General features: G+C 73.6%; 79 protein-coding genes and 3 pseudogenes (1 of these 82 only partly in view). 35 read left to right on the top strand and 47 right to left on the bottom strand.

Annotation, left to right across the window (positions count from 1 at the left end):
• Nucleotides 1–125: 125 nt before the first annotated feature.
• The 7 genes from moeZ to AB0910_RS10305 all read right to left on the bottom strand — a co-directional run bounded on the left by moeZ (nucleotide 126) and on the right by AB0910_RS10305 (nucleotide 8,528).
• Complete coding sequence (gene moeZ, locus AB0910_RS10335; protein WP_366744102.1) at nucleotides 126–1,304, bottom strand: adenylyltransferase/sulfurtransferase MoeZ; 1,179 nt, start codon at nucleotides 1,302–1,304, stop codon at nucleotides 126–128.
• Between the two features lie 65 nt (nucleotides 1,305–1,369).
• Nucleotides 1,370–2,113: a spherulation-specific family 4 protein gene (locus tag AB0910_RS10330; protein ID WP_366744101.1), complete on the bottom strand. Its 744-nt coding sequence runs from the start codon at nucleotides 2,111–2,113 to the stop codon at nucleotides 1,370–1,372.
• Complete coding sequence (locus AB0910_RS10325) at nucleotides 2,101–3,081, bottom strand: NAD-dependent epimerase/dehydratase family protein (RefSeq protein WP_366744100.1); 981 nt, start codon at nucleotides 3,079–3,081, stop codon at nucleotides 2,101–2,103. Before AB0910_RS10325 ends, AB0910_RS10330 begins: the two co-directional genes overlap by 13 nt.
• A 157-nt stretch (nucleotides 3,082–3,238) precedes the next feature.
• Entirely contained in the window at nucleotides 3,239–4,333 is a 1,095-nt protein-coding gene (locus AB0910_RS10320; RefSeq protein WP_366744099.1) for a hypothetical protein, read from the bottom strand.
• Nucleotides 4,334–4,346: 13 nt separating this feature from the next.
• Nucleotides 4,347–6,047, bottom strand: a complete 1,701-nt coding sequence (locus AB0910_RS10315; RefSeq protein ID WP_366744098.1) for a DUF3492 domain-containing protein — start codon at nucleotides 6,045–6,047, stop codon at nucleotides 4,347–4,349.
• A gap of 219 nt (nucleotides 6,048–6,266) precedes the next feature.
• Nucleotides 6,267–7,310, bottom strand: coding sequence for a DUF3152 domain-containing protein (locus AB0910_RS10310; RefSeq protein WP_366744097.1), 1,044 nt, complete (start codon nucleotides 7,308–7,310; stop codon nucleotides 6,267–6,269).
• A 243-nt stretch (nucleotides 7,311–7,553) separates the two neighbouring features.
• The gene (locus AB0910_RS10305; RefSeq protein WP_366744096.1) at nucleotides 7,554–8,528 is read right to left on the bottom strand and encodes an alpha/beta hydrolase; all 975 of its coding nucleotides are present in this window, start codon (nucleotides 8,526–8,528) and stop codon (nucleotides 7,554–7,556) included.
• 205 nt (nucleotides 8,529–8,733) lie between these two features.
• Here AB0910_RS10305 and AB0910_RS10300 point away from each other — a divergent pair, with 205 nt between their 5' ends.
• The 4 genes from AB0910_RS10300 (at nucleotide 8,734) to AB0910_RS10285 (ending at nucleotide 10,710) form a co-directional block, all read left to right on the top strand.
• Nucleotides 8,734–9,021 (top strand): hypothetical protein, encoded by a 288-nt coding sequence (locus AB0910_RS10300; protein WP_366744095.1) that lies wholly within the window; start codon nucleotides 8,734–8,736, stop codon nucleotides 9,019–9,021.
• Nucleotides 9,022–9,186: 165 nt separating this feature from the next.
• Entirely contained in the window at nucleotides 9,187–9,825 is a 639-nt protein-coding gene (locus AB0910_RS10295) for a TetR/AcrR family transcriptional regulator (RefSeq protein WP_366744094.1), read from the top strand.
• Nucleotides 9,826–9,951: 126 nt separating this feature from the next.
• Entirely contained in the window at nucleotides 9,952–10,179 is a 228-nt protein-coding gene (locus AB0910_RS10290; RefSeq protein ID WP_366744093.1) for a DUF3107 domain-containing protein, read from the top strand.
• 252 nt (nucleotides 10,180–10,431) lie between these two features.
• Nucleotides 10,432–10,710: a hypothetical protein gene (locus tag AB0910_RS10285; RefSeq protein ID WP_366744092.1), complete on the top strand. Its 279-nt coding sequence runs from the start codon at nucleotides 10,432–10,434 to the stop codon at nucleotides 10,708–10,710.
• A 60-nt stretch (nucleotides 10,711–10,770) separates the two neighbouring features.
• Here AB0910_RS10285 and AB0910_RS10280 read toward each other — a convergent pair whose 3' ends face one another.
• The gene (locus AB0910_RS10280; protein ID WP_366744091.1) at nucleotides 10,771–11,490 is read right to left on the bottom strand and encodes a ferritin-like fold-containing protein; all 720 of its coding nucleotides are present in this window, start codon (nucleotides 11,488–11,490) and stop codon (nucleotides 10,771–10,773) included.
• Nucleotides 11,491–12,088: 598 nt separating this feature from the next.
• On the opposite strand from AB0910_RS10280, the gene AB0910_RS10275 reads away from it, so the two are divergent.
• Both AB0910_RS10275 and AB0910_RS10270 read left to right on the top strand, forming a co-directional pair.
• The gene (locus tag AB0910_RS10275) at nucleotides 12,089–13,720 is read left to right on the top strand and encodes a DEAD/DEAH box helicase (protein ID WP_366744090.1); all 1,632 of its coding nucleotides are present in this window, start codon (nucleotides 12,089–12,091) and stop codon (nucleotides 13,718–13,720) included.
• A gap of 109 nt (nucleotides 13,721–13,829) precedes the next feature.
• A complete protein-coding gene (locus tag AB0910_RS10270; protein WP_366744089.1) occupies nucleotides 13,830–14,726 on the top strand; it encodes an alpha/beta hydrolase in 897 nt (298 codons plus the stop codon).
• 32 nt (nucleotides 14,727–14,758) lie between these two features.
• Here the strand turns inward: AB0910_RS10270 and AB0910_RS10265 are convergent, their stop codons facing one another.
• Nucleotides 14,759–15,592: an NYN domain-containing protein gene (locus tag AB0910_RS10265; protein ID WP_366744116.1), complete on the bottom strand. Its 834-nt coding sequence runs from the start codon at nucleotides 15,590–15,592 to the stop codon at nucleotides 14,759–14,761.
• A 319-nt stretch (nucleotides 15,593–15,911) separates the two neighbouring features.
• Between AB0910_RS10265 and AB0910_RS10260 the strand changes: the two genes are divergently transcribed.
• On the top strand, nucleotides 15,912–16,064 hold the full coding sequence (locus AB0910_RS10260; RefSeq protein ID WP_345649814.1) for a hypothetical protein: 153 nt from the start codon (nucleotides 15,912–15,914) through the stop codon (nucleotides 16,062–16,064).
• A 166-nt stretch (nucleotides 16,065–16,230) separates the two neighbouring features.
• On the opposite strand, the gene AB0910_RS10255 is transcribed toward AB0910_RS10260, so the two are convergent.
• The 4 genes from AB0910_RS10255 to AB0910_RS10240 form a co-directional block, all read right to left on the bottom strand.
• Nucleotides 16,231–16,836: a MarC family protein gene (locus AB0910_RS10255; RefSeq protein WP_366744088.1), complete on the bottom strand. Its 606-nt coding sequence runs from the start codon at nucleotides 16,834–16,836 to the stop codon at nucleotides 16,231–16,233.
• Nucleotides 16,837–17,036: 200 nt separating this feature from the next.
• The gene (locus AB0910_RS10250; protein ID WP_366744087.1) at nucleotides 17,037–17,903 is read right to left on the bottom strand and encodes a PHP domain-containing protein; all 867 of its coding nucleotides are present in this window, start codon (nucleotides 17,901–17,903) and stop codon (nucleotides 17,037–17,039) included.
• A 164-nt stretch (nucleotides 17,904–18,067) separates the two neighbouring features.
• Complete coding sequence (locus tag AB0910_RS10245) at nucleotides 18,068–18,706, bottom strand: DUF6758 family protein (protein ID WP_366744086.1); 639 nt, start codon at nucleotides 18,704–18,706, stop codon at nucleotides 18,068–18,070.
• Nucleotides 18,707–18,778: 72 nt separating this feature from the next.
• Complete coding sequence (locus AB0910_RS10240; RefSeq protein ID WP_366744085.1) at nucleotides 18,779–19,432, bottom strand: suppressor of fused domain protein; 654 nt, start codon at nucleotides 19,430–19,432, stop codon at nucleotides 18,779–18,781.
• 517 nt (nucleotides 19,433–19,949) lie between these two features.
• Here AB0910_RS10240 and AB0910_RS10235 point away from each other — a divergent pair.
• Both AB0910_RS10235 and AB0910_RS10230 read left to right on the top strand, forming a co-directional pair.
• Nucleotides 19,950–21,077: a magnesium and cobalt transport protein CorA gene (locus AB0910_RS10235; RefSeq protein WP_366744084.1), complete on the top strand. Its 1,128-nt coding sequence runs from the start codon at nucleotides 19,950–19,952 to the stop codon at nucleotides 21,075–21,077.
• Between the two features lie 33 nt (nucleotides 21,078–21,110).
• Nucleotides 21,111–21,620 carry a hypothetical protein gene (locus AB0910_RS10230; protein ID WP_366744083.1) on the top strand — a complete coding sequence of 170 codons (510 nt, stop codon included), beginning with the start codon at nucleotides 21,111–21,113 and terminating at the stop codon, nucleotides 21,618–21,620.
• 24 nt (nucleotides 21,621–21,644) lie between these two features.
• Here AB0910_RS10230 and AB0910_RS10225 read toward each other — a convergent pair whose 3' ends face one another.
• Nucleotides 21,645–22,445 carry a hypothetical protein gene (locus tag AB0910_RS10225; protein WP_366744115.1) on the bottom strand — a complete coding sequence of 267 codons (801 nt, stop codon included), beginning with the start codon at nucleotides 22,443–22,445 and terminating at the stop codon, nucleotides 21,645–21,647.
• A gap of 195 nt (nucleotides 22,446–22,640) precedes the next feature.
• Here AB0910_RS10225 and AB0910_RS10220 point away from each other — a divergent pair, with 195 nt between their 5' ends.
• The 3 genes from AB0910_RS10220 (at nucleotide 22,641) to AB0910_RS10210 (ending at nucleotide 25,868) form a co-directional block, all read left to right on the top strand.
• Nucleotides 22,641–23,927, top strand: a complete 1,287-nt coding sequence (locus AB0910_RS10220; RefSeq protein WP_366744082.1) for a CBS domain-containing protein — start codon at nucleotides 22,641–22,643, stop codon at nucleotides 23,925–23,927.
• A gap of 100 nt (nucleotides 23,928–24,027) precedes the next feature.
• Complete coding sequence (locus AB0910_RS10215) at nucleotides 24,028–24,609, top strand: DUF1003 domain-containing protein (protein WP_366744114.1); 582 nt, start codon at nucleotides 24,028–24,030, stop codon at nucleotides 24,607–24,609.
• 98 nt (nucleotides 24,610–24,707) lie between these two features.
• The gene (locus AB0910_RS10210; protein WP_366744081.1) at nucleotides 24,708–25,868 is read left to right on the top strand and encodes an Mrp/NBP35 family ATP-binding protein; all 1,161 of its coding nucleotides are present in this window, start codon (nucleotides 24,708–24,710) and stop codon (nucleotides 25,866–25,868) included.
• Nucleotides 25,869–25,944: 76 nt separating this feature from the next.
• Here the strand turns inward: AB0910_RS10210 and AB0910_RS10205 are convergent, their stop codons facing one another.
• From AB0910_RS10205 to sigE, 5 genes are all read right to left on the bottom strand, one after another.
• Nucleotides 25,945–26,640, bottom strand: a complete 696-nt coding sequence (locus AB0910_RS10205) for a hypothetical protein (RefSeq protein ID WP_366744080.1) — start codon at nucleotides 26,638–26,640, stop codon at nucleotides 25,945–25,947.
• A 102-nt stretch (nucleotides 26,641–26,742) separates the two neighbouring features.
• Nucleotides 26,743–27,252 (bottom strand): sec-independent translocase, encoded by a 510-nt coding sequence (locus AB0910_RS10200; RefSeq protein WP_366744079.1) that lies wholly within the window; start codon nucleotides 27,250–27,252, stop codon nucleotides 26,743–26,745.
• 128 nt (nucleotides 27,253–27,380) lie between these two features.
• Nucleotides 27,381–29,150 carry a trypsin-like peptidase domain-containing protein gene (locus AB0910_RS10195; RefSeq protein ID WP_366744078.1) on the bottom strand — a complete coding sequence of 590 codons (1,770 nt, stop codon included), beginning with the start codon at nucleotides 29,148–29,150 and terminating at the stop codon, nucleotides 27,381–27,383.
• Nucleotides 29,151–29,237: 87 nt separating this feature from the next.
• Nucleotides 29,238–30,332 carry a zf-HC2 domain-containing protein gene (locus AB0910_RS10190; protein WP_366744077.1) on the bottom strand — a complete coding sequence of 365 codons (1,095 nt, stop codon included), beginning with the start codon at nucleotides 30,330–30,332 and terminating at the stop codon, nucleotides 29,238–29,240.
• Nucleotides 30,329–31,102 (bottom strand): RNA polymerase sigma factor SigE, encoded by a 774-nt coding sequence (gene sigE, locus AB0910_RS10185; RefSeq protein ID WP_366744076.1) that lies wholly within the window; start codon nucleotides 31,100–31,102, stop codon nucleotides 30,329–30,331. The genes AB0910_RS10190 and sigE overlap by 4 nt, the downstream gene beginning before the upstream one ends.
• Nucleotides 31,103–31,287: 185 nt before the next feature.
• Between sigE and AB0910_RS10180 the strand changes: the two are divergent.
• Nucleotides 31,288–31,953: pseudogene (locus tag AB0910_RS10180) on the top strand (O-methyltransferase); the annotation flags it as partial.
• Between the two features lie 234 nt (nucleotides 31,954–32,187).
• Here the strand turns inward: AB0910_RS10180 and AB0910_RS10175 are convergent.
• Nucleotides 32,188–32,355, bottom strand: coding sequence for a DUF3117 domain-containing protein (locus AB0910_RS10175; protein ID WP_003966491.1), 168 nt, complete (start codon nucleotides 32,353–32,355; stop codon nucleotides 32,188–32,190).
• A 278-nt stretch (nucleotides 32,356–32,633) separates the two neighbouring features.
• Between AB0910_RS10175 and AB0910_RS10170 the strand changes: the two genes are divergently transcribed.
• Nucleotides 32,634–33,437 (top strand): enoyl-CoA hydratase-related protein, encoded by an 804-nt coding sequence (locus AB0910_RS10170; RefSeq protein WP_366744075.1) that lies wholly within the window; start codon nucleotides 32,634–32,636, stop codon nucleotides 33,435–33,437.
• 28 nt (nucleotides 33,438–33,465) lie between these two features.
• Here the strand turns inward: AB0910_RS10170 and AB0910_RS10165 are convergent, their stop codons facing one another.
• Complete coding sequence (locus AB0910_RS10165; RefSeq protein ID WP_366744074.1) at nucleotides 33,466–34,062, bottom strand: DNA-3-methyladenine glycosylase I; 597 nt, start codon at nucleotides 34,060–34,062, stop codon at nucleotides 33,466–33,468.
• A gap of 299 nt (nucleotides 34,063–34,361) precedes the next feature.
• Nucleotides 34,362–34,649, bottom strand: a pseudogene (locus AB0910_RS10160) (DivIVA domain-containing protein); the annotation flags it as partial.
• A gap of 180 nt (nucleotides 34,650–34,829) precedes the next feature.
• Between AB0910_RS10160 and folP the strand changes: the two are divergent.
• Complete coding sequence (gene folP / locus AB0910_RS10155; RefSeq protein ID WP_366744073.1) at nucleotides 34,830–35,702, top strand: dihydropteroate synthase; 873 nt, start codon at nucleotides 34,830–34,832, stop codon at nucleotides 35,700–35,702.
• A 122-nt stretch (nucleotides 35,703–35,824) separates the two neighbouring features.
• On the opposite strand, the gene AB0910_RS10150 is transcribed toward folP, so the two are convergent.
• Together AB0910_RS10150 and dapE are read right to left on the bottom strand one after the other, a co-directional pair.
• Nucleotides 35,825–36,598 carry a TIGR00730 family Rossman fold protein gene (locus AB0910_RS10150; protein ID WP_366744072.1) on the bottom strand — a complete coding sequence of 258 codons (774 nt, stop codon included), beginning with the start codon at nucleotides 36,596–36,598 and terminating at the stop codon, nucleotides 35,825–35,827.
• A gap of 256 nt (nucleotides 36,599–36,854) precedes the next feature.
• A complete protein-coding gene (gene dapE, locus AB0910_RS10145; protein ID WP_366744071.1) occupies nucleotides 36,855–37,931 on the bottom strand; it encodes a succinyl-diaminopimelate desuccinylase in 1,077 nt (358 codons plus the stop codon).
• A 148-nt stretch (nucleotides 37,932–38,079) separates the two neighbouring features.
• On the opposite strand from dapE, the gene AB0910_RS10140 reads away from it, so the two are divergent.
• Both AB0910_RS10140 and AB0910_RS10135 read left to right on the top strand, forming a co-directional pair.
• Nucleotides 38,080–39,210: a hypothetical protein gene (locus tag AB0910_RS10140; protein WP_366744070.1), complete on the top strand. Its 1,131-nt coding sequence runs from the start codon at nucleotides 38,080–38,082 to the stop codon at nucleotides 39,208–39,210.
• 315 nt (nucleotides 39,211–39,525) lie between these two features.
• The gene (locus AB0910_RS10135) at nucleotides 39,526–39,912 is read left to right on the top strand and encodes an ATP-binding protein (RefSeq protein ID WP_345650412.1); all 387 of its coding nucleotides are present in this window, start codon (nucleotides 39,526–39,528) and stop codon (nucleotides 39,910–39,912) included.
• A gap of 67 nt (nucleotides 39,913–39,979) precedes the next feature.
• Here AB0910_RS10135 and dapC read toward each other — a convergent pair whose 3' ends face one another.
• On the bottom strand, nucleotides 39,980–41,080 hold the full coding sequence (gene dapC, locus AB0910_RS10130) for a succinyldiaminopimelate transaminase (RefSeq protein WP_366744113.1): 1,101 nt from the start codon (nucleotides 41,078–41,080) through the stop codon (nucleotides 39,980–39,982).
• A 124-nt stretch (nucleotides 41,081–41,204) separates the two neighbouring features.
• Nucleotides 41,205–41,525 carry a ferredoxin gene (fdxA, locus tag AB0910_RS10125; RefSeq protein WP_225012661.1) on the bottom strand — a complete coding sequence of 107 codons (321 nt, stop codon included), beginning with the start codon at nucleotides 41,523–41,525 and terminating at the stop codon, nucleotides 41,205–41,207.
• Between the two features lie 140 nt (nucleotides 41,526–41,665).
• Between fdxA and AB0910_RS10120 the strand changes: the two genes are divergently transcribed.
• The 7 genes from AB0910_RS10120 to AB0910_RS10090 all read left to right on the top strand — a co-directional run bounded on the left by AB0910_RS10120 (nucleotide 41,666) and on the right by AB0910_RS10090 (nucleotide 50,015).
• Nucleotides 41,666–42,679 carry a GNAT family N-acetyltransferase gene (locus tag AB0910_RS10120; protein ID WP_366744069.1) on the top strand — a complete coding sequence of 338 codons (1,014 nt, stop codon included), beginning with the start codon at nucleotides 41,666–41,668 and terminating at the stop codon, nucleotides 42,677–42,679.
• Between the two features lie 47 nt (nucleotides 42,680–42,726).
• Complete coding sequence (locus tag AB0910_RS10115; protein WP_366744068.1) at nucleotides 42,727–43,563, top strand: transglutaminase-like domain-containing protein; 837 nt, start codon at nucleotides 42,727–42,729, stop codon at nucleotides 43,561–43,563.
• Between the two features lie 614 nt (nucleotides 43,564–44,177).
• Entirely contained in the window at nucleotides 44,178–45,812 is a 1,635-nt protein-coding gene (locus AB0910_RS10110) for an ABC transporter substrate-binding protein (RefSeq protein WP_366744067.1), read from the top strand.
• Between the two features lie 196 nt (nucleotides 45,813–46,008).
• Nucleotides 46,009–46,932, top strand: a complete 924-nt coding sequence (locus AB0910_RS10105; RefSeq protein WP_366744066.1) for an ABC transporter permease — start codon at nucleotides 46,009–46,011, stop codon at nucleotides 46,930–46,932.
• Nucleotides 46,925–47,908, top strand: a complete 984-nt coding sequence (locus AB0910_RS10100; RefSeq protein WP_366744065.1) for an ABC transporter permease — start codon at nucleotides 46,925–46,927, stop codon at nucleotides 47,906–47,908. The genes AB0910_RS10105 and AB0910_RS10100 overlap by 8 nt, the downstream gene beginning before the upstream one ends.
• A gap of 9 nt (nucleotides 47,909–47,917) precedes the next feature.
• Entirely contained in the window at nucleotides 47,918–48,901 is a 984-nt protein-coding gene (locus AB0910_RS10095) for an ABC transporter ATP-binding protein (protein WP_366744064.1), read from the top strand.
• Nucleotides 48,885–50,015 carry a dipeptide ABC transporter ATP-binding protein gene (locus AB0910_RS10090; protein WP_366744063.1) on the top strand — a complete coding sequence of 377 codons (1,131 nt, stop codon included), beginning with the start codon at nucleotides 48,885–48,887 and terminating at the stop codon, nucleotides 50,013–50,015. The genes AB0910_RS10095 and AB0910_RS10090 overlap by 17 nt, the downstream gene beginning before the upstream one ends.
• Here AB0910_RS10090 and AB0910_RS10085 read toward each other — a convergent pair.
• On the bottom strand, nucleotides 49,998–52,133 hold the full coding sequence (locus AB0910_RS10085) for a prolyl oligopeptidase family serine peptidase (RefSeq protein ID WP_366744062.1): 2,136 nt from the start codon (nucleotides 52,131–52,133) through the stop codon (nucleotides 49,998–50,000). The two genes, AB0910_RS10090 and AB0910_RS10085, sit on opposite strands and share 18 nt — an antisense overlap.
• Nucleotides 52,134–52,401: 268 nt before the next feature.
• Here AB0910_RS10085 and AB0910_RS10080 point away from each other — a divergent pair, with 268 nt between their 5' ends.
• Nucleotides 52,402–52,596 (top strand): hypothetical protein, encoded by a 195-nt coding sequence (locus AB0910_RS10080; protein WP_366744061.1) that lies wholly within the window; start codon nucleotides 52,402–52,404, stop codon nucleotides 52,594–52,596.
• Between the two features lie 126 nt (nucleotides 52,597–52,722).
• Here AB0910_RS10080 and AB0910_RS10075 read toward each other — a convergent pair whose 3' ends face one another.
• The 3 genes and pseudogenes from AB0910_RS10075 to AB0910_RS10065 all read right to left on the bottom strand — a co-directional run bounded on the left by AB0910_RS10075 (nucleotide 52,723) and on the right by AB0910_RS10065 (nucleotide 53,757).
• Nucleotides 52,723–52,935 (bottom strand): DUF397 domain-containing protein, encoded by a 213-nt coding sequence (locus AB0910_RS10075; RefSeq protein ID WP_366744060.1) that lies wholly within the window; start codon nucleotides 52,933–52,935, stop codon nucleotides 52,723–52,725.
• Nucleotides 52,932–53,418, bottom strand: a pseudogene (locus AB0910_RS10070) (DUF5753 domain-containing protein). Before AB0910_RS10070 ends, AB0910_RS10075 begins: the two are co-directional and overlap by 4 nt.
• A gap of 180 nt (nucleotides 53,419–53,598) precedes the next feature.
• Nucleotides 53,599–53,757, bottom strand: coding sequence for a hypothetical protein (locus AB0910_RS10065; RefSeq protein WP_366744059.1), 159 nt, complete (start codon nucleotides 53,755–53,757; stop codon nucleotides 53,599–53,601).
• A gap of 223 nt (nucleotides 53,758–53,980) precedes the next feature.
• Here AB0910_RS10065 and AB0910_RS10060 point away from each other — a divergent pair, with 223 nt between their 5' ends.
• From AB0910_RS10060 to AB0910_RS10025, 8 genes are all read left to right on the top strand, one after another.
• The gene (locus AB0910_RS10060; protein ID WP_366744058.1) at nucleotides 53,981–54,172 is read left to right on the top strand and encodes a hypothetical protein; all 192 of its coding nucleotides are present in this window, start codon (nucleotides 53,981–53,983) and stop codon (nucleotides 54,170–54,172) included.
• Nucleotides 54,173–54,629: 457 nt separating this feature from the next.
• A complete protein-coding gene (mshB, locus tag AB0910_RS10055) occupies nucleotides 54,630–55,526 on the top strand; it encodes an N-acetyl-1-D-myo-inositol-2-amino-2-deoxy-alpha-D-glucopyranoside deacetylase (protein ID WP_366744057.1) in 897 nt (298 codons plus the stop codon).
• Nucleotides 55,523–55,921 (top strand): DUF6113 family protein, encoded by a 399-nt coding sequence (locus AB0910_RS10050; protein ID WP_366744056.1) that lies wholly within the window; start codon nucleotides 55,523–55,525, stop codon nucleotides 55,919–55,921. Before mshB ends, AB0910_RS10050 begins: the two co-directional genes overlap by 4 nt.
• A 200-nt stretch (nucleotides 55,922–56,121) precedes the next feature.
• Entirely contained in the window at nucleotides 56,122–58,344 is a 2,223-nt protein-coding gene (locus AB0910_RS10045; protein WP_366744055.1) for a hypothetical protein, read from the top strand.
• A gap of 118 nt (nucleotides 58,345–58,462) precedes the next feature.
• Entirely contained in the window at nucleotides 58,463–59,386 is a 924-nt protein-coding gene (locus tag AB0910_RS10040; protein WP_366744054.1) for an ABC transporter ATP-binding protein, read from the top strand.
• A complete protein-coding gene (locus AB0910_RS10035) occupies nucleotides 59,383–60,138 on the top strand; it encodes an ABC transporter permease (RefSeq protein ID WP_366744053.1) in 756 nt (251 codons plus the stop codon). The genes AB0910_RS10040 and AB0910_RS10035 overlap by 4 nt, the downstream gene beginning before the upstream one ends.
• Before the next feature lie 98 nt (nucleotides 60,139–60,236).
• The gene (locus AB0910_RS10030) at nucleotides 60,237–61,340 is read left to right on the top strand and encodes a sensor histidine kinase (RefSeq protein ID WP_366744112.1); all 1,104 of its coding nucleotides are present in this window, start codon (nucleotides 60,237–60,239) and stop codon (nucleotides 61,338–61,340) included.
• 13 nt (nucleotides 61,341–61,353) lie between these two features.
• Nucleotides 61,354–61,968 carry a response regulator transcription factor gene (locus AB0910_RS10025; RefSeq protein WP_366744052.1) on the top strand — a complete coding sequence of 205 codons (615 nt, stop codon included), beginning with the start codon at nucleotides 61,354–61,356 and terminating at the stop codon, nucleotides 61,966–61,968.
• On the opposite strand, the gene AB0910_RS10020 is transcribed toward AB0910_RS10025, so the two are convergent.
• The 8 genes from AB0910_RS10020 to AB0910_RS09985 form a co-directional block, all read right to left on the bottom strand.
• Entirely contained in the window at nucleotides 61,937–63,298 is a 1,362-nt protein-coding gene (locus tag AB0910_RS10020; protein ID WP_366744051.1) for an FAD-binding monooxygenase, read from the bottom strand. The genes AB0910_RS10025 and AB0910_RS10020 overlap by 32 nt on opposite strands.
• A gap of 161 nt (nucleotides 63,299–63,459) precedes the next feature.
• The gene (locus AB0910_RS10015) at nucleotides 63,460–64,581 is read right to left on the bottom strand and encodes a dipeptide ABC transporter ATP-binding protein (RefSeq protein ID WP_366744050.1); all 1,122 of its coding nucleotides are present in this window, start codon (nucleotides 64,579–64,581) and stop codon (nucleotides 63,460–63,462) included.
• A 25-nt stretch (nucleotides 64,582–64,606) separates the two neighbouring features.
• On the bottom strand, nucleotides 64,607–65,668 hold the full coding sequence (locus AB0910_RS10010; protein ID WP_366744049.1) for an ABC transporter ATP-binding protein: 1,062 nt from the start codon (nucleotides 65,666–65,668) through the stop codon (nucleotides 64,607–64,609).
• An 11-nt stretch (nucleotides 65,669–65,679) separates the two neighbouring features.
• Nucleotides 65,680–66,657 (bottom strand): ABC transporter permease, encoded by a 978-nt coding sequence (locus AB0910_RS10005; RefSeq protein ID WP_366744048.1) that lies wholly within the window; start codon nucleotides 66,655–66,657, stop codon nucleotides 65,680–65,682.
• A gap of 132 nt (nucleotides 66,658–66,789) precedes the next feature.
• On the bottom strand, nucleotides 66,790–68,592 hold the full coding sequence (locus AB0910_RS10000; RefSeq protein WP_366744047.1) for an ABC transporter substrate-binding protein: 1,803 nt from the start codon (nucleotides 68,590–68,592) through the stop codon (nucleotides 66,790–66,792).
• 109 nt (nucleotides 68,593–68,701) lie between these two features.
• Nucleotides 68,702–69,631: an ABC transporter permease gene (locus tag AB0910_RS09995; RefSeq protein ID WP_366744111.1), complete on the bottom strand. Its 930-nt coding sequence runs from the start codon at nucleotides 69,629–69,631 to the stop codon at nucleotides 68,702–68,704.
• 644 nt (nucleotides 69,632–70,275) lie between these two features.
• Nucleotides 70,276–72,150 (bottom strand): translational GTPase TypA, encoded by a 1,875-nt coding sequence (gene typA / locus AB0910_RS09990; RefSeq protein ID WP_366744046.1) that lies wholly within the window; start codon nucleotides 72,148–72,150, stop codon nucleotides 70,276–70,278.
• Nucleotides 72,151–72,648: 498 nt separating this feature from the next.
• Nucleotides 72,649–75,081, bottom strand: a complete 2,433-nt coding sequence (locus tag AB0910_RS09985) for an ABC transporter substrate-binding protein (RefSeq protein WP_366744045.1) — start codon at nucleotides 75,079–75,081, stop codon at nucleotides 72,649–72,651.
• Between the two features lie 291 nt (nucleotides 75,082–75,372).
• Between AB0910_RS09985 and AB0910_RS09980 the strand changes: the two genes are divergently transcribed.
• The gene (locus AB0910_RS09980; RefSeq protein ID WP_366744044.1) at nucleotides 75,373–75,600 is read left to right on the top strand and encodes a hypothetical protein; all 228 of its coding nucleotides are present in this window, start codon (nucleotides 75,373–75,375) and stop codon (nucleotides 75,598–75,600) included.
• Between the two features lie 76 nt (nucleotides 75,601–75,676).
• Here the strand turns inward: AB0910_RS09980 and AB0910_RS09975 are convergent, their stop codons facing one another.
• From AB0910_RS09975 to AB0910_RS09935, 9 genes are all read right to left on the bottom strand, one after another.
• The gene (locus tag AB0910_RS09975) at nucleotides 75,677–76,231 is read right to left on the bottom strand and encodes an isochorismatase family protein (protein WP_366744043.1); all 555 of its coding nucleotides are present in this window, start codon (nucleotides 76,229–76,231) and stop codon (nucleotides 75,677–75,679) included.
• Between the two features lie 55 nt (nucleotides 76,232–76,286).
• Nucleotides 76,287–77,909: an MFS transporter gene (locus tag AB0910_RS09970; RefSeq protein WP_366744042.1), complete on the bottom strand. Its 1,623-nt coding sequence runs from the start codon at nucleotides 77,907–77,909 to the stop codon at nucleotides 76,287–76,289.
• Nucleotides 77,910–77,920: 11 nt separating this feature from the next.
• Entirely contained in the window at nucleotides 77,921–78,364 is a 444-nt protein-coding gene (locus AB0910_RS09965) for a MarR family transcriptional regulator (RefSeq protein WP_366744041.1), read from the bottom strand.
• A gap of 121 nt (nucleotides 78,365–78,485) precedes the next feature.
• Nucleotides 78,486–79,505 carry a glycosyl hydrolase family 18 protein gene (locus AB0910_RS09960; protein ID WP_366744110.1) on the bottom strand — a complete coding sequence of 340 codons (1,020 nt, stop codon included), beginning with the start codon at nucleotides 79,503–79,505 and terminating at the stop codon, nucleotides 78,486–78,488.
• Between the two features lie 272 nt (nucleotides 79,506–79,777).
• Nucleotides 79,778–82,345, bottom strand: a complete 2,568-nt coding sequence (locus tag AB0910_RS09955) for a SpoIIE family protein phosphatase (protein WP_366744109.1) — start codon at nucleotides 82,343–82,345, stop codon at nucleotides 79,778–79,780.
• 171 nt (nucleotides 82,346–82,516) lie between these two features.
• Nucleotides 82,517–82,936, bottom strand: a complete 420-nt coding sequence (locus AB0910_RS09950) for an ATP-binding protein (protein WP_366744108.1) — start codon at nucleotides 82,934–82,936, stop codon at nucleotides 82,517–82,519.
• A 406-nt stretch (nucleotides 82,937–83,342) separates the two neighbouring features.
• A complete protein-coding gene (locus AB0910_RS09945) occupies nucleotides 83,343–83,786 on the bottom strand; it encodes a (deoxy)nucleoside triphosphate pyrophosphohydrolase (RefSeq protein WP_366744040.1) in 444 nt (147 codons plus the stop codon).
• A gap of 10 nt (nucleotides 83,787–83,796) precedes the next feature.
• A complete protein-coding gene (locus tag AB0910_RS09940; RefSeq protein ID WP_366744039.1) occupies nucleotides 83,797–83,979 on the bottom strand; it encodes an SPOR domain-containing protein in 183 nt (60 codons plus the stop codon).
• Between the two features lie 304 nt (nucleotides 83,980–84,283).
• Nucleotides 84,284–85,036: a GntR family transcriptional regulator gene (locus AB0910_RS09935; protein WP_366744038.1), complete on the bottom strand. Its 753-nt coding sequence runs from the start codon at nucleotides 85,034–85,036 to the stop codon at nucleotides 84,284–84,286.
• Between the two features lie 268 nt (nucleotides 85,037–85,304).
• Here AB0910_RS09935 and AB0910_RS09930 point away from each other — a divergent pair, with 268 nt between their 5' ends.
• Nucleotides 85,305–85,666, top strand: partial view of a serpin family protein gene (locus AB0910_RS09930; RefSeq protein WP_366744037.1) — the 5' end (the start) only. It continues 850 nt past the right edge of the window; 362 of the gene's 1,212 nt are visible here — the first part of the coding sequence; it begins with the start codon at nucleotides 85,305–85,307; its stop codon lies off the right edge, out of view.

The raw sequence follows: 85,666 nt of genomic DNA, 5'->3' as shown, positions 1-85,666 counted from the left end.
CGACACGGATGGTGGCACGGACGGTGCGGGTGGTGCGGAAGCGGGGTGAGGGGGCTCCCCCGGTCGGCGGGGTGGTTCGAGGGCGCGCGTGCGCCGGCCGGACCCTCCCTCGGAGACCTGTGCCGCTAGTAGATCGGCTTGCTCGGCTCGATCTGGTTCACCCAGCCGATGACGCCGCCGCCGACGTGCACCGCGTCGGAGAAGCCGGCCGACTTCAGCACGGCGAGCACCTCCGCACTGCGGACACCCGTCTTGCAGTGCAGGACGATCTTCCGGTCCTGGGGCAGCGTCTCCAGGGCGTTGCCCATCAGGAACTGGTCCTTGGGGATCAGCTTCGCGCCGGGGATCGAGACGATCTCGTACTCGTTCGGCTCGCGGACGTCGATGATCTCGATGTTCTCACCGTCGTCGATCCACTCCTTGAGCTGCTTGGGAGTGATCGTCGAACCGGCCGCCGCCTCCTGGGCCTCCTCCGAGACGACGCCGCAGAACGCCTCGTAGTCGATCAGCTCGGTGACCGTCGGGTTCTCGCCGCAGACCGCGCAGTTCGGGTCCTTGCGCACCTTGACCTGGCGGTACTGCATCTCCAGGGCGTCGTAGATCATCAGCCGGCCGACCAGCGGCTCGCCGATGCCGGCGAGGAGCTTGATGGCCTCGTTGACCTGGATGGACCCGATGGACGCACACAGCACGCCCAGCACGCCGCCCTCGGCGCAGGAGGGGACCATGCCGGGCGGGGGCGGCTCCGGGTACAGGCAGCGGTAGCAGGGGCCGTGCTCGGACCAGAACACGCTGGCCTGGCCGTCGAACCGGTAGATCGAACCCCAGATGTACGGCTTGTTCAGCAGCACGCAGGCGTCGTTGACCAGGTAGCGGGTGGCGAAGTTGTCCGTCCCGTCCACGATCAGGTCGTACTGCGCGAAGATGTCCATCACGTTCTCGGCTTCGAGCCGTTCTTCGTGGAGGACCACGTTCACGTACGGGTTGATGCCCTTGATCGAGTCCCGCGCGGACTCGGCCTTGGACCGGCCGATGTCGGCCTGGCTGTGGATGATCTGGCGCTGGAGGTTCGACTCGTCCACCTCGTCGAACTCCACGATGCCGAGCGTGCCGACACCGGCCGCCGCCAGGTACATCAGCGCCGGGGACCCGAGTCCGCCGGCGCCCACGATCAGCACCTTCGCGTTCTTCAGCCGCTTCTGCCCGTCCATGCCCACGTCGGGGATGATCAGATGACGGGAGTACCTGCGGACCTCGTCGACGGTGAGCCCTTCGGCGGGCTCGACCAAGGGGGGCAACGACACAGGGACCTCTACAGGGGTAGGTCATTCACTAACGAGTTCTCCCTGTAACACTGCCACGCGCTTTCTCATTCCGAGATACCCGGTCCGACGAGCGAGACGATCTCGTCCCAGTACCCGGGCAGCGCGGCGAACGCGCCCTCGGGGTCCGACCGGTCGGTGAAGAAGATGGTCCCCGCACCCTGCCAGCGCGCGATGCGCATCGCCTCGTCGAGGTGGCCGCGCGGCACGCCGTGCACCAGGTGGACGAAGTGGTCGGGCGCGTAGGCCGCGGTCCAGGGCGCCGCCTGCGACCAGCGGTAGTCGGCCCAGGGCCCGGCGTACGTCACGAGCTGGTCGGCGGCCTCCGCGTACCCGGCGTACGGGTGGGTGCCGTGCCCGAGGACGAGGTGCCCGCCGTCGACCACCGCGTCCAGCGTCGCGGTGACTCTTCTCACCCCGGCGAGTTCGGCCCGGTCGGCGGGCGCCCGGTCCAGGTAGAACCCGTCCACGCGGTACCAGTCGACATAGCGCTGCGCGTCGCAGACCAGGTCGGCGAAGTCGTACATGCCGTATTTCAGGTCGAGATGGCCGAGCAGCCTGAGGCCCGCATTGGTGAGCCTCCCCGCGGCCTCCAGGCAGTGCGGGTCGGGCCGCGCGCCCGGCCCGTCGGCGACGTTGAGCACGGCCCAGTGCAGCGGCGTGCCGGGCCGGGTCAGCTCGGCCCACTCGACGGGTGCGAGCAGCGGGTGCGCGTACCCCGGCACGCCGAAGCCCGTGCGGCCGGCGGCCGTGCCGGACAACTTCCTTCCCGTGCTGGTCAGATGCGGCACGCCGCCTCCATCCAGATGTCCGCCAGCGACTCTTCGAGGCCGATTCTGGGGCGCCAGCCGAGCCGGTCGCGCGCCGTGCGCACGTCGGCCTGCTGCCAGGGGCCGCAGCCGTCGGGGTACGGGAACGGGCCGACGCCCAGGTGCTCGGCCGCAGGCTCGCCGCGCGGGGCGCCGATCGGGCCGTGCACATGGGGGCGCTGGGCGCCGGGCGGGGGCGCGTCGAGTTCGTTGAGCGCGCCCGCGTATCCGGCGACGCGGGCCAGCACGGCGGCCGCGTCCCGCAGCTTGACGGCGCGGCCCGTGCCGATGTTGACGATGCCCTGCGCGGCCGAGAGGGAGGCCGCGTGCACGGCGCGCGCCACGTCCCGCACGTCGACGAAGTCGCGCTGCACCCCGAGCCCCGCGAGCTTCAGCTCCGGGTCGCCCGCCTGCATGGCGCGGCGCATCGCCTCGGCGAGCCGGCCGAGCGGCGAGCCCGCCGGGGTGCCGGGGCCGACCGGCGAGAACACCCGCAGGACGACGGCGTCGAGCCCCGAGCCGAGGACGAGTTCGGTGGCGGAGAGCTTGCTCACCCCGTACGGGCCGCCGGGGCGCGGCAGCGCGTCCTCCGCGGTGGACGAGCCGGGCTGCGAGGGCCCGTACTCGGAGGCGCAGCCGATCTGGACGAGGCGGGCGCCGCAGCCGCTGCGCCGCAGCGCCTCGCACACCGTCGCGACCGAGACGGTGTTGTGGCGGATCAGGTCGCGTGCGCCGCCCCGGGTGGAGCCCGCGCAGTTGATGACGACGCCGGGGTGCACGGCGTCCATGAAGCGGGTCAGCGCGCCGGGGCTGCCGCCCGCGAGGTCGAAGCGGACGTCGGCGTCGTCGCCGCGGCCGAGCGCGGTCAGGTGGACCGCGGGGTCGGCGAGCAGGCGGTCGGCGACGAACCGGCCGAGGAAGCCGTTGGCGCCGAGCAGCAGGACCCTCATCGTGCCGCTCCTCTCTGCCGGGCTGCCCGGGGGGCCAGGGGTCGGGGCTTGGGGGTCATGGCGGGGTGTCTCCTTGCTGGACGAACGGGACGGAACAGATGAAACAGGTGGAGCGGACCAGGCGCGGACGGGTGGGACGGGCGGTGCCTGCGCCGCCTCAGGTGTGGGCCGAGGCCCGTGCGAGGGTCACCGCCGCGCGGCAGAGGAGCCCGAGCGCGGCGGCGCCGCAGGCGAGGGCGGGCACGCACTCCGCGCCCCAGGCCACGGCGAGCCGGGCGACCGGCGCGCCGAGCGCGGCGCAGCCGGGCAGCCGCGCCGCGAGGAGGGAGGCCGTGGCCAGCGCCTCGGCGCCGCAGGCCGCGGCGAGTCCCGCGGCGGCCGCGCCGGGAAAGCCGTGGCCGGCGAGCAGCCGTGCGAGCAGCAGCAGCGTGCCGAGCGCGACGACGTGCGCGGGCCCGGCGCCGCCGCCCGTCGTGCGCGCGACGAGCAGGGCGATCCCGGTCAGGGCGCACGCGTACAGCGCGACCGAGACGAGCAGCAGCGGCCGGGCCCCGGCCGCGAAGTGCGCGAGGTCGCGGCTGAGCGCGAGCCTGCGCCCCGCCCGTACGGAGAACAGGTGCGCGCACCAGGCGGCGGGTGCCAGGGCGCAGCAGAGCGCGACCAGGGGCGCGGGGTCCGCGTGGAAGGCGCTGACGCGGGCCAGGGCGTCGAGCACGCCGCCGCCGCACGCGGCAAAGGCGAGCAGCCAGCAGGTCCACAGCCCGCCGCCCGGCACCTCGCGGCCGGCCGCGCGCAGCGGGCCGCGGCGCAGGCTCGCCGCGACGGCGGCGCTCAGCGCGAGCGCCCCCGCGAGCACCGCGCCGATCCGCGCGGGCCCTGCCGTGCGGGCGGCCGCGGCCACGGCGAGCGCGGCGGCAGGTCCCGGCAGCAGGGTGGTGAGCGCCCAGGGCGCGAGGGCGTGCCGCGCGGCCGGGGGCGGCGGGCCCGCGTGCCCGTCGTGCGGGACCCGGGCGTAGAGCTCCTCGGCGAGCGCGAAGACGTCGCGGTGGCGGAAGCGGGTGAGGGCGGTCCTGTCGGTGATGCCGTGCGCTTCGAGGCCCGCGGCGATCTCCAGCGGGTCGACCGCCCCCGCGCAGAGCGCGCGGTGCCGGTGCAGCAGCAGCTTCACCGGGTCGGCCGTCCCCCGCCGCACGGGGGCGTGCGCGCCGGTCTCCCGACACGTGCCGTGGCCGGCGCCCGGGGTCTTCGCCATGGTCGTGCCTCCGTCAGACATCGCGGCTCCCGGCGCCCGCGCCGGCCGTCTCGCGTGCGGCGGGCCCGGCCCAGCGGACCGGGACGCCCGTCTCCGCGGCTCCGGCGAAGGGCAGCGGCGCGCCGGGGGCCGGGGGCGCGGGGCGCCCGGGGCTGTGCGAGAGGACGTCGAGGTACGCGGCGCGGAAAGCGGCCACGTTCTGCTCGACGGTGAAGAGTTCGAGCGCGCGGGAGCGCGCCGCGGCACCGAGCCTGCGCCTGCGGTCGTCGTCGGCGAGCAGGCCGAGGCAGGCGTCGGCGAGCGCCTTGGGGTTGTGCGGCGGGACGACGAGCCCGGTGCCGCCGACGACCTCGACCACGGCCCCGACGTCGGTGGAGACGGTCGCGCGGCCGCAGAGCATCGCCTCGACGAGGCTGAGCGGGAAGCCCTCGACCGAGCTGGAGAGCACGGCGACGCCCGCGCCCGCGTAGGCGTCGGCGGGCTCCGGCGCCTCAGGACCGCCCGCCTCCTCGAAGGAGACGGGGTTCTCGCCGACCGCGTAGGCGCCGGGCGCCTCGTCGGGAAAGAGCTGCGCCGCGAGGGTGCGGCAGTGGGCGAGGTAGGCGTGGCCCTCGTCGCCGGGTGCGGGCGCGCCGACGACGCGCAGCCGGGTGCCGGGGCGCCGCCTGCGGATCTCCGCGAACGCGTGCAGCAGGGAGAGCAGGTCCTTGGCCGGTTCGATCCTGCCGGTCCACACGAGGGTGTCGGGGTCGCCCGCGTCGTCGCTCTCCCCCACCTCGGCGAACCGGTCGGCCGCCAGGCCGGGGTGGATGGTGCGCAACTTGGCGCGGTCGGCGCCGCACTGCTCCTGCCAGCGGCGCGCGTGCGCGTTGCCCGGGGTGACGAGGTGGGCGGCGCGGTAGACCTCGGCGGCGAGCCTGCCGTGGAAGGCGGCGAGCAGGGAGCGCAGGGGGGCGCGCAGGGCGTCCTCGCGCGCGCCGTCGGTCGCGAGGTAGTGGGCGCGCAGTCCCACGCCGTACTCGGTGACCAGCAGGGGTGTGCCGAAGAAGCGTTTGGCCAGCAGCCCCGGGAGGGCGGCGGCGCCCGCGGTCGTGGCGTGGCAGATGTCGGCAGCCGCGAGCCCGCCCGCCCGGGCGCCCTCCCAGCTGTCCTCGGCCTCCCGGTCGTCGGCGGCCCCGCCCGCGCCGTACCAGTCGAGGCTGAGGGGGCGCAGGGCCTGTTCGACGGCGCGGGCGAAGGCGAGGTGGTCGGGCACGGCGGCGGCGCGCACGCCCCGGCGCGCGCCGGGGGCGCGGCAGGCGGATTCGAGGATGCGGAGCGCACGCTCCGAGCGGAGCGCCGCGGGGAGGCCGCCGCGCTCCCCGGCGAGCTCCGCGAGGCCGTAGAGGCCGGCCGCGAAGGACTCCGCGCCCTCGTCGCCGAGCGAGTGGCAGAGGGAGTGGGCGAGTTGGGCGAAGTGCTCGGCGAACCTGTGGCGGTCGCGCCTGCCGTGGGCGCGCCCGCCGTCCACCGGCTCCCAGAGCCGCGCGGTGCGCACCCGGCGCACCTGGGGCGGGAGCCCGACGAGGCCTGCGCGCTCCTGCCGGGGGTCGCGGACGAGCGCGTGGACGTCGAACTCGTGGTCGGGCAGGCCCCGGACGAGCCGTTCGCACCAGAGCCTCAACTCACCGGTCGCGTACGGGTAGCCACCGTCCGTGAGCAGTCCGATCCGCACGACACTTCCCCCGTTCTCCCTGTGGGGGGCCGCCGTACGCTCCGGCGACCCGCTGCGTCACGACCGTATGCGGATCCACGGGCGGCGCGGCGGACGGTTGTCCGTCGCGCCACCGGAAGGGGTGAATGCACGTAACTTTCCCGCGCCGTGCGCGTTCACGTCCTCCGGGGCGCGCGCCGGGGCGCGCGGCCCGCAGAGGGGCGCGCGCCGGTCGGTCCTTCAGCCCCGGGGGTACGGCCAGGGGTTGGCGCGGCAGCGGATGCCGCCGATGTCGAGCGACTTGGTCTGCTGCTGCATCACGGGCGCGAGCGCGCCCGGCTTCGCGCAGTCCACGTGGTCGTGGCCGAGGCGGTGGCCGACCTCGTGGTTGATCAGCATCTGGCGGTAGGCGTGCATCGCGCCCGGACCGTACGTCCGCGCGCCGCGCGCCCACCGGTACGCGTTGATCATGACGCGCTCGGTGGCGGCCGAGTCGCAGGAGACGCGCTCCTCGCTGGTGTCGAGCCCCGACTTGGCGCACCAGACGTCGGTGGTCCCCGGACTCGCGAGGGTGATCACGAAGTCGGGCCTGCCGGTGGAGACGCGCTCGAAGGTCTTTTCGCCGTGGTGGGCCCAACTGCGGTCGTCGTTGAGCGTCTTCTGCACGGCCTCGGCGAACAGCCGGCCGTCCAGGGGCAGTCCGTCCTCGATGTCGACGCGGTAGCGGTAGTGGCGGCCGGTGCCCGGCGCGGGGTCGGAGCCGGGCACCGCGGTGAAGCGGCCCGTCCCCTTCAGGTCGGCGGAGAGCGGGAAAGCGCGCGCCATCAGCTGGTCGTACGGGGGTACGGGGGCGTGCGCGGCCCGCACGCGGGCGGACGCCGTGGCGGCCGGCCGGGCCGCGCCCGCCTGCCCCGCGCCGTCCCCCGCGGCCACGGACCGCGCCCCCGGCCTGCCGAGGAACTGCCCGGCGACGACGAGCGCGAGGACCGTGACGACGGCGGCCGCCGCTGCCCCGCCGAGCGCGCGCCCCCGCCTGCCGCGGGGCGCGCCGGCCCCGGGCGCGGCGGCCGGGCCAGGCGCCTTCGGCGGCCCGTCGAAGGCCGCGAGGTACTCGGGCCTGGGGCCCGGCTCCCCCGGTGCGGGTGCCGTTTCGCGCCCGGTGGGCGGCGCGGTGGCCCGGAGCGTACGGCCGCCCGCCACGTCGGCGCGCGCGGCCCTGCCGCCGTACCGCTGCCGGTCCTGGGCGCCCTGGGCGTCCGGGTGGGCGCCGCGCGCCTGGGGCACACCTGCGGCCTCCGCTTCCGTGCCGCCCGCGGCGCGCCCGTGCTCCTCGCCCGCGGGCCGGGGGGACCCGGGGCCGGCGGCGGGCCGGGGGAACCCCGGTCGCCGCGCCGCCGGGAGGGCGCGCCCGTCGGGGCGCGCCGCGGGCTCGGCCCGACGCTCGGCGGCGGGACCCGCGGGGCCCGTGCGGCGGTGTCGTCCCACTCCCCGGATCAGCTCCCGTCGTCGCGCTCGCGGGCCCTGCGCCTATGCGGCGCCCGCTGGATCCTCCGCGTGCTCGGCGATGAGCTGCCTCGCCGCCGCCGCGATCTCGCGCGGGTATTCCATCATGGCGACGTGCCCGGCCTCGGGCAGCGTCAGCAGGCGCGAGTCGCGGAAGGCCCGGGTCGCCTTGCGCGCCATGCGGTACGACACGAGCCGGTCCCGGCCGCCGTAGACGAGCAGCGTCGGCGCGAGGACCCGCTCGGCCTGCCGCCACAGCCCGTACTGGCCGCCCAGGGTGTACGCGTTGACGATACCGCGCGCGGAGCGGGTCATCGCGTCCCAGAAATAAGGGAGTTGGAGTCGGCGGGCGGTCTCGTCGACGGCCGCGGCGAACTCCTCTTCACCCACCGACGCCGGGTTGCCGTAGCAGAGGTCGAGCACACCGCGGGTGCGCTGCTCGGGCGTCCAGTCGCGGCTGAGCCGGGCGAACAGCGCGGTGACCCCGGGCACCGCCATCAGCGCGGTGGGCAGCGCGCCGCGCTGCACGCGCAGTTCGGGCAGCGCGGGCGAGACGAGCGTCAGGGTGCGCACCAGGTCGGGCCGCGCCGCGGCCACCCGGGTGGCGACGGCGCCCCCGAGCGAGTTGGCGAAGAGGTGCACGGCGCCGCGGTCGCGGGCGTCGAGCAGCCGGATCACGGCGCGCGCGTGCCCGGAGACCGAGTAGTTGCCGTCGTCGGGCGGCGGCGAGTCGCCGAAGCCCGGCAGGTCGACCGCCTCGCCGTCGACGGCGTCGGCGAGCAGCGGCATCAGCGCCGACCAGTTCTGCGACGACCCGCCGAGACCGTGCACGTACAGGGCGGGCGGCAGGCCCGTCCGGGCGGCGGGCCTGGCGCGGACGGTGAGGGTGAGCCCCGGCAGCGCGACCGTGCCGAGCTCCTCCCCCTCGGCCACCCGGACCGGAGCGGCCCGGGGGGTCGCTGCGGCTGCGACGGATTCCGGTAGCTCGGTCGAAGACATGCCCGCAATGTTACGAGCAAGTCACACCCGGGACCGTGTGGTGGCGGTCACAGCACGCGTGGCGTCGCCGGGAAGCCGCTCCTAGGCTCGTAGAGGGTGGTTTCCGCGCTCGCCACGGGGCAACCGGGGATACGGAGTACGACCGGAACGCACGCGACCGCGGGCGCGCACCCTCAGGACGGCCGCGGACCCGAGGAGGAACCACATGTCGGTGCCCAGCCACCCCTATGACCCGGCCGACCCGGCGGACAACCCGGCGGACCCCGAGGACCCCGACACCTTCGCCGGGCAGACCGGGGAGCCCGAGCTCTCCCCCGAGACCCCGGAGGCCGACGCCGCCGAGCAGCGCACCGGGCTGCGGCGCGAGGCGGCCGAGCCGCCGGCCGCGGGGCAGGGCGGCGAGGCCGACGAGGCCGACGAGGCCGACGAGGCCGACCGCGCGGAGCAGGCCCTCCCGGTGGGCGGCGAGGAGGAAGAGGACGACTACCGCTGACCGGCGCCGCCTCCCCCGGGCCGGCGCCGGGCACCGGCGATTTTCTGCCGCCTCACCGCGCACGAGCGGGTTACCCAAAAGTACGATGGCCAGTCGGGGCCGGAGCACGCCCTGCGGCCTGCGGACCACGGAGGCGGCCGGCGCACAGACGACATGGGAGGCGGCGTGGAAGCCATGGAGCAGACGGAGGCGGCGCGCCCGCGCGGGACGCGGCTGCCGCGCCGCGCCCGGCGCAACCAGCTGCTCGGCGCGGCACAGGAAGTGTTCGTGGCCCAGGGGTACCACGCGGCGGCGATGGACGACATCGCGGAGCGCGCCGGAGTCAGCAAGCCGGTGCTCTACCAGCACTTCCCCGGCAAGCTTGAGCTGTATCTGGCCCTGCTCGACCAGCACTGCGACTCGCTGCTCCAGGCGGTGCGCACGGCGCTGGCGTCGACCACGGACAACAAGCAGCGCGTCGAGGCCACGATGGACGCGTACTTCGCGTACGTGGAGGACGAGGGCGGCGCGTTCCGCCTGGTCTTCGAGTCCGACCTGACCAACGAGCCGGCGGTGCGGGAGCGGGTCGACCGGGTGACGCTCCAGTGCGCCGAGGCGATCTCCGACGTGATCGCCGAGGACACGGGCCTCTCGCGGGACGAGTCGATGCTGCTGGCCACCGGCCTCGGTGGGGTGTCGCAGGTGGTGGCGCGGTACTGGCTGTCGAGCGCCTCGCCCGTGCCGCGCGACCGCGCGGTCTCCCTGCTGACCTCGCTGGCCTGGCGGGGCATCGCCGGCTTCCCCCTCCACGGCGAGCAGCACTGAGTTCCCGCCGCGTGTTCGCTGCGGGCGTGGCCGCGCGACGTCTTCAGCACCCGCCACGCGGGCTAATGTGTGCTGCGTACCGCGCGGCTGTCCGCGCAACGCACTGACCGTCGGAGGGACATAGCCGTGGAGGTCAAGATCGGTGTGCAGCACGCGCCCCGCGAGATCGTTCTGGAGAGCGGTGACTCCGCCGAGGACGTCGAGCGCGCGGTGTCGGACGCGCTGGGCGGCAAGGCGCAGCTGCTGAGCCTCACGGACGAGAAGGGCCGCAAGGTCCTGGTGCCGGCGGACCGGCTCGCGTACGTGGAGATCGGCGAGACGGCGACGCGCCGGGTGGGCTTCGGCCCGCTGTAGGCGCCGCACGGCGGAGCGCCGAAACGCCCGACATACGGCGAACGGTCCGGCAGGGATGGCCCCTGCCGGACCGTTCGCCGTATGTCGGGGCCCCACCCGGCCGGTCACGGAGTCGCGCCCGGTCGCGGAGTCGCCTGATCGCGGGGCCGCGGCGCGCCGCAGGGTTGTCGGCCGCGCACGCGGGGTAATGACGGGCTGGACGCACGGGCCGCTCGCCCGGCGCGCCGCACCCGGAGCCGCGAGGTGATCGCCGTGATGCTGGAGATTCTCGGTTCTGCCCTGCTCGGTCTCGGCCTGGCAGCGGCCGCTGCGGTGCTGCTCGCGCACCGTCTGCCGGCCCGCCGCCTGGTGCTGCTCGCCGGCGGCCTCGGGGCGCTGCTCGGTGCGTACGTCACGCACGAGGCGCTGGGGCCCGGCCATGTGCCGGCCACTCTGCTGGGGTCGCTCGGCGTCTCAGCCGTGGTGGTCTCCCTGCTGCTGCGCCCCGCCGGGCAGCAGGCCGCAGCGCCGGCGCACCGCGCGGTGCCGTAGCGCAGCCGCGCCGCGGGCGCCGAACCCCGAACACCGCATGCCCGGATGCCGGGCGCGGGGTCACGCGGCGAGGCCGAGGGCCGCCATCCGCTTGGTGTGGGCCTCGGTGATGCGGGAGAACATCCGGCCCACCTCGGCGAGGTCGAAGCCGTCGGCGACGCCGCCCACCAGCATCGTGGAGAGCGCGTCGCGGTCCGCGACCACCCGCTGGGCCTGCGAGAGCGCCTCGCCCATCAGGCGGCGCGCCCACAGCGCGAGGCGGCCGCCTACGCGGGGGTCGGCCTCGATGGCGGCCCGCACCTTCTCCACGGCGAAGTTGCCGTGGCCCGTGTCGTCGAGCACGGCGAGGACCAGCGCGCGGGTGTCGGTGTCGAGCCTGGCCGCGACCTCGCGGTAGAAGTCGCTCGCGATCGAGTCGCCGACGTACGCCTTGACCAGGCCTTCGAGCCAGTCGGACGGCGCGGTCTGGCGGTGGAACTCGTCGAGCGCCCTGGCGAACGGCTCCATGGCCTCCGTGGGCGTGGCGTCGATGGCGCTGAGCCGCTCCGTGAGCTGCTCGAAGTGGTGGAACTCCGCGGACGCCATGCGCGCGAGCGCGGCCTTGTCGGCGAGGCCCGGCGCGAGTTTCGCGTCCTCGGCGAGGCGCTCGAAGGCCGCGAGTTCGCCGTAGGCGAGGGCGCCGAGGAGGTCCACCACGGCCGCGTGGTACTGCGGCTGCGCGGACGCCCTGGCCCAGTCCTGCGCGGCGATCCCGGTGTTCTCGCTGTCTGCGTCTGCCACGGCCAACCTTCCGATTCGTGTGCTCGTCGTAACCCGCGTCACCGCACAATAGTCCGCGTGGGAGGGGGGCAGGACGCCCGTACTCGGCGGCCCGTGGAGCGGCCGGTGAACTTCGGCCGACACATGTGCACGGATCCGGGGTACAGTGGTATTGCGCCTGCCGAGTGTGTCGGTGGGCCATCACAGTGTTTGACCGAGGATCGACGGGACGGACGTGCGCCACCACGGCGCGTGACCGCCGGGAGGTTCTCGGCCAGGCCCCCAGAGGATGCCCGGTCGGTGGCCCGATCGGCTCCGACCCGACCGCCCTCGGCGCGGTCCGTGCGCAGCAGCACACGAACCCGCACATGAGGGGCCCCCTGAGCGGCTCGAGCGCTTGAGCGACGGCAGGGGTCCCGCGCCATCCGGCCCTCCACGGCCGGCCGAGCCGAACCGGCGCGGACCGTTGCGCGGTAGGACCCCCCTGCGTTCGCCTCGTACCGCACCTCACGGAAGAGGCAGCACCCTGACTACGACGTTCCGCGATCTCGGGATCCTCCCCGAGACGGCCGAGGCCCTCGAAGCCGTCGGCATCACATCCCCCTTTCCCATCCAGGAGATGACGCTCCCGGTGGCCCTCTCGGGCACCGACGTCATCGGCCAGGCCAAGACCGGCACGGGCAAGACCCTCGGCTTCGGCCTCCCGCTGCTGGAGCGCGTCACCGTCCCCGCCGACGTGGAGGCGGGCCGCGCGGCCCCCGAGCAGCTGACGAGCGCGCCGCAGGCCCTGGTCGTCGTGCCGACGCGCGAGCTGTGCACGCAGGTGACGAACGACCTGCTGACCGCGGGCAAGGTCCGCAATGTGCGGGTCCTCGCCATCTACGGCGGCCGGGCCTACGAGCCGCAGGTCGAGGCCCTGAAGAAGGGCGTCGACGTGGTCGTCGGCACGCCCGGCAGGCTGCTCGACCTGGCAGGCCAGCGCAAGCTGGACCTGTCGCACGTGCGGGCCCTCGTCCTCGACGAGGCCGACGAGATGCTCGACCTGGGCTTCCTGCCCGACGTCGAGAAGATCATCCAGCAGCTTCCCGCACGCCGGCAGACGATGCTGTTCTCCGCGACCATGCCGGGCGCGGTCATCGGCCTCGCCCGCCGCTACATGTCGCAGCCCACGCACATCAGCGCCACGTCGCCCGACGACGCGGGCGCGACGGTGGCGGCGACCACGCAGCGCGTCTACCGCGCCCACTCCATGGACAAGCCGGAGATGGTCGCCCGGATCCTGCAGGCCGAGGGCCGCGGTCTTGCGATGATCTTCTGCAGGACGAAGCGCACCGCGGCCGACATCGCCGACCAGCTGATGCAGCGCGGCTTCGCCGCGGGCGCGGTCCACGGCGACCTGGGCCAGGGCGCGCGCGAGCAGGCGCTGCGCGCGTTCCGCAACGGCAAGGTCGACGTGCTGGTGTGCACCGACGTCGCGGCCCGCGGCATCGACGTCGAGGGCGTGACGCACGTCATCAACTACCAGTCGCCCGAGGACGAGAAGACGTACCTGCACCGCATCGGCCGCACCGGCCGCGCGGGCGCGACGGGCACGGCCGTCACCCTCGTCGACTGGGACGACATCCCGCGCTGGCAGCTGATCGACAAGGCGCTCGGCCTGGGCTTCCCCGCCCCGCCCGAGACGTACTCCACCTCGGCGCACCTCTTCGAGGAGCTGTCGATCCCGGCCGGCACCAAGGGCATCCTGCCGCGTGCCGAGCGGACCCGCGCGGGCCTCGCGGCCGAGCAGGTCGAGGACCTGGGCGAGACGGGCGGCAGGGGCCGCCGCGGCGCACCGGCGGCCGCGGCACCGCAGGAGGAGCGCCCGGCGCGTACACGGACGCCGCGGCAGCGGCGCCGCACCCGCGGCGGACTCTCCGTGGGCGAGGCGGCCCCCGAGGCCGCGCACGCGGCCGACACGGCCGAGGGCGCGGCGGACACCGAAGAGGCGCGGGCGCCGCGGCGCCGCCGCCGTACCCGCTCGGGCGCCGCGGCCACGGCCGAGGCGGCGCTCCCCGCGCCCGCCGAGGCGCCGGACGCGGCCGCGGACGAGGCCCCGGCCAAGCCCCGCAGGCGCCGTACGCGCGCGGTCAAGACCCAGGCGGAGGCGGTGCCCGCCGCTGCCGAGGCACCGGCGGCAGCCGAGGCCGAGGCGAAGCCGCGGCGCCGCCGCACCCGCTCGGCGAAGCCGGTGCAGCAGCCGGAGGCGTGAGCGCGCGCAGCACAGCGGCCGTGGCCCGGAACCCCGTGCGGGGTTCCGGGCCACGGCCTTTTCCCTGGCCGGGCGCGCGCCCGCGCACGCCCCGGCTAGCCTCGGGGCCATGAGTCGCCCAGACAGCTTCGTGCCGCCCGCCGTCGCCCGTGCCCGTACGCTCGCCACCTCGCGCGGCGGCTTCGCGGCGATCGAGGCGGCGCCCGCGGGGCAGCAGCTCGGCACGGTCCTGATGCTGCCCGGCTTCACCGGCAGCAAGGAGGACTTCAACGCCCTGCTCGAACCGGTCGCCGCCGGCGGCTACCGCGTGGTGGCGGTCGACGGCCGCGGGCAGTACGAGTCGGCGCCGCCCGCCTCGCCCGACGGCTACGCGCGCGCCGAGCTGGCCGCTGACGTGCTGGCGCAGGCCGAGGCCCTCGGCGCGCCGGTGCACCTGCTCGGCCACTCCTTCGGCGGGCAGGTCGGCCGGGCGGCGGCGATCGCCGAGCCCGGCAGCTTCCGTACGTTCACGATGATGTCGTCGGGGCCCGCCGCGATCTCGCAGAGCGAGAAGGCGCGGGCGAAGCTGCTGCTCGACGCCCTCGCGGTGATGACCATGGAGGAGGTGTGGGAGGCGATGCGGCGGATGGAGCCGCTCGAAGAGGCCCCAGTCGTCCCCGCGGCTCCCGCGGCTCCCGGCGCAGCGGGCGGGCGCCCCGCGGCTCCCACCGACGCCGGGGACCTGCGCAGGCGCTGGCTCGCGACGGACCCCGCGCAGCTGGTCGCGGCGGCCGGGCAGCTGGTCGCCGAGCCCGACCGGGTGGCGGAGCTGGCCGCGACGGGCCTGCCGGTGCACGTGGTCTCCGGCGTCCAGGACGGGGTGTGGCCGCCCGAGCTCCTCGACGACATGGCGCGCCGCCTCGGTGCGCGGCGCACGACGGTGGCGGGCGCCGGCCACTCCCCCAACACGGACCGCCCGGCCAGGACGGCTGCGGCGCTGCTCGCCTTCTGGGACGCGCACCGGTAGCGGCCGCGGTACGGGCCCGTATCGCAGGGGCGTCAGTACTGGGCCTGGAGGTGCTGCCAGAAGCCGTCGCGCAGCGCGCGGCGCAGCATGGCGTGGCCCCGCAGGGAGCGGCCGAGCAGCCGCTCCGCCTCGATCAGCAGGTCCTGGTCGACGGCGCCCGGCAGATAGGGGTGTCCCGGCAGCAGCTCGGCGAGCGCCTCGCGGCCCCGCTCGACCAGCCAGGTCGCGGCGATCTGCGCGCCGATGAAGCGCACCTCGTCGCGGCTCGGCGGCGGCTCGGCGTCGTGCTCCCAGGTGGTGACGGGCCTGCGGGTGACGAACGGCTTGCAGAAGTCGAGGTCGAAGGTGCGCTGGCTGTCGACCTCCCACAGCAGCGGCTCTGCCTGGTTGCGGCCGTCCGCGGCCTCGATGCCCCACAGGTGCACGCGCGCGCCGTAGCCCTGCGCGGCCTCCACGGCGGAGACGAGGTCCTCGTCGCCGCCGACGAGCGCGGCGTCGCTGATGGCGCGGTGGCGGGCGAGCGACTCCAGGTCCGAGCGGATCAGCGAGTCGACGCCCTTCTGCTGGTTGTTGGCGTTGAGGTTGCCGAGGCGGACCTTGACGTCGGGCAGCTCCGCGATGGCCTGCTGCTCGGGCGTGTGGATGCGGCGCCGCGCGCCGTCGTACCAGTACACGCGGAGCAGCCTGCTGTCCGCGAAGATCACCCGCGCCTTGTCGATGAACGCCTCGATGAGGCCCTCGGCGTCGAGGTCGAAGGAGCGCCGGTCCTCGGTGCCCGCGACCAGCAACCCGGCCGAAGCGTAGACGTAACCGGCGTCGACGAAGATGGCATGGGTGGAGGGCGTCTTCGCGACCTCGGCGAGCATGCGGGTCAGCAGCTCGTTGGTGCGCGTGAGGTGCCGGTCGAGGTCGGCGGCGAAGGCGCCGTCCGGCACGGGGTCCGGCCCTTCGGGGGCGTGCTCCGGGGCGGTCTGTGCCGCCGGCTCGCGTGGCTCGCTCATACCCGGCTCATTCTCCGTGGGGGTCGCGGGCCGCACCGTACCCGCCAGTAGTTAGCAATTCGAAGTTTTTCGTTAGCGTAGGGAATGTTTGCACAGCGCAAGCCGTTGATCCCGGTGTATCGATCGACACTTTCGCTGTCATCAACAGTTCTCCAGCAGGAGGATCAGACGAAGGGAGAAGCCTGTGCGCTTCGAGATCACGCGACTCGACGACGTCAACGGCACCGCCGTGGACAGCACCGTCGTTGACGCAGCCTCCGTCAACCGGATCGTGCAGCAGGCCGCGGAAATGGGCCAGCGCATCTACATCCGGCCGGCCGAGACGCCGGCTTCATAACTACTCTCCGCCGACCCCCGCACCCGGCATGATCCAAAAGAATTGTTCTCACGGAATCATACGGTTCGGGATGTGACACGCGACCGCGCCCTCCACCACCCGGAGGGCGCGGTTTCGCATGAGGGGATTGTGTGCGGACACAGCGCTTTTCCGCGGAGAGCCGGCCTCATCCGCCCCGCACGACCTGGGTGACGCCGTTGATGATCTGCTGCACGGCGATCGCGGAGAGCATCATGCCGGCGAGCCTCGTCACGAGCACGACGCCGCCGTCTTTGATGACCCGGATGATCAGCAGCGAGTACCGCAGCACCAGCCAGAGCACCACGTGCATGGCCCCGATCGCCGCCCACACGGAGACCTGCGCCGCCGGGGTGTGCGCGTGCTGGACGGCGAGGATCACCGAGACGATCGCGCCGGGCCCGGCGAGCAGCGGCATGCCGAGGGGCACGAGCGCCGCGTTGACGTCCTTGGTCTGCTTGGGCTCCTCGCTCTTGCCGGTGAGCAGGTCGAGCGCGATCAGGAGCAGCAGCAGCCCGCCGGAGATCATCAGGGCGGGCACGGTGATGTGCAGGTAGTCGAGGATCTGCCGGCCGAGCACACCGAACACGGCGATGACGCAGAACGCGACGACGACCGCCTGCCAGGCCATGGAGCGCTGCGTCTTGGCGGCGCGGCCCGAGGTCAGGGCCAGGAAGATCGGGGTGATCCCCGGCGGGTCCATGATCACGAACAGGGTCAGGAAGAGGGAGCCGAACACGGCGAAGTCGAACATGGCGGGCCTTGCGTAGGGGTGGATCGGGGACGTGGGACACGCGCGTGCGGGCCCCGGGCCGCGTGGGCGGCCTGCGGGACCTGGGCGGTGGTGTGGTGCGTGCGGGCGCGCGGCTGCCCGGACGCGGTGGGAGCCCGGCGGGGCCGGGGCGGCACCGGGCCACCGTCCTGGCGCGCGGGGGGAAGCGGGCGGGCGGGGCGCTAGGCGGTGACGGGACCGCCCGCGCCGGGGACGGGGAAGGCGCCGGTGGCACGCCGCACGATCTCCGCGTAGACCTCGGGGTCCGTGGTGTGGGCGCCGAGCGCGATGTCCTTGCGACTGCCGTGGTAGTCGCTCGACCCCGTGACGAGCAGGCCGAGGTCGGCGGCGAGGCCGCGCAGCCGCTGCCGTGCGGGCGCGTCGTGGTCGGCGTGGTCGACCTCGATGCCGTCGAGCCCCGCCTCGGCGAGCCGCGCGACGGTCTCGACCGGCACGGTCCTGCCCCGCTTCGCGGCCGCGGGGTGCGCGAAGACGGCGACGCCGCCCGCCCCGTGGACCAGGCGCACCGCCTCGAAGGGGTCGGTCTCGTGCTTCTGCGCGTACGCGCGCCCGCCGTCGGCGAGCCAGTCCTCGGTGAAGGCGTCGGAGACGGTGGGCACGACGCCGAGCTCGACCAGCGCAGAGGCGACATGGGGCCGGCCCACCGAGGCGTCGCCCGCAATCCTCGCGACCTGCTCCCAGGTGACGGGGACGCCGAGCTCCTGGAGCTTGCGGACCATCGTCCTGGCACGCGGCACGCGGTCGTCGCGCACCAGCTCGCGCTCGGCGAGCAGCGCGGGCTCCTCGGGGTCGAAGAGGTAGGCGAGCAGGTGCATGCTGACGCCGTCGACGCGGCAGGACAGCTCGGCACCGGTCACCAGCGTGAGCCCGGCGGGCAGCGCCGCAAGCGCCTCCGCATGCCCGCGGGTGGTGTCGTGGTCGGTGAGCGCGACGACGTCGAGGCCGCGGGCCGCGGCGTTGCGCACCAGCTCGGCGGGGGTGTCGGTGCCGTCGGACGCCGAGGAGTGGGTGTGCAGGTCGATACGCACGGACGGGCTCCTGGGTCTGCGGTACGGCGGGGGGACGGCGGCGACCCGTCCAGCCTAACGGCCCGCCCGCCGCCCCCGCGCCGCGCTCCCCCGGCGCGCGGGACCCTCCGGTCGGCCGCGGGCCGGGCGCGGGCCCCGGCCGCTGCCCCCGGGCGCGGGGCCCCTCAGGACAGCAGCCGGGGCGAGAGCGCGCCGCAGGGGAGCAGATCGACCTCGGCGCCCGCGTCGCGCAGGTCGGTGAGGACGATCTCGTCGTACATCAGCAGGCCCGACCCCTGCGGCCACAGCACGGCCCACAACCACAGGCCGAGGGCCTCGCCCGCGAAGACGGCCCGGTCCTCGGGCGTGCCCGACACCAGCCACAGGGGGGTGGGGCGGCCAGCGGCGAGCAGCTTCGTGCGCGGGGGCTCGTCCATCCGCAGGCGCGGGCCCGGGTCGGGGCCTGCGACCCCGGCGTACCGGGCGCCGAGCCCGACGCCCGGCTCCTCGGCGACGAGCAGCAGCTCACCGACGCCGCCGAGCGGCCCGGGGCCCGAGCAGGCGACGGCGGTGGCGCGGCCGCCGCTGCGGTCGTCGCCCGCGTACGACACGCCGGTGAACAGCCAGCCGACCGGCAGCGGCCAGGGCATCCAGACGGGGACCCGCGCCCGGTCGACCACGACGGCGAGCGCCTCGACCCCCGGGGGGAGCACGGGTTGCAGCGGGTGCACCGTGCCGTGTGCGTCGCAGTGCCAGGAGTCGGCGAAGAGGCCGGGCGCCCTGACGCGTCCACCGCACCTCGGGCAGCTGGGTTCGCCCCTCATGTCCGCCAACAGTCCTCTCCGGCCGACGCCGCGTCAAGGCGATCACGGGACTGCGGGGAGGCTCGGGAGCCCTCAGTCAAGGGGTACGGCCCCGCGCAGTGGGTCACGCAGGTCCGTGCCGTGCGACAGCCAGCGCTCCTGGAGCTCCTGTGCGCCTCTGGCGCGCTTGAAGGCCGCCTCGTTGGGGGTCATCGGCAGCAGCGGCAGGAACCGCACCGGGTCCCTGCGCTCCGTGGGCCCTGCCGGGTCGGGGAGACCCGGAATCCCCCGGGCCTCGGGCTCTTCCGGGGACTCCGGCAGTTCCAGGTCTCCGACGAGGCCGCCGCCCTCGGCGACCAGTACGGAGGTGAACGGCGCGCCCGGCCACAGCGGCCCGCCCACGTCGAGCGACGCGCCCGGCGCCACCACGACGCCCTCGACCTGCGGCGACGCGCCGAGCACCGCGAGCGGCCGCAGCACCTCGTCGGTGCGCGCGAGCCCGGCGCGCACCGAGAGCAGCAGCTCGGCGCGCGGGCCGCGCACCGGGTCCACGACCGCCGAGGAGGCGTCGCCCATGGGCGCGGCCGACATGCCGAGCGTCGCGTAGCGGACGAGGCCGCCCGCCGCGTCGACGAAGCGGAGCACTTCGATCCGGTCGGCGCCGAGGAAGGTGACGGCGGCACGCGCGTCCGGTTCGCCGAGCGCGGCGCGCAGGTGGGCCTCGACCAGCGGGAGAATTTCTGCCACCCGGCGAGCATAGATCGCGTAAGGAAGGGGCATCACGCAAGATTGGGCCGGTGCCAGCTGTTAGGCTGAGGCGCCGGTCGGGGCAGCAGGCAGAAGCCTGGCTCTCCAGCCCCGACACGCCCACGGCATCCCCCGCAGGGGGACCGACATCCCCCACGGGGGACCGACCGGAGGAGGTGGGGCTGCGGTGGATCGAAGTCACCCGGCCAGTACCAGCCGCTCTCCGTACGGCTTCACAGCGTTGTGAGCTGAGCCTCGCCCCTTTGACCGGGCACCGCGCGAACCGCGTACCGCGGACCGTGCCGCGGACACCCCGGCCAATCGCTCCCTGGCTTTCCGTCCGGCGGATGAGCACACGTCATCCCAGCTTGTGTTTTTCACCTGTCGGTAGCGCACACCGTCCTCGCGACCCCCGGTGCCGCCCGCTTTGCGGACGTAGGAGTTCCGTCGGAGCCACGTCCCCATTCCTGGCTGCGCCACGTCTCGCCTGACGGTCTCTGTCGTGAAGGAGCCTGCCATGTCGATGATCCGTGACCTGCGTGCGGCCGTCCGCCCGTCGTTCCGCAAGAACGCCCGCGGCTACCGCCCGTACGACTCCGCGTACGACCCGGGCCGCGACACCTCGGCCTCCACCGCCGTCGTGGACTGCGGCGTCTACCGCGACGGCCGCCGGGTGCCCTCGGAGACCTGCCGCACCCCGCACGAGGCGATGCTCACGGTGCGCACCGAGGGCGGCTTCGCCTGGATCGGCCTCTACGAGCCCACCGAGGAGGAGTTCGCCGGCATCGCCGCCGAGTTCGGCCTCCACCCGCTGGCCGTCGAGGACGCCGTCCACGCCCACCAGCGGCCCAAGCTCGAACCGTACGACGACACCCTCTTCACGGTCTTCAAGACCATCCACTACGTCGACCACGACAGGCTGACCGAGAACAGCGAGGTCGTGGAGACCGGCGAGGTGATGTGCTTCACCGGCCGGGACTTCGTCATCACGGTCCGGCACGGCGCGAAGGGCTCGCTGCGCAACCTCAGGCACCGCCTTGAGGACGACCCCGAGCACCTGGCGCACGGCCCCTCCGCCGTGCTGCACGCCATCGCCGACCATGTCGTCGACGGCTACCTCGCGGTCGCCGACTCGGTGCAGGACGACATCGACGAGGTCGAGATCGACGTCTTCTCCGAGCCCGCGAAGGGCCAGAAGGGCGGCCAGGACGCCCAGCGCATCTACCAGCTCAAGCGCGAGGTGCTGGAGTTCAAGCGGGCGGTCGCGCCGCTGCTGCGCCCGATGCAGATGCTGAGCGAGCGGCCGATGCGGCTGGTCGAGCCGGCGATCCAGAAGTACTTCCGCGACGTGGCGGACCACCTGGTCCGCGTGCACGAGCAGGTCGTCGGCTTCGACGAGCTGCTCAACTCCATCCTCCAGGCCAACCTCGCCCAGGCGACCGTCGCGCAGAACGAGGACATGCGCAAGATCACCTCCTGGGCGGCGATCATCGCCGTGCCGACGGCGGTCTGCGGTGTCTACGGCATGAACTTCCAGTACATGCCCGAGCTGCACTGGAAGTACGGCTATCCGCTGGTGCTCGGCGCGATCGTGGCGATCTGCCTGGCCATCCACCGGACGCTGAAGAAGAACGGCTGGCTGTAGGGGCCCGCGGGCCCGCCGCGTAGGCTGCCCGCCATGACGGAGTACGCACAGTCCCCCGCGCTGCGCGCCCTGGTCGACGAGGCCACCAAAAAGTCGGGCCTCGTGTGGGTGCGGGGCACCGGGCGGGCCCGCCCGCTGTGGCACGTGTGGCTGGACGGCGCCGCCTGGGTGGTCGGCGGCGGGCCGGGCGAGCAGCCGCTGCCCGAGGGGCTCGCCACGGGGGCGCGGGCCGAGGTGACCGTGCCGAGCAAGGACAAGCGCGGCCGGCTGCTGTCCTGGACCGCGCAGGTCGCGGAGTGCGCGCCCGGCTCCGCCGAGTGGGAGAGCGCGGTCGGCGAGCTCAGGGGCAAGCGGCTGAACGCGCCGGACGCGGAGAGCGTGCCGGAGCGCTGGGCGCGCGAGTGCCGCGTCCTGCGGCTGACGCCGTGCGCCGCCACGACGGAGCTGCCCGACGCGTCGGCGGCGGCACGCCCCGCGCCGAGCCCGGCGACGACCAGGGGCCCGCTGCCCCCGGCGCTCGGGCGGCGGCGCCGCAAGGGCTGACGCGCCGGGGCGTAGGCGCCGCCGTCAGGTGCGGGGGATCGCGCTGCCGTAGTCGACCGTCTCGTCCTTGGCCGGGGCCTTCAGCGGGAAGTCCTTGCCCCAGTCGTCGAGGGTCAACGTGCCGGCGCCGCCCGCCCGTTCGAGGCGCACGGGGTAGGGGGCCCCGTGCAGGGAGACATCGAGGCGGCCGCCCTTGGCGTCCTCGCCGCCGGTGATCTCGACGGTCTGCACGCCGTGCACGGTCGGCCGCTCGCCCTTGACGGGCTCGCCGTCGAGCGTGATCAGGCCGTCGAGGAGCGCGCCGAGGTCGGTGAAGCCCCGCAGCTGCCGGTACGCGGGGTCGCCCGAGGGGACCTTGACGTACTTGCCGCCGAGCTTGCCCGCGACGTCAGCACTCGAACCGGACGATCCGGAGGACCCTGAGGCGCCCGCCGAGGCTCCGGGGCCCGGGCCCGCGGCCTGGCCCCAGAAGTCCTCGGAGCCCTTCAGGAACAGCGCGTCACCCACCCGCAGCAGCGCGAACGTGGTGGAGCGCGCCGTGACGGACCCCTGGCCTCCGTCCTTCTTCAGCCGCATGTCGAGCCGGTAGGTCTGCCCCTGGGTGACCAGCGCGCCGGTGACCCGTACCGCCGTGGCCGCGCCCACCGCCGTGCGCGCCTTCTGCTCGATCGCGCCCGCTTCGAGTCTGCCCACGCCGTTGGTCCCCTCGTCCGGGTCCGCGCAGCCGGACAGCGCCACCGCGAGGCCGGCGCAGAGCGCGACGGCGGCGGTGGCACGGCCGCGCGGACGGCCTGAGGGGAACGGGGAGGCCGGGGAAGGGGGCAGGGACACGCAGAAACCTCTCGTTCGGGACGGGCGCGTACCGGTGGCTGCGCGGGGTCGCGTGCGGGCCGAGGCGGGTCCGCGCACACGACAGGGGCCGCGGCAGACCGCAGCGTACCCGCGTCCGCCTCAGCACGCGGGCCGCCGTGGGGCTAGCCTGATCACGTCCGGAGCGATGTGATCGAGGAGGCGCACGACATGGCGGGAGGCGCCCCGGTGATCTTCGTGTCCCACCTGTCGGGTGTGCCCGTGTTCGACCCCCAGGGCGACCCGGTGGGACGGCTGCGCGACCTGGTCGCGATGCTCCGGGTCGGCAACAGGCCGCCCCGCCTCGTGGGACTGGTCGTCGAGGTGGCGAGCAGGCGCCGGATCTTCCTGCCGATGACGCGGGTCACCGACATCGCCTCGGGGCAGATCATCACGACGGGCGTGCTGAACGTGCGCAGGTTCGAGCAGCGGGCCACGGAGCGCCTGGTCTTCGGCGAGCTGCTCGACCGGCGGGTGCGGCTGGTGGAGGACGGCTCCGAGGTGACCGTCCTCGACGTGGCGGTGCAGCAGCTGCCCGCGCGCCGCGAGTTCGAGGTGGCGAAGGTCTTCGTGCGGCGGGGCGGGCGCTCAGGGGCGCTGCGGCGCCGCAAGGACGCCTTCACGGTCGACTGGTCGGACGTGACGGGCTTCTCGCTGGAGGAGGAGGGGCAGGGTGCGGAGAACCTCGTCGCGACGTTCGAGACCCTCCGCCCGGTCGAACTCGCCAACGTGCTGCACAACCTGACGGCGAAGCGGCGCGCCGAGGTCGCGGCCGCGCTCGACGACGACCGGCTCGCGGACGTGCTGGAGGAGCTGCCGGACGACGACCAGGTGGAGATCCTCGGGAAGCTGAAGGACGAGCGGGCCGCCGACGTGCTGGAGGCGATGGACCCGGACGACGCGGCCGACCTGCTCTCCGAGCTGCCCGAGGACGACAAGGAGCGGCTGCTCGAACTGATGCAGCCGCACGACGCCGCGGACGTGCGCCGGCTCATGTCGTACGAGGAGCGCACCGCGGGCGGTCTGATGACGACGGAGCCGATCGTGCTGCGGCCCGACGCGACGGTCGCGGACGCGCTCGCCCGGGTGCGGGTGCGGGACCTGTCGCCCGCGCTGGCCGCACAGGTCTACGTGTGCCGGCCGCCCGAGGACACGCCCACGGGCAAATACCTGGGCACGGTGCACTTCCAGCGGCTGCTGCGCGAGCCGCCGTTCACGATGGTCGGCGCGGTGGTCGACAGCGACCTGCCGCCGCTGTCGCCCGGCACCCCGCTGCCCGCGGTGACCAGCCACCTCGCCGCGTACAACATGGTGTCGGCCGCTGTGGTGGACGCGAGCGGGGCGCTGCTCGGCGCGGTGACCGTGGACGACGTGCTGGACCACCTGCTGCCCGACGACTGGCGGGAGACCGGCTTCCACGGCATCGGCATGGAGGAGGTACGGGCCCGTGACGAGTGACCAGCGCCGCGACGGCTCGGGCGCGGGACCGCGCCCGCACGGGGCGACGGCGGTGCGCCGCGACGGCGGCGCGGACGGCCGCGGGCGGCGGCGCGCCGACGTGCGCGCCGGCGGCCGCTTCGAGGACGGCAGGCGCTCGCGCGAGCGGCTCGACCAGCCGCGCGAGCAGCGGCGCAGGCTGGTGCCCGAGTGGGACCCCGAGGCGTTCGGGCGGCTGTCGGAGCGGGTGGCGCGGTTCCTCGGCACGGGCCGGTTCATCGTCTGGATGACGATGATCATCATCATCTGGGTGGTGTGGAACGTGGCGGCGCCGAGGGGCCTGCGCTTCGACGAGTACCCGTTCATCTTCCTGACCCTCGCGCTGTCGCTCCAGGCGTCGTACGCGGCGCCGCTGATCCTGCTGGCGCAGAACAGGCAGGACGACCGCGACCGGGTCACCCGGGAGCGCGAGCGCAAGCAGAACGAGCGGTCCATCGCGGACACGGAGTACCTGACGCGGGAGATCGCGGCCCTGCGGATGGGGCTCGGCGAGGTCGCCACCCGCGACTGGATCAGGTCGGAGCTCGAAGACCTGGTACGGGACCTCGACCAGCGCGACGGGCGCGGCGACGGCCGCCGCGCGGGCGACGAGCGCGGCGGCCAGGCCGGGGCCGCGCGCGACGGCGCGGGGCGCGACGGCTGAGGCCCCCCGCGCGGGGTCCCGCGGGCCGGGCGTGACACCGGTCTCCCGGGGGCTCGGCGCTTGCCGCGCGTGCCGCGCGGCGCCGTACCATCTGGTTTATGGCTACCGACACGTACGCAACCACCGTCCCCGCGGAAGACGCGGTGCGCGAGGCGCTCTCGACGGTGAACGACCCCGAGATCCACCGGCCGATCACGGAGCTCGGCATGGTCAAATCGGTGGAGATCGCGGACGACGGCGCGGTGGCCGTGACGGTGTACCTGACGGTCTCGGGCTGCCCGCTGCGCGACACCATCACCCGCAATGTCACCGAGGCGGTCTCCCGGGTCGCGGGCGTGACGTCCGTGTCCGTGGCGCTCGACGTGATGAGCGACGAGCAGCGGCGCGAGCTCGCGTCCTCGCTGCGCGGCGGCCAGACCGAGCGCGAGGTGCCGTTCGCCCAGCCGGGCTCGCTGACCCGGGTGTACGCGGTGGCCTCGGGCAAGGGCGGCGTCGGCAAGTCGTCGGTGACGGTGAACCTGGCGGCCGCGATGGCGGCAGACGGCCTCAAGGTCGGCGTCGTCGACGCGGACATCTACGGGCACAGCGTGCCGCGGATGCTCGGCGCCGACGGGCGCCCCACCCAGGTCGAGAACATGATCATGCCGCCGTCGGCGAACGGCGTGAAGGTCATCTCGATCGGGATGTTCACGCCGGGCAACGCGCCGGTGGTGTGGCGCGGCCCGATGCTGCACCGGGCGCTCCAGCAGTTCCTCGCCGACGTGTACTGGGGCGACCTGGACGTGCTGCTGCTCGACCTGCCGCCCGGCACGGGCGACATCGCGATCTCCGTGGCGCAGCTCGTGCCGAACGCGGAGATCCTCGTGGTGACGACGCCTCAGCAGGCCGCCGCGGAGGTCGCCGAGCGGGCGGGCTCCATCGCGGTGCAGACCCACCAGAAGATCGTGGGCGTCGTGGAGAACATGTCGGGTCTGCCGTGCCCGCACTGCGGCGAGATGCTCGACGTGTTCGGCACGGGCGGCGGCAAGCTCGTCGCCGAGGGCCTGACCCGCACGACGGGCGCCGAGGTGCCGGTGCTCGGCGCGATCCCGATCGACGTGCGGCTGCGGGAGGGCGGCGACGAGGGCCGCCCCGTGGTCCTGACCGACCCGGAGTCGCCCGCGGGTGTCGCGCTGCGCGGGGTCGCCGAGCGCCTCGGCGAACGCAAGCGCGGCCTCTCCGGGCTGTCGCTCGGGATCACGCCGCGCAACAAGTTCTGACGTCCTGGCGCGCCGCCCCGCGGCGGCCCGGCGCTCCGGGCCGCCCTGCGGGGCCGCCTCCCGGCGGGCTCCGGTGTCAGCCCTCGTACGCCCTGAGGTCCTCGATCCTGGCGAAGCCGAGGCCGTACGCGCTCATCCCCCGCCCGTACGCCCCCAGGTGGACGCCGTCCGCGGAGCCCGCGAGCACCCAGCCGTACGCGGACTCGCGGTAGCGGAAGGGAGTGGGGACGCCGTCCACGGGCAGCGAGAGCGTCGACCACTCGGAGCTCTCCAGGTCGTCCGCGAGGTCGAACGCGGTCTCCGTCTGCTGGTTCAGCCAGTCGTCGCGCAGGGTGTGGTCGAGCTGCCCCGGCCAGGTGCAGGACAGCAGCCCCGAGCCGGCGAGCCACGCCGCCGACGACGCCGTGGTGGCGTCGAGCCGGCCCGTGCCGTCGCCGCTGGTCCGCGCGGGGTTCGCCGCGACGGTGATGACCACGACGAAGCGCTGCTTGTCCTCGCCGTCCTCCGCGCCCTCGGCGACCACCGCGGCCTCCGGCCTGATCTGCGGCTCGGAGCCGTGGCGCACGGCGCCGTGCTGGACCGTGCCGTCGGCCGCCGCGACCGCCTGCAGCAGGCTGCGCGGCCCCGTGTACGCGGCGTCGAGCCCGTACCAGGGGAAGGTGGCCCGCAGAAAGCCGTCGACGGGTCTCGACGGTTCGAGCGGGCTCTGTTTGCCGGGCTTCTCGGCCCGGTCGGACGCCTCGTCGGTCGCCGCCTGACTGGTCGTCTCCATCGGTCCGGCCGCCTCCTCGATCTGCACGGGGTCCGGGGACTCACACCTGCCGGACAGATGGAGGATAGCCATCCCACCGCCGGGGGGCGGGACAGGCGGTGCTCAGGTGGCGTCCGCGTCGAACGGCGGGTGGTCGTCGCCCTTCGTGTCGGGACGCTTTTTGAGCAGGTCGGGGGTGGTGGAGGCGGCGCCGGAGCCGTTGGCGGACGCGAGCGGCGCCGCGGCTGCCGTGTCGCGGCCGTGCACGGAGTCCGCGACCTCGGCCATCTCCTTCTTGAGGTCGGTCACCTCGCCGAAGTCCTTCTTCAGGTCGGCGACGTCGGCGATCTCCTTGCGCAGGTCGAGGCTGCCGCGGATCTCCTTGAAGTCGTCGTTCTCCAGGAGCTGCTTGCGGACGAACGTCTTCGGGTTGAGGTCCTCGAAGTCGAAGTCCTTGAACTCGGGCCCGAGCTCGTTCCTGATGTCCTGCTTCGCGTTGTCGGAGAACTCGCGGACCTTGCGGATGAACCGGGCGGTGTCCTGGATGACCTTCGGCAGCTTCTCGGGACCGAAGACGATCACGGCGAGGACCACGAGGGCGAGGATCTCCAGGGGACCGATGTCGTTGAACACCTAGCAGCTCCTTGTGCGCTCCGTGCCGGTGGGACGGTCTGAGGTCCGTCCTGGTCCGCGGTCGGGTCAAGGTCCGGGCCGTTACACGGTACCCGCACCCCTGTCGCCGCGGTACCTCCCCCGGCGCCTCACGTCCCTCCGGCGGAGCCGAGCGTCAGCGCGGCCGTACGCCCGGTACCGCCGCGGCGAACGGTGAGTGTCAGGCGGTCGCCGGGACGGTGCGCGCGGATCCGCACGATCAGCTCCTCGCCGCTGTGCACCGGATCGCCGTCCACCGCGGTGATGACGTCGCCGGCCCTGATCCCGGCCCTGTCGGCGGGGCCGCCCGCGGTCACGGCGGGCCCGCCGTCCGCCGCCTTCGCCGCGACCCTGGCGCCGTCGCCCGGGTAGCCGGTGTCGAGGGTGACGCCTATCACGGGGTGGGTGGCCCTGCCGGTGTCGATGAGTTCCTCGGCGACCCGTTTGGCCTGGTTGACCGGGATCGCGAAGCCGAGGCCGATGGATCCCGCCTGCCCGCCGTCGTCCGTGGTGCCGCTGCCGGCCGCGCGTATCGCGCTGTTGATGCCGATGACGCGGGCGTGCGCGTCCACGAGCGGCCCGCCGGAGTTGCCCGGGTTGATCGGGGCGTCGGTCTGGAGCGCGTCCACATAGCTGACGTCGCTTCCCGTGCCGTCGTCGCCGCCCGCCGTGATGGGCCGGTCCTTGGCGCTGATGATGCCGGAGGTGACGGTGTTCGACAGGTCGAAGGGCGCGCCGATCGCCACGACGGGGTCGCCCACCCGGACGTTGTCCGAGTTGCCGAGCGGCAGCGGCGCGAGCCCGGAGACGCCCGTCACCTGCACGACGGCGAGGTCGTATCCGCCGTCCTTGCCGACGACCTTCGCCCGGGCGGTCCGCCCGCTGCTGAACGTGACCGATATCTCGCCGCCGCCGCCCGCGAGGGCGACGACGTGGTTGTTCGTCAGGATGTGGCCCCGGCGGTCGAGGACGAAGCCGGTGCCGGTGCCCGCCTCGTCGGCGCCGCGCACATGGAGCGTGACGACGCCGGGCAGGGTGCTCGCCGCTATGCCGGCGACGCTGTCGGGCGCGCGGCCCGCCTCGCTCCTCGCCTCCTGCGGCAGGGTGGTGGGCCCGAGCGCGCCGCGCTGTGCGAGATACGCGCCGACGCCTCCCCCGACCACGCCGGTGACCAGCGCGAACACCAGGGCGGCGACGAGGCCGCCGCGGCGGCGCGACCGCTCGGGGTACGCGGCGTGGGCGTCGGTGTACCCGTCCGCTCCGTACGGGTCGTCGCCCGGCGCGGCCCAGGGGTCGAGCCGCTGCCAGGCGGCGCCGCCCTGCGCGGCGGCCGACCAGGGGTCGGCCGCGGGCCGCCCGCCGGGCGGGCAGGGGGCGAGGCCCGGTCCTGGGGCCGCCGTCCCGTGCGGCGGCGCGTCCGCGAACGGGCCGTACGCGGCCGGGGCGTCCTGCCACGATCCGGCGGGCGCCGCGGGGTGGCGGACCTGGGGCGCGGGCGCCCAGGGCCCGGGGTCGCCGTAGGGCGGTGTGTCGTACGGATCCGGCTCGTGCAGCGGGGCCTCCGCGGGGGCCCCGGACATCGCGGGTGCGGGTATCGCGTCCGCGGCGGGCTCCGGTCGGACCGGGGGGCCGGGTATCGCGTCGTCCGCGGCGGGCTCCGGTCGGACCGCGGGTGCGGGTATCGCGTCGTCCGCGGCGGGCTCCGGTCGGACCGCGGGGCCGGGTATCGCGTCCGCCTCGGCGCCCGGCACGGCCGCGGGGGTGGGGCGGGACGGGGTGCGGGCGCCGGGCGACGCGGGGCGCGGGGTGGCGGGACGGCTCCACCACGACCCTCCGGGCCTGGTGGTCTGCCCGCCGTCCGCGCCGTCCCCGCCGTTCATGTATGCCCCGCATCCCCGTACGCGCCGGTACGCGCCCCCTGCGGGCGCCCAGGCTGAGGATTCAACCAGGTTCCGGGGCGTCCTCGGTCAGCGCGTCCCGGACAACGGGCCCGGGCCCGCGAGGAGTTCCGGACGAGCGGCGGCGCCGCGCACCTGGTCCGTCGCGGGCAGGCTCGGGGCGGCGGGGCCGCTGTTGACCGCGGACGCGGGGAGGGCGGGCACGCCGGCCCCGGCGGCAGGGAAGGGCGAGGAGGCGGACGACGGCGCCATGAACGCCCGGAGCGTCAGCGCGGACGGCGCGTGCGCCGCCAGGGCCGAGAACGCGGAGCCCGCCGATCCCCCGGCGAGCCAGGAGCCCGCCGACTGCCCGGACGTCCCGGGAATCCCCGATGTACCGGAAGCACCCGGCATCGCGGGCATACGGGCTGTCCCGATCATGCCTCGGGCCGTCGACAGCCCGGAACGCCCCGGGAGCGCGGACAGCCCCGGCACCGCGGGGAGGTTGCGCGCCTGGAGCGTGCCCGGCGCGGCCACGGTCCTCGCGGGCGTCCCCGACTGCGGCAGCAGGCCGCCGCCCGAGGCGCCGTTCCTGCGGCCGGTCTCCGCGGTCGCCGAGGTGCCCACCGCGCGCAGCGGTACGACGTTGTTCCTGGCGGGGGCGGACGTGGACGAGCCGAGGGGCAGTGTGCCGCCGAGCGCCACGGCGGCCAGCGAGACCGCGCCCGCCGCGGCGAAGGCGAAGCGCCTGCCGCGCCGCGCCGAGCGCTCCTGCTGCCCGGCCCGGTGGACGGGGAACACCGAGGCGCCGTGCGCACCGGCGAACGCGAAGGCGTCCATCGTGTCGGCGAGCGGGCCCCGCGGGTCCTGCGCGTCGAACACCCCGTGCCCGAAGGGCTCACGGCCCGGCGCGCCCGGCCCGCCGTCGGCGTCGTCCGGCGGCTGCGGCCTGCCCGCGGGCAGGCTCTGCAGCCGGGCGAGGAACCCGGCGGAGGGAGGCGGCGGCGCCACCTCGGCGAAGACATTCTTCAGCCGGCGCTGGCAGTCGGCGTCGGCCTTGCAGCGGGCGCACGTCGCGAGGTGCGCGAGGACGCGCTCGCGCTCGTCGTGGTCCAGCTCGCCGTCCACCAGGGCGGCGAGCCGGTCCCCCAGGTGGTGTTCCGAGGGGGTCTGGCTCGCACTCACGCCGTCCCGCCCTCCCCGGCCACACTGACACCGGCGACGCCCACGAACGGGCGCTGCTCGGCGCGTGCCTCGGGGGAACGGTGCTTGAGGGCCTTGCGCAGGTGGGAGCGGCCGCGGTGGATCCTGCTGCGGACCGTGCCGAGCTTCACGCCGAGCGTGGCGGCGATCTCCTCGTACGACAGGCCCTCGATGTCGCAGAGCACGACCGCGGCGCGGAACTCCGGTGCGAGCGTGTCGAGCGCCTGCTGCACGTCCGCGTCGAAGTGGGTGTCGTGGAACGCCTGCTGCGGGGAGGGCTCGCGGCTCGCGAGGCGCTCGGCCGCGTCGTCGCCGAGTGCGTCGAAGCGGATGCGCTGCTTGCGGCGGACCATGTCGAGGAAGAGGTTGGTGGTGATGCGGTGCAGCCAGCCCTCGAAGGTGCCTGGCGTGTACGTCGACAGCGAGCGGAAGACGCGGACGAAGACCTCCTGGGTGAGGTCCTCGGCGTCGTGCTGGTTGCCCGTGAGGCGGTAGGCCAGGCGGTAGACGCGTCCGCTGTGCGTGCTGACGATCTCCTCCCAGGTGGGAGGCGTCCACGCCGGCGACTCCGCATCCGATGCGAAGGTCGCGGTGACCGCGGAGTCGGTGGAGCGGGAACGGTCAGCAGTGTCGGTCACGGATTTCGGCTCACCTGCCGGCCCGAGGAGGCGCCTGAGCGCTCCCCGAAGGTCCGCAGTCGCGGCCGCACCTCCCCTGTCAGCTCTGGTGGTCTCCAGTAGAGCCCCTACCATAGCCACCTCGCCCGTTAGCTCCGGATAAGAATCTTTACGCGAATTTGGGAGCGGCCCCGATCGGGGCCCTCCGACGTCACGCGCGGCGGCCGTTCCCTCCGCTTCGCGCTTACTCCCCCTTAACGTCCGGTCCCATCAGCGGGTTCCCGGGCCCAGCGGCTACAGTCACGGTTGCGCCGACACCGGGGGACAAGGAGAGGGTCATTACCGCCAACCGGCAGACGAGCTGGGCGTTCGCCGACGCCTTTGTCGCCGAGGACGAGGCACTTCGCTGGGCCCGCGAGCGGGCCAGGGAGAGTGGACTCCGCCCGGTGTCACCAGGCACCGGCGCGGCGCTGCGCCTGCTCGCCGCCACGGCGGACGCGAAGGCCGTCGCCGAGATCGGCACCGGCACCGGCGTCTCCGGCATCCACCTGCTGCGGGGCATGCGCCCCGACGGCGTGCTGACCACCGTGGACGCCGACCCCGAGTGCCAGCAGTTCGCCCGGCAGGCGTTCAGGGCCGCGGGCTTCACCGGAAACCGGGCCCGCTTCATCCCCGGGCACGCGCTCGACGTGCTGCCGCGCCTCGCGGACGGCGGCTACGACATCGTCTTCTGCGACGGCGACCGGCTGGAGAGCCTCGACTACCTGGACGAATCGTTGCGCCTGCTGCGTCCCGGCGGGCTCGTCTGCTTCGAGGGGGCCTTCGCGGGCGGCCGTACGGTCGACTCGGGCGTGCAGCCCACCGAGGTGCTCAGGCTGCGGGAGCTGCTGCGGGCCGTGCGGGAGAGCGACGAGCTGGTCTCCTCGCTGCTCCCGGTGGGCGACGGGCTGCTGTGCGCGGTGCGCAGGGGGCCCCAGGCCGCGTGAGGGGAACCCGCGGCCGGAGGGCGGGCAGCACACTGCCCCGGCACGGACGGTGGTCGTCCGTACCGGGGCAGCGGCGGTGACTTCGGGGTCTTCGGGTCCTTCGGGGTCTTCAGGGTGATCAGCGCCTGAAGGACCCGAACGGCCTCCTCGTCCTTCCTGGGGTCTCCCCGGGGAACCTCCCGCCGGCCGCCCGCGGGCAAGGGCCTCCGGACGGAGGGGCGTCGAGCCTCCCGCTCAGCCGACGACCTTCTTCAGCGCGTCGCCGAGGGCGTCCGCCTCGTCCGGCGTGAGCTCGACCACGAGCCGACCGCCGCCTTCGAGCGGAACGCGCATGACGATGCCCCGCCCCTCCTTGGTCACCTCGAGCGGGCCGTCACCCGTCCGCGGCTTCATGGCCGCCATGCTCGTTCCCCTTCCTGAAACCAGCTCGTCGCAGCCGGCGGCCCCATGGCAGGCGCTGTGTCACCGGCATCGAACACAATGCTTCCTGCGCATTATCCCGCATCCCACGACCCGATGACCAACATCGGACGGCATCGCTTGCGCAACGCGCTCACGCAAACCCGCCCAATTCGGCGATCCGCCTGCGATACTGCGCCGCCCTCGCCCGCCGCGGCGCCCCGGGCGTCCGTCATGCTGGTGCGCGCACCTGTGAAGACGAGCCCGAAGGGACCCGAACCATGGCGGACACCGTGCTGTACGAGGTGGGCGACGCCCTCGCCACGATCACCCTCAACCGGCCGGAGGCGATGAACGCGCTCGACGTCGCGACGAAGGTGGCGCTGCGCGAGGCCCTGCGGGAGGCCGCGGACGACACCGCCGTGCGGGCCGTGCTGCTGACCGCGGCGGGCGACCGCGCCTTCTGCGTGGGCCAGGACCTCAAGGAGCACACCGCGCTGCTCGCCGAGAACCGGGCCAAGGGGACCACCGACACGATGAGCACGGTGCGCGAGCACTACAACCCGATCGCGCACACCCTGACGACCATGCGCAAGCCCGTGGTGGCGGGCGTGAACGGGGTCGCCGCCGGTGCGGGCCTGGGCTTCGCGCTCGCCGCCGACTACCGGGTGGTGGCGGACACCGCCAGCTTCAACACGTCCTTCGCCGGGGTCGCGCTCAGCGCCGACTCCGGCCTCTCCTGGACGCTGCCGCGCGTCATCGGCAGGGGCCGCGCCGCCGAGCTGCTGCTGTTCCCGCGCACCCTGAAAGCCGACGAGGCGTACGCGCTCGGCCTGGTGCACCGGGTCGTGCCGGCCGCCGACCTGGCGCGCGAGGCCGCGGCGGTGGCCCGGACGCTGGCCACGGGCCCGACCGTGGCGTACGCGGGGATCAAGGAGGCGCTCGCCTTCGGCAGCGACCACTCGCTCGACGAGACGCTGGCCAAGGAGGACGAGCTCCAGACGCGGGCCGGCTCGTCCGAGGACCACGCCATCGCCGTGGACGCCTTCCTGGCGAAGCGCAGGCCGCAGTACCTGGGCCGCTGAGGCGCGAGTGGCCGCCGGGCGCCCGGGCTCAGGCCCTGGCGCCCTCCGCGGCGGCGAAGGCGCACCCCGCCAGGTGGTCGTTGACCAGGCCGCAGGCCTGCATCAGCGCATAGGCGGTGGTGGGCCCGACGAAGCGGACGCCGCGCCTCTTGAGCTCCTTCGACAGGGCCTTCGACTCGTCGGTGACGGCCGGGACGTCGGCCGTGGTGCGCGGCAGCGGGCGGGTCGCGGGGTCGGGCGCGTACGACCAGACGAGGTCGGTCAGCTCGCCGGGCGCCCAGCCGGCGAGGGACTTCGCATTGGCCAGGGTGGCGTCGACCTTGGCGCGGTTGCGGATGATGCCCGGGTCGGCGAGCAGCCGCTCCCTGTCCTTGCCGGTGAAGCGCGCGACCTCGGCGATCCGGAAGCCGGCGAAGGCGGCGCGGAAGGTCTCGCGCCTGCGCAGGATGGTGATCCAGGAGAGCCCCGACTGGAACGCCTCGAGGCTGAGCCGCTCGAACAGCGCGTCGTCGCCGCGCACCGGCCAGCCCCACTCGGTGTCGTGGTAGACGACGTAGTCCTCGGTGGACACGCCCCAGGGGCAGCGCGGCAGCCCGTCGGCCCCGGCGACCGTGCCGCCGCTCACCTGCCGCCCTCCCCCTCGCCGCGGCCCTCGGCGCCAGGCGCGCCCCCGCTCCCCCGGCCGTCCCAGCCGCTGCCCTCGGCGTACCCCGGGTGCTCGGGGGATTCGCCGTAGCCGGGGGCTTCGGTGTGTCGGCGGGATTCCGGTCCGCAGCCCTGGGCGTACGGCCGGTCCTGGCCGTACCGCTCCTGCCCGTACCGGTCCTGGCCGTACTGCTCCCGGCCGTACTTCTCTGCGAAGGCGTCCGCGCCGCCGTACTGCCCGCGGGCCCCGTACGGCTGCCGCGCGGCGCCGCCGTGGACGCCGGCGAGCGCGGACTCCAGCTCGGTGATGCGCGCGTCGCGCTCGGCGAGCTCGGCGCCGAGGCGGCTGAGCACGTCGTCGACGTCGGCCATGCGGTAGCCGCGCACGGCGACCGGCAGCCGGACGGCGTCGATGTCGGCCGAGCTCACCGGGCGGGCCTGCGGCAGCGGGTCGGTGAGTCGCTCCGGGGCGGTCTCCGGCAGCACGGCGCGGTCCCCGCCGCCCAGGACCGCCATCGTGACCGCGGCGACCACCACGACCATCGCGATGAGCAAGAACCAGAACACGTGCCTCTCCCCGGTGCCGAAGCCGATCTCTCGGAACGCAGAACTGCGTCGCACCGATCGTGCCACGAGCCACTGACACCCGGGGCGCGACCGGCCCCGTAAGGTCGGTGCCTGGGCCGGTCCCGGCGCGCCGGGGTGCGGGGGCGGCGGGAGCGCGGGGCGAGAGGAACGGTACGAGGCATGAGCGGCGGCACTCTGCGGCTGGGGCGGCGCGAGTTCGGCGAGCACGAGCAGGTCGTCATGGCGATCGTCAACAGGACGCCCGACTCGTTCTACGACCAGGGGGCGACCTTCCAGGACAGGCCGGCGCTCGACCGGGTGGCGCGCGCCGTGGACGAGGGCGCGGAGATCGTCGACATCGGCGGGGTGAAGGCCGGGCCGGGCGACGAGGTCACCGTGGCGGAGGAGATCCGCCGCACGGTGGGCTTCGTCGCCGCGGTGCGCGAGCGCCACCCCGACGTGGTGATCAGCGTGGACACCTGGCGGCACGAGGTGGCGGACGCGGTGTGCGCGGAGGGCGCCGACCTGCTCAACGACGCATGGGGCGGGGTCGACCCGCTGCTCGCCGAGGTCGCGGCGCGCCGGGGCGCGGGCATCGTGTGCACGCACGCGGGCGGCGCAGAGCCGCGCACCAGGCCGCACCGGGTCGCCTACGACGACGTGATGGCGGACATCCTGCGCGTGACCGTCGGCCTCGCCGAGCGCGCCCGCGACCTCGGGGTGCGCGAGGACGCCATCCTCATCGACCCGGGACACGACTTCGGCAAGAACACCCGGCACTCCCTGGAGGCCACCCGCAGGCTGCCGGAGATGGCGCGGACGGCCTGGCCGGTGCTGGTGTCCCTGTCGAACAAGGACTTCGTGGGCGAGACGCTCGACCGGCCGGTCAAGGAGCGGGTGCTCGGCACGCTGGCGACGACGGCGGTCTCGTCGTGGCTCGGCGCCCGCGTCTACCGCGTGCACGAGGTGGCCGAGACCCGGCAGGTCCTCGACATGGTGGCGTCGATCGCGGGCCACAGGCCGCCCGCCGTGGCCCGCCGCGGCCTGGCCTGACGGGAGCCGCGGGGCGCGCCGGGGGGACGTGCGGCGCCCGGGTCCCTCCGCGGGCTCCCGGGCGCTTGTCGTCTCGTGTGCCGGGTGCGCGGCCGCTGCCGCGGCACGCCCGGCACCGCGGGTCAGGGAGTGGGCCCGTGGCCCCGGTCCGTGCCCGCTTCCTTGCTGACCAGGCTGACCGCTTCCTCCACGTCGTCCGTGACGTGGAACAGCAGCAGGTCCTTCTCCGCGGCCTTGCCCTGGGCGACCACGGTGCCGCGCAGCCACTCGACGAGGCCGCCCCAGTACTCCGTGCCGAACAGCACGATCGGGAAGCGCGTCACCTTGCGCGTCTGCACCAGGGTGAGCGCCTCGAACAGCTCGTCCATGGTGCCGAGGCCGCCCGGCAGGACCACGAAGCCCTGCGCGTACTTGACGAACATCGTCTTGCGGACGAAGAAGTACCGGAAGTTGACGCCCATGTCGACGTAGGGGTTGAGCCCCTGCTCGAAGGGGAGCTCGATGCCGAGGCCCACGGAGATCCCGCCCGCCTCGTGGGCGCCGCGGTTGGCCGCCTCCATGGCGCCGGGGCCGCCGCCGGTGATCACGGCGAATCCGGCCTGGACGAGCGCCTTGCCGATGCGGACGCCCGCGTCGTACTCGGGCGAGTCCGCCGGGGTGCGGGCCGAGCCGAACACACTGATCGCGTCCGGCAGTTCGGCGAGGGCGCCGAAGCCCTCCACGAACTCGGACTGGATGCGCATGACCCGCCAGGGGTCGGTGTGCACCCACGCGGAGTCACCCGCGGTGTCGAGCAGCCGCTGGTCCGTGGTGCCTGCCTGCACCCGGTCGCCGCGTCTGAAGACCGGTCCGAGCCGCTGCTCCTCGGGCCCCGCCGCCTCCTCGGGACTGCCCATCAGCCGCTCCTCTCTCGTCCTGGTGTGTCCTGGTCTGGTGATGATCCTCGAAATTCTCTCCGCCTCTTTTCCTCACTTGCTGTCTCCCGGTCTCCCGGTCTCCCGGGTTTCCCAAGTTTTTCTGGGGCGCCGGGTTTCCCTGGGCTCGTTCCCGGGTCCCCCGGTTCCGTGCCCTCCCGCAAGCGTAGAGGCACGGACATGACGAACGGCGAAATTCCGGCCGTCGGTACGGCGCAGGTCAGCGGCGGTGGAGCGGTCAGGAGGTGAGCCAGCTGCGCAGCCGCTCCTCGCAGTGGACGATGCGTTCGACGGCGACCCGCTCGTCGACCTTGTGTGCGAGCAGCGCGTCGCCAGGACCGTAGTTCACCGCGGGCACACCGAGCGCGCCGAAGCGCGACACGTCGGTCCAGCCGAACTTGGGCTGCGGGGTACCGCCCACCGCCGCCATGAACGCGGCGGCCGCCGGGTGCGAGAGCCCGGGGAGCGCGGCGCCCGAGTGGTCGGTCACGGTGAATGCGGCGACGCCGCAGTCGGCGAACACCTCGCGGACGTGCGCGACGGCCTCCTCGGCGCTGCGGTCGGGCGCGTAGCGGTAGTTGACCGTGACGGTGCAGGCGTCGGGGATGACGTTGGTCGCGACGAAGCCCTCGATGCGCACGGCGTTGAGGCCCTCGTGGTACTCAAGGCCGTCGATGACCGGCCTGCGGGGCTCGTAGGCGGCGAGGCGGGCGAGGATCGGGGCGGCGGCGTGGACGGCGTTGGACCCCGTCCAGCTGCGTCCCGAGTGCGCGCGCTCGCCCGCGGTGGTCAGCTCGACCCGCAGGGTGCCCTGGCAGCCGCCCTCGACCTGTCCGTCGGAGGGTTCGAGCAGGACGGCGAAGTCGCCGGCCAGCCAGTCGGGATGCGCCTCCGCCACGTGGCCGAGGCCGTTGAGGTGGGCCGCGACCTCCTCGTTGTCGTAGAAGACGAAGGTCAGGTCGCGGTTGGGCGCGGGCACGGTGGCGGCGATGCGCAGCTGCACGGCGACGCCCGACTTCATGTCGGTCGTGCCGCAGCCCCACAGCACACCGTCCTCGTCGAGCCGGGACGGGACGTTGTCCGCGATCGGGACGGTGTCGAGGTGCCCGGCGAGCACCACGCGCTCGGGGCGGCCGAGGCGGGTGCGGGCGACCACGTTGTTGCCGTACCGGTCGACGGTGAGGTGCGGGAGCGTGCGCAGTGCCCGCTCGACGGCGTCGGCGAGCGGGCCCTCGGTGCCGCTGACGGAGGGCTGGTCGACGAGGCGGGCGGTGAGCGCGCCCGCGTCGAGCGTGAGGTCGAGGAAGTCGGACATGCAGGTGACACTAACCCGCCGGGACTCCGGGCCCCCAACACCCGTGCTCCGGCACGTTTTCCCTGGTCTGCCCGGGTACGGGGGCGGCCGCTTCGGCCGTTGCCCACAGGCGCGCTGCCGGGGTGCCACGCTCCAGTACGGTGGGCGCGTGTCCGAGACTGTCACGCGCTCCCGCCGCGGCCGCGTCCTGCGGTTCGCCGCCGCCCTCGCGGTGCTGCTCGCCGTCGCCTCGTACGTCGGTGTGCAGTATCTGACCGGTGGGGGCGGTGGCCCCACCAAGTGCAGTGTCCGCGCGTCCGGCGCGGCGGGCGGCACCTTCGAGCTGACGCCCGAGCAGGCGTCGAACGCGGCGACGATCTCGGCGGTCGGCATCACCCGCGGCATGCCGGAACGGGCCGTCACCATCGCGCTCGCGACCGCGCTCCAGGAGTCGGGGCTGCGCAACCTGCCGTCCGGGGACCGCGATTCGCTCGGCCTGTTCCAGCAGCGCCCGTCGGCGGGGTGGGGCACGCGGCAGGAGATCCTCGACCCGGTGTACGCGTCGACGCAGTTCTACGAGCACCTGGGGAAGATCCCTGACTACGGGCGGCTGCCGCTGACGGTGGCCGCGCAGGAGGTCCAGCGCAGCGGCTTCCCCGAGGCGTACGCGAAACACGAGCCGGACGCGACGCTGCTCGCCGCCGCGTTCACCGGTTCCGCGCCCGCCGCGCTGACCTGTCCCGCGCCGTTCGACCACGCGCCCGGCGACCCGCGTGCGGTGCGTACGGCGCTGGTGCAGGCCTTCGGTCCGAAGGTGCTGCCGGAGGGCGGCGCGCCGGACCGCACCGCCCCGGCAGCCGCCACGAGTTCTGCGGCCTCGGGCGCTTCCGACGGCGGTACGGGGTCGGTCGCCGACACGTCGGACGCCGCCGCGGTGTCGGCGCCCGCCACGACGGGCCCCGGGCCCGAGCGCTCCGGGGCCGCGGGTTCCGGTGCGGCCGGTTCCGGTGCGACGCCCTCGCAGGACCCCGAGGCCGCGGGCTCCGCCGCGCTCTCCGTGCCGGTGCGCGCCCTGCCGGGCGCCGAGGGCACGGTCGACGCGGCGGGCGCGAGCGCGCAGCGGCGCGGCTGGGAGCTGGCCCACTGGGCGGTGGCCAGGGCGGGCGCGCTGCACATCACCCGGGTGGCGTACGCCGGGCGGGTGTGGAGCGCGGCGGACGCCGGGGCGGACTGGCAGCGCGCGGCGGGGAAGTCGGGTGCGCCCTCCGCCGCCGAGGTGACGATCGGCCTCGCGCAGTAGTTCGGCTTGTCCCCCGCGCGGTGGGGCGCGGCAGACCCGTGCGGCACATTCCCGAGGATGGTCCTTTTGTCGGCCCGCATCCCCGGTCCGCTTGGGGCGCTTGTGGAGTGACGGTTCAGCAGCCACGGGCCCGGGTTGACGTTTGCCCGTTTTCACCCGACTCCGACAATACGACGCATTGCCAATTCTTTACCTTGCCGCTCCGCAACCTGGGCCGCCCCTCAGGGAGTTGTCACGGCGTCCGACCGACGCCCGACCCGAAGGACCCTGGCCGACCGGCCTGGCCGCGGGCGCCGCTCATCCCGAAGGAGCATCATGTCCCTCCCCCTGACCCGCCGCATCGCCCGCGCCGCGCTGCTCGTCGCCGCGGGCGCAGCCGCCCCCGTCGTGGCCTCGGGCGCAGCCAACGCCGCGTCGCTGCCGCAGGCCACCGACCTGGGAGCGGTCAGCTCGCTGGACGGCGCCAACCTGGGCGACACCGTCGACCACGGCGCGCGCTCGGCCACCGACATGGCGGGCAAGACCGGTGCGCACGTCGTCGGCACGGCCGTCCCTGCCGCGGGCAAGACCCTCGGCTCGGCCGGCAAGACCGTGGCGCCCGCGGCGCAGCAGGTCGCGGGCCAGACCGCGGGCAGCGCCGGCACCCTGCTCGGCGACACCGCCAAGAACAACCAGCTGCCGAGCCTGCCGCTCGGCGGCTGACGCCCCGGCACACGGAAGGCCCGGAGCACCCCGCTCCGGGCCTTCTTCACGCCTGTGCGGCGCGGACTCAGCCGCCGAGCCGCTTGACGGCCGCGGCGACCCGCTCGTCGGTCGCGGTCAGCGCGACCCGCACGTGCCGGGCCCCGGCCTCGCCGTAGAACGCACCGGGCGCCACCAGGATGCCGCGCTCCGCGAGATAGCCCACGGTGTCCCAGCAGTTCTCGTCGCGCGTGGACCAGAGGTAGAGCCCGGCGTCGCTCAGGTCGACGCGGAAGCCGTTGCGTTCGAGCGCGGCCCGCAGCGGGCCGCGCCGCGCCGCGTACCGCTCGCGCTGCTCCGCCACGTGGGTGTCGTCGCCGAGCGCCGCGATCGTGGCCGCCTGCACCGGCGAGGGCACCATCATCCCGCCGTGCTTGCGCACCTGGAGCAGCTCGCCGAGCACGTTCTCGTCGCCGACGAGGAAGGCCGCGCGGTAGCCGGCGAGGTTCGAGCGCTTCGACAGCGAGTGGATCGCGACGAGGCCCTCGTACGAGCCGCCGCACACGTCGGGGTGGAGCACCGAGACCGGCTCGGGGCCCTCCCAGCCGAGCTCCAGGTAGCACTCGTCGCTGAAGACGAGCACGCCGTGCTCGCGCGCCCAGGCCACGATCCGCGCCAGCTCCCCCGCGGGGAGCACGCCGCCGGTCGGGTTGGACGGGGAGTTGAGCCACAGCAGCTTCAGGCCTGCGGGGTCGAGCTCGGTGGGATCGGCGTAGGGGGCGAGGCCCGCGCCCGCGAGCCGCGCGCCGACCTCGTAGGTCGGGTAGGCGAGGCGCGGGTAGGCCACGCGGTCGCCGGGGCCGAGCGCCAGCTGCACGGGGGCCCAGGCGACGAGTTCCTTGGAGCCGACGACCGGCAGGACGTTGCGGTGGGTGAGCCCGGCGGCGCCGAGCCTGCGCCCGGCCCAGCCGGTGAGCGCGTCGCGCAGCGCGGCCGTGCCCCAGACGGTCGGATAGCCGGGCGAGTCCGCCGCGTCGGCGAGCGCACGCCGCACGAGCGCGGGCACCGGGTCGACCGGCGTGCCGATCGAGAGGTCCACGATCCCGTCGGGATGGGCGCGGGCGGTCTCCTCGTACGGCTTGAGCCGGTCCCACGGAAAGACCGGAAGGGACTGCGACAGTGCGGGCACGGTGCTCACTTACTCTCTCGTACGGTGTCGGCCCCGCGCCGCCGCGCGCGAGGCGCACGCGGAACGGGCGCAGACACGCAGGTCCCGCACGGCGACTACCGTGCGGGACCGTGGACGCGGGGGGTCAGCCGTTCTGCGGGGGCAGCGCGGCGACGAGGGGGTGGTCCCGCTCGATCAGCCCGAGCTTCGAGGCGCCACCGGGGGAGCCGAGCTCGTCGAAGAACTCCACATTCGCCTTGTAGTAGTCCTTCCACTCGTCCGGGGTGTCGTCCTCGTAGAAGATCGCCTCGACCGGGCAGACCGGCTCACAGGCACCGCAGTCGACGCATTCGTCCGGGTGGATGTACAAGGACCGTGAGCCCTCGTAGATGCAGTCGACCGGGCACTCCTCGATGCACGCCTTGTCCTTCACGTCGACACAAGGCTGCGCGATGACGTAGGTCACGCTGTCGTTCCTCCTCCATAGGGCGCGGCGGGCCGATCTGCGGCTCCGTCCACGGGCGCGCGGGAGCGCGGCGTCGTCGATGCCCGCATCTAGTATCTCCGTTCCCGGGCACGATCCGAACAGGAGGGGCGCGCAGAGCAGTGGAAATCACCGGCGCAGGACGTCTTGAGGTCCGGATCAGCCCTGCTGATGTGGGCAAACGGGTATCAGTCCGACGGCTGACCGGAGCATCCGACGGCGCGGAAAAGTTCACCGACACGGTGGGTGTTCTCACATCCTGGGACGGCGGGGTGATGCGGGTCACGCGCCGCTCCGGCGAGGTGGTGGCCATCGACGCGTCGACCCTGGTGGCCGGGAAAGTCGTGCCCGACGCACCGGGGGCGCCCGCGCGCCGCAGGGGCCCCGCCGCGACCCGCGCCGAGCTGGCCGCTGTCGCGGCCCGCGCGTGGCAGCCCGTCGAGTCCGAGCCGCTCGGCGGCTGGCGGCTGCGCGCGGCAGGCGGCTTCACCCGGCGCGCGAACTCGGCGCTCGCGACGGGCGACCCCGGCGTGCCGGTCGCCGAGGCGCTGGCCGCGGTGCGCCGGTGGTACGAGGCGCGCGGGCGCACCCCGTACGTCCAGCTGGAGGCGGAGTCGGCGGCCGAGCAGGAGCGGGTCGCCGACGCGTTCGCGGCGCACGGCTGGCGGCCCGAGGCGGACACGGAGGTCTGGACGGGCGCGCTCGCGCCGGTCGCCGACCTGGCGGCGGACACGGCGGGGGTGCGGCTCTCGCGGACGGTCGACGAGGCGTGGCTGCGCCGCTACCACCGCACGGAACAGGCGGTGGGCCCCGAGCAGTTGCACGTCCTGCGCAGCGGCCCCTCCACCTGGTTCGCGACGGTGCCCGACCGGGCGGGCGACGGCGGGCCGACGGCGATCGGCCGCTGCGTGGCCGACGGCCGCTGGGCGGGGTTCATGGCGGTGGAGGTCGACCCGGCGCACCGGCGCAAGGGGCTCGCGCGCGCCGTGATGGCGGCGCTCGCGCGCCGGGCGCTCGACGAGGGCGCGTCGGCCGCCTGGCTCCAGGTGGAGGACGACAACGCGGCCGCGCGCGCGTTGTACACGGACATGGGGTTCGCGGCCCACCACGCCTACCGGTACTTCCGGCCGGCGTAGGGCAGCGGCCACGGCGCCGCGCGAGAGCTGAAGGGCCGGTGGGAGCGGTGGGGAAACCGTACGAGAGGGACGAGCGGCGGGCCGCCTTCGCCGCAGAGGCGCGGGCCGAGCGGCCCGACCCCGCGGTGCTGTGCCTGCTGATCGGCGCGGAGGCCGACCCCGCGGCGGGCGAGGCGGAGCTGGACGCGGCGCAGGCCGAACTCGACCGGCTCGCCGGGCTGCTGCCGTTCGGCCCGCGCGACCCGGCGGACTGGGCGCGCGCGGTGGGCGACCTGCTGGGCGGGCGGTGCGGATTCCACGGCGTGCCCGCCGACTACCGCAGGCTGGAGTCGTCGCTGCTGCCCGAGGTGCTCAGGCGGCGGCGCGGGCTGCCGATCCTGCTGTCGCTCGTGTGGACCGAGGTGGCGCGGCGCGCGGGCGCCCCGGTGTGCGGGGTGGCGCTGCCCGGGCACTTCGTCGTCGGGTTCGGGCCGCACGACGCTCTGGTGCTCGCCGACCCGTTCGCCGGCGGGGCCGTGCTCGGCGGGGAGCAGGCGGCCGCGCTCGTCGCGGGCACGGCGGGCGGCCCCCTGCCCGCCGGGGCGCTGCGGCCTGCCGAGCCGCTCGACGTGGTCGCGCGCGTGCTGAACAACATCAGGGCCTGGGCGTCGGGCCGCCCCGAGCACAGCGGGGTGGCGCTGTGGGCGCTGGAGCTCGCGATGCTGCTGCCCGCGCACCCGGCGCGGCTGCGCTACGACCACGCGCGGCTGCTCGTGGAGCGCGGCGACTATCTGCGCGGCGCGGCGGAACTCGAGGAGTACGCGGACGTCGTGGCGGCCGTGGAGCCCGCGACGGCCCGGGCGATCCGCCACCGGGCGCGCGCCGCCCGCGCCCTGCTGAACTGACGGGCCGCCGCTGCGGCCCCGGCGCGCCGTGCCGCGCCGCGGTGGGCACGGCACGGCGAGCCGGCCCCGGAAGGCCCCCCGCACGTTCCGGTGGCCGCTCCAGCATGGCCTGGAGCACGGCCGTGCTCCAGGCGTGGAACGACGAGTTGCGCGGGGCGCAGCGCGTACCGACCCGACCGGCCTGGACGGCTCGCCCGGCCGGTGCGTGGCCTGCTGGTGCACTGCACTGCACTGCACTGCCCGGGGCGGCACCCGCCGCGAGCGCGCCTTCCTCGGCAGGACGCGCGCGCTGCTGCGGGGCACGGACCGGCGCGCGGCGCTGCTGCGACGCAGGGCGCACGCGCCCGCCGTCCTCGCCGGCGCGGGCGGCGGAGGCCCGACGCCCCGGGGGTCCACGGTGCTCGTGCTGCTCGCGGAGGCGCTGCCGGCGACGGCGAGGGCGGCGGCCCCGGACAGCGCCGTGAGCGGCCCGCCGTCGCCCGGGTGGGTGCTGCCTGCATCCGGGCGTATCTGCGCGTGCGGACAGCGCGGACGGCCGCGAAGAAAGTGCGCTCTGTAGCCATATGGGGTGTATTTGGGTCCAAAGAGATCTTGGGCTGAAGAGGAGGCACTCCATGCGAGGAGCCACGCACGCCAAGTGGGCCGCCGGCGCGATCGCCGTCGCCCTCACGGCAACGGCCTGCGGCGGGGGCGGCGACAGCGGCAGCGGTGGCAGCGGCGCGAACGGCATCGTGAGCGCCTCGTGGGGCGACCCGCAGAACCCCCTGGAGCCTGCGAACACCAACGAGGTCCAGGGCGGCAAGGTCCTCGACATGCTCTTCCGCGGCCTGAAGCGCTACGACCCGAAGACGGCCAAGGCGCAGAACTGGCTCGCCCAGTCGATCACCACCAAGGACTCGCAGAACTTCACCGTCACGGTGAAGAAGGGCTGGAAGTTCTCCAACGGCGAGAAGATCACGGCGAAGTCGTTCGTGGACGCCTGGAACTACGGCGCGTACCTGAAGAACAACCAGGTCAACTCCCCGTTCTTCCAGTACATCGACGGCTACGACGACGTGCACCCCACCTCGGGGCAGCCCAGGGCGAAGACGATGTCGGGGCTCAAGGTCACCGGGCCGCAGACCTTCACCGTGCGGCTGTCGCAGAAGTTCTCCACCTGGCCCGACACCCTCGGCTACGCGGCCTTCTCACCGCTGCCGAGCACCTTCTTCACCCACCACGCGGCGTGGCTCGCCAAGCCGGTCGGCAACGGCCCGTACACCATCAGCAAGTACACCAAGGGCTCACAGATGCAGCTGCGCCGCTGGAAGGGCTACCCGGGCCCGGACAAGGCGCGAAACGGCGGCGTCGACCTCAAGGTCTACACCGACAACAACACCGCCTACACCGACCTGACGGCGGGCAACCTCGACCTGGTGGACGACGTGCCGGCGGCCCAGCTGAAGAACGTCAAGTCCGACCTGGGCGGCCGGTACATCAACACCCCCGCGGGCATCATCCAGACCCTCGCGTTCCCGTTCTACGACAAGCGCTGGAACAACAAGAACGCGGTGAAGCTGCGCACCGGCCTCTCGATGGCCATCAACCGCGCGCAGATCACGAAGACGATCTTCAACAACACCCGCACGCCCGCCACCGACTGGACCTCGCCGGTGCTCGGCGCGTCCGGCGGCTACCAGAGCGGGCTGTGCGGCAAGGCGTGCGCGTACAACCCCGCCGAGGCCCGCAAGCTCATCCGGCAGGGCGGCGGCATCCCCGGCGGCCGGATGACGATCGCGTACAACGCCGACACCGGCTCCCACAAGGAGTGGGTGGACGCCACTTGCAACAGCATCAACAACGTGCTGCACAACGACAAGGCGTGCGTCGGCGCGCCCGTCGGCACCTTCGCCGACTTCCGCAGCAAGATCACGCAGCACAAGATGACCGGGCCGTTCCGCGCCGGCTGGCAGATGGACTACCCGCTCATCCAGGACTTCCTGCAGCCGCTGTACTACACGGACGCCTCGTCGAACGACGGGAAGTTCTCGAACCCGCAGTTCGACAAGCTGGTCAACCAGGCCAACGCGGAGACCGACAGGGCGCGCGCGGTGAAGCTGTTCCAGCAGGCGGAGGGCGTGCTGCGGGACCAGATGGGGGCCATCCCGCTCTGGTACCAGAACGGCAGCGCGGGCTACTCGGACCGCGTGTCCGACGTCCGCCTCAACCCCTTCAGCGTCCCGGTCTACGGGGACATCAAGGTCAAGTGACGCTCGGGGCCCCCTGCGCGGGTCCGGCCGGGCCCACGTGCCCCGGCCCCGGATCCGGCCTGACCCGCACGAAAGCCCCTGAGCGCCACCCACGGCCCGGCGCGCACCCGCGCGCCGGGCTCCCGTACGGGGCGCGGGCGCCGCGGCACCCCGGCGCCACCGCACCCCGAAGGCACGACGACCCGCGGAGGCCGGCATGGGACGCTATGTGATCCGGCGGCTGCTCCAGATGATCCCCGTGTTCATCGGGGCCACGCTGCTGATCTTCCTGATGGTCAACGTCATGGGCGACCCCGTCCAGGGGCTGTGCGGCGACAAGGCGTGCGACCCGGCGACGGCGGCGCAGCTGCGCAGCGAGTTCGGCCTCGACAAGCCCCTGTGGCAGCAGTACCTGACGTACATGGGCCATGTCTTCGAGGGCAACTTCGGGACGGCCTTCAACGGGCAGCCGGTGATCGAGCTGATGGGCGACGCCTTCCCCGTCACGATCCGGCTGACGATCATCGCGATCATCTTCGAGATCGTCATCGGCATCGCGCTGGGCGTCGCGACCGGCCTGCGCAGGGGCAGCCCCGTCGACACCACGGTGCTGCTGCTGACGCTGGTGGTGATCTCCGTGCCGACGTTCGTCACCGGCCTCATCGTCCAGCTGCTGTTCGGCGTGAAGTGGGGCGTGATCCAGCCCTCGGTCTCCCCCGAGGCGCCGTTCGACCAGCTGATCATGCCGGGCCTGGTGCTCGCCTCCGTCTCCCTCGCGTACGTCACCCGGCTGACCCGCACCTCCATCGCGGAGAACCGGCGCTCCGACTACGTGCGCACGGCGACCGCCAAGGGCCTGCCGCGGCGCCGGGTGATCGTGCGCCACCTGCTGCGCAACTCGCTGATCCCGGTGGTCACCTTCATCGGCACGGACATCGGCGGCCTGATGGGCGGCGCGATCGTCACGGAGCGGATCTTCAACATCCACGGCGTCGGCTACCAGCTCTACCAGGGCATCCTGCGGCAGAACTCGCAGACCGTCGTGGGCTTCGTGACCGTGCTCGTGCTGGTCTTCCTCGTCGCCAACCTGCTGGTCGACCTCCTGTACGCCGTACTCGACCCGAGGATTCGGTATGCCTGAACAAGTCCCGAGGAACGCGGGGGAAGGCGCCGTCGCGCCCACCGGCGCGGGCGGCGCGATGGACCTCGCCACCGAGGGCGCGGGCCCCGGCAACGTGCCGGGCGCGCCGGAGGGCGGCGGGGCGTCCGGCGAGGCGCGCAGCCTGTGGTCGGACGCCTGGCACGACCTGCGCCGCAACCCGGTCTTCCTCATCTCCTCGCTGGTGATCCTCTTCCTCGTCGTCATCTCGATCTGGCCGTCGCTGATCGCGTCGGGCAACCCGCTCTCCTGCGACCTGGCGAAGGCGCAGGACGGCCCGGCGCCCGGCCACCCCTTCGGCTTCAACGGGCAGGGCTGCGACGTCTACACGCGCACCGTGTACGGGGCACGCGCCTCGGTCACGGTCGGCGTGTGCGCCACGGTCGGCGTGGCGATCCTCGGCTCCGTGCTCGGCGGGCTCGCCGGGTTCTTCGGCGGCTGGGGCGACGCGGTGCTCTCCCGGATCACCGACATCTTCTTCGGCATCCCCGTGGTGCTCGGCGGCCTCGTGCTGCTTTCCGTGATCACCAACACGACGGTGTGGCCGGTGATCGGGTTCATCGTGCTGCTGGGGTGGCCGCAGATCTCCCGTATCGCGCGCGGTTCCGTCATCACCGTCAAGCAGAACGACTTCGTCCAGGCGGCGCGCGCGCTCGGCGCGTCCAACACGCGGATGCTGGTGCGGCACATCATGCCCAACGCGATCGCGCCGGTGATCGTCGTGGCGACCATCGCGCTGGGCACGTACATCTCGCTGGAGGCGACGCTCTCCTACCTCGGGGTCGGCCTCAAGCCGCCGACCGTGTCGTGGGGCATCGACATCTCCACCGCGTCGCCGTACATCCGCAACGCGCCGCACATGCTGCTCTATCCGGCGGGCGCCCTGGCGATCACGGTGCTCGCGTTCATCATGCTGGGCGACGCGGTGCGCGACGCCCTCGACCCCAAGCTGCGCTGAGGAGCCCGCATGCTGCTCGAAGTGCGCGACCTGCACGTGGAGTTCCACACCCGCGAAGGGGTCGCCAAGGCCGTCAACGGCGTCAGCTACGCGGTGGACGCGGGCGAGACGCTCGCCGTGCTCGGCGAGTCCGGTTCCGGCAAGTCCGTCACGGCCCAGGCGATCATGGGCATCCTCGACGTGCCGCCGGGCCGTATCTCCGGCGGCGAGGTCCTCTTCAAGGGCCGCGACCTGCTGAAGCTCAAGGAGGAGGAGCGGCGCAGGGTGCGCGGCGCCGGGATGGCGATGATCTTCCAGGACGCGCTGTCGTCGCTCAACCCGGTGCTCAGCGTGGGCCAGCAGCTCGGCGAGATGTTCACCGTGCACCGCGGCATGTCCCGCAAGGCCGCGCGGGCGAAGGCCGTCGAGCTGATGGACCGGGTCCGCATCCCCGCGGCGAAGGAGCGGGTCAACCAGTACCCGCACCAGTTCTCCGGCGGCATGCGCCAGCGCATCATGATCGCGATGGCACTGGCGCTCGAACCCTCGCTGATCATCGCGGACGAGCCGACGACCGCGCTCGACGTGACCGTGCAGGCGCAGGTGATGGACCTGCTCGCCGAGCTCAGGCGCGAGCTGGACATGGGGCTGATCCTGATCACCCACGACCTGGGCGTGGTCGCCGACGTCGCCGACCGGATCGCCGTGATGTACGCGGGCCGCATCGTGGAGACGGCGCCGGTGCACGACATCTACAAGGCGCCCGCCCACCCCTACACGCGCGGCCTGCTCGACTCGATCCCCCGGCTGGACCAGAAGGGCCAGGACCTGTACGCGATCAGGGGCCTGCCGCCCAACCTGCTGGACATCCCGCCGGGCTGCGCCTTCCACCCCCGCTGCCCGCGCGCCAGGGACGTGTGCACCACGGACGAGCCGCCGCTGTACGAGGTGAGCGCGGCCCGGCGCAGCGCCTGCCACTTCTGGAGGGAGACGCTCGATGACGTCGACGACTGAGGCGCAGGCGGGGACGGAGACCGTCCTCGCGGTGCGCGACCTCGTCAAGCACTACCCGCTCACCCAGGGCGTCGTCCTGCGCCGGCAGGTCGGCGCCGTGAAGGCCGTCGACGGCGTCTCGTTCGCCCTCGGGGCCGGCGAGACGCTCGGCATCGTGGGCGAGTCGGGGTGCGGCAAGTCCACCGTCGCCAAGATGCTGGTGCACCTGGAGGAGCCGACCGGGGGCCGGATCACCTTCAAGGGCGAGGACGTCACGCAGCTCTCGGGCCGGGCGATGAAGGCGGTGCGGCGCAACATCCAGATGGTCTTCCAGGACCCGTACACCTCGCTCAACCCGCGGATGACGGTCGGCGACATCATCGGGGAGCCCTTCGAGATCCACCCGGAGGTCGCGCCGAAGGGCAGCAGGCGGCGCAGGGTGCAGGACCTGCTGGACGTGGTGGGCCTCAACCCGGAGTACATCAACCGCTATCCGCACCAGTTCTCCGGCGGCCAGCGCCAGCGCATCGGCATCGCGCGCGGGCTCGCGCTGCAGCCCGAGGTGATCGTCGCGGACGAGCCGGTCTCCGCGCTCGACGTGTCGGTGCAGGCCCAGGTGATCAACCTGATGGAGCGGCTGCAGGGCGAGTTCGGCCTGAGCTACGTGTTCATCGCGCACGACCTGTCGATCGTCCGCCACATCTCCGACCGGGTCGCGGTGATGTACCTCGGCAAGATCGTGGAGACCGGCACGGACACCGAGATCTACGACCACCCGACGCACCCGTACACGCAGGCGCTGCTTTCGGCGGTGCCGCTGCCCGACCCGACGGGCCGCGAGCACCGGGAGCGCATCCTGCTCCAGGGCGACGTGCCCTCTCCCGCCAACCCGCCCTCAGGCTGCCACTTCCGCACCCGCTGCTGGAAGGCGCAGGACATCTGCGCGCGTGAGGAGCCGCCGCTCGCCGTCCCCTCGTGGCTCGCCGGCGCGGGCCCCGCCGCCCACCCGTCGGCCTGCCACTTCGCCGAGGAGAAGCGGATCGTGCCGACGCGCCCTGGCCCTGCGGACGGCGGCGGCCCGGGTGCGGGAGGCGGCCCCCGCGCGGACGGCGGCGGCTCAGGACAGCCCGAGTGAGCGCTTGACGAAGGCGAGCTGGAGCAGCAGCAGGTTCTCCGCGACCTGCTCCTGCGGCGTCATGTGTGTGGCACCGGTCAGCGGCAGCACCTCGTGCGGGCGGCCCGCCTCCAGCAGGGCGGTGGACAGCCGCAGCGAGTGGGCGACCACCACGTTGTCGTCGGCGAGGCCGTGGATGATCATCATCGGCCGCGCGGGCTCCGCGGCGAGCGAGAGCCCGGCGTCGGTGATCAGCGAGTTGCGCGCGTAGACCTCGGGGCGCTCCCCCGGGTCGCCGAGGTAGCGCTCCTGGTAGTGCGTGTCGTAGAGGCGCAGATCGGTGACGGGCGCGCCGACGACGGCCGCGTGGAAGACGTCCGGCCTGCGCAGCACGGCGAGCGCGGCGAGGAAGCCGCCGCCCGACCAGCCGCGGATCGCGACCCGGTCGAGGTCGAGCGGGAAGTCGGCGGCGAGCGCGTGCAGCGCGTCGACCTGGTCGGCCAGGATCACCGACGCCATCTCGTCCTTGATCGCCTTCTCCCACCGGGGGCTGCGGCCCGGCGTGCCGCGCCCGTCGGCGACGACCACGGCGAACCCCTGGTCGGCGAACCACTGGGACGTCAGGTGCGCGTGGTGGGAGTGCACGGCGCGCTGCGCGTGCGGGAAGGCGTACGGGTCGACCAGGACGGGCAGCCTGCCGTCCGACTCCTGGTAGCCGGTCGGCAGCAGCACGGCGCTCGGGATGCGCCGCTCCCCCGCCTCCGTCAGTGCGAAGTGGGCGGTGAGCACGGGGTACTGGGCGTACGAGACCAGCTCGACGGGTGGGCGGCCCTCGCGCAGCACGGCCGCCGCGGGCCCGCTCGGGTCGGGGCCCGCCGTGCGCAGGACGGTGGCGCCGCCGCCGCGCACCGCCGTGTGCAGCCCGGGGCCCTCGGAGACGCGCTGCACGCCGAGCTCGTTGACGCGGTAGACGTGCACCTCGCCCGTCTCGGGGTCCGCGGCGTCGGGGCCCGCGGACGCGGAGACCAGGATGTCCCGCACGTCGACGTCGAGCACCGCCCGCACGTGCAGCTGGGGCCCGGTCAGGGCCCGGTCGCCGACGACCAGGACGCGGGCGCCGCCCTCGTCGGCGATCCGCACGAGGCGGCCGTCGGGCGCCCAGGCGGGCACGCCCGGGTGCAGTTCGAGCCAGGCCGGGTCCTCGTCCTGGTGCACGATCCGGGTCTCCCCCGTCACCGTGTTGACGCCGAGGTACTGGGTACGGCGCTGGTCGCGCGACTGGACGAGCAGCAGCGGCGCCCCGGCCTCGGACCAGTGCACGCGCGCCAGGTAGGGGAAGCGCGCCCGGTCCCAGACGACCTCCGTGCGCTCGCCCGCGAGGCCCATGAGGAACAGCGTGACGTCGGCGTTGGGCGTGCCGGCCGCCGGGTACGAGACGGAGGCCGGCGGCCTGTCCGGGTGGGCCGGGTCGGAGATCCACCATCTGCGGACCTTCGCGGTGTCGACCCGCGCGACCAGCAGCCGGTCCGAGTCCGGCGACCACCAGAAGCCGCGGGTGCGGTTCATCTCCTCCGCGGCGACGAACTCGGCGACGCCGTAGGCCACCTCGTCCTTCTCCGGCGCGGCGAGCTGCCGGTCCCCCGAGCCGTCGGCCTCCGCGACCCGCAGCGCGCCGCGCGTCACGTACGCGACCCTGCGGCCGTCCGGCGACGGCCTGGGGTCGATGACCGGTCCAGGGACGTCGAGCTCCCGCACCACGGGCTCCGTGAGCGAGGCGGTGAACAGGCGCCCCGACAGCGGGAAGGCGGCCGTTCGCACGGCCGCGTCGACCGCGTACCCGACGACGCCCGCCGAGCTCTCCCGCACCCGCTCGCGCCGCGCGCGCTCCTGCGCCGACAGCTGCTCGGGCGCGCCGCCGAGCAGCGAGGCCGGGTCGGCGGCGATCCGCTCCTTCGGCCCCTCGGCGCCCGCGAGGTCCACCACCCAGAGCCGGTTCACCCGATCGGTGCCCGACGAGGACCGCAGGAAGACCACGCGCTCCCCGTCGGGGGAGACGGTGAAGGCACGGGGTGCGCCCAGGGTGAAGCGCTGGGTCTTCGCGTGCTGACGCGGGAACGAGAGCTGATCCTTCAAGGTCATGGCACCGAATTTAACGGCCGTGCGCCCCCGTTGTGCTGCTGTGCTCCGATCGATGCGTTCGGACGGATAGTTATGATCCGTAGCGGCGTGTGGGTATGAACCACCCGCCGGGCACATGCTGCCCGCCCATACCGCCCACGCCGACCGCTGTCCGCCCTACCGTCCGCCGCCGGCCGTCCCTCGACGCCGGGGCTCCCACCGAACGTTCTCCGCTGAGGTCGTCTGTCCCCGGACCTCTCGCCCAAACGCCCTGTGGAGGTGAACCACCGTGGTGCTCTCGATCTCACTGGCGGTGCTGCTCGTGGTCATCGTCGTCATGATGATCCGCAAGTCGGGACTGAAGGCGGGGCACGCCATCGTCTGCGCGCTCGCGGGCTTCTTCCTCGCGGGCTCGTCGGTCGCCCCGACGATCTCCTCGCTGACGTCGAGCGTGGCGGGCATGATCGGGAACATCAAGTTCTGACCGGGCCGCGCGGCGGGGGCGGTCCTGCGGGCGCCGTGACCGCCGCGGTCAGGGGCGGGCGCGCCGAGCCCCGGCCGCCACCAGGCGGAACGGCGGGGCTCGGGCGCGGCCGTGCGCGTAGGCGGGTCAGCCGTGCGACTTGGCGAAGGCGACCAGTCCGGCGAAGCCCTCGGAGGTCAGGTTCAGGTGCGGGCCGTGCGGGTCCTTGGAGTCGCGGACCAGGAACTCACCCGTGGCCGCCGCGTGCTGCGGCGCCCACTCGATGCACTGGCCGCCTTCGCCACCGCTGTACGTGCTCTTGACCCACTGGCCGGGCCAGGGGCCGTGCGTGCTGCTCATCTGGCGTGCTCCTCCGCGATCTCTCGAATCAAAGCCAAGGACTCTTCCGGGTCGCGTGCTGACGCCCGCAGACGTTCGTACGTCGTGCGTGCGTCGTCCACCGCCTTCGCGGAGTCCGTCACGTGCCCCTGCCCTCTGGCCTCCGAGTACAGGACTGTTGCCCCGTCGTCCGGTGTTAGCAGGGTAAAGGGACGACGCGGGGGCACCCGCTTTGTAGCGGAGAACTTGAAGCGTGACATGGGGGTTTCCCGCGCCTGTGGCAAGGTGACGGAGCTGATCTGCCATGACCGCCCTGCCACCTACTTCGGTGCGCAACGTCGCTTCGTGCAAGATCACCCACAGCAGGGGCGGAGCTTCCCGTTCCATGATCTCGCGCCGGGCCAACCGTGCCTCCACCCTGGCCTTGATCCGGTCGTCGGTCTCACGCGGGTGCGTGGCGCGGAACGTGGCTTCCGCGTACTCCCACGTCTGCAACATGCCCATGATCAGGGCGTTGGAGTAGTCCTCGATGCGGCCGGCCTGCTTCTCCAGGTTGATGTACGGAACGAACCAGCCGGGATGTCCCCGCTCGCTGATCCTGACCAGCAAGCGGGCGAACCACCCCGACGTGTCGAAGAACCGGTCACAGCCGTCCGCGAAGGCGGGGGACGCCAGCGCCTTGCCCTACTTGACCTTGGAGACGTACGGCTCCTTGTAGCCCGTGAAGTCGGCCAGCTCCCGCTGGCTGGCTCCCTTGTGGGTCAGTGCTGCCTCAAGCTCCCGCCCGAACCACTCAAGGCCGTTCGCGGGCTCCGCGCCCTGCCCGGGCGGCAGTTCGGTCACGTGGCCAACCCCACCTTTCCAACGTGTTTGGAAAGCCTTCAGACCTGTTGAGGATACGCCCGCCACGTCACTCTGGGTGCAGTTCCTGTTGCACTGCACGACGACGGCACGAAGGGCTCCAGCCATGGACCAGGCACCACAGACCCCCGGCCCACGAGCGTGGACGAACTGCCCGAACTCACGGCGGCGGGCGGCGGCCCCGGTACCGGTGAGGAAGACGGATATGGCAGTTCCCGAGTTGCATGCCCTGGTCGCGCCGCGCGTCGGCCCCGTGAGCCCGGTCGCGTGCTCCGTCTGCGGAGAGCTGAAGGCGCGGGTGACGAGCGTCAGGACGCCTGAGGAGCTGAAGCCGGTGCTTGCCGCGATGCTCACCCGCAAGGAGTTCGGGCACCCCGACGACCCCCGTAGTCCCTGAGACTCGTGGTCCTGAGAGAGAAGGCGTTGGCGCTGTGCGCGGAAGACCTTCGCCGACCGTGCGAGCCCTCAGGGCGGACGCGAGCCGGATGGCCAATGGCGGGGACGTCACCCCGAAGACCCGTCAGATGAGTGCGGAACGAAGAGCCGCGCTGAAGGGAGCGCCGGTCGGCTACCGGCGCATGATGACGTTGGCGGAGGCCGCCGAAAGGCGGCAGGAACGGGACCGGGACGGCGGATCCCGTGGAGAGCCGGTGACCCTGTGGGTGCGATGACGGCCGAGGTGGTCGCGCAACCCCGGACGCTCGCCCGCTCACGGCGCGGCTCGTGGTGACCCTGCACCCGGACCGGCGAAACCACACGGGCCGGCGGCCGGACGACCGCACGCACAGGACGGGCCGCGTTCGGACTCACGCACCGTCGCGCGGGGTGTCGGCGGCGGCTCGTAGGCTGGTGCCATGACCGATCCGTCCGACCGCCGGCTGCTGCTCGTCCACGCGCACCCCGACGACGAAACGATCAACAACGGCGCCACCATGGCCAAGTACGCGGCAGAAGGCGCCTCCGTGACGCTGGTGACCTGCACGCTCGGCGAGGAGGGCGAGGTCATCCCGCCCGAGCTCGCGCACCTCGCGGCCGACCGGGACGACACCCTGGGCACCCACCGCATCGGGGAGCTCGCCGACGCGATGAAGGCGCTCGGCGTCACCGACCACCGCTTCCTCGGCGGTCCAGGACGCTTCCGCGACTCCGGGATGATGGGCCTGCCCACCAACGACCGCGAGGGCGCCTTCTGGCACACGGACGTCGAAGCGGCCGCCCCGTACCTGGTGGAGATCGTGCGCTCCGTGCGTCCGCAGGTCCTGGTGACGTACGACCCCCACGGGGGGTACGGGCACCCCGACCACATCCAGGCGCACCGCGTCGCCATGCGCGCCGTCGACCTCGCGGCCGACCCGGGCTACCGCGCCGGCCTCGGGCCCGCGCACACCGTCGCCAAGGTGTACTGGAACCGCGTACCGCGCTCGGCGGCCGAGGAGGGCTTCGCCCGACTGCGGGCGAGCGGCGCGCAGTTCCCCGGCGTCGCGGACGTGGCCGACCTGCCGGGCGTGGTGGCGGACGACGTCGTCACGGCCGCGATCGACGGCGGCCCGTACGCGGAGCACAAGACGGCCGCGATGCGCGCGCACGCCACCCAGATCGCGGTGGACGGCCCCTTCTTCGCGCTCTCCAACGACCTGGGCCAGCCGCTGTTCGCCACCGAGTACTACGAACTGGTGCGCGGCACGGCGGGCGCGCCGCCTGGCGAGCGGGAGAGCGACCTGTTCGCCGGCCTCCCAGGGGCGGCAGCGTGAGCGCCCCCGGGCCGGTCGCGGGGCGGCCGGGCCCCGGCGTGCTCGCCGGGTGCGCCGGCCTGCTGGTGCTCGGCGCGGCCGTGGGCGTCGCGGGCGCCCTGGTGCAGGGCGGCCTCTTCCCCGGCGGGCTGCTGCTCGCGCTGGCCGCGACCGCCGCGGTGTTCCTCGGCGGACAGCGCGCGACGGGCAGCCAGTGGGGGCTCGGCGCCGCCGTCCTCGGCTGGCTGGCCTCCGTCGTCCTGCTGAGCACGGGCCGCCCGGAGGGTGACGGAGCGTTCGCCGCGGGGATCGGGCCGCTCGTGTACCTGCTCGGCGGGATGGTGATCGCTGTGATCTGCGCCACCGTGGCCCGCCCCGCGGCGTCGGCGGCGCGGCCCGGGATCCGCGGCCGGTGAGGCGCCCGGGCACGCCGCGGTGGAATTTGACCCCATAGATACCGTGCCGGAGCGACGGCTTCCCCCGGTCGTCGGGTACACGTCCGCCGAGCCCAGTATGGTGGTGCGCGCTCCGGACCGTCCCCCGGCCTGCGGCCCGGGAATCTGGACAGTCGCGTATCAGTGAGATCGGGCGGCGGAGCCAACCGGGAGAACCTGCTTTGAGTCGTGAAACTGACAGTTCGCCCTCCGGGCCCCAGGGGCGCGGCGCTTCGCCGTACCCCTCGGGAACCCCGCCGTACGGATCGCGCCAGGAGCCGGGGCCTCAGCAGGACGCCGGCGAGACCGGTGCGACGGGCCCGCGGCAGGGCGAGCCCAGAACCGAGACCACGCTGACCACGCGCATCCGGATCAACATCCCCGGCTCGCGGCCCATCCCGCCGGTCGTCGTCAGGACGCCGCTCGGCGAGGGGGCCGACGACGGCGGCGCGGGCGGCGAAGGCGGCGAAGGCGGTGGGGGGAAGAACGGCCGCGGGATCGCCGCCGCCCAGGACGACGGCGGCGCCGAGAGCACGGGCCAGGTGCCTGCGCCGGGCGGCGGGGCCCAGGACCCCGGCGGGCAGGCCCGGTCCAAGGAGCCCGCACCCGCGCCCGAGAAGAAGACGAGCGACTGGTTCGCGCCGCGCAAGCCGATGGCGAAGGGCGGCGCGATGGGCGCGGGCGCCGCGGCCACGGCGGGCGAGGGGCCCGGCGCCCAGGGCGCCGCTCCCGGCCCCGGCGGCGCGGCTTCCGGAGCGGGCGCTCCCGGCGCAGGGGCCCCCGGCGCGGGGGCTCCCGGCGCGGGCGAGCAGGGCCTCGGCTCGTCGCCGTACCAGGACGCCGCCCGCCAGGACCCGTACGGCGCGTACGACGGCGGCGGGCAGCCGGCCGACGGTGGCACCCCGCCGTACGGCTCGGCGCCGGTGCCCGGCCCGGGCGAGGTGCCCAACGGCCCCACGGCGGGCCCCGCGACCGGCGGTTCCACGCTCGGCTCGGGGCTGCCGACCGGCCCCGGCCACACCCCGCCGTACGGCACGCCCGAGATGGCCGCGGGGCCCGAGGGGACGCCGGTCCACGGCACGCCGGCGCAGGGCGCCCCGGCCCCCGGGGCCCCCGCGCAGGACGGGCCGCCGCGGATGTCGGACGACACCGCGATCCTGACGCCCCAGCAGTTCGTGCCCGAGCCCGGCGCCGAGCAGGGCGGGCACGTGTCGGGCTCGACGCTCTCCAGCGGCATCCCCGCCACCTCGGCCGAGGGCCGCACGCCGCCGTTCCCCGGCTCGGGCCGCGCCGACGGCCAGGGGGCGCGCCGGCGCCCCGACCTGACGCCCCGTCTCGACGCCCGCCCCCCGGCCCCGGCGGGCCAGGACGGCCAGGAGGCTGCGCCCGCGCAGACCCCGGCCGCCGCGCCCGCCGCACCGGCCCCCGCGGCCAAGCAGGCGCCGAAGAAGAAGGGCCGCTCCAAGCTGGTCCTCGCGGTGGTGGCGGTGCTGGTGGTGGGCGGCGGCCTGTACGGCGCAGGCCTGGTGATGAACCACGCCGACGTCCCGAAGGGCACCACCGTCCTCGGCGTCCCCATCGGGGGCAGCACCAAGGACCAGGCCCTCGACACGCTGGAGAAGCGGCTGGGCGAGCGGGCGCAGATGCCGCTGAAGCTGACGGTCGGCGACAGGAGCGAGTCGCTCTCGCCCCAGAACGCGGGCCTCACGCTGGACGACCAGGCCACCGTGGAGGCGGCCTCGGGCCCCGACTACGACCCGGTGGACGTGGTGGGCTCGCTGTTCGGCAGGGAGCGCCCCGTCGACCCGGTGATGCCGGTGGACGACGAGAAGCTGACCGCCGCGCTCGGCGGCATGGCGCAGACCCTCGGCTCGGCCCGCGAGGGCACCATCACCTTCGACACGGGCAAGCCGGTCGAGGTGCCGGGCAAGGCGGGCACGGGGCTCGACGTGGCCCGTGCCAAGCAGTCCGTGCGGGACGCCTTCCGCAACCAGGTGCAGACGGGCCGTGCGGCCGGCCTGACGCTGCCGACGATCGAGCAGCGGCCGACGATAAGCGAGGCGGAGCTCGACCGGGCCATGAAGGACTTCGCGGAGCCCGCGATGTCCGGCCTCGTCACGATCAGGGCGGGCGGCGCGTCGATCCAGTTCGGCCAGGTCTCGCTGCCGAAGATCCTGTCGATGAAGGCGGTCGACGGGAAGCTGGTGGACAGCTACGACCTCAAGGCGCTCAAGGCGGCGTACGGCTCCGCGTTCGACGGCGTGACGGTGAAGCGGGCCGACGGTTCGAGCACGGCGGTGACCCCGCAGGACGTCGCCGACCAGCTGCGGGTGGCGCTGCGCGGCAAGACTCCGGAGCAGCGGGTGCGGGAGATCGGCGCCCCCGCCTCGGGGCTGACCGGCTGAGACGCGCGCGGCGGGCGGCGCCGCAGGGGTGTCACGGACCCGGCATGACATCTGTCATGCCGGGTCTCCCACATTCGGCACTGCCGCGCCGGCCCGCCCGCTCGCCAGGATGGGAGCCATGAAAACACCAGCTCCCGCCGCGACCGCGGTGGTCACGTTCGCGAACGTGACGAAGTCGTACGGCGCCGTGCGCGCCGTGGACGGGCTCACGCTCGACCTGCACCCCGGCGAGACGGTCGCACTGCTCGGCCCCAACGGCGCGGGCAAGTCCTCCGCACTCGACCTGCTGCTCGGGCTGCGCACGCCCGACGCGGGGACCGTCAGGGTCTTCGGCTCCACCCCGCAGGGCGCGATCGCCGCGGGCCACGTCGGGGCCATGCTCCAGACCGGCGGCCTGATGGAGGGCGTGAAGGTCAGGGAGATCGTCAAGCTCGCCTGCGACCTGCACCCGCGGCCGCACCCGGTGGCCGACGTGCTGGACCGCGCGGGCATCGCCCAGATCGCCGACCGGATGGTCGACAAGCTCTCCGGCGGCCAGGAGCAGCGCGTACGTTTCGCACTCGCGACGGCCGGAGCGAACGACCTGATCGTGCTGGACGAGCCGACGACCGGCATGGACGTCACGGCGCGCCAGGCGTTCTGGTCGACGATGCGGGAGGAGGCGGGCCGGGGCCGTACGGTCCTGTTCGCCACGCACTACCTGGAGGAGGCCGACGCGATCGCCGACCGGGTCCTGGTGCTGCACAAGGGGCGGCTCCTCGCCGACGGCACGGCCGCGGAGATCAAGGCGAAGGCGGGCGCCCGGCGCATCGCCTTCGACCTGGAGGGCCCGATCGACGAGGGGGCGCTCGGCGCCCTGCCGTTCCTCAGCTCGCTGACCGTGTCGGGGACGACGGTGCGCATGCAGTCGCACGACGCCGACGCCACCGTGCACGCCCTGTACGGACTGGGTCTCTACCCCCGCAATCTGGAGGTCGCCGGGCTCGGCCTCGAACAGGCGTTCGTCGCCATCACCGAGGCCGAGGAGGCAAGGACCGCATGAGCAGGCTCACCTACGGCGCGCTGACCCGGCTGGAGATCGTCCGGACGCTGCGCAACAAGAAGTTCATGTTCTTCTCGGTCGTCTATCCCGCGGGCCTCTTCCTGGTGATCGCGGGCCCGCAGGACGACACCGTCATCTCCGGCACGGGCGGGCTGCGCCTCGGCGCGTTCTACATGGTCGCGATGGCGTCGTTCGGCGCGCTCACCGCCGTGCTGATGGGCAACAGCGAGCGCATCGCCAAGGAGCGGGAGAAGGGGTGGGTGCGGCAGCTGCGGCTGACGTCGCTGCCCGGCCGCGGCTACGTCCTCGCGAAGATCGCCAGCGCCGCCGTGGTCAGCCTGCCGTCGATCATCATCGTGTTCCTCCTGGCAGGGGCCATCAAACACATCCACCTGGATCCTTGGCAGTGGCTCGCGCTCACGGGCGTCATCTGGGCGGGCAGCCTGTGCTTCGCCGCGCTCGGCGTGGCGATCGGCTACCTTGCGACGGGGGACGCCGTGCGGCCGATCACGATGATCATCTACTTCGGCCTGTCCATCCTCGGCGGGCTCTGGCTGCCGACCACGGCGTACCCGCAGTGGCTCCAGAGCATCACCTCGTGGCTGCCGACCCACGCCTACGCGGGCCTCGGCCAGGCCATCGAGCTCGGCGGCGCTCCGCACGCCAAGGACGTGGCGCTGATCGTCGGCTACTTCCTCGTCTTCGCGGCGGCCGCCGCGTGGCTGTACCGGAAGGACACCAGGAAGGCGTGAGCGCAGTGCGGACCACGGACGACCGCCCGCACGAGGTCGGCCCCGGCGTGCCGATCGGCAGGCCGCCGGAGAACCGCAGGCAGGTGCTGGTCAAGCTGATGTGGACCGGCATCTGGCTGGCCTACCTCAGCGCGCCGGTCTCCGACCTCGGCGACGGCGGGCACGGGGCGGCGGCCGTGGTCCTCGCCTCCGCGGGCCTCGCGGCGTTCGTGGCGGTGTACCTGGCACTGGTCTTCCGGCACACCGGGCGCGCCTACGGCGCCGGCACCGTGCGGGCGCTGCTCGCCGGGGCCTTCGCCCTCGCCACCTGCCTGGCGCTGACCATGGGGTCGCCGTGGCTCGTCCTGTTCGTGTACGTGTCGGTGTCGGCGGGCGCGGCCCTGCCGGTCCGGCAGTCCGCGGTGGCGATCCCGCTGACGGTGGGCGTGCTGGCGCTGGTGGGCACGCAGACGCGGGGCGACGACGGGTACGTGCTCGCGCTGGCGGCGCCCGCGCTGCTCGGCGGCTTCGCCATGGTGGGGGTGAGCCAGCTGGTGCGCACGATGATCGAGCTGCGGCAGGCGCGGACCACGGTCGCGACGCTCGCCGCCAACGAGGAGCGGCTGCGGATGGCCCGCGACCTGCACGACCTGCTGGGCCACTCGCTCTCGCTGATCACGCTCAAGAGCGAGCTCGCCGGCCGGATGCTGCCCGACCACCCCGACGGGGCCGCCGAGCAGGTCGCCGACATCGAACGGGTCAGCAGGCAGGCCCTCATGGACGTGCGGGAGGCCGTCAGCGGCTACCGCAGGCTGACGCTCTCCGGGGAACTGGCGGGCGCGCGCACCACGCTCGCGGTCGCGGGCATCGCCGCACGGCTGCCCGACGCGGTGCCCGGCGACCTGCCGGGCGGGCTCGCGCCCGGTTCTGAGGAGGCGCTCGCCTGGTCCCTGCGGGAGGCCGTCACCAACGTCGTACGGCACAGCGGCGCGCGGAACTGCGCGGTGGCGCTGGCAGCCCGGCAGACGCTCGACGGCCTGTTCCTCCAGCTCACCGTGGAGGACGACGGGCGGGGGCTCGGCGCCGCGCCGCGCGGCAACGGCCTCACGGGGCTCGGTGAACGCCTCGACCAGGCAGGCGGCACGCTGGACCTGCGCTCCTCGCGGTCGGGTGTGGCGCTGACGGTGCGCGTCCCGCTCGGCGCCGGCGCCGACGCGGTCTGACAGGATCGCGTCCATGAGCCGGCAGATCAGGATCCTTCTCGCCGAGGACCAGTCCATGGTGCGTGAGGCGCTCGCCGCACTGCTCGGCCTCGAACCCGACATGGCCGTGGTCGCGCAGGTGGCGCGCGGCGACGAGGTGGTGGCGGCGGCCAGGGAGCACGCGGTGGACGTGGCGCTGCTCGACATCGAGATGCCGGGCGCCACGGGCATCGAGGCGGCGGCCCTGCTCGCCGCCGAGCTGCCGGAGGTGCGGGTGGTGGTGCTGACGACGTTCGGCAGGCCGGGGTATCTGCGCAGGGCCATGGAGGCGGGCGCCGGGGCCTTCCTCGTGAAGGACGCGCCCGCGGCCCGGCTCGCCGACGCCGTGCGCCGGGTGCTGGCGGGAGAGCGCGTCATCGATCCGACGCTCGCCGCCGCGGCGCTTGCGGGCGGCGCCAACCCGCTGACCGAGCGGGAGCGCGAGGTGCTGGCGGCCGCCGCCGACGGCGCGACCAACGCGGAGCTCGCCGCGTCCCTGCACCTCTCCCAGGGCACCGTGCGCAACTACCTCTCCACGGCGATCCAGAAGCTGGCGGTCCGCAACCGCGCTGAGGCGGTCAACGCGGCGCGCGAGAAGGGCTGGCTCTGAGGGCGCCCCGGGCGACCCGCAGGACGACCGCGGGCGTGAGGAGGGCGGAGGGCGGGTCGAGGAGGTGGGCGACGCGCAGGAAGCGGGTGGCGACGGCCGGGTCGGCGGCGCAGACGGCGCGCAGCCTGGCCAGGTAGCGGTCGAGAGGGGCCGGCCTCGGCCGCGCGGGCCGGAACGCGAGGTCGCTGCCGGCCGCCAGCGCCCACGGCCGGTCGACCAGCGCGGCCGCCTCGGCGAAGAACCGCCGCGGCAGGTCGGGGGTGTCGGGGTCGGGCCCTGGGGCAAGCCGCAGCAGCCGGCCGAGCAGATCGGCCTCAAGAGCCGCGACCGTCATGCCCTGCCCGTACACGGGGTTGAAGCTGCACAGCGCGTCCCCGAGGGCGAGGAAGCCCGCCGGGTGGGCGGGCAGCCGCTCGTAGTGGCGGCGGACGCCGCGCGGATAGCGGGTGCGCGCGGGCTCGCCGAGCGGCTCTGCGCGCTCCACGGCGTCGGCGACGTCCGGCGCCGCGAGCGACCTGGCGTAGGCGGCGTACCCGGCGCCGTCCGCGGGCGGTTCCTCGCCGAACACCCCCACGAGGACCACGGCGAACAGGCCGTCCTCCTGCCGCACGGCGACCCCGCCGCGCGGTCCGCCCGGGTACGGCACGACCGTGGTGCCCAGCCGGCCGCCGAGCAGCCCCGGTTCGTAGCGGTAGTGGCGGGTGGCGTAGACGACCTGCGCGTCGACGGCCGACTGCGCGGGGCGCGGGCAGCCGAGCGCGTCGAGCCAGTGCGGCGCCCGGGAGCCGCGGCCCGCCGCGTCCACCACCAGGTCGGCGCCGAGCACGCTCTCCCGCGCCCGCCCGGCGCGTTCGCGGACCCGCACGCCGGTGACCCGGGCAGGGCGGCGCCCGGCAGGACCGGTTCCTGCGAGCCCCGTCGCCTCGTGCCCGTCGGTGACGGTGACGCCCGGCAGTACGGACACCCGGGCGCGGACGAGGAGTTCGAGCAGCGGCCGGGTGACGCCGTGCAGCACGAGCCCGGACTCCGCCGGTGCCATGAGCCGGCCGTCGAGGTACATGTGGTGGTCGCCCTGGCTGTCGCCGCTCGGCACGCCGTGGGCCGCGAGCTCGTCGAGGAACCCGGGGAACAGCGCGTCGAGCGCGGCGCCGCCGCTGGAGAGCAGCGCGTGCACATGGCGGCTCTGCGGGACGCCCCGCCGGGGCGCGGCCCGGTCGGGCAGCCGGTCCCGGTCGAGGACGGTCACCCGCTCGTAGTGGTCGCTGAGCGCCCGTGCGGCGAGCAGCCCGCCGACGCTCGCCCCGATGACGACCGCATGACGCTGAGCCACGCTCCCACCGTCCCTCCGCCCTTCGACACGTCTCCCGCCACAAAAGCGTTCAACACGCGCGTTGTGGAGCCGAGTTCAGGCCATGGCGGATCCGGATGCGGCACGGCCCCGCTCCCCCGGGTGTCCGGGCGGCGGGGCCGTGGGGCGAGGGTGACGGTGCGTCAGCCGTTCTTGAGGTCCTTCTCCAGGGACCGCAGGGCCGGGTCCATGACCACGTCCTCCTTGCGGTCGGCCGCGGCGATGGTCGGGTCCTCGGGGAAGTGGCAGGCCGTGAGGTGACCCTCCTTGTTGCCGCTGATCTGCACCAGCGGCGGTTCCTCCGTGGCGCACTTGTCCTGCGCCTTCCAGCACCGGGTGCGGAAGCGGCAGCCGGACGGCGGCATGATCGGCGACGGCACGTCCCCGACGAGCCGGATGCGCTCGCGCTTCTGCGCGTCGATGTCGGTCTCCGGCACCGCGGACAGCAGGGCGTGCGTGTACGGGTGGCGTGGGCCGCTGTACAGCGTGTCGCGGTCCGCGATCTCGACGACCTTGCCGAGGTACATCACGGCGACGCGCTGCGAGAAGTGCCGCACGATGGACAGGTCGTGGGCGATGAAGACGAACGCGATGCCGCGCTCACGCTGCAGTTCCTGGAGCAGGTTGACGACCTGCGCCTGGATCGACACGTCGAGCGCGGAGACCGGCTCGTCGGCGATGATCAGCTTCGGTTCGAGGGCGAGCGCCCGCGCGACCCCGATGCGCTGCCGCTGGCCGCCGGAGAACTCGTGCGGGAAGCGGTTGTAGTGCTCGGGGTTGAGGCCCACGGTCGCGAGCAGCTCCCGCACCCGGGCCTCGCGGCCGCCGGGCGGGTTGATGCCGTTGATCTCCATCGGACCCGAGATGATCTTGCCGACCGTCTGGCGCGGGTTGAGCGACGCGTACGGGTCCTGGAAGATCATCTGGATCTCGGACCTGATGGGCGCGAGCTGCTTGCGGCCCGCGTGCGTGATGTCGCGGCCCGCGTAGGTGATCGTGCCGTCCGTCGGCTCCATGAGCCGCGTCAGCATCCGGCCGGTGGTCGACTTGCCGCAGCCGGACTCGCCCACCAGGCCGAGGCTCTCGCCGGGGAAGACGTCCAGGGTGACGCCGTCCACCGCCTGGACCGCGCCGACCTGCCGCTTGAAGGGGAACCCGCCGTAGATCGGGAAGTGCTTGGTCAGGTTCCTGACCTCGAGCAGCGGCTTGCTCTCGGCCAGTGTGGCTTTCTCGGTGACGACCGCGGTCGTCTTGTTCTCGCTCATGGTCTTGGCCCCAGTCGCCGGTACGTCAGCCCAGCCGGGGCTGAATCTTCTCGATGAACACTTCGCGTTTCTGCTCCGCCGTGAGGTGGCAGGCGGAACCGCGTCCCAGCGGGAGCGCAGGCCGCTCGGTGGAGCAGCGCTCGCCCCCGACCAGGTCGACGAACTCGCACCGCGGGTGGAACGGGCAGCCGGGCGGCGGGTTGAGCAGGCTGGGCGGGGTCCCGGGGATGGGCCGCAGCGGCTCGTCCACGTCGCCGCTCAGGCCCGGCATGGAGGAGAGCAGACCCCAGGTGTACGGGTGCTGCGGCGACTTCAGGACCTCGCGGGTGGTGCCGCGCTCGACGGCGCGCCCCGCGTACATCACGAGGATGTCGTCGGCCGTGTTGGCCACGACGCCCAGGTCGTGCGTGATCAGGATGATCGCCGAGCCGAACTCCTGCTGGAGGTCCTTGAGCAGGTCGAGGATCTGCGCCTGCACGGTCACGTCGAGCGCCGTGGTCGGCTCGTCCGCGATCAGCAGCGCCGGGTTGCACACCAGCGACATGGCGATCATCGCGCGCTGGCGCATACCGCCGGAGAACTGGTGCGGGTAGTCGTCGACGCGGTTCTTGGGGTCGGGGATGCCGACCTTGCCCAGCATCTCGATGGCCCTGGCCCGCGCCTCGGACTTGGACGCCCCGGTGTGCTTCCTGAAGGGCTCGGCGATCTGCCGGCCCACCGTGTAGTACGGGGAGAGCGCCGTGAGCGCGTCCTGGAAGATCATCGCGATCTTGTTGCCGCGGAGGTCTTCGAGCTGCCGGCGCGAGAGGTCCGTGACGTCCTGGCCGTCGACCCAGATCTCGCCCTCGACCGTGGTGGTCTCGGGCGCGTGCAGGCCGAGGATGGACAGGTTGGTCACCGACTTGCCGGAGCCCGACTCGCCGACGATGCCGAGCGTCTTGCCGCGCTCCAGGTCGAAGGAGAGTCCGTTCACGGCCTTGACGATGCCGCCCTCGGTGGAGAAGCGCACGTTGAGGTCGCGCACCGAGAGGAACGCGTCGGACGCGGTCGGCACCGGGGCGCCCTCGGGCTTGGTGAGTGTGGTCACTGTCGTTACTCCTAGGACAGCCGTACGCGCGGGTCGATGATCGCGTAGCACGCGTCCACGACGATGTTGCACAGCAGGATGAAGGCGGAGCTGAACAGCATCACACCCAGGGTCGTGGGCAGGTCCTTCTGGATCACCGACTGCTGGGCGAGCCTGCCGACGCCCGAGAGGTCGAAGGTGATCTCGGTGACGATGCCACCGCCGAGCAGGGCGCCGATGTCGATGCCGAGGATCGTGACGATCGGGATCAGCGAGCCGCGCCAGGCGTAGCGGAAGAAGACGTACCTGGCGGCCATGCCCTTGGCGCGGGCCGCCCTGACGTGCTCCTCCTGGAGCTGCTCGATCATCGACGAGCGGGCCATACGGGTGTACTGCCCGGTGAAGATGGTCGCCATCACGGCCCAGGGGATGATCAGTCCCGCGAACCAGGCGGCCGGGTTCTCGCTGATCGGCGTGTACGAGGGCTTCGCGAGCCAGCCGGTGGAGAAGACCAGCCACAGCATGACCAGCGGGCCGAGGAAGTAGATCTGCAGCGAACTGAGCACCAGCGAGCCGCCGCTGAAGACCTTGTCGACCGTCGTGCCCTTCTTCCAGGCGGCGAGCATGCCGGCGCCGAGGCCGACCGCGAGGAAGACGACGGCGCCGCCGACCATCAGGGAGAGCGTCAGCGGGAACCGGTCGAGGATGGTGGACCAGACGTTCTGGCCGTTGGCGAAGGAGACCCCGAGGCAGGGCGCCGAGCAGTGGCTGCCCTGGATGTCCCGGCCCATCACGATGCCGACGACGTAGTGCCAGTACTGCACCGGGAGGGGCTGGTCGAGCCCGAGGTTCTTGTGGACGATGGCGAGCGCGTCCGGGGTGCAGTTCTTGCCGCACGCCAGCAGAGCGGGGTCCTGCGGGATGGCGAAGAACATGAAGTACGTGATCGCGCTGATCAGGATGAGGATCAGTACGGCGCCGAACGTCCGGCGAATGAGGAATTGAAGCATGGCTGGTCGCTGCTCTCAGGACGGCGGCTGCTGTGAGGTGTCGTAACGAGGGAACCGGCACCCCGGTGGTGCGCACTCCGCCGGGTGCGCACCACCGGGACCGGTCTTGCGGGCTGTCCCCTTCCTGAAGGGTTACTTCTTCAGGAAGACACGCGTCACGTCGACCTCGTTCGAGTCGTTCGAGTAGCGCAGGCCGCCGACGTTCGAGCCGAAGATCTGGAACGTCTTGGTGTAGTAGACGGGGGCGGCCGGGTTGATCCGCTCCATGATGTCCTTGGTGATCGCCGTCCACGCGGCCTGGGCCTGCGCGGGGTCGGTGATCTTCTCCGCCTTGGCGATGGCGGCGTTCACCTTCGGGTCGTTGACGTGCGAGTAGTCGGACGAACCGTCCTGGAGGTTCGAACCGTCGTACGTCGGCGGGATGACGGTGGAGGCGGACGGCCAGTCCTGGCCCCAGCCGGTCATGTAGATGTCCATCCCGTTCTTGAGCTTGCCCATCTGCTCGTACCAGGTGGCGTTGTCGATCTCCTTCGTCACCGGGTTGAGGCCGATCTGCTTCAGCATGTTGGTGATGACCACCGACTGCTGCTGGCGGATCTGGGTGTTGGCGTACGCGTAGACGATCTTCTTGCCCTCGGCGTGCGCCTCCTTGATGAGCTGCTTCGCCTTGGCGAGGTCGCCGTTGGGCTTCTTCAGCTTGCCGAAGGGGTCGTACTTCGCGTCGAAGCCGGGCAGGGTCGGGGCCAGCAGGCTGTTGGCCACCTCGCCGCCGAAGGAGCCGCCGTCGAGCTTGGCGACCTGCGCGCTCGGCATGGCGTACGTGATGGCGTCACGGATCCGCTTGTCCTTGATGCGGTCCATGTTGAAGTTCATCTGCCACACGTAGGGCTGGTAGCCCTGGATCGTGCGGGCCATGGCGGCCTTGTCGCCGGTCACGTTCGGGACCTGGGTGGTCGCGACGGCGCCGGTCCACTGCATGGCGTTCTTGTCCGTGCCGCGGTCGGCGAGGATCGACTTGGTCTGGTCCTCGCTCTGGACGTTGGTCTGGATGTTGAACCCGTTCACGTACTGGTGGCGGACCGAGTCGGTCTTCGGGTCCCACTGCGCGTTCTTGACCAGCGTCATCGACTTGCCGGGCTTGTAGTCGGCGATCTTGTAGGGACCGGTCGACAGCGGCATCTGGTCGTACTTCTGCTTCGTGTCGCCCTTGATCGGCACGGCCGAGTAGCCGGGCATCGTGAGCGCCTGCGGCAGGTCGGGCTCGGCCTGCTTGAAGTGGAAGACGATGGTCTTCGCGTCGGGCGTGGCGAGCACCGAGTCGGGCAGGTGCTTGCCGTCGTAGCCGCCGCCCGGCAGGGCCTTGCGGTACGTGGTGCCGTCGCCGGAGAGCCACTGCTGGATGTAGGTCGGGCCGTCCGTCTCGAAGGACGCGTACAGGCGCTCGATCGAGTGGCGGATGGTCGCCGACGTGATCGCGTTGCCGTTCTGGTCCTTGATCCCGTCCTTCAGCGTGTACGTCCAGGTCTTGCCGCCGTCCGACTGCTTGCCGGAGTCGGTGGCGAGGTCGCCGACGACGGTGAGCTTGCCGCTGGCGTCCTGGGAGTACTGCGTCAGACCGCGCTGGAGCAGGCGGTCGAGCACCTTGCCGTCACTGACGTAGGTCTGGCCCGGGTCCAGGTGCGAGAAGTCGGCCTGCTGGTAGACCTGCATGGTGCCGCCGCTGTGGGCGCCGGCGACCGCGGGAGCGGGTCCCGTCGACTGCTGCGCGTTGCCGAAGGAGACCGGCTGGCTCAGCTTCTTCGCGTCCTGCTGGGTCTGCGTCTTGGGCTGCCCCTTGCTGCCCCCGTCGTTGCCACCGCACGCGGTGAGCGCCAGCGATCCCGCGGCTACGGCTATGACCGCGGCCTGGGCTCTGCGCGAGCCAAAGATCCTCATGGTGGTGAGTACCTATCTGTCAGTAGTGATCGGGCTGTGCTGCCTGTGCGCGGCCTGAATCCACGCCCGGGGTGGCAGCAGTCCCCTCAGCTCGGTGCCGACTGGTCGGTCAGCGCCCGGACTTCGGGTCGAATGCGTCTCGGACCGAGTCGCCGAGGAGATTGAAGGCCACCACGAAGATGACCATGGCGACACCCGGGTAGAGCATGTACCAGGGGTCCTGCTCGATGTACTGGGCGCCGTTGGCGAACATCCGTCCCCAGTCCGGGGTGGGCTCGACGAACCCGACACCGACGAAGGAGAGGAAGGCCACGCTCAGGATGTTCGAGGGCAGCTGGAGCGTCGCCTGGACCAGGATCGGGGACCAGAGGTTCGGCAGCAGCTCCTTGCGGATGATGCGCCAGGGCGAGGCGCCGGAGATCCTCGCCGCCTCCACGAACTCCCGCTCGCGCAGGGTGAGCGTGGCGGCCCTGATCAGCCGGGCGAGGCCCATCCACCCCAGGACGCCGGTGACGGCGATGATGGCGGCGGCGCGCAGCCAGACCGGGGTGTTCTCGTCCGGCTTGACGAAGGCGGCCGTGATGACGGGCATCGAGGCGAGCATGAACAGCTGCGAGGGGAAGCCGAGCAGCAGGTCGGTGAACCTGCCCAGCCAGTAGTCCACGACCCCGCCGAAGTACCCGCCGACCAGGCCGATCAGCACACCGAGGATGACGACGACCAGGGTGGCGCCGAGAGCCGTGAAGATCGACGTGCGCATGCCGTACAGCAGCTGCGTGAACACGTCGCGGCCGAGGTTCGGCTCGATGCCGAACCAGAAGCTGCCCGACGCGCCGCCGAAGGAGGCCGACGGCATGTTGAACTCGTTGAGCAGCGTGAGGCTGTTCTGCCCGTAGAGCGTGTACGGGTCCTTGCCGTACACCTTGCTGATGAGCGGGGCGAGGAGCGCGATCACGAAGAAGAAGATCACGACGCAGGCGGAGATGACCCCGGTGCGGTCGCGCTTGAACCGGCGCCACATCAACTGGCCGGGAGACAGGCCCTCCTTGGGCTTCGCCTCCTGGGCCCCCTCCTTGGTGACGGCGTCGGGACCCGACCCGCCAGGAGCCGAGGTGTCCTCGGTCTGAACTGGACTTGTCACGATCGCACTTCCCCCGCGGGGATCACCATCGCGCGCCCGACCCGTGTGGTGCTTATGGCACCGCGCATGGGGTCCTCCTCATGAGTCCACTTGTCACTTGCGAGAAGGGCGGTTTCTACGCGCGCTGACTCAGCGGTGTCGACGCACCAGTTGCCCGCCCTCAGTGTGCTCGTGAGCCGTCGCCCCCCACAGCGCATGACCCATTGACCCGAGCTCAATGGAGCCAACTATTAAGTACGACCGGGCCGTAAACCACACTTAAAGGGTCTCGTTTTGACAACATCACCCAGAGGCGTCCGCCCGAAATCCGGACAAAGTAAGCACAGACAGACACCCCCGAAACGGACCGTTAACATATGTTCCGGAGCGCGACGTCCGCATTCCGGACGGTGTTCAGAGAAAAATGGCTTGCGGAGCGGGCCCCTGCCGCACGGAAAACGGCTGGTCCCGTACGGGAACGGCCCGGCCCCGCCGCGCGTGCGGCGGAGCCGGGCCGACGCCCTTGCAGACCCCTGCGGGCGGCCGCGGGCCGCCCCCGAGGGTCAGGAGTGCTTGGCGCGGGACGCGGCGCGGCCGCGCTCCTTCTGGTCGAGGACGACCTTGCGGATGCGGACCGTCTCCGGGGTCACCTCGATGCACTCGTCGTCGCGGCAGAACTCCAGGGACTGCTCGAGCGACAGCAGCCGCGGCGGGACCAGCGACTCGGTCACGTCGGCCGTGGAGGAGCGCATGTTGGTGAGCTTCTTCTCCTTGGTGATGTTGACGTCCATGTCGTCGGAGCGGGAGTTCTCGCCGACGATCATGCCCTCGTAGACCTCCGTCGTCGGCGAGACGAACAGCACGCCGCGCTCCTGGAGGTTGGTCATCGCGAAGGCGGTGACGACGCCCGCGCGGTCCGCGACCAGCGAGCCGTTGTTGCGGGTGCGCAGCTCGCCGAACCACGGCTCGTGCCCCTCGAAGATCGAGTGCGCGATGCCCGTGCCGCGGGTCTGCGTGAGGAACTCCGTACGGAAGCCGATGAGGCCGCGCGACGGCACGAGCCACTCCATGCGGACCCAGCCGGAGCCGTGGTTCGTCATGGTCTCCATCCGGCCCTTGCGGGCCGCCATCAGCTGCGTGATGGCGCCGAGGTGCTCCTCGGGCGAGTCGATCGTCATGCGCTCGACGGGCTCGTGGACCTTGCCCTCGATCTCCTTGGTGACCACCTCGGGCTTGCCCACGGTCAGCTCGAAGCCCTCCCGGCGCATGGTCTCCACCAGGATCGCGAGCGCCAGCTCGCCGCGGCCCTGCACCTCCCAGGAGTCCGGGCGCTCGGTGGGCAGCACGCGCAGCGACACGTTGCCGATCAGCTCGCGCTCCAGACGGTCCTTGACCAGGCGCGCGGTGACCTTGTGGCCCTTGCCGCCCTTGCCGACGAGCGGCGAGGTGTTGGTGCCGATGGTCATCGAGATCGCGGGCTCGTCGACCGTGATCAGCGGCAGCGGGATCGGGTTCTCCGGGTCCGCGAGGGTCTCGCCGATCATGATCTCGGGGATGCCGGCGACGGCGCAGATGTCACCGGGGCCCGCCTTCTCGGCCGGCTTGCGGGTCAGCGCCTCCGTCATCAGCAGCTCGGTGATGCGGACGTTCGAGACGCTGCCGTCGCGCTTGATCCACGCGACGGTCTGGCCCTTCTTCAACTCGCCCTGCTCGACCCGCAGGAGGGCGATGCGGCCGAGGAAGTTGTCCGCGTCGAGGTTGGTGACGTGCGCCTGGAGCGGCGCGGCCCCGTCGTACTCGGGGGCGGGCACGTGGGCGAGGAGCGTGGAGAAGAACGGCTCCAGGCTGTCGCTGTCCGCGGGGACCGTGCCGTTCTCCGGCTTGGTCAGCGAGGCGACGCCGTCACGCGCGCAGGCGTAGACGATCGGGAACTCGATCTGGTCCTCGTCCGCGTCGAGGTCGAGGAAGAGGTCGTACGTCTCGTCGACGACCTCCTCGATCCGGGCGTCGGGGCGGTCCGTCTTGTTGATGCAGAGGATCACCGGGAGCTTCGCGGAGAGCGCCTTGCGCAGCACGAACCGGGTCTGCGGGAGCGGGCCCTCGGAGGCGTCGACCAGCAGCACCACGGCGTCCACCATCGAGAGTCCGCGCTCGACCTCGCCGCCGAAGTCGGCGTGGCCCGGGGTGTCGATGATGTTGATGGTGACGGGCTCGCCGCCGTCCTTCGGGTGGTACTTCACCGCGGTGTTCTTCGCCAGGATCGTGATGCCCTTCTCACGCTCCAGGTCGTTCGAGTCCATCATCCGTTCGTCGAGGTGCTCGGCCGCGTGCGCGGCGAACGCGCCCGCCTGCTTCAGCATGGCGTCGACCAGAGTGGTCTTGCCATGGTCGACGTGGGCGACGATGGCGACGTTACGGATGTCGTGGCGCGTGGGCATGCTGACTGGCGCTTCTCTCGATCGTGGGATGAGGCGGCTTCCGAATCTGGCCCGTCCGCCCGCCGGGCTTCGCGCCACGGCTCTCCCCATGGTACGGGGCGCGAAGCCCGACGGGCGGACAGGCTTCGCGCCCCGCCCGCGAGGGCGGGGATACGGGCGTGGGCACGGCCCCGCGCGGCGGGCGCCGTGGGCCCGGTGGGCGGCGCGCGGGGGCGCGGGGCGGCCGGGGCCTGGGCATGCCCGCTCACCAGGGGTGCGGGCAGGGACGTGCGGTGGTGCGGCGAGCTCGGGTCAGGGACTCGGACATGAGCTTGCCCGCCGGGAGGACCGGCGGGCAAGCTGTTTACGGTCCGCCGCGCGGCCTGATCGCCGGGCGGTCGCTTTCTTCTTCCGGGGTTCCCCGCGGGGGCGCTGCCGGGTCGCCGGGTCTTCTCCGGATCTTCAGGTCACGGGTGCGCGGAGGGGCTCGCCTGGCGGCTCCCCGCGCGCCGTGCCTGCTCAGGACTGGTCGTCGCCCGAGCCGTCGTCCGATCCTTCACCGCTGTCGTCCGAGGACGCGTCTGCGCTCTTGTGGGCCGTGCCGGGCTCGGCGCCCTTGGCCTGCGGGCCCTCGTGGCCCTTCAGCGTGGTGAAGCCGATGTCCTGGTAGCGCGGGCTCTGGAAGCCGAAGGCGCCGACGTTGCGCACGTCGTCGCGCGCGGCCACCAGCTCGGGGCGCTGGTAGAGCGGGATGGAACCGGCCGCGGCCCAGATCCTCGCGTCCGCCTGCTTGAGCAGCGCGTCCTCCTTCTTCGCGTCCAGCTCGCCCGCCGCCTGGTCGAACAGCTGGTCGATGCGGTCCGTGCCGACCCTGGTGTAGTTCTGCTCCACCATCAGCGAGCCGTCGGCCGCGGGCTGCGGCTTGGCGTAGATCGGCCGGCCGTCGGTCGCCGGGTAGGCGGTCGCCGGCCAGGAGTACAGGGCCAGGTCGTAGGCGCCCGAGGCGATGTAGTCCTTGAAGAAGCTGCTGTCGGGGACCTTGGTGATCTCGGTCCTGATGCCGACCTTGCCGAGCATCCCGGCGATCCGGTCGCCGACCGTGCGCAGCTGCTCGGAGCCCTGGCCCGACGGCAGGACGAAGCGGAGCGTCAGCGGCTTGCCGTTCTTGCCGAGCGGGCCGGCCGCGGGCGCGGCGGCCTTCGAGGCTGCGGCCTCCGACGCCGCGGCGGAGCCGCGCGGCGCGTAGGCGCCGGCCATGCCGCCCGGCTGCTGCTCGGCGGGCTTGTCGTCGGACGCGTCGTCGGCCTTCTTCCCGTCCTCGGACCTCTTCTCGCCGTCGTCGTCCTTGGCCTTCGCGGCGTCCTTCTTCTCGTCCGACTTCTTCGTGTCGTCGGACGTACCGGCGCCGGGCTTCTCGGACTTCTTCCCGTCCTCGGACTTCTTCGTGTCGTCCGCCGAGCCCGCCGTGCCCTTGCCGGTGTCGGTCTTCTTGTTCTCGCTGCCGGCCTTCGTGCTGTCCTCGGGCGCCCTGCGCGCCCCCTCGGGCGTCCACCCGGCGTCCGCGAGCAGCGCCTGGGCCTCGTGCGCGTCCTGCTTGCCGAGCGCGTCGCTCGCGTCCGCGTACGCGGGCTGCCCGGCGACGGCGAGGTGGCTGCCGAGCGTCTTCGAGGGCAGCCCGAGCGGCTTGAGCACGGAGTCGGCGAGCTTCTGCCGGTTGATGGCGCGGGCGACGGCGCGCCGTACGCGGTCGTCGGCGAGCGGCCCGGTCTCGCCGTTCATGGCGAGCTGCGTGTACGCGGGTTCGAGCGACTTGCGCACGGAGAACGCCTTCAGCGCCTTCTGCTCGTCGCGGAACGCGGCCAGCTCCTTGCCCTTGAGCTTCGCCGCCTGCGCCGCGGTCGCGGCCCTGGCCGCGGCGACGCGCTTCTTCTCGGCGGCCTGCTCCGCGGGGCTCAGCCCGGCCGCCTGCTGCCCGTTCGCGCCCTCGGCGCCCTGCTCCGCCTTCTGCCCCTGGGCGCCCGCGGCGGGACGTGCCTTCGCGCCCGAGGAGCCGGTCGCGGAGGAGATGCGCTGCGCCGCGCCGGTGTCGACGTCGGCGACGTCCAGCTCGCCCGAGGCGAGCGCGGCGGGACGCGCGTCCATCGGCATGGCGCGCAGCACGATCGAGCTGAGCTTCGCCGGCTGCCCCCACCAGTGCGGGTTGCGCACGAGGGTGGTCTCCTTGCCCTTGCGGTCGACCGACTTGACCTGGAAGGGGCCCGCCGAGGCCGTCAGGGAGGCGCGCGCGCCGTCGTTGAAGTCGCCCGGGGTGGCGGTCACCTCCTTCGGGTACAGCGGCGTGAAGAGGGACTCCCAGTCCGCGTACGGCTTGCTGAAGGTGACCTTGACGTCCAGGTCGTCCTTGCCGCGCTGGATCTTCTCGATCCGGTCGTACCCTGCGTTGCGCGCCGTCCAGAAGGCCGAGTTGCGGCCGCGCAGCGCCTGCCACTGGGCCACGAAGTCGGGGGCGCCGATCTCCCTGCCGTTGCTCCAGACCGCGGCCTGGTTGAGCTTGTACTCGACGACCTGCTTCGGCTCGCGCTTGACGATCTTCGCGGACTCCAGGTAGTCCGGGTCGGCCCGCGGCTGCCCGTTCTTGTCGAGGGTGAACAGCGAGGGCAGCACGGCCCCCGCGATCGTGCCGGTGGTGGTGTCGGCGTCCGCCTGGAAGGCGTTGAGCGTCGCGGGCACGGAGTCGACGGCCCACTTCAGGGTGCCGCCCTGGGCGAGCGCGTCGCGGGCGGCCGGGGAGATGTCGACGGCCGCCGCCTTGCCGTTGTCGTGGTCCGCGCTGCACGCGGACAGGACCGGCAGGGCGAGGACACCAGTGGTCAGGAGAGCGACGGAGCGGAATGTCCGGGGGCATGTCCTCCCGGAGCACGTCCTCCCGCGCGGGGCGCCGACCTGGGACATGACTTGTACCCCTTCATCCTGGTTCATGGATTTTAGAGATGATCACACCTATGTCCGACCACTGAAGGGGCCGTGCGGGGCGGGAGGGGGCAGACACGTCGGGAGAGGCCCAGGAGGCCACTCGTGCGGCCCAGTCGGGGGGCCGGTCCCGCGTGCGCGGGGCTCCCGGCGCACGCGCTCTTCCCAAAAGGGGAGGTGGCACGGAACACTTTTTGCTGCGCAGAGAGCCGCCCGGGGCCGCATCCCCGGGGGACCCCGTACGCACACGGCGCGGAAGTGAGGGCACGGCCGATGTCCCTGCACGACGAACTGGCAGCCGTACGACGCAGCCTCGACGACCTGGTCCGCACGGTCGGACGGCTGGAGCAGAGCATCGCGCGTCTGCCCCGGGACCCGCTCGGGGTGCCCGCGGCGGACCGCGTCGACCTGGTGGCGGTCCCCGACACGCCGTACGACGGCGCGCTGTGGACGGACTCGGACGACGAGGGCCTCGGCGCGCGCTACCGCCGGGCGCCCTGAGGCCCGGGGCCCGTGACGCGGCAGGGCCCGCGGCCGCCGAAAGGGCGGGCGCGGGCCCCGGGCCGTGCGGGAGCGGTCAGCCGAGGAGCTTGATGATCGCGTCCGTGGTGTCGGTCTCGCCGAGGCGCGGGAAGATCCGCTCCACGGCGTTGCGGTGGGTCTCGGCGTCCATGTCGGTCACGGCGTCCGTCGCGACGGTGACGTGGTAGCCGTGCTCGTAGGCGGCGCGCGCGGTGTTCTCGACGCCGATGCTGGTGGCGATGCCGGTCAGGACGACCTGGGTGACGCCGCGGCGGCGCAGCTGGAGATCGAGGTCGGTGCCGTGGAAGGCGCCCCAGACCTGCTTGGTGACGACGATGTCGCCGTCCTGCCTGCCGAGCCCCTCGACCAGGTCGGCCCAGTCGGCGGGCGGCTGCCCGCCGCCGGAGCCGCCCTGCTCGGTGCGGCCGGGCGCGCCGCCCGTGACGCGCACGAGCACGACGGGCAGGCCCTTGGCGCGGAAGGCGGCGGCCAGCCGCGCTGACCGTTCCACCACCTCGTCGGCGGAGTGGACGGTGGGCAGGGAGACGATCCCCTTCTGGAGGTCGACGACGACCAGGGCGGTCTTCGGGTCGAGCGTGGTGGCGGTCATGTGCGGCTGTTCTCCTTGCGATGGGGCTGCGTCGGTGGTGTGGGGGGCTTGTGGCTCACGTCGTCCGGGTGCCGCGGCGCAGTGCCGGGTCCGTGAGGGTCACGGCGATCAGCAGCACCCCGAGGCCCGCCGAGACCGCGGCCATGAGGTGCAGGCCGCTGTCGGTGGCCCGCTGCCCGTAGGCGAGGGCGATCAGGCTGGAGGCCGCGACGGCGCCGATGTACTGGGCGGTGCGCTGGAGGCCGGCGGCCGAGCCGATGCTGTGCGCGGGCGAGTACGACTGGACCGCCGCCTGGTTGCTGGTGCCGATGAGGCCCTGCGGGACGCCGAAGCAGGCGCCCGCGACCAGCAGCACCACGAGCGGCGTGCCGCCGCCGACGAAGGCGAGCAGGCTCGCGCCGGCGAGCAGCAGGAGGGCGGCGAGGGTGAGCGGGCCGCGGATCCCCTTCGTACGGGCGCCGAGCAGCGAGCAGACGAGCGCGGCGAGGGACATCGGCAGCATCAGCAGGCCCGTCGTGCTCGACGAGTAGCCGCGGCCGTCCTCAAGCCACTGCGTGAAGCCGTACATCACGCAGTAGATGAGCAGGTAGCTGATGCCGTGCCGCAGGTACGTGCGGGCCAGCGCGCCGTTGGCGGCGAGCATCCGCAGGTCGATGAAGGGCTGCTTGGCGCGCAGCTGCCAGCGGGCGAGGACCAGCGAGGTGACGGCGAACGGCGCGAGGAGCCACCACACCGGGTGGCCGAGGTCGAGCAGGAAGAAGGCGAGGAGTGTCAGCGCGGTGGTGAACAGCCCGATGCCGAGCGGGTCGACGGACCGCCACACGGAGCTCTGCGCCCCGGCGGCCGGGTCGGCCGCGCGGGCCGCCGCGCGCTCGGCGCCCGTGCCGTCCTTCGGTACGAAGACCAGCGCGAGGACGAAGGCGGCGAGCGCCACGGGCAGGTTGACGGCGAAGATGCCGCGCCAGCCGAAGGCGCCGACGAGCAGGCCGCCGAGGGTCGGGCCGACCGCGGCGCTGCCGAGGCCCGCGAAGGACAGCCGGGCCAGTACGGGGCGGGGCGGGGTGCGGCCGACCCTGCGGCCCTCGTCGCGCAGCACGGACATGGCGGCCGGGTAGGCGGCCGAGGTGCCGATGCCGAGCAGCAGGCGCGAGACGAGCAGCCAGCCGAAGGACGGCGCGAGCGCGCCCACGAGCCCCGAGGCGAACACCACGACGAGGCCGCCGAGGAAGACGCGGCGCGGGCCGAGCGAGTCGGCGAGCTTGCCGAGCACGGGCTGGGCGACGGCGCTCGCGAGATAGAGGACGGAGATCAGCCAGGCCGTGTCGGCGGCGCCGACCCCGAAGTCGCGGCCGATCGACACGAGAGCCGTGGAGATCATGGTGGTGTTGAGCGGGTTGAGCAGCGACCCCATCAGCAGCGGCAGGGTCAGCCGCCCGGCGAAGCCCTTCCCCGCCGGGGCGCGGCCGACGGCCGCCCCTGCGGCCGTGCCCTCGGCGCCGTCAGCACTGTCGGCGCCGTCAGCACTGTCGGTGCTGTCAGCGCTGTCGGTGCTGTCAGCGCTGTCAGCGCTGTCGGCCCCGGTGTCGGGGGCCGTCCCGGGGCCGGTGGTCTCGCGGGTGCGCGATGTCGTGTCGTCCCCTCCGTCCGTGCGTGGGTGGCGCGTGTCGGTGGTGCTCACGTGGGCCGTGCTCACTTCTCGGTCAGGCGTCGCAGCAGGGCCGCAGCATCGGCCAGGGTGCGGCGCCCGTCCGCGTCGAGTTCTTCGGCGATCACCTTTGACAGCCAGGTCTGCTTGGCCGCGCGCACGCCTTCGAGGACGGCGCGGCCGTGGCCGGTGACCGACACGACGGACTGACGGCCGTCGGTCGGGTCGGGAGTGCGCTCGACGAGCCCCTGCTCCTCCAGCACGCCGAGCGTCAGGCGCATCGACTGCGGCTTGATGTGCTCGGCGCGGGCGAGGGCCGCCGTGGTGGCGGGGCCTTCGTCGTGGATCCGCACCAGGGCGGAGCGCTGGGACGCGGTGAGGCCGCCTGCGGGTGCCGTGTACCTCAGGCGCCGCGCCAGCAGCCCGGCGGCGGCGGCGATGTCCGCTGCCACCTGCTCGGACGTGGGTCCTCCCGACGGTTCGGCCATGTCTTCGAGGGTACGAACTCGACAGGCAGCCTTGCAAGTTTGCCTGCTGTTCCGTGCGTCACCGCGGCCCGCGCCGCGCGGCCCGGCGCCCACACGTAGGGCCCGGCGTGAGGTCCCCGCGTCAGGCGCGGGCTGTCGCGCCCCAGCCCGCGCGGTACGCCGCCCAGTCGCTCTCCGTGGCCGCGAAGTCGGCGTAGAGGGCGACGCCGAACCGCTCCCGGTGGGCGTCGCCGCGCCCCAGCGCGAGGCGCAGGCCGTGGATCGCGGCGGCCGGGGTCTCCGCGTACCCGTGGTGGCTCATGTCCTCCTCGCGGTAGAACGGCAGCCCCATCAGCAGGTCCGTGCCCGCAGGCACGGCGTCGAGGGCGAGCGAGGTCTGCTGGGCGACATAGCCGCCGTAGAGCGAGGCCAGCGGCATCGCCGTGTCGTACGACATGACGGCGATCTGGTCGACCCGGCGTGCGACCTGCTTGAGGTACGCCTGCGACCACCACTTGGGGTGGCCGGTCAGCGCCCCGGCCGCGGTGTGCAGCGCGGGCAGCGGGTCGATCTGCGCCGCGGCGGCCGAGAGCACCGCGCCGCGCCCCCTGGTCAGGGCGTGCAGCTCGTCGAGGAGCAGCAGGAAGTCGCGGTCGCCCGAGTGCAGGGGCTCCAGGTCGACGTGGACGCCGTCGAACCCGGCGTCGAGCACCTGCTGGGCCGAGCGCCGCACGGCCTCGCGGGTCGCGGCGCGTGCCAGCCGCAGGCCGTCGGGGCCCTCGCCTGCCAGCACGTCCCCGAGCCAGGCGTGCACCCGCACCCCCGGCAGGCTGCGGTGGACCGCGGCGATCAGCCACGCCGCGCGCGGGTGGCGGCCCGCCGGCAGCGTCCCGTCGTGTTCGAGCGGCCCCGCGTGGACGTACAGGTCGCGCACGCCTGTGCCCTCGATCCGCCGGGCGAGGGCGGCGAGGTCCCTGTCGTCCTTGCGCCCGTCGACCCAGGCGTGCCCCAGCCACACGGCGTCCCTGCCGCGGGTGCGGGTGCCGTCCTTGAGGTCGCCGGTGTAGGCGAGGCGCAGCGCGGCGCCCGCGGTGACGACGGGCAGGACCACCAGCACGGCGAGGGCGGCCGCGATCCCGCGCGGCAGCCGGCCGCGCCACATCCGTGCGACGGCGGCCCGCCGTCCGCGCGTACGTTCCGGCACCGCTGCCCCCTCCCCGAGGCGCGGCCCGAGGGGGCCGCGAAGGGGACTCAGCGTACGGGCGGTGCGCAGGGCACCGGCGGGACCTGCGGCAAACGTTGCGGGATCAGGACATGCGGGTCGGGACACGCGGGCCCCGGCGGGCCGCGGCACGGCGGCTTCGCGCGGTGTCACACGGCGCCCTGCGCCTGCGGTCGCGGCTCGCGGCTTCCTGCGCCTGCGGCTCTCGCGGCTCAGAACATGCTGAGGAGCTGCTCGACCGTCGGCTCGGTGGCGCTCGCGCTGCCCGGCAGGGCCAGCTCGAACCAGACGGTCTTGCCGCGCGGGGTGCGCCGCGATCCCCAGGCCGAGCTCAGCATGCCGACGAGCTGGAGGCCGCGCCCGCCCTCGTCGGTGTCGCGGGCACGGCGCCTGCGCGGCTGCACGAGGCCCGCGTCCCACACCTCGCACACCAGGGTCCGGTCGAGCAGCAGCCGGAGCCTGATCTCCCCCTCGCCGTAGCGCATCGCGTTGGTGACGAGCTCGCTCACCAGCAACTCGACGGTGTCCACGAGGGGTTCGAGGTCCCAGGCGACGAGCTGGGCCCGCGCGTACTCCCTGGCCCTGCCGACGGAGCGGGGCTCGCGCGGCAGCCGCCAGTCACCCACGGACTCGGCGGGCAGGCCCTGGATACGGGCCATCAGCAAAGCGATGTCGTCCTGGCCGTGGCCGGTCTCCAGGGTGGTGAGCACATGGTCGGCGACGTCTTCGAGGGGCTGCTCCGCGTGGCCGAGCGAGGCGCGGAACGCGGCGAGGCCCTCTTCGAGCGTCTGGTCACGGGACTCGACGAGGCCGTCGGTGTAGAGCGCGAGGAGCGAGTTCTCCGAGAGCTCGACCTCGACCTGCTCGAACGGCTCGCCGCCGACGCCGAGCGGCACGCCCGGCGGCACGTCCAGCAGGAGCGCCTTCTCGCCCGGTTCGACGACGACGGGCGGCGGGTGGCCCGCGTTGGCGAACGTACAGCGCCGGGTGACCGGGTCGTAGACCGCGTAGACGCAGGTGGCGAGGTAGACCTCGGCGAGGTCCGCGTCCGCGGCCCGGTGCGCGGTACGGGTCGCCTGCTGCCTGCCGTTGGGCGTGCCGAGGCCGTTCGCGATCTCGTCGAGGGCGCCGAGCACCTCGGCGGGCTCCAGGTCGAGCAGCGCCAGCGTCCTTACGGCCGTGCGCAGTTCGCCCATCGCGACGGCGGCGCGCAGCCCGCGGCCCATCACGTCGCCGACGACGAGCGCGGTCCTGTGGCCCGGCAGCTCGATGACGTCGAACCAGTCGCCGCCGACCTCGGTGGCCGCGTTGCCGGGGAGGTAGCGGCAGGCGATGTCGAGGCCCGCGGCCTCGGGGTCGCCCGGCGGCAGCAGGCTGCGCTGGAGGATCAGGGCCCGCTCGTGCTCGCGCCGGTAGAGGCGCGCGTTGTCGATGCAGACGGCCGCGCGCGCGGCGAGCTCCACGGCGAGCGCGCGGTCGCGGTCGCCGAACGGCTCGCTGCCCTTGGCGCGGGAGAACTGCACGAGTCCGACGACGGTGTCGTGCGCGACCATCGGCACGGCGAGCGTGGACTGGATGAGGCTGCCCGGCTCGCCCGGTATCGACCGCACGCGGGCGCTGCGCAGGGCGCCCGCGCTGTGCGAGCTGAAGGGGAAGCGGTGCACGGCGCCGACCTCGGGCGAGGTGTAGCCGTCGTGCAGCTCGCCGGGGCCGGAGAGCGGACCGTCGGAGACGGCGCTCGCGAACGCGACGCGGCGCAGCCGCGCCGTACCGCCGCCGGACTCCTCCGACGAGGCCCACCGGCCCGGCGGCGCCTCCTCGCCGGTCAGCAGCGACTGGTACAGGTCGACGGAGGCCGTGTCGCAGAAGTTGGGTACGGCGACGCCGAGGAGCTCCCGCGAGGTGGTCTCCAGGTCGAGGGAGTTGCCGATGCGGGCGCTCGCCTCGTTGAGCAGGGCGAGGTTGCGGCGGGCGCTCGCCGCCTCGCGCGCGGCGACATGGCGGTGGGTGATGTCCGTCGCGATGGCGGCGATGCCGAGCGTGCGGCCCGTGCCGCTGCCGACCCGGTAGAGGTTGAGCGACCAGTGGCGGCGCTCGGGCCCGCCGGTGCCGGGGCGGTCGCCGACGAGCTTGAACTCGGTGACCGGGTCGCCCGTGGTGAGGACGCGGCGCAGGGCCGCTTCGAGGCGCTCGGCCTCGCCGAGCTTGAGGTAGTCGTGCACGGTCCTGCCGCGGTGCTGGGACGGCCGGCCGCCGAACACGGTCGCGAAGCGCTGGTTGACCCGCTGCACCTCGAGATCCGTGCCGAAGAGGATAAAACCGAAAGGAGATTGACCGAAAATAGCCTGCGAAGAGGCAAGGTCGGTCTCGATCCGGCGCAGTGCGCGCACATCGACGGCGACGCACAGCGCGCCCCGCTCGCCCTGGTCCGTCTCACTCGGCATCACATAGACCTCGGCGAGGCCGTGCTGCCTGCCCTCCGGCCCGCCCGCGCCCGACGGCAGGACATAGGGGACCATGCCGGTCCACTCCTTGCCGTCCAGGATCTCGCTGAGTTTGCGGTAGCCCTTCGCGCGGAACTCGGGAGGTACGAAGACTTCGAGGGGGTCCTTGCCCCTGACCTCACGCGCCGCGAAGCCGAACAACTCGGCCGCGCGGCCGCTCCACTGGTCGATCAGGCCGTCGGCGCCGATCGAGAAGGAAGCCACCCTGATGTGCTCGTAGAGGGAGCCGGGCGGGCTGCTCTGCCACACGACGTCGTCACCCGTCGCCTCTGGCATCTCTGGTGTCTCGCTCACGCGACCGTCCCCTCCAGCTCACACACCGGACCGGCCCTGCCCCGCAGTATTCAGCACCGCGGGCCCGGCTGACACGGCGTTCACGATCACAGCACGGTCTCGTTCTCTCCGTACCTGCGCGAAACCCGCTGTGACCGTCGTCCCTTGTGACTTCTAACCATGGAGAGGCAGCTCGAACCACACGGTCTTACCTGTCTTCCCGCGCCGCGTGCCCCAGCGGCGGGCGGAACTCGCCACCAGCTGGAGCCCCCGCCCGCGCTCGTCCTCGGGGCCGGGGGCGCGCTGGACGATGGGCGCCTCCGGCCGCTGGTCCGAGATCTCCACGAGGAGCACCTCCTCCCGGTCCGGGAGCGTGCGCAGTTCGAGGCGCATGCCGATCGGGCCGGGCGCGTAGGTCAGCGAGTTGGTGACCAGCTCGCTGACCAGGAGCATCGCGGTGTCCTCGACACCGGGCGACAGCCGCCACGCGCGCAGGGTGTCCCGCACGTCGTGGCGGGCGACACGCACGGCTCCGGGTTCGGCGGGCAGGATCCACTCGGCGGACTCGTCCTCGGTGTCGATCAACCCGACCACTTCCCACAGCACGCGGCGCCCCCCGCTGTCTCGTTTGTTTCGGGGATCAAACTGCCCATACCCGAAAATAGCCCTGAACTACCGCGCAAAGCGGCGCAGGTCGGAGCGCTCTCCCCGGAACCACCGCAGAGAAGTCGCCACGCCCCCGCTATGCGTTATGCCCGCACGACGGTGCCATACGCGCGGGCACACCGCTGCGCGGGGGGCGCGGGGGGCGTCCGATGGGGGCGCGCGGAGGCGCGCCCGGGGAGCGGGTGCGCGCCACGGCCCGCGCCGCGGCGCGGCGGCCCGGCCGCCGCCGGGCATCGGCGCCCGGGTCCGGCCGAGGTACGGCCGTCGCGGGTCGTACGGCTCCCCCGCGCCGCCGTGCCCGGTCGGGGGGACCCGACGCACGGCCGGGCAGGGCTCAGGGGGTCAGTTCGGGGCCGAGCAGGGCGAGCACCGCGCGTACGGCGGGGCGGTCGGCCTCCAGCCAGTCGACCGGATCACGCGCCGGGCCCTGCCCGTCGGGCGCCGCCTCGGACGCCGTCACCCAGCGCAGGGCGTCGTGGTCCTGGAGCGGGCGCGGCTCGCCCGAGACGAGCCGTACGGTCCAGACCCGCAGCTCGTGGCCTCGGGGCAGCGGCCAGGCGCCCGGCACCCGGGCGACCGGCACGGTCTCGACGCCCAGCTCCTCGCGCAACTCCCTTACGAGGGCGTGCTCTTCGCGCTCGCCCGGCTCCACCTTGCCGCCGGGGAGCTCCCAGCCGCCCGCCAGTTCGGGAGGCGCGCTGCGGCGCGCCGCGAGCAGCCGCCCGCCCCCGTACACGGCGCCTGCGACCACCACGCGCGCCGTCTTCCGCTCCGTCATGCGCCGGAGCCTATGTCGGGTTCCGTTCCAACCGCTCGACGCTGTACACCGGCCCCTGCGCGTGCCCGTCGAGCGCCTCGGCGAGCCGCTGCGCCTCGTCCCGTGTCGCGTACCAGGCGACGCGGTAGCGGTTGCCGTTGTCGTCGTCCCGTATGACCTGCCAGGACAGCAGGGCGGTCCCCCCTTCGCTCACGCCCGCACCTCCGCGGCCGCCGTCGACCGCACCCGTGTGTCCGGACGCGCCGAGCATCCCCAGCAAACCCCTGTGCGCATATGCCAGAGCCTACGCCCGACCCTTACGCACCGGAGGCGGGAATACACGAAGAGGCAACTTCCGGCCAACAATGCACCGAAAAGAGCGGTCGCGTGACGGCCCCGCGCGCCCCTCGATCCGCCCCACGGTGCGCCCGGCGCGCGCCGGTATGCGCCCCGCGCACCGGCTCAGGGGCGGCGCGTCCCGGCGCCCCGAGGGGGCTACGGGCCGCCCGGGAGCGCGGTCAGCGCACGGAGAGGTGGTAGGCGATCCTGAAGCGGTCGGCGGGGACGACGACGTCCGCCGTCTCGACCGCGCGCCCCGACGCGTAGTACGTCCGCTGGAGCACCATCACCACATGCCCGGGCACCCCGCCGAGCGCGAGCAGCTCCTCGGCGAGCCCCGGGCGCGCGCCGACCTCTTCGAGGACGTTGTCCACGACGACGTCGATCGCGGCCATCCGCTCCACCACGCCGCAGCCGCCGAGCGGTCCCTCCTCCGGCAGCATGACGGGCGTGCGCCCGGTGAGCGCGAGGGGCTCCCAGGAGGTGGAGAGCATCATCGGCTCGCCCTCCGCCCTGAACACGTACCGCGTGCGCATCACGCGGTCGCCCGCGTCGATGCCGAGCCGGGCCGCGACCTCGGGCGAGGCGTCCTCCTGCTCGCTGCGCGACTCCCAGGTGCCGCACGCCCCCTCGTCCGCCTGCTCCTGCCTGAAGGGGTTCGAGCCTGCGGCCGGCCGGTAGCCGGAGCGCGCGATCCTGCGCGGCACCGGCCGCTCCCTGACGTACGTGCCCGATCCCGAGCGCCCCTCGACGAGCCCCTCGGCCATCAGCACCTTGCGGGCTTCGAGCGCCACGGTGTCCGAGACCCCGTACTCCTCGCGGATGCGGGCCTGGGACGGGAGCCTCGTGTGCGGCGGCAGCACCCCGTCGACGATCTTCTGCCGGAGATCGCTCGCGACGCGCAGATAGGCGGGCTGCTCACCGAACGCCACGGGCCACTCCCTCACGTTGACAGACAGCAACAGAGTGGCAACCCAGGGTTGATCATCGCAAGCATGGGCCATGGTTTCACCCGAAGTGATGAGATGTGTCCGCCCCACGCATACTCCCTATCCCGGCGCGCGGCACGCTCCCCCTGGTGAGCGCGGGGACGGCGGGACGGGGTCGCGGAGACGGCGGGACGGGGTACGGCATGACGGGTAGGGGCACGGACGTGCGCGGGCGGCAGGCGCCGGGCGACCGGGAGAAGGGCGGCAGGACATGGCGCGGGAGCAGACGGCGGCGGTGACCGGGGTGGCCGAGCTCACCGCGCGGTGGGCGCGGGGGCTCGACGCGGCACGCGACACGGTCTTCTCGGCGGCCGGCGCCTGGCCGCTGCTCGCGCTGCTCGCCGAGGCGGCGCAGGGGCCCGCGCGCCGCGAACTGGAGTCGGCGGTCGGCGCCCAGGCACCGGACGCGGCGGCGGCCGCACGCGCGCTGTTCGCCGAACTCCCGGGCGCCGCAGGGCTGAACGCGGCGCTCGGCCTGTGGACCGCGCGCTCGCTGCCGCTGCACGACGCCTGGCTCACGACCCTCCCCGAGGGCAGCCACGCCGCACTCACCGGGGACGCGGCGGCGGACCG

Source organism: Streptomyces sp. NPDC047002 (assembly GCF_040704505.1).
GTDB lineage: Bacteria > Actinomycetota > Actinomycetes > Streptomycetales > Streptomycetaceae > Streptomyces.
This window is presented reverse-complemented; position numbering and strand designations above follow the sequence as displayed.

Coding starts and splice junctions, on each gene's coding strand:
- AB0910_RS10030 (WP_366744112.1), top strand. CDS start 60,237: ATGTGGACCGGCATCTGGCTGGCCTACCTCAGCGCGCCGGTCTCCGAC.
- AB0910_RS10060 (WP_366744058.1), top strand. CDS start 53,981: ATGGCAGTTCCCGAGTTGCATGCCCTGGTCGCGCCGCGCGTCGGCCCC.
- AB0910_RS10220 (WP_366744082.1), top strand. CDS start 22,641: ATGGCGGGAGGCGCCCCGGTGATCTTCGTGTCCCACCTGTCGGGTGTG.
- AB0910_RS10085 (WP_366744062.1), bottom strand. CDS start 52,133: ATGACCTTGAAGGATCAGCTCTCGTTCCCGCGTCAGCACGCGAAGACC.
- AB0910_RS10095 (WP_366744064.1), top strand. CDS start 47,918: ATGCTGCTCGAAGTGCGCGACCTGCACGTGGAGTTCCACACCCGCGAA.
- AB0910_RS09985 (WP_366744045.1), bottom strand. CDS start 75,081: ATGTCCCAGGTCGGCGCCCCGCGCGGGAGGACGTGCTCCGGGAGGACA.
- folP (WP_366744073.1), top strand. CDS start 34,830: ATGAGCGGCGGCACTCTGCGGCTGGGGCGGCGCGAGTTCGGCGAGCAC.
- AB0910_RS09975 (WP_366744043.1), bottom strand. CDS start 76,231: ATGACCGCCACCACGCTCGACCCGAAGACCGCCCTGGTCGTCGTCGAC.
- AB0910_RS10025 (WP_366744052.1), top strand. CDS start 61,354: ATGAGCCGGCAGATCAGGATCCTTCTCGCCGAGGACCAGTCCATGGTG.
- mshB (WP_366744057.1), top strand. CDS start 54,630: ATGACCGATCCGTCCGACCGCCGGCTGCTGCTCGTCCACGCGCACCCC.
- AB0910_RS10205 (WP_366744080.1), bottom strand. CDS start 26,640: ATGGAGACGACCAGTCAGGCGGCGACCGACGAGGCGTCCGACCGGGCC.
- AB0910_RS10270 (WP_366744089.1), top strand. CDS start 13,830: ATGAGTCGCCCAGACAGCTTCGTGCCGCCCGCCGTCGCCCGTGCCCGT.
- AB0910_RS10040 (WP_366744054.1), top strand. CDS start 58,463: ATGAAAACACCAGCTCCCGCCGCGACCGCGGTGGTCACGTTCGCGAAC.
- AB0910_RS10035 (WP_366744053.1), top strand. CDS start 59,383: ATGAGCAGGCTCACCTACGGCGCGCTGACCCGGCTGGAGATCGTCCGG.
- AB0910_RS10150 (WP_366744072.1), bottom strand. CDS start 36,598: ATGGGCAGTCCCGAGGAGGCGGCGGGGCCCGAGGAGCAGCGGCTCGGA.
- AB0910_RS10195 (WP_366744078.1), bottom strand. CDS start 29,150: ATGAACGGCGGGGACGGCGCGGACGGCGGGCAGACCACCAGGCCCGGA.
- dapE (WP_366744071.1), bottom strand. CDS start 37,931: ATGTCCGACTTCCTCGACCTCACGCTCGACGCGGGCGCGCTCACCGCC.
- AB0910_RS10265 (WP_366744116.1), bottom strand. CDS start 15,592: ATGCTCGCCGAGGTCGCGAAGACGCCCTCCACCCATGCCATCTTCGTC.
- AB0910_RS10175 (WP_003966491.1), bottom strand. CDS start 32,355: ATGGCGGCCATGAAGCCGCGGACGGGTGACGGCCCGCTCGAGGTGACC.
- AB0910_RS10100 (WP_366744065.1), top strand. CDS start 46,925: ATGCCTGAACAAGTCCCGAGGAACGCGGGGGAAGGCGCCGTCGCGCCC.
- AB0910_RS10320 (WP_366744099.1), bottom strand. CDS start 4,333: ATGGCGAAGACCCCGGGCGCCGGCCACGGCACGTGTCGGGAGACCGGC.
- AB0910_RS10300 (WP_366744095.1), top strand. CDS start 8,734: ATGTCGGTGCCCAGCCACCCCTATGACCCGGCCGACCCGGCGGACAAC.
- AB0910_RS10170 (WP_366744075.1), top strand. CDS start 32,634: ATGGCGGACACCGTGCTGTACGAGGTGGGCGACGCCCTCGCCACGATC.
- AB0910_RS10075 (WP_366744060.1), bottom strand. CDS start 52,935: ATGAGCAGCACGCACGGCCCCTGGCCCGGCCAGTGGGTCAAGAGCACG.
- AB0910_RS10235 (WP_366744084.1), top strand. CDS start 19,950: ATGTCGATGATCCGTGACCTGCGTGCGGCCGTCCGCCCGTCGTTCCGC.
- AB0910_RS10015 (WP_366744050.1), bottom strand. CDS start 64,581: ATGAGCGAGAACAAGACGACCGCGGTCGTCACCGAGAAAGCCACACTG.
- AB0910_RS10005 (WP_366744048.1), bottom strand. CDS start 66,657: ATGCTTCAATTCCTCATTCGCCGGACGTTCGGCGCCGTACTGATCCTC.
- AB0910_RS10000 (WP_366744047.1), bottom strand. CDS start 68,592: ATGAGGATCTTTGGCTCGCGCAGAGCCCAGGCCGCGGTCATAGCCGTA.
- AB0910_RS10325 (WP_366744100.1), bottom strand. CDS start 3,081: ATGAGGGTCCTGCTGCTCGGCGCCAACGGCTTCCTCGGCCGGTTCGTC.
- AB0910_RS10135 (WP_345650412.1), top strand. CDS start 39,526: ATGTCCCTCCCCCTGACCCGCCGCATCGCCCGCGCCGCGCTGCTCGTC.
- AB0910_RS10305 (WP_366744096.1), bottom strand. CDS start 8,528: ATGTCTTCGACCGAGCTACCGGAATCCGTCGCAGCCGCAGCGACCCCC.
- AB0910_RS09955 (WP_366744109.1), bottom strand. CDS start 82,345: ATGCCAGAGGCGACGGGTGACGACGTCGTGTGGCAGAGCAGCCCGCCC.
- AB0910_RS10210 (WP_366744081.1), top strand. CDS start 24,708: ATGGCTACCGACACGTACGCAACCACCGTCCCCGCGGAAGACGCGGTG.
- AB0910_RS10105 (WP_366744066.1), top strand. CDS start 46,009: ATGGGACGCTATGTGATCCGGCGGCTGCTCCAGATGATCCCCGTGTTC.
- typA (WP_366744046.1), bottom strand. CDS start 72,150: ATGCCCACGCGCCACGACATCCGTAACGTCGCCATCGTCGCCCACGTC.
- AB0910_RS10110 (WP_366744067.1), top strand. CDS start 44,178: ATGCGAGGAGCCACGCACGCCAAGTGGGCCGCCGGCGCGATCGCCGTC.
- sigE (WP_366744076.1), bottom strand. CDS start 31,102: ATGGTAGGGGCTCTACTGGAGACCACCAGAGCTGACAGGGGAGGTGCG.
- AB0910_RS10230 (WP_366744083.1), top strand. CDS start 21,111: ATGACGGAGTACGCACAGTCCCCCGCGCTGCGCGCCCTGGTCGACGAG.
- AB0910_RS10090 (WP_366744063.1), top strand. CDS start 48,885: ATGACGTCGACGACTGAGGCGCAGGCGGGGACGGAGACCGTCCTCGCG.
- AB0910_RS09960 (WP_366744110.1), bottom strand. CDS start 79,505: ATGTGGCGCGGCCGGCTGCCGCGCGGGATCGCGGCCGCCCTCGCCGTG.
- AB0910_RS10275 (WP_366744090.1), top strand. CDS start 12,089: ATGACGCTCCCGGTGGCCCTCTCGGGCACCGACGTCATCGGCCAGGCC.
- AB0910_RS09980 (WP_366744044.1), top strand. CDS start 75,373: ATGTCCCTGCACGACGAACTGGCAGCCGTACGACGCAGCCTCGACGAC.
- AB0910_RS09945 (WP_366744040.1), bottom strand. CDS start 83,786: ATGACGGAGCGGAAGACGGCGCGCGTGGTGGTCGCAGGCGCCGTGTAC.
- AB0910_RS09965 (WP_366744041.1), bottom strand. CDS start 78,364: ATGGCCGAACCGTCGGGAGGACCCACGTCCGAGCAGGTGGCAGCGGAC.
- AB0910_RS10255 (WP_366744088.1), bottom strand. CDS start 16,836: ATGTTCGACTTCGCCGTGTTCGGCTCCCTCTTCCTGACCCTGTTCGTG.
- AB0910_RS10245 (WP_366744086.1), bottom strand. CDS start 18,706: ATGAGGGGCGAACCCAGCTGCCCGAGGTGCGGTGGACGCGTCAGGGCG.